Below are 114,503 nucleotides of genomic sequence, written 5' to 3'. Positions count from 1 at the left end.
GCCGGGCAGCGTGTCGGTGCCCAGGCCGGCGGCCTGCTCGTGATCGAGCGCCCAGCGCGCCGTGCCGGCATCGGGGCGGTCGGCGGCCGCCAGGGTCTGCTCCGTCGGCGAGGGCTGCAGCCGGTCGTCGTCGTCGAGCACATGCAGCAGCGCGCGTCCGCCGAACTGCTGCGCGAGCTGCTGTTCCGCCGTCGCGATCACCTGCTCGGTCTGCAGCGCGCCGGCCAGTTCGCGGGTGAGCTCGAAGAGCCCGCGCGCCCTCGCCTCGCGCTCCGACGACACCCTCGCTTCGTAACGCAGCCCCGCGGTCAGCTGCCCGGTGATCAATCCCACCGCCAGCATCACGACGAAGGTGATCAGGTACTGCACGTCGCTGACCGCCAGGCTCAGCTGGGGCGCGACGAAGAGGAAGTCGAACAGCGCGACGCTGAGGAAACTCGCCAGCACCGCAGGTCCGCGCCCCCAGCGCAGCGCGACGCCCATCACGCCGAGCAGGAACAGCATGACGATGTTGTCGTTGGCGATGCGGTGCGACAGCGGCCAGCAGGCCATCGCGACGGCGACGCAGGCCAGCGTCGCCCAGCCGTATCGCCGCGGCGCGGCGCCGAAGGTCGGCACCGGGTCGTCCTCGCTGCTGCGCTGCGTCGCCGAGGCGCCGACCTGGCTCAGGTCCAGCTCCGGCGCCGCGCGGCCCAGATGCGCCGCGAGGTCGCGGCTGCCCCAGCGCCGCAGCGCCAGCCGCGTCGAGGACGAGGGCGGCGCGCCCCGCCCCATCAGCAGCTTGGACAGGTTGTGCTGGCGCGCGTAGTCCGCCAGCGCCTGCGCGGGATCCTGCGCGGCCAGCACGGCCGTCGTCGCGCCGAGGTCCTGCGCCAGCCGCACCACGCGCAAGGTGCGCTCGCGGCGCGCGTCGGCTTGCCGGTGCAAGGCCGGCGTCTCGACGTGCACCGCATGCCAGCTCACCGCCAGCTGCTGCGCGAGCTGCGCGGCGCTGCGCACGATGGATTCGGCCTCGTCGCCCGCCCCGATCGCGCACAGGATCGCGGCCTCGGTCTTCCACACCGGCGCGATGCGCTCGTTGCTGCGCCAGGCCTGCACGTCGTCCTCGACGCGGTCGGCGGTGCGGCGCAGCGCAAGCTCGCGCAGCGCCATCAGGTTGCCCTTGCGGAAGAAATGCTGGCCGGCGCGCTCGGCCTGCGCGCCCTGGTAGACCTTGCCGGCCTTCAGGCGCGCGAGCAGTTCGTCGGCCGGCGTGTCGACCAGCACGACCTCGTCCGCCCGGTCGAAGAAGGTGTCGGGCAGCGTCTCCTGGACGCGCACGCCGGTGATGCCGCCGACGACGTCGTTCAGGCTCTCCAGGTGCTGGACGTTGACCGTCGTGTAGACGCTGATGCCGTTGGCCAGCAGCTCCTCGACGTCCTGCCAGCGCTTCGGATGCCGCGAGCCGGCGACGTTGGAATGAGCCAGTTCGTCGACCAGGATCAGCGCGTCGGGTTGATCCTTCAGGCGCGCCAGCGCGCCGTCGAGGTCGAACTCCGGCAGCGCGCGGCCGCGGTGGTCGACCTGTCGCATCGGCAGTCGGGGCAGCGGCGGCTGCCCGCCGAGCAGCGCGGCCGTGTCGGCGCGGCCGTGCGTCTCGACGACACCGATCAGCGGCGCGCGGCCCTGGTCGGCCAGATGGCGCGCCGCCTGCAGCATCGCGAAGGTCTTGCCCACGCCGGCCGACGCGCCGAAGTAGATGCGCAGCCGGCCGCGCGACTGTGCCGCCTCCTGCTGGCGGATCTGCGCCAGCAGGTTGTCGGGGTCAGGTCTTTCGTCGGACGAACTCGGCATCGGGGAATTGTCGCTTCGGAACGGACATCGGGGAGCGCGTGGCTCCCCCGGGGGCGGTCGCCTCGATGATCTCGATGGATCAGAAGGTCTTGGACACGCTCAGCACCACGCCGGTGTCGCCGAGACGCTTCGCACGCGCCGCAGCGGAATCGCCCGCCTGGTACAGCGCCTTGTCAGCGTCGGTGCCGACAACGGCCAGCCCCAGCGTCAGACCGCCGAGCTGCTTCATCTCCTTCGTCACGGACAGCTTCCAGTCGGTGTAGGACAGGTCGCCGTACTTGCGCACCCACAGGTGGCCGAGGTGCACGCCGGCGTTGAAACCCTGCCCCAGCTCGAAGCCGTAGTTCAGGTCCAGGTAGGACGTGCCCTTGGACGAGCCCCTGGCCGGCAGCGCGTTGAAGTAGGCGTAGCCGGCGGTCTCGCCGTCCAGGCCGAAGTAGTCGGTCGCGGCGACCGACAGCTTGGCCGAGAACGCACCCGCCGTGACGGCGGCGTAGAGGTCGACGTTGTCGTACTTGTTCGACGTCGGCTGGCCGGGCGCCGCGTTCAGGCGCGCACCGGGATAGACGTAGGCCAGCGCGCCGACGTCCAGGGTGACGGCGTCGGTCACCGGCAGCTTGTAGCCGCCGTAGAGGTCCCACTCCATGCCGGCGCCGTTGTTGTAGCTGTTGCCCGAGACGTTGGACGCCCAGGTGCCCAGGTACAGGCCGCTGCTGTGGCTGTAGTCGAAGCCGGCCTGCACGGCGGGGCGCTTCCAGGTCTGGCTGATGCCGCGGAAGCGGTAGTCGCTGACGAAGGCCACGTTGCCGGTGAAGCTGTGCTCGGGCGTCGGCGCGGGCGCCGCGGCGGCGGCTTCGCCCTCTGCGCGCGCGGCGGCGTGCAGGAAGCAGGAGGAGATCAGGAACAGCGAGAGAAGACGGGTTTTCATGAACTGCGTGAACTGCTTGAGTTGGGTTTGTCGTTCTGTTTATGCGGTCGGCGCGGAGGCCGACGCGGCCGGCGGCACCTCCGCCTTGCGTCCCGACACCTTGTCCAGGGCCAGGTTGAGCTTGAGCACGTTGACGCGCGGCTCGCCGAGGACGGCAAGATCTCGGGCCTCGGTGTTGGCCTGGATGAGGCGCTGGACGGCCTCGACCGGGAGGCCGCGTTCGCGGGCCACGCGGGCCGTCTGGTAACGCGCCGCGGCCATGCTGATGTGCGGATCCAGACCGCTGGCGGAGGCGCTCACGAGGTCGACCGGCACCGGCGCGGTGTTGCCCGGATCGGCGGCCTTGAGCGCTTCGATGCGGCCCTTCACGGCGTCGACCAGCGCCGGGTTCGTCGGCCCCTGGTTGGAGCCGCTCGATCCGGCGGCGTTGTTGGCCATCGGACCGGTGGCCGACGGCCGGCCCCAGAAGTAGCGCGGCGACGAGAAGCCCTGGCCGATCAGCTCGGAGCCGACCACCTTGCCGTCGTGCAGGATGAGACTGCCCTCGGCCTGGAACGGGAACATCGTCTTCGCGACGCCGGTCACCAGCGCCGGATACAGCAACCCGGTGACGGCGCTCAGCAGCACGAAGCCGACGAGCGCGGGGCGCAGCATGCGCAGCGGTAAAAGGGCGGTCGACGCAGCGCTCGACGGAGCGCTCGACGACGAGGGGGATTGAGTGCTTGTCATGATGAAGTCCTCCGCGTCACACGAGGTGGAGCGCGACCAGCAGCAGGTCGATCGCCTTGATGCCGACGAACGGCACGATCAGGCCGCCCAGGCCGTAGATCCACAGGTTGCGGCGCAGCAGTGCGGCCGCCCCGATGGGCCGGTAGGCGACGCCCTTGAGCGCCAGCGGGATGAGCGCGACGATGATCAGCGCGTTGAAGATGACCGCCGACAGGATGGCGGACGACGGGCTGTGCAGGCCCATCACGTTGAGCGCGGCCAGCTGCGGGTACACGCCCAGGAACATCGCCGGGATGATGGCGAAGTACTTCGCCACGTCGTTGGCGATGGAGAAAGTCGTCAGCGAGCCGCGCGTCATCAGCAGCTGCTTGCCGGTCTCGACGATTTCCAGCAGCTTGGTCGGATTCGAGTCGAGGTCGACCATGTTGCCGGCCTCCTTCGCGGCCTGCGTGCCGCTGGCCATCGCCACCGCCACGTCGGCCTGGGCCAGCGCGGGGGCGTCGTTGGTGCCGTCGCCGGTCATCGCGACCAGGCGGCCTTCGGCCTGATAGTCGCGGATCAGCTTGAGCTTGGCTTCGGGCGTCGCTTCGGCGAGGAAGTCGTCGACGCCCGCCTCCGCCGCGATCGCCGCGGCGGTGAGGCGGTTGTCGCCGGTGATCATCACCGTGCGGATGCCCATCCTGCGCAGCTGCGCGAAGCGCTCCTTGATGCCGCCCTTGACGATGTCCTTGAGCTCGACCACGCCCAGCACGCGGGCCTGGCCGTCGTGGAGGTCGGCCACGACCAGCGGCGTGGAGCCGCGGCGCGCGACTTCCTCGGCCACCGCGGTGACCTGCGCCGGCATCTGCCCGCCGTGCAGCTCGACGAAGCGGCGGATCGCGTCCACCGCCCCCTTGCGCAGCTGGCGCTTGGGGTGCTCGGGATCGCCGAAGTCGACGCCGCTCATGCGCGTCTGCGCGGTGAACGGCACGAAGTGCGCCTGCAGCGTCGCCAGTTCCCGCTCGCGCAGGTTGAAGCGCTGCTTGGCCAGCACGACGATGGAGCGGCCTTCCGGCGTCTCGTCGGCCAGCGAGGCGAGCTGCGCCGCGTCGGCCAGCAGCTGCTCCTGCAGCGTCGGCGCCGGCAGGAAGGCGCTGGCCTGGCGGTTGCCCAGCGTGATGGTGCCGGTCTTGTCGAGCATCAGCACGTCGACGTCGCCGGCGGCTTCCACCGCGCGGCCGGAAGTCGCGATCACGTTGGCCTGCATCAGCCGGCTCATGCCGGCCACGCCGATGGCCGACAGCAGGCCGCCTATGGTGGTCGGGATCAGGCACACCAGCAGCGACACCAGCGCGGTGATGGACACCACCGTGCCGGCGCCGGCCGCCTCGACCGCGAACAGCGAGTACGGCAGCAGCGTCACGGTGACGACCAGGAACACCAGCGTCAGCGCGACCAGCAGGATGGTCAGCGCGATCTCGTTGGGCGTCTTCTGGCGCTTGGCGCTCTCGACCATCGCGATCATGCGGTCGAGGAAGGCCTCGCCCGGGTTGACGGCGATGCGCACGACGACCCAGTCCGACAGCACGCGCGTGCCGCCGGTGACGGCCGAGAAGTCGCCGCCGGACTCGCGGATCACCGGCGCGGATTCGCCGGTGATGGCGCTCTCGTCGACCGAGGCCACGCCTTCGATGACCTCGCCGTCCAGCGGCACCAGATCGCCGGCCTCGACCAGCACGACGTGACCCTTGCGCAGCTCTTCCGAAGCGACCGGGTGCCACGACGAGCCGTGACGCGGGGTCTCCAGCTTCTTCGCCCAGGTCTTGCTCTTGAGGCCGCGCAGCGAGGCGGCCTGCGCCTTGGAACGGCCTTCGGCCAGCGCCTCGGCGAAGTTGGCGAACAGCACGGTGAACCACAGCCACAGCGCGATGGCGAGCATGAAGCCGGGGCCTTCGGCACCGGCCAGCTCGGGCCGGGCGAAGCTCGCCAGCCACAGGCCAGTGGTCAGGATGCTGCCGGCGTAGACGACGAACATCACCGGGTTGCGCAGCTGGGTCGCCGGCGCGAGCTTGATGAAGGAATCGCGGATCGCCGGCTTCACCAGCGCCGGGTCCCACATGCCGGTCTTCGCGTTGGCGCGCGGGGGCTGCGGGTCCTGTCCCTGCGGACCGGACGGGCTGGACGGACCTTGAGGACCTTGCGGGCCGGATCCGGAGACCTTGGCGCCGACTGGGACCTCGGTGCGGGCCGAGGCCGGCACGGAGGTATGGAGGGTCTTGAGTTGATTGGTCATGATGGGCTCCGAAGGGTCACTTCCAGAGCATCAGGTGCTCGACGACGGGACCCAGCGCGAGCGCGGGCACGTAGTTCAGCAGGCCGACCAGGAGGACGGTGCCGATGAGCAGGACGACGAACAGCGGGCCGTGGGTGGGCAGGGTGCCCTCGCCGACGGGGATGCGCTTCTTGGCGGCCAGGCTGCCGGCGATCGCCAGCACGGGGACGATCACCAGGAAGCGGCCGAGCCACATCGCGATGCCGAGCAGCGTGTTGTAGAACGGCGTGTTGGCGGACAGCCCGGCGAAGGCGCTGCCGTTGTTGTTGGCCGCCGAGGTGAAGGCGTAGAGGATCTCGCTGAAGCCGTGCACGCCGGGGTTGGCGACGCCGGCCTTGCCCGCGTCGGCCAGGACCGCGATGGCGGTGCCCGCCAGCACGACGATCGGCGTGACGAGGATGGCCACGGCGCTCATCTTCATCTCGAAGGGCTCGATCTTCTTGCCGAGGTACTCGGGCGTGCGGCCGATCATCAGGCCGGCGATGAAGACGGCCAGGATCGCGAAGATCAGCATGCCGTACAGGCCGGTGCCGACGCCGCCGAAGACCACCTCGCCCAGCTGCATCATCACCAGCGGCACGGCGCCGCCGATCGGGGTGAAGCTGTCGTGCATCGCGTTGACCGCGCCGCAGGAGGCGGCGGTGGTCACGACGGCAAAGAGCGAGCTGGCGCTGATGCCGAAGCGCGTCTCCTTGCCTTCCATGTTGCCGCCGGCCTGGAGCTCGGTGGCGTGGATGTCGACGCCCTGCGCGGCCACCAGCGGATTGCCGGCCTGCTCGGCGGGCGTGGCGATCAGCACGCCGACGATGAACAGCGTGCTCATCGCGGCCAGGATCGCCGCGCCCTGGCGGCGGTCGCCCACCAGTTGCCCGAAGCTCAGGCACAGCGCGGCCGGGATCACGAAGATCGCGACGATCTGCAGCAGGTTGGTGAACGGGGTCGGGTTCTCGTACGGATGCGCGGAGTTGGCGTTGAAGAAGCCGCCGCCGTTGGTGCCCAGCATCTTGATGGCTTCCTGCGACGCGACCGGGCCCATCGCGAGCGACTGCTCCTGCGAGCGCTGGTTCTCCATCACCGGCTCGCCCTTGGCGTCCTTCATCGGCTGGCCGTCGGTGCCGAGCCTGGGCGTCTGGTAGTCCTGCGCTTCGACGGTCTGCACGGTCTTGTAGCCGTCGAAGTTCTGGATCACGCCCTGCTGGACGAAGATCACCGCCAGCACGAGGGACAGCGGCAGCAGCAGCCACAGCGTGCAGCGGGTCACGTCGGCCCAGAAGTTGCCGACTTGGCCGCTGAGCTTGCTCGCGAAACCGCGGATCAGCGCGAACACGACGGCGATGCCGGTGGCGGCGGACAGGAAGTTCTGCACCGTCAGCGCGAGCATCTGCGTGAGGTAGCTCATCGTCGACTCGCCGCCGTAGCCCTGCCAGTTGGTGTTGGCGACGAAGCTGATGGCGGTGTTGAACGCCGAGTCGGGCGTGACCGCGCCCATGCCCTGCGGGTTGAGCGGCAGCTCGCCCTGCAGGCGCTGCAGCGCGTAGACGGCGAGGACGCCGATGAAGTTGAAGATCAGCAGCGCGACCGCGTACTGCTTCCAGCCCATGCCTTCTTCCGGTTTGACGCCGGCGAGGCGGAAGATCGGGCGCTCGATGGCCGCGATCCATCCGGGCATCTGCCCCTTGGCGAGCGCCGTGATCCAGCGCGCGAGTGGCCAGGCCAGCAGCAGCGTGACGACGAGGTAGAGGGCCAGGTTGGCCCAGGCGAGGTTCGTCATGTCAGAACTCCTCCGCCCGCCAGAGGGCGACCAGGAGATAGACGAACAGACCGGCGGAGATCAGTCCGGTCAGCCAGTAGAGCGTGCTCATGGCTTGGCCCCCAGGCGATGGCTGGCCAAGGCCAGGCCCACCGCCACGAGGAACAGCACGACGCTCAATCCGAGAAAGAGTGCATCCATTTTTTTACGGTCCCATGCCCTCTCGATTGAGGGCGGGATGGGATGGATGGACTCTAGGAACGGCGGCCTCAAGGGGCCGTAGAAGCTCGGAGCGGCGGTATCAAGATTTCATCAAGAACAGTCCTTGAAACCGTCTTGCCGTACAGCCTAAAGTAGTCCTGGCCGAGGTCAACGACGGAGGGGACCCTCATGAACCGGCGTCATCTGCTCCAGAGCGTCGCCGCCCTCACGGGGGCGCGCAGCCTGTCCGCCTTCGGCGAGGTGCCCCGCATCGTGCTGGGGCAGTCCGCGCCCTTCAGCGGCCCGTCGCAGGGCCTGGGCGACCAGTTCAAGGCCGGCGCGATGCTGGTCTTCGACGCCGTCAACCAGCGCGGCGGCGTGCACGGGCGGCACATCGAGCTGCGCAGCCTGGACGACGGCGACGACCCGGAGCGCTGCGCGGCCAACACGAGGCGCCTGATCGAGGACGGCGCGCAGGCGCTGTTCGGTTACGTCGGCACGCGCACGACGCTGGCGGCGGTGCCGGTGCTGACGGCGGCGAAGGTTCCGCTGGTGGCGCCGCTCACCGGCGCGGACGCGCTGCACGCGCCCTTCAACCGCTACCTCTTCCACATCCGCGCGTCGTACAACGACGAGGCGGCGGAGATCGCCAAGCAGATCGTCTCGGTCGGCACGCGGCGCGTGGCGGTGTTCTTCCAGAACGACGACTACGGGCAGGCGGACCTGTCGGCCCTGACCTCGGCGCTCCGGCAGCACGACCTGACCCCGGTGTCGCAGGGCATGGTGGAGCGCCACTCCGACAACATCATCGCGCCGCTGCACGCGGTCATGGCGGGCAAGCCCGACTGCATCGTGCAGATGGCGGCGCACAAGTCCTGCGCGGCCTTCATCCGCGGGGCGCGCCGGACCGGCTACCGGGGCGCGTTCTACAGCTTCTCGTTCGTGGACTCGCAGGCGCTGGCGACCGACCTGCACAAGGACGCCGGCGGCGTGGTGGTGTCGCAGGTCGTGCCCTTCCCCTTCCACGGGCTGACGCCGCTGGCGGGGGACTACCTCCAGCACGCCAAGGCCGCGAAGGCGGAGGTGAGCTACACCGGCATGGAGGGCTTCATCGCCGCGAGGACGATGGTGGAAGGCCTGCGCCGCGCGGGCAGCGAGCCAACCTCGGCGAGCATCGTCAGCGGCCTGGAGTCGCAGAACCAGCTCGACCTGGGCGGGTTCTTCATCAGCTTCTCCAACCAGCGCCACGCCGGATCCCGCTACGTGGACATGACCATCCTGACGGACGACGGGAAGGTGATGCGCTGATCAGCCCTTGTCCCTCGGGGTTCGTGTTTCAATGTGAAAGCGCTGTGAAGTTGTCCACGGTCAATACGGATAAGCAGGCAATGTGGCTACTGCATACACGTCTGGTCACCGGCTTCGGGGAAGATCGCGGGTTTTCCAGAAGTGCCAGGACGTCATCCCGCCATGAACCGCCGCCACCTGCTCCAGAACTTCGCCGCCCTCGCGGGCGCCGGCAGCCTGCCTGTCTTCGCCGACAACTCGCGCATCCTGCTGGGCCAGTCCGCGCCTTTCAGCGGCCCGGCGAAGGAACTGGGCGAGCAGTTCAAGGAAGGCGCGATGCTGATCTTCGACCAGGTCAACCAGCGCGGCGGCGTGAACGGCAAGCGCATCGAGCTGCGCAGCCTGGACGACGGCTATGAGCCGGAGCGATGCGCGGCCAACACGCGCCGCCTGATCGAGGACGGCGTCAACGCGCTGTTCGGCTACGTGGGCACGCCCACGACGCTGGCGGCGGTGCCGCTGCTGACGGCGGCCAAGATCCCGCTGGTGGCGCCCTTCACCGGTGCCGAGGCGCTGCGCGCGCCGTTCAACCGTTTCCTGTTCCACGTCCGCGCGTCCTACAACGACGAGGCGGCGGAGATCGTCAAGCAGATCACCTCGGTGGGCATCACGCGCGTGGCGGTGTTCTTCCAGAACGACGCCTACGGCCAGGCCGGTCTGGCGGCGGTGACCGCGGCGCTCAAGCAGCACAACCTGGCCCCGGTGTCGCAGGGCACGGTGGAGCGCAATTCCGTGGACGTGGCGGCATCGGTGACGGCCGTGATGGCGGGCCGACCCGAGTGCATCGTGCAGGTGGCGGCCTACAAGTCCTGCGCGGCCTTCATCCGCGGCGCGCGCAAGACCGGTTTCCTGGGCAACTTCTACAACTTCTCGTTCGTCGGCGCGCAGGCGCTGGCGTCGGAACTGGGCAAGGACGCGCGCGGCGTGGTCGTGTCGCAGGTCGTGCCCTTCCCGTTCTCGGGCCTGACGCCGATCGCCGGCGAATACCTGCAACGGGTGAAGGCGGCCAAGCTGGATCCGAGCTACACCGGCATGGAGGGCTTCATCGCCGCGAAGACCATGGTGGAAGGCCTCAAGCGCGCCGGCAACGACCCGACGCCGGCCAACATCATCAACGGCCTGGAAGCGCAGAGCCAGCTCGACCTGGGCGGCTTCTACCTCAGCTTCTCGGGACAGAAGCACGCCGGCTCGCGCTACGTGGACATGACCATCCTGACGGAGGATGGGAAGGTGCGGCGCTGATGCAGCGCTGAGCCGCCTTCGTCCTCACCGGCTTGCCGGGCGGCCTGTCCTCACAAGGAGGTCAGGTCCAGCCCCAGCCACGTGCCGATCTTGAAGGTCAGGACCAGCAGGACGGCGACCAGCACCAGGAAGAGCCCGACCAGTTTCGCTCCCATGCGAAGCATCGCGCGCTGCGTCTCCGTGCCCTTCTTCCTCCCCTGGTCGTAGTGCCACTTGATCGCGAAGTACATGCCGATGCACAGCACACTGGCCTTGAAGGCGATGAAGATTGTCGGAACCCATTCCATGCCGTGACTGTGCGCCGGGCGGTGCGGAAAGTACAGAGTCAGATTCCTGTAAAAAGACCGGATCAGATGGGCGCCTGGGAAGGCGCGCACAGTGAGCCGGTTGCAGCCGATACAGTGCAACCGTTCCACGCAACGGGCCATATCAGCATCCCCGCTCATGAAGCGCTACGAAGTCCTTGCCGATGACCTGGCGGCCTCCATCGCCGCAGGGCAGTTGCGCCCCGGCGACCGCCTGCCCTCGGTCCGCGAAGCGAGCAAGGACCGCGGCGTCAGCCCCTCCACCGTCTTCGAGGCCTACTACCTGCTGGAGGCTCGCGGCCTGATCGAGGCGCGGCCACGGTCCGGCTACTTCGTCAGCCAGGCGGCGATGCCGCAGCACCCCGAACCCCACGCGTCGGACCCGCTCACCGAAGAGCGCAGCGTCGAGGTGTCGGAGCTGGTGTTCCAGGTGCTCGGCCTGTCGCGCAAACGGGCCGTGGTGCCGCTGGGCTCGGCGTTCCCGAGCCCGACGCTGTATCCGCTGGACAAGCTGGCGCTGTCGCTGGGCAAGGCGGCGCGCGGCATGGACCCGTGGCGCACGGTCGAGGACCTGTCGCCGGGCAGCGCCGAACTGCGGCGCCAGATCGGCCTGCGCTACCTGGGCGCCGGGTGCAAGGTCGACGCGGACGAGATCGTCGTGACCACCGGCGCGATGGAGGCCTTGAACCTGTGCCTGGAGGCAGTGACGCAGCCGGGCGACCTCGTCGCCATCGAGTCGCCGACCTTCTATGGCGCCTTGCAGGCGCTGGAGCGCCGTGGACTGAAGGCGGTGGAGGTGGCCACCCATGCGCGCACCGGCGTCGACGTGGCGGCGCTGGCGGCCGTCGTCGAACGCCATCCCGTCAAGGCGTGCTGGCTGATGCCGAACTTCCAGAATCCGCTGGGCAGCCTGATGCCCGATGCCGCCAAGGCGGCGATGGTGGCGCTGCTCACCGGGCGCGGGATCCCGCTCATCGAGGACGACGTCTACGGCGAGCTGTATTTCGGTTCACGCCCGCGCCCCGCCAAGGCCTGGGACAAGGCCGGCCTGGTGCTGCATTGCAGTTCGTTCTCGAAGTCGCTGGCGCCGGGGTTCCGCGTCGGCTGGGCAGCAGCGGGCCGGTTCGCGCGGGACGTCAGCCGCCGCAAGCTCATGAGTTCGCTGGCCACCCCGGTGCCGATGCAGGAGGGCTTGAGCGAGTACCTCCAGCGCGGCGGCTACGACCGGCACCTGCGACAGCTCCGGCAGGCGCTGGTCACGAATCGCCAAGCCATGCTGAGAACCATGGCCAAGTGCTTTCCTGAAGGGACGCGCGTCACGCAGCCGGAGGGCGGCTATTGCGTGTGGGTCGAGTTGCCCGACCAGATCGACGCGCTGGAACTGCACCGGGTCGCGCTGTCTCATGACATCAGCATCGCGCCGGGGCATCTGTTCTCGGCCGATCGCCGTTTCACGCACCACCTCCGGCTCAACTTCGGCCATCCCGACAACGCGCACGTCGAAGGCGCGCTGAGGACGCTGGGGCAAATTGCCAAGGCGCTCATGCGCTAGCGCCATCGCTCTTGATCAGTAGCGAAACTACAATCAAAAACAAATCATTGGCGCATTACCTATAGGCAATCGGCGCGACTTGGTAGTTTTCCTACGCACCTTTGGCAGACACCGGCTTAGAGTCACCGCACCTCTCCGATGGGGAGAGGCGGCCATGGCATGCAGTCGATTGGCCGACACCAGCCGCCCCGCGACGAGGGCGGCGGTCGATCAACAATGGAGACCGACATGCCCCAGTTGCCTTTCTCGAGCCGCCGGCTCGCCCACGCCCTGACGGCCGTCGCCGGCGTCGCCCTCGCCACCTTCGGCAGTGCCGCGCAGGCCCTCAATCCGAACTCGACGTCGGTGCAGATGTTCGAGTGGGCCTGGCCCGACATCGCCACCGAATGCACGCAATGGCTGGGGCCCAAAGGCTTCGGCGGCGTGCAGATCTCGCCGCCCGGCGCGTCCAAGAACGCCAACGGCTGGTGGGGCGTGTACCAGCCCGTCAACTACACCAACCTCACCAGCCGCATGGGCACGCCCGCGCAGCTGCAGAGCATGGTCAACGCCTGCCACGCGGCCGGCGTGCGGGTCTATGCCGACATCGTCGTCAACCAGATGGCCGACGGCAGCGGCACGGCCACCGACGGCTCGACCTGGAACGCCGCGACGCTGAGCTACCCCTTCTTCAGCGCCAACGACTTCCACGCCAACTGCAACATCAACGACGCCGACTACAACTCGCCGTCGGGCCGCAGCAACGTCCAGAACTGCCGTCTCGGCGGCCTGCCCGACCTGGCGACCGAGAGCAGCTACGTGCAGGGCCAGATCGCCAACTACCTGAAGGCCCTGCTGGCCATGGGCATCGACGGCTTCCGCATCGACGCGGCCAAGCACATGCCGGCCGGTGCGTGGACTTCCATCATGAGCGCCGTGAAGGCGACCTACCCCAAGACGCTGCAGGGCGAGGACATCTGGATCACGCAGGAGATCATCAACGACGGCGAGGTGGACCGGCCCAGCTACCTCCCCATCGGCACGATCAACGAGTTCCAGTTCCCATACGCGATGCGCGACGTGTTCCGGGGCAACAACGGGAACACCCTGTCCAGCATCCCCGGGATCATGGGCACGTGGGGCAACTGGGGCGGCAGCTGGGGCTTCCTCCAGCCGCAGAACGCCACGGTCTTCGTCACCAACTGGGACACCGAGCGCAACGGCAGTTCGCTGAACATCAACAACGCGAGCAACAACGACGCCGCCAACCAGCGCTACACGCTGGCCAACATCTTCATGCTCGCCCAGGGGTATGCGGAGGCGCAGCTGTACTCCGGCTTCAAGTTCAGCAACACCGACGCCGACCGCCCCACGGCCAGCCCCTACAGCGGCGGCGTGCCGCAGATCAACGTGACCTGGGACTTCGCGCACCGCTGGACGCCGCTGGCCAACATGGTGGCCTTCCGCAATGCGAGCATCGGCCAGGCGCAGCAGAACTGGATCGTCGGCGACAACGGCAACCAGATCGCCTTCAGCCGCGGCAGCGCCGGCTTCGTCGCACTGAACAACAGCGGCAGCGCCTGGACCCGCAACTTCGCCACCGGCCTGGCCGCCGGCACCTACTGCAACGTCATCAACGGCACCAAAAATGCGGCCGGCACCGGCTGCACGGCCGACACCGTGACCGTGGACGCCGGCGGCAACGCCAGCTTCACGGTGCCCGCCAACACCAGCGGCAGCACGCCCGCAGTAGCGATCCACACCGGACAGAAGGTCAGCGGCGGCGGCACCGGCAGTTGCGCCGTGACGTTCACGATCGCCAATGCCAGCACGGTGGTCGGCCAGAACCTGCGCGTGGTGGGCAACGTGACCGGACTGGGCGCCTGGGCGCCGGGATCCGGCTTCACCCTGACGATCCAGGGCTCGGGCGCCAACGTGCCATGGACGGGCACCGTCAGCCTGCCCGCCGGCACGGCCGTCCAGTACAAGTACGTGAAGTGGAACGGCTCGGCCGCCGTGTGGGAGAGCAACCAGTCCACCAGCAGCGGCAACCGCGAGTTCACGAGCTGCGCGAGCGGCTCTCAGGCCCGGTCCGACGGCAACTTCAAGTTCTGAACGACGGCTTCGCGGCGGCAGCGGTCATCGATGAAGCCACGTCCGTCGATGACGTCCTGCTCAGACCTTGGCGAGGAAAGCCGCCGCGTCGCCCGCTTCGCACTTCCAGTCCGCGAAGACCCCGACCAGATTGCATTCCACGCAATGGCAAGCGATGTAGTACCAGCGGACATCGTGGGTGCCTGGGTACACGGAGACGCCGGACATCAGCTCGAACACCTCGTTCTCGCACACGCACTCGTGCGCCTCGGGCGCGGCTTCTTCAAGGTAGTCGGCACTGTCGCCCATCAGGTGTTCCTGCCCGCAGTCGGTGCAGGTGCGGATGGCCACGCCGGCTTCTTCATCGGACTGCAGCGCGAAGGTCTTGGATCCGCAATCGCATGTCGACGCGGCAAACCTGGTGGCCTCATGGCGATTCGCAACGCTGTAACTGCGCAGTTCGGCTTGGGTATCGCCTGAGGTCGTCCCGTACCAGAACTCGCCCTTCTTCGTCAGTGCCATTGATGCTGCTCCATTCCTCAAGATGGGCGTCCCGGCTGGCTCGACGCCCGGTTCGCCACGTTGAGTTGGATTTTGCCTGGAGGCTTGTCGATAAGGGGCAGCGGCGGCAACGCAGCGGAAGCGGACGCTAGAGTGTGGACCTCGAAGGGTGGTTGCCGACCGCGAATCGGTGATCATGCAGCGCTGAGGACGTATCCCTGGCATACCGAGCAGGGTGCAGACAGTCACCACAACACCAACCGGTCAATCATGCGCAAGTTGATGCCAACAGTCTTCGCAGCCGTGCTGTCAGCGGCGGCATTTGCTCAGCCGACGCCATCCAATCCGACACTTGCGAAACTCACCGCCGACGATCAGTCAGCGCGATCTGGTGCGATGAAGGAGATCGATTGGTCGAAAGTGTCGGTGGAGGACGCCGCGCGACGATCCCAGGTCCTTGAGCTCTTGAAGCAGGGAATGGTTCGAAGCGCAGAGGATTATTGCAATGCGGCCTTGATCTTCCAGCATGGGGACACCGTCGATGACATTCGCCTCGCCTACTCGCTCGCGACGACATCGAGGGCATTGGGCCCCGATGAGCAGCGCTGCAGGTGGCTCAGCGCGGCGGCATGGGATCGATTGTTGATGCGGCTCAAGAAGCCGCAGTGGTACGGCACGCAGTTCACGAAGTCGCCGACCGGCACATGGGAACTCTATCTGGTCGACGAGACTGCCGTGAATGACAACGACAGGGCGGAACTCGGAGTGCCACCGCTCGCAACGTCTAGAGCTCGCGCTGCGGGCTTGAAATAGAAGACTGCCTTCACCGCTTCAAAACAGAGACGTTCCGACTCTTGTCGTGGCTGCACCGCAGCGAACGCAGACTTTCAAGCGCAAGGCGGGCATGATCGAGGCGGTCGTGCTGCGACCTCACCTTGAGGCCGGTGGCGGCTCCGCATCGGAACCGGGCGTAACAGCCCGCCCCGCAGGCCTCGCCTACGATGGGCCGATCCTTTCATCGGCAAAGACCCAGTCCATGCGTCGCCTCGGCATCACGATCCGCTCATGACCCCCATCCAGCAATGGCGCGCCACGCGCAACCTGCGCCTGCTGCTGCAGACGATCCGCGACCTGGTGGTCTCCATGTGGCCGCCGTTGCTGCTCGGCGGCGGCCTGCTGATCGCGGCCTACTGGTGGCTGGATCCGCAGCCGCCGCGCCAGGTGCGCCTGGCCACCGGCCCGGCCGGCAGCGCCTACGCCGGCTTCGGCGAGGGCTACGCGAAAGCGCTGGCACGCGAGGGCATCCAGGTGCAGCTCATCGGCAGCGAAGGCGCGCAGGACGATCTTTCCCATCTGCGCGCGGGCACCGCCGACGTGGGCTTCGTCCGCGGCGGCATGGCCGATCCGGCGGCCGATACCGAGTCCGGCATCGTCTCGCTGGGCAGCCTGTTCTATGAGCCGATCTGGATCTTCTATCGCCGCGATCTCGGCATCGCACGCCGCCAGCGCAGCGGCGAACTGCAGAGCCTGATCCAGCTGCGCGGCCTGCGCGTCAACGTGGACCAGGACGGCAGCGGCGTCCCGCAGATCGTCGAGAAGCTGCTGGCGCTGAACCAGTTGAAGCCAACCGATCTGCGGTTGTCGAATCTGGCGCCCGACGCCGCCGGCGCGGCGCTGCGCGAGGGCCGGCTGGACGCCGCGGTGCTGATCTCGGCGCCGCAAGCCGGCCTGATCCGCGCGCTGCTGCGCGATCCGGCCGTCGCGCTGATGGCCTTCGAGCAGAACGAGGCCTATTCGCGCCACCTGCCCTTCCTGTCCACCGTGACGCTGCCGCGCGGCGTGGTGGACCTGGCGGCCGACGTGCCGCCGCACGACGTGCCGCTGCTGGCCACCACCACCGCGCTTCTCGCGCGCGAGCAGACGCATCCCGCGCTGCGCCAGCTGTTCGCGCAGGCGGCGCTGGGCCAGCACAGCGGGGCCGGCTGGTTCAACGGCGCGCGCGACTTCCCCAACACCCGCACCAGCGAACTGCCGGTCAGCGCCGAAGGCGATCGCGCGATCAACGGCACGCCGCCCGCCTGGGCGCGCTACCTGCCCTTCTGGGCCGGCAATCTGCTGGAACGCATGTGGCTCGTGGTCGGCGGCCTGCTGGTGCTCATGCTGCCGCTGTCGCGCGTGGTGCCGCCGCTCTACACCTTCCGCGTGCGCTCGCGTGTGTTCCGCTGGTACGCACGGCTGCGCGAGGTGGAAGCCAAACTGGAAACCGGCACCGGCGAGCGCGAAGCCTTGCTCGACGAGCTGGACGAACTGGACCGCGTCACCCACCGCATCGCCGTGCCGCTGTCGTATGCCGAAGAGCTCTACGCGCTGCGCAACAACATCCATGCGGTGCGCAAGCGGTTGCTGGCGCAGCGGTCGCAGCCGACGGACGGAGCGACGAACAGACCGTCGAACGGACCGACGGACGGACCGCGCGCCTGATCAATGGGCCGCGCGACGGCTTGCAGATCGTCCGCCTCGCATGAAACTGCGCACCTGTTTCTGCATTGCCGCCCTGGCCCTCAGTCCGCTGGCCGGAGCGGCGAATGTCCGGGTCGCCGAAGGCGAGGATGCTGCATCAGCGTCTGTTCGGTAGGCCACACCCCCCACTGTCGAGTTTGTTTACAGTGAGCGCGCCGGGTTGACCCCTCTCGTCAAGTTAGGGATTGCAAATGCGGCCCAACCCCTTTGATCGACCATCGTTTTTTTGTGTTTCCATGAAAAGTGGCACAAAAAATGCTGTCTTGATGATTTTCCAAGGAGAGTCGTCATGCAAAGAAAAAGTCGCACGTTCGGACAGGCACTTGCCGGCTTCCTTGCCGGTGCCGCGTTGTTGATGGCGGGTGGATCCGCCAACGCCGATGTGGTCTACAGCTTCACTGCCAATTCTTCGTACAGCGGGTTTGGCACAGGAGCGTTCAGCTTCACGGTGCCGACGTTCATTTCCACCCCGGACTACATCCCGCTGGCGAGTCTTGACTCGTGCACGACCTCGCTGGGCACCTGCGGTTCCCCGCAAGGCTTCCTGTCCATGTCCGGATACGACACGGTGGGCTTCAGGCCGGACGAGTTCTCGACGGTCTACTACTACTTCGACGCTGGCGTGTTTTCCCAGTTCGGCACCTTCGAGACCGTCCTGTTCGGAACCGAACAACACGGCACGTTGACGATCAGCTCCGTGGATGCCCAGGAGGTGCCCGAGCCTGCGAGCATCGCGCTGGCCGCGATCGCCCTGTGCGCCGTGGGTGCCGCTCGTCGCCGAAGCGCGAAGCCATGAGCGGTCATTGATCGAATCGTTGATCGACTGAAACCGGCCCTCGTGGCCGGTTTTTCATTGGTGGGGCTTTCAGATATCCGGACGGGCCGCTCCAGCCGCGCGCCGCCTCGAAAGGCGCTTGTTCTCGGACTGTTTCAAGCGCAGCGCCGCAGCGCGAACGGAAGGTGCGCTGACTTGACACCGCGCCACGCTCAACCCCGCCCAAGCCTGCACGGCGCGGCGGTACGTATGCAGTCAATTCCGCGCAGCGCGCGCTTTCGTTTGGACGCCCTCCCCCGCGAGATCCACGGGTGAGCGACGGAGCGACGGACATTGGTGACGCGAGTGGGGAGCAGGTTTTCCCATAGCAGAGGGCGCCCACGTCGCACCTCAAGTCGCACCTGACGTTGCACCTCAGGTCGCGCCTCATGCTCAAGAGCCCCGCAACGCAGTGCCGCTCCCATTCACCAACGTCCAACGCGCGCTTCACCAGGCTCAAGGTGTCGGTAGGCGAATCCCCACGAGCAGACGTGCCGGACGCCCCGTGGCCGGAACCGGGACCGGCCCGGCGTCCGATCACTGGCGACGGGGCACTCCGCGCGTCTTTGTCAGACCGCAGATGTGATCGATGTCACTAACGTACGTGACACGTTAATCTCGAGGGGCAGACGATTGACGCAAATCAAGCGGCAAGTCGGAACATGTCTGTCCACTGGCACCTTCGATGTCGATCAATGACAGATCCCACAGACGGCCAAGCCGCAGCGCACTCTCCCATCAACAGGTCCATTCCGCCATGACAGGAGCATTCCATGAGACTGAACACCCCGGTGACGCAACGTGAATTTCCTTTCCCGCAAGGAAAGACATTGGTTTCCGTCACCGACCTCAAGGGTCGTATCGTCTACTGCAACAGCGCATTCATCGACGTCAGCGGTTATTCGAAGGATGAGTTGTTGGGCCAGCCACACAACCTGGTCCGCCATCCCGATATGCCCGCGGAGGCATTCCGCGACATGTGGGCCACCATCGGAGCCGGAAAGCCGTGGACCGGGCTGGTGAAGAACCGGCGCAAAGATGGGGACCACTACTGGGTCATCGCCAACGCCACGCCGATGTTTCGCGACGGTGCGACGGTGGGTTTCTTGTCGGTTCGGGTAGCCCCGAGTCGGCAGGAGGTGGCGATGGCCGAAGATCTCTACGCGACGCTGCGACGAGAAGCCGAAGGGACACACCGCGCGACCGGCCGCACGACCGGCCTGAGTCGAGGCGAGGTGGTCCGCGTTGATGCCGTGGGTCGTGCCGCCAGCGCCGTGCGGCGGCGGTTCGCCGCGGTGGGCTGGCCGGGGGCGATGGCCGCGGGTGCGGCAGCCCTTGCGTTCGGCCTGGGCCAATTCGCTGCGACGCCCTGGGGCCTTGCGCTGGCGATGGCCGCCGGACTCGCCGCCCCGTTGCTGCAACGGCGCATGCATGCCCGCGCGCTCGACGACCTGTGTCGGGTGGCCACGCAACTGGCCGGCGGCGATCTGGACGTCACGATCGCACCTCCGGACCGTACGCCGGTCGGTCAATTGCGACAGATCGTCAGGCAGCTCAGCGTGAACCTGAAGACCGTGATTGGCGACGTCGCCGGCGAAATGGACCAGTTGCGCAAGGCCGTGGCAGAGATCACCGCGGGAAACCTGGACATGTCGTCTCGCACCGAGGCCCAGGCCGGCAGCGTTCAACAGACGGCCGCGTCCATGGAGCAGATCAACGGCACCGTGCAGAACAGCGCAGCTTCTGCGCAGCAAGGCGCGGCATTCGTGCGCGGCTCGGCGATCAGCGCCCGTGCGGGAAACGAGTCCGTGGATGAGCTGGTGGGGGTGATGACATCGATCTCCGAATCGTCCAGCCGAATCGGCGACATCACTCACGTGATCGAGGGCGTAGCCTTCCAAACCAACATCCTCGCGCTGAACGCGGCCATTGAAGCGGCCCGCGCCGGCGAGGCCGGTCGCGGCTTCGCGGTCGTGGCCTCCGAGGTCCGCGCACTGGCCGCCCGCACAGGCGCGGCCGCCCGGGAGATCAAGCAGCTGATCGAGGAGGCGGGCAACCGCGTTGCGGCTGGCAATCGACAGACAGGACAAGTGCGCACGCACATGCATGAAGTGGTCAACAGCTTCGGAGAAGTGCAGTCGTTGCTTGAACGAGTCAGCCACGCTGCCGTTGAACAACAAAGCGGCGTGGCACAGGTCAACTGCGCGGTGGCTCACATCGACGGCCTGACGCAGCAGAACGCGGCGATGGTGGAAGAACTCGCCGCCTCCGCCCAGGCACTGACACTGCAGGTGGAAAACGTCAATGATTCACTGCAGCTGTTCCGGCTCGACGCGAGCAAGAAGACGCTCGCCGAGCGCGACGCGGTGGCGCTTCGCCGTGAAAGGCAAGCCGCCTGAACAAGCGCACCGGACCGCTCGCCGGCGCCGCAATGACCAGGCTGCCGGCGCGTGAGCATCCATTCGCCCCTTCGGCCAGAACGCCCGCTGTTTGGGTCCACTCGAGCCATCGCCGGCGTCCGGTCCGACTCCACAGCGCCGGCTGACAAACCGGGAAGAGGCTCGCCGGCGCAGACGCTTCTCTGGTTCGGCCACGTCATCAAGATTGATGAGACGGCGTCACCGCCACGCAGAGCCTGTTTGCTAGAGCGCGCTGCGATGCGACGCTTTGCGCGTTAGAGTCGGCGAGCAACGAACAACGAACGACAACGGCAGGGAGACCGCATGCAGACTCACGTCACGGCGGGACGTGGTCGGATCCGAGCTGCGCTCGGTGTCTTCACGGTGGGCGTCGTGCTGACCGCTGCGTCCGCGTCGCACTTCGCGGCGCAACACGAGCAAGCACTGCGGGATCGGTTGCATGAGCGGGTGAATGCGGCCGCTGAAGGGATCAGGGATCGCATTGAACGGTATCAGTTCGGGCTGCGCGGCGCGCGTGGCGCACTGGTGGCCATGGGTGAGGCGGGGATCAACCGCCGAGCGTTCGCCCGCTACATGCTCAGCCGCGACATGGCCGCGGAGTTCCCCGGCGCGAGAGGCTTCGGCTTCATCCGCCGGGTGAGCGAAGCTCAGTTGCCAGCTTTCATCGAGGCCGCGCGGCGAGACGGAGCTCCCGCATTTGAGGTGCTCATGTTTTCCCCGCACCCCGGGGATCGCTACGTCATTGAGTACATCTACCCGCTGGAGACCAATCTGGGCGCGACCGGGCTGGACATCGCCTCGGAGTCCAAACGTCGCCGTGCGGCTGAGGAAGCGATGCTCAGCGGCGAGCCACGTCTCACGCCGCCCATCACCCTTGTGCAGGCCGATCAACGGCCCAGGCAGTCCTTCCTGTTTCTGATGCCGTTCTATCAGGGACAGGCGTCCGCGGGCAGACCGAACCGGCCGGAGGAGCAACTGATCGGCTGGAGCTACGCACCACTGGTCATTGACGAAGTCTTGGCCGGCATGGCGGACCGTCTCAGGGACCTCGACGTCGAACTCTTCGACGAGGGAACGGGCGAGCGGTTCTACGCGGCAAATGAGGGGTCTGCCGACGGCACTCCGCGGATGAACATGTCCGTGCAGCTGCCCGTGTATGGCCGCATCTGGCGCCTGCACGCCAGCACCACGCCGGCCATCGTCGCCTCCATCGGCGCTCCCCCGGTAGCGCAGGCCTGGACCGCCGGATTGGCCCTGTCGCTGCTTGCCGGCGTGTCGGTCCATCTGCTGCTTCATCGCCGTGCCCAGCACCGGGCGTGGCTGGGCCTGCCCGATGCCATGCATGGTGTGACGCTGCGCAACTTTTTCGGCAGCCCGCTGGGGCGCGGTGGCCTGTCGCTGTACTGCGCGGGGCTCGCGATCTATGCAGGAATGGGGTATCGCTCGCTCCGTGAGGACGCCGAACGCATGTGGGAAAGGGACCTGGACGACGCAGTCACGGCGCGCGCGCGCCAGATCGAGCGGGCGTTGAGCGCTCGACGTCAGGCGATGGAGTTTCTTGCCGCGACGCCTTTCGCGACCACCGACGGCAGCCCGGCGCCCCTCAAGCCCACAACGATGCTGCCGCGAATCCAGGCGCTGGCCCAAGCGTATCTGCGCGGCGCACCCGAGGTGCTGGCGCTTGACTTGGTGTGGCTGCATCGTGAGGGCCGTGCCAAGGTCCCCAGCCTCTTCACGCCTGAGGCGGTCGCGATTGGAACGGGAGCCGGGCCTGTCGAAGTCAAACGAATCCTTCGCGGATCCGACGGTCGATTGCAACCCGTCGCTGGCGTTCTGGCCGACCACGGGCGCGAGCTCATCCGCCAGCTGCTCCAGCATCCCGCCAGCACCGTCGTGTACTCGCCTTTGCGGCGGGAATCGATGGGCGCGGGCCAGGACACGGTGGTGTTCAGGGCCGCAGTGATCGTGCGCGACGCCATGGGCAGGCCCATGGCCGCGATGGTGACCACGGTGGACGCGTCGCGTCGAGCGTCCGATCTCGCGCTCCCCCTTCCACCGCAGATGTCGCTGGTCGCCATGAATGATCGGCGCCAGCTCGTCACGCCGCCCGCGGTTGGCTCGAGTACCGCCGCCACGCTCAGCGCGCTGCAAAGCGTGAACGCCCTGGACGCCCTGGCCGATCCGATCCCGGTGCCCGGGCGCGCGCTCCTGCAACGCGCGGATGGCCCCGGCGGCGAACTCTGGACGGTGCGCCGCGCGTTGGCCTACAACCCGGATTGGCCCGCCGCCAATGTCACCTACGTCGCCAGTGTGCCCTTGTCCGCCGTGGAGCAGTCGCTGCGCCACGAATTCCTGCAGCGCCTGCAGATGCCGCTGGCCGGCGGCCTGCTGGGCGGCGCGCTGCTGTTCTTTTACTGGACGGGGCTGCAGCGGCAGTTGCTGGTCCGCGCGCAGCACTTGCATCAGGCCGCGCTGCTGGACCAAACGCATGACGCGTTCATTGCCGTGGACATCCACGGACGCGTGCTGTCGTGGAACAAGGCGGCCGAGCAGATCTTCGGCCTCGCGGCGCGCGACGCCCTGGGTCAGGCGTTGGTGAATCTGGCCCCGATCGACGCACCGTGGCCCAGCGATCTCAAGGCGGGGCAGGAAGTCGAATTCACCACGACCCTGTCGACACCTGGTCGGGCGTGCGTCCGCCCTGCTCCACAGACCGTTGAGCGGACTCCAGATCAGAACGTGGAGCAGAACGTAGAGCAGACCGGCGAGCAGTCCGCAGGACGGGCAGTCGCGGGCGCCGCGGCGCCCGGCGACGAGGACGCGACCCTGCAGCAGGCACCGGATTCAAGCGAGCCGCGCTGGGTGTCCATCCACTGCCTGCGGCTCATGGAGCCGGGGCCCTGGGGGGCCGACGTGATCGTGATCGTGCGAGACGTCTCCGTGCAGCGCCAGGTGCGGCTGCGGCTGGAGGCGCTGAACGACCGACTCGAGCGCGACGTGCAAGCCCGCACCCAGGACCTCGCCCAGGAGCGCCAAAGGCTTTCCAACATCATCGAAGGCACGGCGGTGGGCACCTGGGAGTGGCTGGTCCAGGACGGCCAGGTCCTGTGCAACGAACGGTGGGCCGCCATGCTCGGCTTCAGGCTGGCCGAGTTGGATCCGATGACGATGGCGCGATGGCGCGAGCGGCTGCATCCACAAGACCTGCCCGACTTCGAGCTGGCGTTGGAGCGCCATCTCCAACGTTGCGATCCCGTGTTCTCCTGCGAGATCCGGATGCGGCATCGGCAGGGCAACTGGGTCTGGATCCAGTCCCTGGGCCGTGTGGTGTCCCGAACCGCCGACGATGAGCCGGAATGGATGGTCGGCATCCATCAGGACATCACCCCGATCAAGACGGCCCTGGACAGGCTTGCCAGCACCGCGTCGCTGCTGCAAGGCGTGCTGAGCGCCGCCACCGAGATCTCCATCATTGCCACCGACGACCAGGGCACGATCACGGTTTTCAATTCGGGCGCGGAGCGACTGCTCGGATACCGTGCGCAAGACGTCGTGGGACGTCACTCGCCGGCGCTGATCCATCTGAAGGAAGAGGTGGACGCCCGTGCCGAGGAACTCTCGCGCGAGACCGGCAAGCCGGTGTCGGGCTTTAGCGCCCTGGTCCGGATACCGCAACTGCACGGGTCCGAGAATCGCGAATGGACCTATGTGCGCAAGGACGGTACGCACTTCCCCGTCTCGCTGGTCGTGACCACGCAGCGCGACGCAGAGGGACGGCTGCTGGGCTATCTGGGCATCGCGCAAGACATCACCGCGCGCCGCCAGGCGGAGCAGACCCTGCGGCTCGCGCGCGACAACGCCGAGGCGGCAAGCCTCGCCAAGAGCAGCTTTCTGGCCAACATGAGCCACGAACTCCGCACGCCGATGAACGCGGTGCTGGGCATTGCGCATCTGCTCAAGCGGTCCTCACTCGGCCAGGACCAGCGCCAATTGCTGGGCAAGCTGGAGACGGCAGGCAAGACACTGCTGGCCATCATCAACGACGTCCTGGACCTGGCCAAGATCGAGGCCGGGGGGCTGCATGTCGAGTGGGCCGCCGTGGAGCCGCGCAAGGTGCTGGCCGAGCTTGGCGAGCTGCTCGACGCCCAGGCCGGCGCCAAGGGCCTGCAGCTGCGCACCGCTTGCGCAGAAGAGGTTCCCGCCCACGTCGCCAGCGATCCCCTGCGGCTGCGCCAGATCCTCCTGAACCTCGTGGGCAACGCCCTCAAGTTCACCGCCCGTGGCGGCGTGAGCGTGTCGGTGCAAAGGGTGGCCACCCCGACTGGGCATGCGCTCGCCTGGACGGTGGCCGACACCGGCATCGGCATCTCGGATGAGGCCCGGCAACGACTCTTCCAGCCATTCGTGCAGGCGGACGTCTCGACGACGCGGCGATACGGGGGGACGGGACTGGGTCTGTCCATCGTGCGAGAGCTGACCGGCTTGCTGGGAGGCCACATCGAGGTCAGCAGCGTGCCCGGACAGGGCAGCACTTTCACGCTCACGCTTCCCGAGCGCGAGTTGCCCGGTTCCCGCCGAGTCGGCGACCTCCAGCTCGTGTTGCTCGGCCTGTCCGAAGCGCCGCTGGTGCAACTGCGCCATCTGTGCAAGCGCTTGGGCTGGTCGACCCACACCGCCGCGAGCGTCGCGGCCCTGGATGCCGCCTCGCCAACGGATGTGGTGATTGGCGACGCCCAGGCCCTGAATGCGCTGCGGCAGTCGGGCGGCGCGTCGCCCCTAGCGGGCGTGGCCACGATACGACTTGACGCTGACGTCGACGTCGACGTCGACAGCGACAGCGACAGAAATAGCGATGGCGATCGCGATGGCGAGCGCGCAAACGCCCACGCGGACGCCAACGCCGTCCTGCGCGCGCCGATCAGTCCTTCCAAGCTGTTCAACGCGGTGGCGGCCGCGCTCGCGCCTCGGCGCGACTATGAGCGGCTGCTGAGGCACACGCGTTTTGACGAAGTGGACGTTCAATGGTTGCGTGGCCTGTGCGTCCTGGTGGTGGACGACAGTGACATCAACCTTGAGATCGCACGCAGCCTGCTGGAGCGCGAAGGCGCGACGGTGCGGACCGCCGCCAACGGACAAGAGGCCTTGACGGCGCTGAGGGCGGACACTGACGTCGCAATCGATGCCGTGCTGATGGATGTCCAGATGCCGGTGATGGACGGCTTGCAGGCCTGCCGGATCCTGCGCCAGGAGCTGCAGATGTCCCTGCCCGTGATTGCACTCACGGCGGGCGCGCTGGACGATGAGCGCAACCGCGCGCTCGAGGCGGGCATGACCGACTTCCTCTCCAAGCCCCTGGAGCCGGCCGTGGTCGTGCGCTCGCTGCGTCTGCACATTGACCGCGCCGCCTCTGAGGAGGTGATGGATTGCCAGTCCGTCGCAGTCTTCGGGCTTGACAGCGCCGGCGATCGACATGAAGCTTGACCCACAAGACTGGCGTTTGCCACGCGCCGTGCCGCGTCCCTCGCGTGCGCGGCGATCGGCGTGATGCCGGCAGGGAGGCCGACAATGTCCATCGCTTTGGAGTTCGACGTCGAAGGCGCGCTCAGTCGCCTGGGCGGCGATCAGCGTCTGCTGTGCCGCTTGCTGGACCGATCCCGCGAAGAGTTGGAGGGCGCGCTGGCCGGGTCGGCGGACCCGATGCGGGAGTCAACGATGGCCGCCTCGCTGCACCGCCTGCGCGGCGGTGCGCTGGGGCTTGGCGCCATTGCCGCGGTCAAGGAACTTCAGCTGGCGGAGTCTGCATTGAAGCTGGGCAGCGCCAACGAAGTCCACGTCCATCTTCGATGCGCGCTGGAGTCCGTTCGCCGCTACCGGGAACGGATGGCGCACGCGTCCGAGGCCGTCGCTGTGCGACGCTCATGACCGAGCGATCCGCGGACCGTGGCGCCATGCAGGCCACGTCGTCGCCTTTCCAGCACGTGCTCATCGTCGACGACAGTCCCGCGATCATCCAGTTGACGGCGCGCATGTTGCACGGCACGGCGCGGCTGAGCTTTGCCACCAGTGGCGAGCAGGCACTCAGCCAGATGCGCGACAGCGCGCCAGACCTGGTCCTGCTCGATGCGGAAATGCCGGGCATGTCCGGGTTCGAGCTCTGCCACCTCATGAAGGCGGACCCCGATCTTTGTGGGATCCCCGTCATGTTCGTGACCGGACATGGTGAATCCGATGTGGAGCTTCGTGCTTTCGAGGGCGGCGCGGTGGACTTCATCACCAAGCCGCCCCATGAAACCGTGCTGCTGGCACGCGTGCGCACGCAGCTTCGCATCAAGGGCCTGACCGACGAGTTGCGCCGCCTGGCGACGACGGATGGCCTAACAGGCGTTGGCAATCGCCGCCACTTCGACGAGGTGTTGCAACGGGAATGCCAGCGCTGCGCGCGCAGCGCCAGTTCACTGTCCATGCTCATCGTGGACGTCGACCACTTCAAATCCTACAACGATCACTACGGCCATCCGGCTGGTGACGAATGCCTGCGGGCCGTGGCCGGCGCTCTGGCCTCGGTGGCGCAGCGCCCGGGCGATCAGCTGGGTCGACTCGGCGGCGAGGAGTTCGCGCTGTTGCTGCCCGAGACCCCTCTCACGGGAGCCATCGATGTGGCGCAAGGCGCGCTGCGCGCGGTGCGCATGCGGGCGCTGCCGCACGCGGCCTCGCCCACCGCCGCCCATGTGACCGTGAGCATCGGCGTGGCCGCCCTTCCGGCGCCCGGCCAGGAGCATCTCGCGCCCAGCGCTCTGATGAGCTTGGCCGACCAGGCGCTGTACCGGGCCAAGTCGGGCGGCCGCGACCGCTGTGAGCCGCGGGGCAGTTGAGGTCACGATGATGCGTTTGTCCTTTCGCCGGCTCCAGGCAATGAGCCTGACCGAGCGGTCGGTCGTTGCAACCATGGCGTTGATGTGCCTGACGGCGGCCATTGCCGCGCTCGTCTACTTTCACATGCACGAGCAGAACCGGCTGGAGCAGTCACGACGGTTCCAACGCGTCAAGGATCGGGTGGTCGACGAAATCCAGGCACGAATGCGCCTGTACGAGTACGGATTGCGCGGCACCCGCGGCGCGGTCGCGGCGGCTGGCGACGGTCTTGACCGGGCGGCCTTCGCCCGCTACGGCGCGAGTCGCAACTTTGCAGAGGAGTTCCCGGGGGCACGTGGGTTTGGCTTCATCAGACGGGTGAGGCCTTCGCAACAGGCCGCGTTCCTGCGGCAGCTGTCAGCTGCCATCCCGGCTGGAGAAGCCGGCCCGGCCATCCAGCCCTCGGAGCACGACTGGTTCGTGGTGCAGTACATCGAACCGCAAGAGCGCAACCTGCCAGTGATGGGCATGGACATCTCCACGGACGCGGTACGACGCGACGCCGTCGTGAAAGCCATGCGTTCCGGGCAAGCCACCCTGAGCGCCCCCCTGACCTTGCTCCAGGATGCCGGCGCACCGCTGAGCGGACTTCTGCTCGTATTGCCCGTCTATCGATTCGGCCTGCCGGTGACCACGGCGTCGGAGCGCGAAGCGGCCCTCTTTGGCTGGGTGTATGCGCCGCTTCGCATGGACGAGGTGCTGCGGGGTCTGGATGTGGAGAGCGAGCACTTCGAACTTCGAATCAGGGACCGAGCGGCCGCACCCGGCCGGTGGCTGTACAGCAGTACCCAGGACCTCTTTTCTGCTCCCGCCAGCGAACCGGTCGCCAGGCTCGGACTCTTCGGTCGCGAATGGGACGTCGACCTGCAACCCACACCACTGTTCGCGCAATCGCTCCAACTGCCGCCGCCGCACCGCGAAGTGCTGGAGATCGCGATCCTGGGCGGGGTCCTCACCGCGCTGATGGTGAGCTACGTGCACCTGTCCGACCGCGGCCGAAAGCAGCGCCTGGAGCAGTCCCGCCGAGCGGCCATCGTGCAGGGATCGGACGACGCCATCGTGGTGCAGACCCTGGCGGGCGTGGTGACCGACTGGAACGACGGCGCCCGACGTCTTTTCGGCTACGAGGTCGAGGAGGTGCTTGGGCACACGGCGCTGCAGTTGCTCGTTCCTCCCGGTCGCGAGGGCGAGGATGAGTTCATGCTCGCGGAAGTGGCAAAGGGTCGACGCGTGAAGGCCTTCGAGACGCTGCGCCGCCACAAGGACGGATCGTTCATCGAGGTCTCGATCTCCGCCGGTCCCATCCTGGAGCACGACGGCACGGTCGTGGGTCTGGCCAAGACCCTGCGCGACGTGCGCGAAGCCCGCTCGGCCGCTCGTCGCGTCACCGAGCTCAACGCCGACCTGGAGAACCAGGTGAAGTCGCGCACCGCCGATCTTGAGTCGGCACGCCAGGCCCTGCAGACGGTGCTGGATGCGATGCCCTCGCAGATCGGCTACTGGAATACCGAGCTGCGCAACGTCGTGGCCAACAAGACCTACGGCACTTGGTTCAACCTGGATCCCCGACAGGTACCGGGGATGCACCTGCGCGACCTGATCGGAGCGCAACTCTTTGACGGATCGCTGCCGCACCTGCAAGCGGCCTTGCGTGGCCAAGCGCAGCGCTTCGAGGAAACGGTCGCTGCGACCGCAGGCAAGCCTGCCCGCCACGCCCTGGTGCACTACCTGCCCGATGTCCAGGACGGCGAGGTCAAAGGTTTCTATGCCTTTGTCCACGACGTCACCGAGCTCACCGAAAGTCGACTGCAGCTCGCCGCGGCCCAGCGTGACAACGCAGCCTTGCTGCAGACTTTGCATCAGCACGCCATCGTGTCGGTGGCGGACCGGGCCGGGCGCATCATCGACGTGAACGAGGCGTTTTGCAGCGTCTCGGGCTTCGAGCGATCGGAACTCCTTGGTCAGAACCACCGCATCGTCAACTCGGGTCACCATCCCCAGGAATTCTGGACAGAGATGTGGCGCACCATCAGCAGCGGCCAAAGCTGGCGGGCCGAGGTCTGCAACCGCGGCAAGGACGGCACCCTGTATTGGGTGGACAGTGTCATCGCGCCGTTCCTGGATGCGCAGCACCGCGTGGAGAAGTACGTCTCGATCCGTACCGACATCACCGACCGCAAGCACACCGAGATGGAGTTGCAGCGCACCCTGAGCCTGCTGCGTACTGCCATGCACGAAGCCGAACAGGCCAACGACTCCAAAAGCCGCTTCCTGGCCAACATGAGCCATGAGATCCGCACGCCCATGAATGCAGTGATCGGCTTGTCGCATCTGCTGGAGAAGACCGCCCTCGACGCGGACCAGCGCGGCATGCTCAAGCGGGTGCTGGTCGCGGGCAAAGCCCTGCTGTCGCTCATCAACGATGTCCTGGACTTCTCCAAGATCGAAGCCGGCGAAATGTCGCTGGAGCGCATGCCGGTGGACATCAACGAGATCGCTCGCGACGTCTCGGCGCTCATTGAACTGTCAGCGCGCGACAAGGGCGTGTCGTATGTGCTGACGGAGGATCCGTCCGGCCCCCATCTGCTCGAAGGCGACCGCACGCGGCTGCATCAGGTGCTGCTCAACTTGCTGAGCAACGCGGTCAAGTTCACCGACACGGGCGAGGTGCGGCTGACCCTGCGCCATACACCGGTGAGCGTCGACTTCATGGACGTGACGATGGAGGTGCATGACACGGGCATCGGGATCAACGAGGCGGCCAAGGCCCGCCTGTTCTCGCCCTTCGTGCAGGCTGACGCGTCCACCACGCGGCGCTATGGCGGCACCGGGCTCGGACTGTCCATCGTCAAGCAACTGGTGGAGATGATGGGCGGGCGCGTGGACGTGGACAGCGCCGTGGGGCGCGGCAGCCGTTTCACCGTTTCCCTGCGACTGCCTCGCCTGGCCGCCCAGCCGGTCCCTTCGCCGTGGGAATCGCACATGCCTGACAGCCACCGTCTGGCGGGGACGCGACTGCTGGTGGTCGACGACAACGAGGTCAACCGCGAGGTTGCCGCCCGCGTCCTGCGAAGCGAAGGTGCGGAGATCGAGGTCGCTTCAGACGGACGTCGAGCACTGGACATTCTGACGGCGCGTTCGCAGGACTTCCACGCCGTGCTGATGGATGTCAACATGCCTGTCCTGGACGGCCTGGATGCGACGCGTCAGATTCGCGGCCCGCTTGGGCTTGGTGAGCTGCCCGTGATCGGGCTGACCGCCGGGGTTTCGTCCTCTGAACGCAGCCGTGCGCTTGCCGCCGGCATGAACGCCATCATCGGCAAGCCCTTCGACCCAGACACGCTGGTGAGGAACATCCAGCGCCTGCTGCTGGCCGCCGATTCGTGCGGATCCTCCGCATCCGCCCCGTTGCCAGTTGTCGCCCAGCCGCGCAGCCACCCCGCCTCGCCCAGCAGCAATGAGCTCGCTGTCTGGCCGCGCTGGCCTGGAATTTCAGCTGAAAGGTCATTCAGGCAGCTCAAGGGCGAAGCGTCGCTGTTGCACCAGTTGGTTCGCGGCATTCGGCGCGCCGTCGACGCACTGGATTCGGACACGACGCTTGCGCAGGACGCGCGAGGCAGGTTTTTGCATGACATCAAGAGCATGGCCGGCACCATCGCCGCCGACGCGCTCGGCACGCTTGCCGCCGCGGCCGAATCCAAACAGCGCGAGGGGCGTTGGCATACGGCAGCACATGATCTGGCGGAAATGCGCCGGCTGATCGCTGAATGGCCGCAGGTGCCGCTGGCGCAAACGGTGGCCGCGATCTCGGACGAGACGACGGCGGCAGACCGCTCCCCCGCAGGCTGGGCGCCGCCCGCGGCACTTGGCCCGCCCGTAGACGCGGCCGCCTTGCGCGAGTGGCAGGCACTCCTGAGGTCGCACGATTTTCGTGCGATGGCGTTGTTCGCCGAGTTGAAGGACTCGCTCATCGGGTGGCTCGGCGCGGATGCAGTGTGGATGCTCACCGAGCAATTGAACGAGCTTTCTTTCGACGCCGTGGCCGACTGGGTGGGCGAAGTTCATCACCACGCATCGGCCGCCGAGCACGGCAAACCTCTCTCTTCTTCCATCGCCGGGTCCGAGAGGCCGAACCACTGCTGCAGGTAATGGATCCGACCCTTGCAAGGCGGATCAGCGCGGAGTTTTGCAGAGTGTCCCTAGCAGTTGCTTTCGCAAAGGTCCACCGTCGGCTCCCGCGATGACTTGGGAAACACGCTGAGAAGCTCACGCAAAGACCCCACCGGCATGGGCTTGCCGAACAGGTATCCCTGATAAAGATTGCATCCTCGAGATCTCAATTGCTCGAATTGCGCCGCCGTCTCGACGCCCTCGCAGACCGACATGAGATTCAGTCGGCCAGCCAGGGTCAGCATGGTGTCGAGGAGTACGGCACCGCAAGGACTATCTCCGAAATCATCGATCGCGAGCGGGAAGCCTTCTGCGTGCAATTCCATCAGCGGCCGCTGTGAGCGCCCGTCTTCGCTCATTGCCGCCGATTCAGTCAGTTCGACCTCGATGTCGCCAGGTTGGAGTCCTGATTGTTCGACGATCGCGCGCAGCGACGACACCAGATCCGGCTCGGCCAACTGATGGGCCGACAGATTGACGGCAATGCGCTGGATCGACAGGCCGTCCGCTCTCATGGCCGCCAGATCCCTGCAGACGCGACGCATCACCTGAAGCCCCAGCTGATGAATGCAGCCGCCGGACTCCGCCAGCGGAATGAAGACATCCGGCGGTATCGCACCTTGCGTCGGTTGGGTCCAGCGCGCCAGGGCTTCCGCCGCCACCGGGCGGCCGTCAGCGTCCAAGATCGGCTGATACAGCACGAACAGCTCGTCCTTCTCCAGCGCCTCGACCAGATCCCGTTTGAGTCTATGCAGTCGACAGGCTTCCCTGTCCTGCGAGGTGTCGAAGACTGCCAGGCCGCCTGCGCGGGACCGTTTGGCGGCCTGCAGGGCCACGTGCGCCATCCTGAGCGCCTCCGACGGACCATTGGCGTGGTCCAGCAGCGCCGCTCCCACGCTCACTGAAGGCGAGAGCCTGAGACCGTCCACCATGATGGGCACGCCCATCGCGGCGCGCAGCGCCGTCAGCGACTCCGTGAGCGGTTCGTTGAGCGTGGCGGGCAACAACAGCCCGAACTCATCGCCCCCGGTACACGCGGTGGTCTCGGAGCCGTTGAAGACCTTCATCCGTGGAGGCAGACTTGGCAAGCTGCTGCTGCCATCGACGGATGCGCGCGTCATGACGACGGTTGGACACACCCCACACCTTCAGCCCGACGCCTTGCGCGATCAGCAGGACCAGAATGTCGCGGAGGAGGTCTTCGACGAGTGCTGCCCCGCCCATGCAGACAGAGACAGTGACGGGTGCGGCGGCATCCCGCGATTCGGTGGCGCCGCAGGCGGCCGGGCTGAACGCGTCGAGAGCCCAGCGCGAATCACGCGTGCGGAACTCCTGCGCGCAATCGCTGCCCTTGCACACCCTCAGGCTCGTCGCACCAGACACCTGATTCAGGCCGCGATACGCGATCTCTGCCGGTCCGTCGTCCGTGGTCCGTGTCGACTGGATCAGCGTATCCGCACCTGCCTTCGCGACAGCTCTCAGATCGGCCAGGCCGTAGTGCAAGGTCGTCGCGATCAGGAGGATCGCCGCGCCCATCGTCGTGATCAGCAGATACACCCACTGCCGCTCTTTCGGGGAGGGTTCGGGCGCTTCGACATGAGCGATGGATGGCAAGGTGTTCCACCGAAGCCGCTGTCATCCGATGCCCTACATCGCCAGATGAGCCATCAGCAGGGCGAGATCCCCGGAGTCACCCAAAGGCGTTCCCGTCTCCGACGTGTCTTCCCGTGGCGTTTCCTGCCAAGCCTTGTCGGGCAGGATCCGCCGCGCCGAGTCTTCGAAAGACTGACCCTGATCAACGAGCTCGTTCAGCGCTGCGCCGGCCTTCTCCCAGTTCTCCTCTCGAATGAGACGCTCGGCGTTCGCTGCCGCCGTGCTCAGGCCGGTGCCGCCGAGCGTGCCGGCGAGGGACTTGAAGTCATGCAGCCCGGCCGAAAGCGAACGCCAGGACGCCCGGTCAACGGGCTGCGCATCCCGCAAGGTTGCGGCGGCGGCAAGCGTCCGCCGCAACTGCAGCACCATCCGGCGCAGCAGCATCGCGTCGCCTCTCAGGTTGCGGAACGAGATTCGGCGATCCAGCATCGCGATATCCGGCCAGTCGTCCGAGGGCTCGGCCGCCGTCATCAGCTCCCGCCGTCGCGACGAGCCCTGGCCGCCGTTCGACGTCGAGGACGCGCCCACGGACACCTGCGCGGCGACGGTCCACGCGAGGACTTCCGGGTCGAAAGGTTTGCCCACCACGGCGCTCATCCCCGCAGCCCTGGCGGCGGCCCGCTCTTCCTCGGAAACCCCCGCCGTCAAGCCGATGATCGGAAGATGTCGTTCGCCGCCGTTGAGCTGCAGGATCCGGCGCGCGGCTTCCAGGCCGTCCATCACAGGCATCTGCACGTCCATCAGGACCGCATCGATGGTGCGCCCTCTCGCCTCGACGAAGTCGACGGCGTCCTTCCCGTTGGCCGCCAGCGAAACGGTCACACCTTCCTCACGCAGGATGCGCCCGGCGATCTCCCGATTCAATTCGTTGTCATCCACGACCAGGACATGTCGACCCTTCAGCGCGTCCCGTCGCGACAGGCCGGTCCGCAGGGGGGCCGGATCCGCGGGCGCCGCTTCGCAGGCGGCAAGTTTCACCGCCACCTCGAACGCGCTGCCTTCCCCGGGGCGGCTTCGCAGGGAGATGGTTCCGCCCATCAGATCCACGAGCTGCCGCACGATGGACAGGCCCAGGCCGGTTCCCCCGAAGCGGCGGGTGGTCGACGTGTCGGCCTGGACAAAGGGGCGGAACAGCTGGGTCTGCACGTCCGGCGGAATGCCGATCCCGGTGTCGATGACCGCGACGGTGATCGGCAGAAGACCCGCTTCATCGGCGTCCCCTGCGCGCACCGTCAGGGTGACCCGGCCCTGCGCGGTGAACTTGATCGCATTCGTGAGCAGGTTGAGCACGATCTGTCCGAATCGTGTCCGGTCGCCCGCCACCGCCAGTTCCGCCGGCACATCGCTGTCGAGCACGAAGTCGATGCCGCCTTGCCGCGCGGAGACCTCGGCCATGGACGCCACTTCCGCAACAAGTTCCTGAAGTCCGAACGGCGCAGCCTCAAGCACCATGTGCCGTGCCTCGATCTTGGAAAGATCGAGGACATCGTTGATCAACGCCAACAGCGTCCGACCCGCTGTGCTGACGATGGTCACCATCCTCGACTGTTCGTCGTCCAGAGGTGTCCGCCCCAGCAGGTGGGTCATGCCGATCACGGCGTTCATCGGAGTGCGGATCTCATGGCTGATGTTGGCGAGGAACCTGCTCTTGGCCTCATTGGCCTCTCGCGCCTCGCGCGTGGCCTCGGCCAGCAGTGCCGTCCGCTCCCGCACCTGCTCCTCCAGCGAGGCGTTGAGCTCTTTCATGCGCTGCTGCACCGCCTTCGCGTCCCTGACGTCGCGCAGGATCTTGGCCGAGCCCACGACAACGCCGGACGCGTCCCGGATCGGCGAGGCGGTGATGGAGACGGGAATCGGCGTACGGTCGCGAGCCAGTCGGACGGTTTCGAATGTCAGGACGCGCTCCCCTCGCGCGACGGTGTGCCGGATGGCGGCATCTTCTGCCTCCAGGTCGGGCGGCAGCAGCAGCGGCGTCGCGGCGCGTCCCTTGGCTTCGACCTTCGAATAGCCGAAGAGCCGCTCCGCGCCTTCGTTCCAGTCCGTGATGACGCCGTCGAGCGTCTGGACGACGATGGCATCCGCACTGCCTTCGACGATGGCCGCCCGCCGGGCCAGCTCCAGCCGATGTCCCCGGGTTCGATCGCCGAGCTGAACGAGGGTGGCGATCAGTGCCGCGACCGCGGCGCCCAGGGTCATCGCCAGCAGGCCCAGGGACGCGGCCGAGGCCTGGTGCAGCGAAGCGAAGAAGGCGGGGGTCGGCGACAGCACCGCCTCCCAGCGCCTGCCGTAAAGCGGGATGCCGACGCGCGCGCGGATCTCGCCGCCCGCGCTTGCCGGAGCGTTCGGTCCTGAAAAGAAGGGCCGCGTGGCGTCGTAGTCGAGGTCGTACAGGGCCAGCTCGTAGAGGGCTTCCCCGGTGTCAAGGCCTTGCAACACGTCCTCGATCAGCAGCGGGGCGTAGGACCACCCGACCAGTTGTTGCGCCGGTTGGTCGGGCCGGTCCTCCGACGGGCCTGGCCGATGGATCGGCAGAAGCAGCAGCAACCCGCCGGATCGGCTCCGATTGGCCTGCACCAGGGTCAATGGCGCGGTCAGGGTCGCTTCCAGGCTTCTGGCCGCGGCCATGGCGGCCTCCCGGCGCGACGGCTCCGAACCGATGTCCAGCCCCAGGGCCTCGCGATTGCGGTCGGCCGGCTCCACGAAGGTGATGACGAAACGGTCACCGCGATGCTCGCCCAGGGACTTGATGCTGAAGTCCGGGGCATCGACCTGTCTTCGTGCCGCGACAAAGTCGTTCTCATCGCTCTCCGGAACCCGGAGGACGATGCCGAAGCCTCGTGCGCCGGCGAACTCCCGATCGATCTGGCGGGAGGCGGCATAGCGCGAGAAACCTGCCCGCGTCAATCTCCCATCCGCGGCGACGGCCACGCCCCTGGCGCCGCGCAGGCCGTATTCGTAGCGATGCATCCGATCGACGATCTGCCGCGCGACCCGTTTGGAGATCAGGGCGAAGCGCTCCTCGGCGTCCCGTCGGTTGTGCGCGGCCTGGACCAGATAGCCGAACAGCCCACTGCACAAGGCGACGACCACGACCAGCAGAACGCCCAGGGTCACGGACCGCGCAGGCGCGACCGGCAGCCGGATGGCGTGCTGCCTCATGAGGATGCGAGGACAGTCGCGCCGTGTCCGGACGGGCGCGGCGTGGTCATGGCAGGATCGCCTTCCGACAGGCAGACGCGATTGCGTCCCAGCGATTTGGCGGCATAGAGGGCCTGGTCTGCGAGTTCGACCAACCTCGATGCGCCGTCCGATACCACGGCACAGGGCAGCGGCTGGCAGGCGGCGACGCCCATGCTGACGGTCACGCAGGACGCCGTCGGCGATGCGGCGTGGGCGACGTTCATGGATTCGATCTCCCGCCGCACCCGCTCCGCGGCTTCCTGGGCGCCGGTCAGACTCGTATCCGGCAGCAGCAGGGTGAACTCCTCGCCGCCGAAACGCGCGGCGACATCGGCGGCGCGACGCGCCTGCGTGCCGATCACGTTCGCGACCGCCTGCAGGCAACGGTCACCGGCAGGATGGCCGTAGTGGTCGTTGAAGCGCTTGAAGTGGTCCACATCGAGGATGACCAGAGACAGGGTGCCGCCGCTTCGGGCCGCACGAGCCCATTCCATGGACAACCGGCGATCGAAGTCCCCGCGATTCGTCAGCCCGGTCAATCCGTCCAGCGTGGCGGAGCGAAGCAGCTGATCGGAGAGGCTCTTGATCCTGAGCTGCGTGCGCACGCGGGCGACCAGCACGGCTTCGTTGATGGGCTTGGCGATGAAGTCCACGGCCCCGGAGGTCAGGGCGCGCACCTCGGCGTCCGCGTCGTCGTGACCCGTCACGAAGACGACGGGGATGGCGGCCAGTTCAGGATCTTCCTGCATCGTCTGGCAAACCTGGTTTCCGGACATGCCGGGCATCTGCTCGTCCAGCAGGACGAGGTCGGGCGCGCGCGATTTCATCGCGCGCAAAGCCGCCGGCCCGTGAGTCGCGAAGGATACGTCTGCAAGCGGCTCCAGCATCCTGCCCATCAAGGCGATCAGGTGGATGTTGTCGTCGACGATCAGGATGGACGGCATGGCGAACTCCCGTGCGGCGGTCACGCGGCGGCCCGGCCAGGCAGCTGGAATTTCGCCACGACCTCGTTGAGCGCGCGGGCCTGCACGCTCAAGCTCTCGGAGGCCGCCGCGCTTTCCTCGACCAGCGCGACGTTCTGCTGCGTCACGTCGTCGATGCTGTCCACCGCGGCGCCCACCTGGGACACGCCCACGCTCTGGCGCCGGCTGTCGTCCGCGATCTCCCCGACGAGCGCCGACACCTTCCCGATCGCGCTGACGACGCCCTGCATCGCGATGCCCGCCGCATCGACACGACGGGAGCCGTCGCGGACCTGCTCGGCACTTTCGCCGATGAGCGAGGAAATTTCCTTCGCTGCTTGCGAGCAGCGTCCGGCAAGTCCTCGGACCTCCGCTGCGACGACGGCGAATCCTCGCCCATGCTCACCTGCCCGGGCGGCCTCGACGGCTGCATTGAGCGCCAGAAGATTCGTCTGGAAAGCGATGCCGTCGATGACGCCGGTGATGGCCATGATCCGTTCCGAACAGATGCGGATGGCGCCCATCGACAGTGCGACCTGGCGGACCGCGCCATCGCCGCCCTCCACGGCGGCGGCCGCGTCGGCCGCAAGCTGTCTCGCCATGTCGGCATGTTCGGCGTTGCTCTGCACCATGCGACCCAGTTCACGCATGGTGGCCGCGGTTTCCTGGAGGGCGCTGGCCTGCCGCTCGGTGCGCGAGCTGAGGTCGGCGTTGCCCATGGCAATCTGACCGCTGCCGGCCGCGATCGAGTCGCTTCCTCCCCGCACCGTGCGGACGATCTCGCCCAGACTGCCGTTCATCCGTGTCAGCGCACGCAGGAGCTGGGCAAGCTCGTCCTTTCCGTCGACGGCCAGATGGACCGAGAGATCGCCGTCCGCCACCGATTCCGCCAGACGCACCGCGCGATGGATGGGCGCGATGATGGAACGCGAGACCAGGTACGCGGCAATGACGGCCAGGAGCAGCGCCGACGCACCGGCTGCGGCGAGCACGGATCGCTGTGTCGTGTTGTCCGCGATGGCGGCGGCGACGATCTCGTCGCTGCGCTGGCGGGTGTACTGCTGATAGTCGGTCACGACCGTCTCGAGCGTGGCGAGCAGCGGCTGGCACTGTTCTTGAAGCGCAGCCAGTCCCTCCTCATGACGGCCCGCCTCAAGGCTGGCAAGGATGCCTTGTGCCACAGGGCTGTAAGCCGACTCGACCCGTCGCATCTCCCCGATCAATTGCCGCGCCTTCTCGGACGCATCGGATCCCGGCGCTGCCAGCCGCTCCAGTTCGGATAGCCTCTCCTGCGCGCGGGCGTGCGCCGTCCTGGCATCCCTTGCGAACTCCGCCAGGCGGGTGGGACTCGACGCGAGCGCCATGTTGCGAACTGCAATCGCCCGCCGATCCACCGCGGTACGGAATTCGTTGGCGACGGCGGCACGTCGGGTGATCCCGTGGACATAGCCGCTGAGCCGCCCCTGCGCGCGGTCGAGCGAGGAGACCGCCATGGCCCCGACGGCGAGGACGGTCGCTGCCAGCAGACCGAAGCCTGCGATCAGGCGGAACTTGATGGTGACGCGATTCATGGATTGCTCTTCCAATGAACAGAGCCGATTCGTCATTGGCTCCGGATGAAACTTCGCGTAAATGATAAAAAAACAATCGAATGACGCTTTTACTATTTCTTCGTGCGGCAATCTGCGGAGGTGCTGACGTGCGGGAATTAACGGCGTGACAGGCCTCCTCCGGCGCTGATGTCCGGAAACCGCGCTTCGAACGTCATGTCTGACGCTGAACTGACTGGAGGAAGCCCCAGAGAATCGCTCGGCAATTGCCGTGTCTTCAGGAACGCGTCAGAAAGCGTAGACGGATTGAGCGGCACGGCGAGGGTCCCTGATATCCGCTTCCGCTGTCGCTGCGAAGCCGATGTCCGCTCCCAGCCGAAGCGGAAGTCTTCGCGCAAGTTGCGAGACCCTCCATGCAAAACGCCCGGCGCAAGCCGGGCGTTTTGTTGGAAGGCGATGGATACGGCGTCAGCCGACGGATCCCGCCATCGGCACCACGGAACCCTCGATGCTCACAGCGCGGAGGCGATCTGGCTGTCGGCCGAGGTGTCGCGGCGACCGGTGATGTAGACCGTCGGCAGCTGCTCGCGCTTCACGGAGATGACGACCGGATCCAGCGTCACGATGGACGCGCGCATCTCGCGCTTGGCCTCGGCGTGCACCAGACCCAGACCGAGCATCACCGTGGCCACGGCGCCGATGGCGACGGCCTTGACGGTCATGGACGTGGCGGAAGCGAGTTGGAAGCGGCTGGCGGTCATGTCGTTCTCCTGAGGGCGTTTGCTGTGTCGATGGAGTCAGTGTCGTCATCGGACCTGCGCTCCTCCAGCCCCTCGCGACGAAGCAGCAGCGCTTCGGCGTGAAATGCAGATGCGCCGGACGAGCGGATGCCGCTCATCGATGAAAAACGCCGGCTGGGCACTGGCCAGCCGGCGTGTCGAGGGAGCGCCGGAGGAGCGGCTGAGATCGATCAGCGGGCGGCGACGCCTTCGTTCACCGCGCCGGCTTGTCTGGCCTCGAACTTCTGCACCAGCGCCGCATAACGGGGCGAGGACTTCAACGCGGCGTAGCGCGCTTGCGCCGTGGCGCGCTGATTGATTTCAAGGCTGGTGTCTTCGGTGCGGTCGACCGCGGCCAGGCCGGACTCTCGAAAGATCTGCAGATCGGCCAGCACTTCGGCTCGGCTCTTCTGGCTCTGCGTGATCGGGTCAAGGTGGCTGTAGCTCTGAGCGAAGGCATTCGGCGCTGTTGTCGGCGAGCATCGACAGCATGGATGCGCTGCTTACCAGCAGTGCGCGCAGATTGGCCAGCGCTGAGCCCGTCGTCAGATCCGCGCGCAGGCAGATTGCTTCGGAGCCGAGCCGCGGTCCGAAGATCTGCGGCTCGGTCATGCTCCAGCCGTGCTGCAGGCTGATCATGAACCCAAGGTCGGCCTGCCATCCTTCAGGTAGGCTCACGCCGATGAAGTCGATCGCGTCACGTTGCTTGCTGGTCATCGCGTTGATCCTCGGCATGGCCGCCATGCCGGCCTTCGCCGCAGATGGCGCCGAGGCCGCACGCTGTCCCAAGGGCACCTACGACGGACCTACACCTGGAAAGACCTCCTACCGCAAGGACCTCTTCGTGTGGGCGGTTTCTTCCCGCTTCGCAGCGGACTACTGCATGCCCGACGACTTCGTCGACACCAGCCTGCCCGATGGGATCTGAAGCCGCGCTGATCGCCGCGGACGAGAAGTGACGTAGCGCCCGGCGGGACGTGCAGGTGCGGGAGAATCCCTCCCTGGACCGCCCCGGTCGGCTAGACAGCCTGTCGCTATCTACACCGGGTGCCGTCAGACTGCTCATGACCGACGCTCACTACACGACCTTGCCGCTGTGGCCCAACGCTTACCCGGCCAGCGGCGCCAGCGCCACGCTGAAGCTCCACAACGAGGACTTCATCGTCACCGAACTCCCGCTGCAGCTCCCCTCCGGTGAGGGCGAGCACCTCTGGCTGGACATCGAGAAAAACGGCGCCAACACCGCCTTCATCGCCCTGCAGCTGTCCGATGCCACCGGCGTGCAGGAACGGGATGTCGGTTATGCCGGCCTCAAGGACCGCTACGCCATCACCCGTCAGTGGTTCAGCATCTACCTGCCCAAGGGCGAGACGCCAGACCTGACCCTGCTCCAGCACCCGGAATTCAAGGTGCTGAGCCAGACCCGCCACGTGAAGAAGCTGCGCCCCGGCGATCTGAAAGGCAACCGGTTCCGCATCGTGCTGCGTGACGTGACCGGCGACCGCGACGCCATCGAGACCAATCTCAAGTCCGTCGCCGCGCACGGCGTGCCCAACTACTTCGGCGCTCAGCGTTTCGGCCACGACGGCGGCAACGTCGAGCAGGGCCGCGCCATGCTGGCGCGCGAGATCCGCGTGCGCAACCCGAAGAAGAAAGGCATCTACCTGTCGGCGGTGCGCTCCTTCGTCTTCAATGAAGTGCTGGCGCTGCGCATCCGTCAGGGGCTGTGGGGCAAGACCCTGCCCGGCGACGTGATGGACGAGGCGGGACTGCCCACCGGACCGCTCTGGGGACGCGGCCGCGTGAGCACCACCGATGAAGCGCAGGCGCTGGAGAACGGCGTGGCGCAACCTCACGCCACCTTGTGCGACGGCATGGAACACGCCGGTCTGGATCAGGAGCGCCGCTCCCTGGTCGCGAGCCCGTCGGACATGAGCTGGGAATGGCCGCAAGCCGATCAACTGGTGATCACGTTCTCCTTGCCCGCTGGGAATTACGCCACGTCCGTCCTGAACGAGATCCTCCGGACCACGGAGCCCGACCGGCACACGGACACGGACACGGAGAACGAGCCCGCGGCTGTCGAATGACGGTGTCCGCACTCCGGCTCGCGTTCCTCGTTGCCCTGCTGCTCGGCGCCCTCGCCTCTCCTGATTCATCGGACGCCGCAGACCGCCAGTCTTCGAAGATCACCGCCCCGGATGTCTCCGCCTCGGCGACGCCGGTCGCTCCGACCGCCCTGCCCCCGCAGCCGCTGGCCCATCTCCATCACACGGCGTGGACCGCCAAGGACGGACTGGCCGGCAACGTCCTCGACATCGCCCAGACGACTGACGGCTATCTCTGGCTGGGCACCGGCAGCGGACTCGTGCGATTCGACGGCGTGCGCTTCGAGACCTTCGAATCGCTCTCCGGCCAGACGCTGCCGTCGCGCGGCGTGCACGCGCTGCAGGCCATGCCGGACAACTCGCTCTGGATCGGGTTCGTGGAAGGCGGCGCGGCGCAGATCAAGGACGGACGCGTGCTCCGCGTCGATCGCGAAGGCCTGCTGACGGGGGCGACGCTGCGCCGTTTCGGCCTCGATCAGGACGGCACGCTCTGGGCCGTTGACGGCAGCGAGGTGTTCCGGTTTGCGCAGGGTAAATGGGAGATCGGGAGCGCCGGCATGCCGGACCCCGCCGCCAACCATCCGATGGAAATGCTGGCGGACCGCGCAGGCAACGTGTGGGTGTCCGCGAGTCGGGGGCTCTACGTGAAGCCTCGCCGCAGCGACCGCTTCATGCAGGTCCCGATTCCAAACCTGGGCTTCCCCGGACTCGCCCTCGCGCCGGACGGACGCGTCTGGATCTCCGACGCGGCGCAGGAACGAGGCGTCCTGCGGCTTCCCGAGGTCCCCGGGCCCGACGGCGCGTGGGGCTCGCTCGAGGATTGGCAGCGAGTGCCCGGCAGACTCACGCAGCCGTTCTTCGATCGACAGGGCCATCTCTGGTACGGCGCCACCAACGGCCTGGCGCGCGTCAAGCCGCCCGTGTCGGGCGCCCTCCAGCCCACCGCGCTCGAACGCGTCGCGCCTTCGTCCGGCGGCGTCTCCGGCTACTACATGCTGCGCCTGTTCCAGGACCGCGAAGGCAACGTCTGGGTGGGCACCAACGCCGGGCTGGACCGCTTCCGCAACACGCGCCTGTCGCAGGTGCCCTTCCCCGAGGCCCCGGCTGCGGTCTCCATGGCGGTCGACTCGTCCGGGCGAGCGTGGTTCTCGGCGCATGAGCAGGCGCTCTTCCGCTACGGCTCCGGGCTGGAGCGCGTGGACACCGGCGTGCCGGGTGCCCCCACCTACATCACCATGGGCGCGCAGGGTGAGCGCTGGCTGGGCTATCGGAGCGGTCTGCGGGAATGGAAGGACGGCAAGCTGTCGCTCCTGCTGCCGCCCGGCCTGAAGAGCTGGGATTTCTCCATCATCAACCTGCACGTCGACCCCAAGGGTGTGGTGTGGCTGGTCTCCAACGGCGTGGGTTTCTTCCGCTACGACCACGGCACCTGGGAACGCTTCCACCAGCGCGCCGGCGTGCCGAAAGAGCCACCGGTGAGCCTGGGCAGCGAAGCGGACGGGACCCTGTGGATCGGCTACCTGCGCGGCCGCCTGCTCCGGGTGCGAGGGGACGAGCTGCGGATGTTCACCGCCGAAGACGGGCTGCGCATCGGCGCCGCCAAGTCGATCACCACCCGTGGCACTCACGTCTGGGCGGGTGGCGACACCGGCATCCAGCGTCTGGACCTGCCCGGCATGCCGCTGCTCCAGGCTCGGGACGGCGCGGCGCTGCAAGGCATCACCGGCATCGTCGAGACCGCCGGCGGTGATCTGTGGCTCAACGGCCTGACGGGCATTTCCCACATCACCGCGGCTGAAGTCCAGCGAGCGCTGAGCGATGCGACCTATCGCGCCGCCGTCACGCGTTACGACACGCTGGACGGGTTGCCTGCGTTCGCCGAGCAGGCGTGGCCGTTGCGTACCGCGATGGAGACGCCGGATGGCCGGCTGTGGTTCTCGTCGACGAACGGGGTGGTGACGCTGGATCCCGCCGGGATCCGTCGCAACGAGCGCCCGCCGGAGGTCTTCCTGCAGCGCGTCGCCACGCCGGAGCAGTCCTTCATCGATGTCGGGCAGCGGCTGCTGCTGCCACCGGGGACGCGTGACCTGACCCTGTCCTACACGGCCACGAACCTCGCCATCCCGGAGCGCATCCGCTTCCGCTACCGGCTCGTCGGTCTGGACAAGACCTGGCACGAGGCGGAGGCGCGACGCAGCGCGTTCTATACCAACCTGGGGCCCGGGCACTATCGCTTCGAGGTGGTGGCGAGCAATGAAGACGGCGTCTGGGGCACGACCCCGGCCGTCGCGGACATCGAGATCCAACCGACGCTCACGGAGCGGGCGGACGTCCGCGCCGGCGTCGCGCTGGCGGTGCTGATCGCTGTCGGGCTGCTCGTGCGTTGGCGGACGCACGCGACCGCGCGCATCGAGCAGCAACGTCTGCGCGCCCGTTTGGAGGAGCGTGTGCGAGTCGCCCAGGATCTGCACGACACGCTGCTGCAGGGCTTCCTCGGACTGGTCCTGCGCATGCAGGCCGTGGCCCGCGCGGCGCCGCGGCAGGAGCCCGCGCGGACGGGCGAGGAACTCAATCAGCTGATGGAAGTCGCCGACCGCCTGCTGGTGGAAGGACGCGACCGGATCTCGGACCTGCACCGACCGCCGCTGGCCGGTCCGCTGGAGGAGATGCTGGCGACGCTCGGTCAGGATCTGTCGAGGCACCATGGATTGGCGTTCGAGCTGCTCGTCGAAGGGTCGACGCGCGCGTTGGAGCGGGAGATGCGGGATCAGCTGGGGCTCGTGGTGCGGGAGGCGCTGTTCAACGCGTTCCAGCATTCGAAGGGCACACGCGTGAAGGTGACGGTCGACTACCAGCCGAAGGATCTGCTGGTGCGGGTCGAGGACGACGGCGTGGGCATCCCGGCGGACGTCCTCGCCGCCGGTGCGCGCGCGGGGCACTGGGGCTTGCCTGGCATGCAGGCGCGAGCGGCGCAGGCGGGGCTGCAAGTGACGATCACCAGCGCGGCGGCGCAGTCCACCTGCGTGACGGTGTGCGTGCCGGACGCCTTTGTGTAAGGCTCGCAGCGGACGCCGATACAGGTCGTCCGCGGCGGACTTTCGAGCTTCCTTACAGTGACTGTTTCAGGCTGGAAACACGGCTTCGAGCTAGGGATTGCAGAAGCGACCCATCGCGTTGATTCACCGAAATTGTTCCCTGTATCTTTTGAAACTGGCACAGGAAATGCGCGCATGACGATTTTCTTGGGGAGTCGCCATGCAACGAAAAGTTCGAACGTTCGGCCAGGCGCTTGCCGGCTTCCTTGCGGGTGTTGCGATGCTGATGTGGGGCGGAGCCGCCCACGCGGATGTGGTCTACAGCTTCACCGCCAATTCCTCATACAACGGCTTTGGCACCGGCGCGTTCACCTTCACGGTGCCCACGTTCATCAGCACCCCTGGCCACATCCCGCTGGCAAGCCTGGACTCCTGCACGTCCTCGCTGGGGACCTGCGGTGCCTCGCAAGGCTTCCTGTCCATGTCCGGATACGACACCGTGGGCTTCATGCCGGACAACTCCACGACGGTCTTCTACTACTTCGACGCTGGGGTGTTCTCTCAGTTCGGCACCTTCGAAACGGTCCTGTTCGGAAGTGAACAGCACGGCACGTTGACGATTGCCTCGGTGGATGCGGCGGATGTGCCCGAGCCGGCGAGCATCGCGCTGGCTGTGATCGCGCTGGGCGCCGTGGGAGCGGCTCATCGCAGACGCGTTTGAGACTGAGCAGTCATTGATTGAATGAGACCGGCCTTTGAGGCCGGTTTTTTCATTGGCGCTGCGGCAGGTCTCGCGTTCAAGCCACCACCGTCCTCAGATCCTCATCCACGGCGCGCTCCACCACGCCGAGCATCCCGAGCGCTTCGCGCAAGGACTCCTTGACGGCGGTGGCCACGTGCTTGGCCGGATCGCACTCGGCGGTGTTGTCGGCGAGCAGGGACAGCATCGACGCGCCGCTCACCAGCAGAGCGCGCGGATTGGACAGCGCGGAGCCGGTCGTCAGATCCGCCCGAAGGCAGATCGCATCCGAGCCCAGCCGCGGCCCGAAGATCTGCGGCTCGGTCATGCCCCAGCCGTGCTGCAGGCTGATCAGCGTCTGCTGATCGCAGCCCGCCAGAGGATGCCGAGAGCGCATTGGCTTGTCAGACTCGTCGATGCGTGCTTGTTGGAAGCTAGCCATGTCGTACCTCACTCCAGATTGGCAGCCACCGGCTCCGACGTTGAAGGCGACATGCCTTCGGATCGAGCGGAGAGGTGGGCGAGATGTCAAAAGCACGGCAATGACGTGATGGCCGTCCTCGCGGAGAGGCCCATCTCGCCCCTTGATCGAGACATCAGGGACGCGGACACCGATCGCAGGATCGGAGCCGGAATTGCACGGCGCTTTTGAAACACCGGGGTCCATGCTGCGTCTGATCGGGACTTCGTTCTTTGATCCATATCAAAGACTTCTGGCGGTTCATTCTTTAGAGGGAATGCCGGGGATGGGCTCCCACCTTGGAGGGTCAGGGCTTGTCAGATCGCACTGGAGCCTGACGTTGCGCTCCTCAAATCGGCACTCTCATTGATCTGAGGTGGATGGGCAACGGAATGGAGCGAGACGATGTGGTTGACCGCTTTGCAGCGATGGGAAACCGTCGTTGCCGGTGGCCATGCTCACGATGTCGGGCGCTATGCGGTCGTTCGGGTTGCGCTGGCTGGTTCTACTACAGGCTGCTTACAGCGGTGCTCCTGTCGCTGCCGTCGAATGCAGAGGTGGCCTGAGACAAAGGCCTTTCAATACACTTTTCAGGCCTGAGTCGCTTTGTCGACTTTGGAAGCTGCTGCACGCAGTGGCAGACGGCATCGCGTCCGCGCTGTCCACCAGGCCTTCTGTCGAGAGGGCTCTCTGTCGGCCGCGCCATCGCGGGACGTCGAGCAGGCAGCTCGCCTCCTCAAATCTGAGGATTGCACTGCCCCGCTTCGGAGCTACAAACGCGCATCCCAGCTACCTTCCGTAACGGAGAAGCTCATGGCACACGGGGCGTCGTTGCACTTCAACCAGGATCCCCTGGACATCCTCGAGTGGGACAAGTTTGATTACCTGGTCCCCGAGTTCGGCGCCGCAGGGGCTGGCGCCTTTCTTCCCGATGAAGCCGATACGGCGGCGCGGCTCCGCGCGCTCGCCAAAACGATGGTCTTCGACCCGGGCGCGCAGGACCCGGGCTCGAACATGCCCGCGCCCTACACCTATCTCGGACAGTTCGTCGACCACGACATCACGCAGACCACGGCCGTGGGCGCGACGTCGCCCGACGAGCTCATCCAGAAGACCGAGGTTCGTCCCCTCGACCGTCACGAGATCCGGTCGCTGCTGCGCAACCGCAGAACGAGCGGGTTCGACCTGGACTCCCTGTACGGGCTCCAGCCCCCTCCCGACGAAACCGAGCTGGCCGTCCCGTTCACGGGCGATCGCTTTGACCTGGGAACGGTCGTCCCCGTGGGGAATCGCCCCCCCAACAAGGATGACCACAACGACCTTCCGCGCGTCACCGATCCCAAATCCCCCCGTTTTCGGGAGGCGCGCATCGGCGACCCGCGCAACGACGAGAACACCATCGTCGCCCAGCTGCACTTGGCTTTCCTGAAGTTCCACAACGCCGTGGTGGACGACGGCTTCGCCTTTGACGACGCTCGCCGGCTGGTGACCCACCACTACCAGTGGGTGATCCTCACCGACTTCCTGCCCCGCGTCTGCGACCCCACTGTCATCCGCGACGTGCTCCAGCACGGCACCCGCCTGTATCGCCCGCGCGGCGTCGAGAAGTTCATGCCGTTTGAGTTCGCCGTGGCCGCCTACCGGTTTGGCCACAGCCTCATCCGGCAGACGTACGACTTCAATCAAAATTTCCGACGCGTTCCTGGCGTCGGTCTGCAGTCCGTCGGCTCGCTCGAGCTGGTGTTCGAGTTCACCAAGAAGAGCGGTGACCTGGACGGACACCCGACGCTGGCGGAGAACTGGATTATCGAGTGGGAGCTGATGTTCGCCGACCGGGCGATGCCGATCGACCCCACGCTCACCCCCATGTTGGCCACGCTGCCCAAGGAAACGGACCCGATGAAATTCCTGGCTGCTCGCAATCTTCTGCGAGGTTACCTGTTCGCGCTGCCCACCGGCCAGGCGCTCGCAGCAGCCGTGCTGCCTGCGGAGAAACGATTGACCCTAGCGGAGCTGCAGGCCGCCTGCCGCGCCCCGGATCGCCCCGACGAGAAGGGGCAATGGGATGTCCTCAAGGAGCTGGAGCTGCACGAGCGCACGCCGCTGTGGTTCTACGTGCTGGCCGAGGCGAAGGCCAAGGGCAATGGGAATCACCTCGGGCCCCTGGGCAGCCTGATCGTGGCCGAGACGATCGTCGGGCTCATGCAGGCCAATCCGACGTCCATTCTGAACGTGTCCTTCATCCCGACGCTCGGCCCCCGCCCCGGCCAGTTCGACCTTCAGGACCTGCTCATGAAGGCGGGCGCCCTCTCCAGGCGTGTCGCCGAATGAGTCCATCCGCGAAGGAGTTGCCATGGCACTGATCGATGATGTCAAGGTCGTCTGCGACCGCATTGCGCCCCTGGGATGGCGGGACCTCCTGATGCGCGTGACGGGCGGTCTGCTGGACATCCAGCAGCCAACGGCCAAGGACCTGCGCACGGCGCTGCGCGCCAAGCTCATGGTCGACCGCAACGTCCTTGGCTTCACTGACTTCGCCGTCGGCGGCGAGTGCGGCATCGAGCCCGGCCTGCCCGGCCGCAGCCTCCTGTACCACGCACTCGCATCGTCTTCCGTGCATGAAGGGCTGAGCGGATTCCCGACCGAGAAGGAACTCGAGTGCGTGGAGAACTACGTGTTCGCGGCCTCGCCCCCGACGTTGGCACAGCTGCGCCAGCGCGCCGGCCTCGCTGCCGGACAGAAGTTCTCGGTCGTCGTTTTCGCCTGTGAGTACAGACCCGCGCGCGACACCTGCTCGCGCCTCCAAGCGGACCTGGCGTTCTCCCGCACCGGGGTGGCTCGCGTCGGCACACACCCGCCCGAGTACGACTCCCGCCATCGCGGCTACCGCGCCGAGGTGGCCAGCGACGCGTTTGGATTCCACGTCTGTCCGGCGCGCTATGTCGCCTACCTGGCGGTGCCGCGCAAGGGCGCGCTCGGCCGCCAGATGCGCCCGCAAAGTGGCGACGCGAACCAGGACTTCTGGATGCCGGTGCATAAGCTCTTCGGGGGCAGGGAGTGCATCAAAGGCTTGAATCTGACCGTCGCGTTCTCCGCCTTTCACTACAACGACAAGATCCGGCGTACGCGCTCCATCACGCTAGGCCTGCCCAACGTGCCCACGCACTCGCCCTACCAGTACTCCGACGGGATCGCGGAGATCGACGCGCAAGGCCGGGTCGTACCCGTACCGCATGCCCGCTTCGTCGAGGAAGCCAAGGACGGGGGCGCGTTCCTGACCTTTGCGGTCAAGCCCTCCGCCAGCGTCTTCGCCGCCCTCGAGCCTCGCGGCCGGATCGATCCCGACACGCAGGCCGAGGTGCGCCCGGCACCCGCCTATGTGCACGTGCGCACCCAGGTGAAAAACGGCGCGCTCATCGACTTGAATGCGGACGCCAGCCGCCCGGACGTCCTGCAGACGGTCAGCCAGGGCGGGTATGACGCGCTGCACTATCGGGACTTCACGGGCGACGGCCAGGTTGACGTGGCCGTCCAGGGGCTGGACGGGGCCTCCGGCGACGTCACCCTGCCCGGCGTGACCGCCTATTCGCTCGTCGCGGCGCCGGACTTCTTTCCGTCGGCCGGACAGCGGGAAATGTTCGAGCGAGCGCCCATCGATTCTTGGGGTGTCCCCCCTGAGCCGCTCTGCGACACGCGCTTGCCCGCAAACCTGCAGATGCCCGGCAACCGGTTCGTGAAGACAGACCGGACGGTCACCGCGGTGGTGCCGCTGCTTGCCGCGATCGCCGCCGGGACCACCCGGCCGGTATCCCACGACTGCATCAGGCACTCCTGCCTGCCGGACGACTGCGCGGGGGTGTACGCGCCCGGCTGGGACGTCAGCACGGACAAGCTGAGGATCGCGGGCGCAGATGTTCAGCACCTCGCCGCCTACGGCCTGGGCAGTCCGTTCCCGGAAGATGCCAAGTTATGCGCGGCGCTCAGCACGTTCTGGCCCGCCGTGGCCCCGGATGCCTCGCGCGGGATGTCGCCCCATCCCAACCCCAACCTGCAGGCCACCGTGGCGCCTCTGACCGACGAAGAGATCGGCCAAGTGGGGCTGCTGCCGTGGGACGGCGTGACCGGCCCGAAGATCGTCAACATCAACGGCACTGATTTCGCCGAATGCGCCGACTTCATGCATGTCGACTATGTGCAGGAGGCCTTGGAGGGACGCTTCTCCCTGCGCCTCACGGCCCGGGTCGGCAGTGACGAGTTCGCGCAGCGCATGACGGCCATCTCCCGGGTCTACCGGGTGCTTGGTGGCGATCGCAACGACCACTTGGTGCTGTCGTTCCGTGTGCCGTCGTTCGGCGATACGGAGCTGCAAAAGGCTCAGCAGGATGTCGGAGCCGTCTTTGCGGGCCCCGGCGTCTACCGGATCGAAACCATTGCCGGGGGAATCGGGGCGGTCGCGGATCACCCGTCCAACCACCGACGCAAGCTGCTGCGCCTGACCGCGCGAAGGTTCTTCTTCGTCGCCCTGGGCTCGGGCGTCGTGGCTCAACGACGGTCCACACAGTCGCTCTGGACGCGCGCCTAGGTGTCGAGCTCAAGCAGGCCGCCCGTGCGCTTTGACGTCGCGATCCTCGGGGCCGGACCGGCCGGATGCGCGGCGGCGCTCGCCCTGCTGCGCGAGGGATGCTCGGTCGCCATCGTGGAAGGCACGCCCTTTCCCAGGCATCGGCCCGGGGAGACGCTCAGCCCCGGCATCGAGCCGGTGCTCGCTTCCTTGGGCGCCGAATCTGCCGTGCTTGAAGGCACGCCCCTTCGGTTCGCCGCGACCTGCGTCACCTGGGGCGGGCGTGCCGCCGTCGTGCCCTACGGCGCCGATGAACAAGGCCCCTGGTGCGGTTTCCAGGTGTCGCGTGAAGACCTGGACAGCCGCTTGCTGAGGCACGCCGTGTCGCAAGGAGCGGTGCTCATCGAGGGCAGGCCTCTGGATCTGCTGGTCGCGCGTGAACGCGTGGCAGGTCTCAAGACGATGCAGGGCGACCTGCACGCCGACTGGACCCTCGATGCCACCGGTCGGGCGCGATGGCTGATGCGACGACTGGGCGTTGAAGTCAGCATTAGGTCACCCAGGTTGCACGCGAGATACGGCTATGCCGCCGTGGATGCCGACTATCCCGTGCTTCCACACCTGCGCGCCGATTCCACCGGCTGGACCTGGACGGCAAAGGTGGGCAATCACAGGGCGCTTTGGCTTCGCGTCACCGAGGCAAGCCTGACATCCCAACGGCGCTGGACGCCGCCACACCTGATCGGCAAGCACGAACCCGCGGTGCGGGCTGCCGATGTCACCTGGAGCACGGCCTCGCACCTCTTCGGCGCGGGATGGCTGCTTTGCGGCGACGCCGCAGGACAGCTGGACCCTTCCTCGGGTCACGGCGTACTGCGGGCCGCCATGAGTGGCGTCATGGCTGCGCGGGCGGTTTCGCGGGGGGCGCTGGGGTCCTATGCCGACTGGTTTCGCGATTCGTATGAGCATGACGCCGGGCAGATGGCGGCCAACTACCGCGAAGCGAGACTCTTTGGCCATGCGGCGTAGACCGTCAGGCCACGCGTGCTCATGGTGTCTCCCTTTCAAAGGTGGCACCTGAGCAGGTTTTCAGCGGGTCAATGCAGCTGCGCACGCCGAGCCCATCAGGAACCCCCTCCCGAGTCATGCCTGAGAATCAGGCGATGAACCCACGTCGCGTGCATGAGCTGATGCGAGAGCTTTTTCCCAAGCGCCCGGAATCGGCCAGCGAATGGGTCGTGGTGGTCGATGAGCAGGGGCTTCGCGTCTCGGTCGTCGAAGACCTCGTGCGGAGCTACATCGCTGCCGAGCTGGTGCTCGTCGAGGCCAATCGGAAGGTCGGCGGCATGCTCACCGTCCCCGCCGCCATTGACTTCATCGCTGCTCATGCGAACAAGGGGCGCATCTTGATCGCCGACCGCGAGTTTTCTGGGTTCGTGGTTGTGGAGTCGAACGGGGTGGCGAGCGGCTGGTCGAAGTGACGAAGGTCAGCGAGTACCCTCACCCGCCATCTTTGGCGGCGACCACTCTGAAGAACCGAGCACGGTATTCAACCGCCCACTCCTGCAACCCGACCACCTCAGCCGCCTGCTCAAGGATTCGCCAGAAAGCCGCCTTTGGTTTCCCAGCAGCGCCCTCGTGAGCGAGCTCAGTCATCCACGCGATCAGCATCGGCTCTGACAGCAGCTCCAATGTCTGCGCCAATGGCACATGCTCCGGAATGTGCTGAGGAATGGGCGTACCCAGATAGCCCGCTGCAGACCGCAGGTGGGCGCGCATCGTGAGAAGCCGCGTGATCCTCCCGACGTCGATGCTCATTCAGCGTTCATTCCGACGGCCAAAGCGCTCTCCGTACGCGATCATGAACAGCCTACGCTGCGAGGAATCCGACTTCAACCTTTGCCATCCTGCCTCCGCTTGGAGACGGCCTTGCCTTCTCGATAGATGATCCACCCCGAGAGGGCCATGCTGCCGATCATCCAAGCCAGAAACGGAAGATGCAAAACGCCCATCGCAGTCACTCCTGCCTGCAAATGAGCCCGGTGAAAGACATACGCCAGGCCCCAAAACACGAACGGCATGAACGGTGCCGGAAAGATCGAGATGGAGCCCGGGTCATTACGCGCTCGATACTCGAGAACGATCGTCGGGAACCAGGCGACCCAGGTGATCGTCGAAACGAGCAGCACTTGCAGGTGCGTCATCTCGCTCACATGCTCACGAGCACGATCATCAGGCTGTAGACGAGGATCGCGCCTCCTGCGATGAAGAGCAACGCCAGCGTGCGCCACGCCGCGGCGCCAACACCGAGCGCATACGTCCCGCGCAGCTGCGCGAACATGTGCAGCGGCGGCACCACCGTCGCGAGCAGCACCGCCACGCCTGCGAACCGGAAATACCCGCAGATCGCCACCGCACTCATCAGCAACGCCATCGCCGACAACGAGTACAGCGAGAACACCGCGTGGTCGAACATGCCGAAACGCCGCCGCGTCACCAGCAGCAGCCACAGGAACGGCAGCGAGATCGGCATCAGCAGGAACGCGAACTTGGCCGCCGCGCCCTTGATCTTGTAGAGCGCGAGTTCCTTGTTCTCCATCGCATGCTTGAGCTTGCGCTCGAAGACCGGCATCCCTGACGTGCCTTCGATCTGCAGCATCGGCCCTTCCGCCTTGCTCAGCGCGCGGTCGATCCTGCCGTCGATGCCGGGCGCGGACAGCCACGGCAGATAACGCGCGAGCGAGGCTCGCACCTGCTGCGCGGCGGCCCGCGCCGCCTCGGGATTCTTCGCGGCTTGCTGAGGGTCCAGGAAGAGCTGCGCCTGCTCGATCCCCGCGACCTCCATCCGCTGCTCGGCAATGGCCGACTCGATGCGGCGGCGCGACGCGTCCCCCGCCGGCAATGCGGCCAGTTGCGCTTCCAGCTCACCCAGCTTGGCGCGGCTGGCTTCCAGCGTCTGGTCCAGCTTGCCGAGCTGAGCCGAGTTCAGATTTCCCCCGACCGTCACGGTCGGGCTGGTCAGCGAGAACACGAGGAACATCACGAAGAGCAGGAACAGCAGCAGCGCCAGCGGCGAGACGTAACGGACGCGCCGGCCGTCGATGTACTCGCGGGTCAGCTTGCCCGGCCTCAGCATCAGCATCGGCAAGGTGCGCCAGGCCTTCGTCTCGAAATGAAGAATGCCGTGGAGGAACTCTTCTACCAAGTGCGCCAGCGAGCGGTGGACGTGGGCGGCCTGGCCGCAGCGGTGGCAGAACGCGCCTTGCAGCGGCGCGGCGCAGTTGGCACAGGCCCCGTGCGCATGCTTGGAGGCAGCGGCCTCCGCCCCTGCCCCGTTGCCGCCGGCGATCTCCTGAGCAACGGCGGCGCCAACCAGCATCTCGCCGGCCGCCTCGACTTGGATACTCATGACTCCCTACCCCGACAAGCGCCGCGACGCGCGGCCACGGCGCAAAGTATCTCCTCCGCCCTCCGCATCCAGAGGTCGGCAAAACCCGCCGTTGCCCGCCCGCAGGCAACGCGGCATGCCCTGTCGTCCCGGCAGTCCGCTTCACGACCGGCCAAGAGTCATTTGCACCCTCCCCGCCAACCCGGCAACATGGGCCGCTCGCCGCCGGAATTCTCCGCGGCGTCTGCAGGGGAACTTCACATGGCACGTGCCGCCGTTCCTGGTCCGCTCGGGTTGGACATTGCCCGGCTGATGTCCGATCCGGGCACGAAGTGGCTCGGCGACTCGCCGCGCCCCGGCCCCGTGGGCTTGGACGCGTCCGCCGGCGACAACTGGCTTCTGGTCGGCGCGGACTTCACCCCGCCCGCCAACGCCCCGTACGTCCCCGCGCCGCAGAAGCCCATCGCCACGCCCGAGGGCGGATCCCGCGGGCTCACCTCCGGCGAGATCGCGATGGCGCGCCTGCTGTTCAAGGACGCCCTCGACTACACGCGCGTCAAGGTCCACAACGACGAGTACCTGCCCTTCGGCCTGCAGCCCGACGACACCGCCATGACACCCAACGGCGAGATCTACTTCAACCCGAAGCGCTTCAAGGAAGACTTCTCCCTCACCGACGTCTACACCCGACAGTGGTTCATGCACGAGATGGTCCATGTCTGGCAATACCAGCTCGGCTACCCGGTGCGCCTGCGCGGCGCCATCCGCATTGGCCTCGGGTACGACTACGAATTGAAGTCGGGCACCACCCTCGGCGACTACAACATGGAGTCGCAGGGCGACCTGCTCGCCGACTACTTCGCCCTGAAGCACATGAATGCGCCCGAGGCCATGCGCCAACAGCAGTTCGCGAATCAGATCACGCTCTTCGAAGAGGTCCTGAATGCCTTCCTCCAGAACCCGGCCGACAAGGCGAACCTGCCTTGAGTCCACGCTGGCGCTCGCGCTCTGCGCGTCGCTGAACACCGCCTGCGCCACCTCCCGCATGGGCGACGCCGAGGTCCGCCTGCAGGACGGGCAGCCTTGCTTCACCATCTCCGGCAAGGAGGCCGCACGCGGCCCGACGATCCGCCTGCAGGCCGTGTTGATCAGCGACACCTCGACGAAACCCGTCGACAGGGTCTGGTCGGTGATGCTCGATCAGCAACGCCTGCCGACCCTGTCGCCCGACAGTTGCGTCGCCTACGGGCAGACGCCGGAAGGCGCCACGTCGAAACCCACACCGGTGCCCGAGCTTCAATCGGGCAAGGTGTATCAGGTCCACCTGAACACGCGGTCCTCGGACTCCTCCGATCCGACGCGCGGCTACGTGGGCAAGTTCTGCTTCATGCCCGACGGCGCGAACGGCCGAAAGCTGGTCCCGCTGAAGCCCGGCTCCAACGCATGGATCGAAGAGGTCTGCCGATAGCGGAGGCAGATGGCGGAGGCAGATAACGGGCGAAGGTCTCGTCCCGAGACCGCATCACCGCATCACCGCATCACCGCATCACCGCATCACCGCATCAGCGCATCAGCGCATCAGCGCATCACCTTCGCCAGGTGGCTCGCCATCATCCCCGCCGTGATGCGCGCGACTTCCTTGGGCTTGAGGCTCTCGTCGAAGAGCATCTCGACCGTCGCGTAGATCAGCTCGACGACGATCCGGCTCGCGAGCTTGAGCTCCGCGCGCTTCGCGCCCGGCAGCGCCTTCACCAGCAGCCGCGTCTGTGCTTCCGTCACCGCCGCGTGCGAGGCCAGTCGCACCTCCTGCAACGCCGGCACGGCCCGCATCGCCCGCATGATCCACACACCCCCCGGCGTATCGCGCGTGGCCGCGTAGGTGTCGAGCAGCAGCTCCGCCAGCGTCTCTTCCAACGCCGGCACGCCGCCACGGATCACCTCCACCGACATGCGTTTGGCGACGCACTCGTTCTGGCGCTGCATCAGGCGCTGGCCCAGCTCGTAGAGCAGCGCATACTTGTTGGGGAAGTAGCGGTACAGCGCCGGCGGCGACAACCCCGCGCGCATGCACACCAGGTTGGTGGAGAGCCGCTCGACGCCCACCTCGATCAAGGTCTGCGCCGCGGCTTCGAGGATGCGCTCGTAGGTCTCCGTGGCGCGCTGCTGCGCGGGCAGCTTCTTCCCCGCCAGGGACGGCGGAGCCGCCACGTCAGGCAAGGACTCCGTCGAGGTCTCCGGCAAGGACCCGCGCGCGGACCCGGAGGTCGGCGTGGGCTCTGTCGTCGAGTCCGGCGAGGAGTCCAAGGCGTTGTCGGAGGTCTTGCGGCGCGTCTGGGGCATGGGCATGAACCGGCATGGACCGGCATGAACGGGCGTAAGCACTGCGGGATTCTTCCAGGGTTGGCAAGCACCCCTGAAAGATAGCCATGACTATAAGATCTCCGCTCATCTTCCAACGCATGGTTTGCGCCGAGATGAGCACACTTCCTTTCACGGTTCCTGCGCCCGCCTCGACCAGCTCGCGCGGCGCGCAGATCCTGGCGATCGCTGTCGGCTCGGTGGCGTTGTTGATGCTCGGCCTGCAGCCGCTGCTCCTGGGTGCGCTGCTTGAAGCCGGCCATGTCACGCTCGAAGGCGTCGGGCTGGTGGCGATGGGAGAGATCGTGGCCCTGGGCCTCGGCGTCCTCATCGGGGACCTCGCGCTGCGGGTGCAGTCGCTGCGGTCGGTCACCGTCCTGGCCGCGCTCGCCGCGGCGGCGTTGAACCTCGTCACCATGCGGGTTGTGGGCGATCTGGCGCTCGGGCTCGTGCGCGCCGGCGCCGGCGTCGCCGAGGGCCTGATGATCTGGAGCACCACCGCCGTCCTCGTCCGCGCCGCCGTGCCGGAGCGCCTCGCCGGGCTCTTCTTCGTCGTGCAGACGCTCGCGCAGTCGGTGCTCGGCCTCGCGCTGGCGCATCTCGTGATTCCCTCGCACGGATGGCAGGGCGGCTTCGCCGTGCTGGCGGGGCTCTGTGGCGCGGCCGCCGTGCTCGCCCTGCTCTTCGCGCGGCCGCTCGGACCGCTCACGCCCACGGTGAGCCAGGCCGGCATCGGCATGCGGTGGACCAGGCCGCGCGTCGGCACGCTGGTGGTCGTCTTCCTCCAGCTCGCCACCCTCGGTGCGCTGTGGGCCTATGCCGAACCGCTCGGCACCCGCGCGGGCTTCTCGCCGCTGGCCGTCCAGACGCTCATCGCCGCAGGACTCGGCATGCAGGTCGTCGGGGGCAGCGTGGGGACCTGGCTCGTGCGCCGCCTGCCGGTGCGCCCCGTGCTGCTGGGATGCGCCGTCGTGCTCGGGCTCTGCGCGCTCGGCATCGCGCGAACAGAGCAAGGCGGCACCACCGCCTTCGCCGCGTTCTGCGGCCTGTTCACCTTCACCTGGCTGTTCATGCTGCCCTTCCAGATGGCACTCGCCTTCCGCGTCGATGGCAGCGGGCGCGTCGCGTCGCTGGTGCCAGCCGCACAGCTCTTCGGCAGCGCGTTCGGGCCGCTCATGGCCTCGCTGGTCGTCACCGGAGAAGAGGTCGCGCCCGTGCCCCTCGTGGCCACAGGCTTCGCAGCGCTCGCGATCCTCGCGCTGCCGCTGACTCGCTCGGCCTCAAGACAAGCGGCGGGCTGACTGGCCAATCGCCAGGGTTTCTCCGCAAATCAAATTAGATAGTCATCGCTATACCATAGCCATCACTATCCAATTCACGCGAGGGCCCGTCCCTCCGGAGAGGTCGCGATGGCAGATCGACAAGCCCTTCCACGACGAGGCGTCGCGATCGCGACGCTGTGCGCCGCGCTGGCGCCCGGCATGGCAATGGCCATCGGACCGGACGACGCCAAGGGCCGTTGGCTGAGCGCGGACGGCGGCGCCGTCATCGAGTTCAAGCCCTGCGACGACAAACCCACCGCGCTGTGCGGCCGCATCGTCTGGGACAAGGACGCCGGGAAGGCGAGCGACACCTGCGGCATCCAGATCGCGCAGCTGGACCGCTACGAGAACGAGGCCTGGCGTGACGGCTGGGTCTACGACCCGCGCGACAAGAAGAAATACAAGGGCGCGCTGCGCGTGAAGAGCGGCGATCTCTACATCCGCGCCTACATCGGGACCGAGATCCTCGGCCAGACCGAGCAGATGAAGCGCGTCGCGGAACTGCCCGCCACGCCGGTCTGCAAGTCCTGAACACCAGAACGAGGAGACAAGAGATGAACCACAAGATCGCTGCGCTGACGACCTTCGCCGCCCTCGGCGCGCTCTATCCCCTGGCCGCTCACGCCGATGAGTCCGGCACCGCCACCATGGGCATCGAGACCGAAGTGAAACTGCTCTCCGACCTGCGCAACCGCGGCGTGTCGGACTCCGGCCGCAAGCCCTCGCTGCAGCTGGGCGTGCAGCTCGCGCACGAGTCCGGCATCATCGGCCTCGCGCAGCTCTCCACCGTCAGCAAGAAGGCCTTCACCGACGGCGACGGCTTCAACCTTCTGCTGGGCACCGGCTACCGCTTCGGCGATCCCGACGGCTGGCACTTCGGCGTGGGCCTGGCCAAGGAGTTCTTCCCCGGCGCGAAGTTCGACGCCCCGCACGGCATCGACATGGAAGCTGGCGTGCCCGTCGACTTCCGCCGCACCCGCTACGACACCGCCTACGCCGTGCTGGAGATCGGCTGGGGCAAGCTCGAAGGACGCATCCTCAACGTGCTCTCGCGCACCTACCGCGGCGCGGACACCGGCGGCGTCTGCGGCCAGATCCTCGTCGCCGCCGTCGATCCTACGCCGGCGCTGGAATGCTATGCGCGCGGCGACCAGAACTCCCGCGGCAGCCTGCTCTACGACCTGACCTACCGCCATCCGCTCACGCCCACCACCACGCTCAACCTGCACGCCGGCACGCAGAAGATCCGCCACTTCAAGGAGGCCGACTTCAGCGACTACTCGATCGGCATCACCCACGTGCGCTGGGGACTCAACTTCACCGCCGAATGGGTCGCCACCAGCACCCATCGCCCCGAGCTCTTCATGATCCCCGACGGCGACGGCTGGAAGCGCCAGGACAACAACACCGTCGTGGTGTCGGTGTCGCGCAAGTTCTGATGACGTCGTCGGCCGTCGCGCCAACCCCTCCCGCGTCGTCGCATGACTTCTCCTCGGGCACCGCGCCGCTGGTGCTCGCGGTGGACCTGGGCACCAGCGGCTGCAAGTGCGCGCTGGTGACGCTGGCAGGCGACGTCGTGGCCTGGGCCTTCCGCCCCGTTCCGCTGCACATCGACGGCGCGCGGGCGGAGCAGGACCCGCAAGCCTGGTGGCAGGCCTTGCTCGACGCCGCTGGCGAAGTGCTCGCGCCCGACGCGGTGCGGCGGTCGCGCGTCGCGGCGGTGTGCTGCTCGACGCAGACCGAGGTGACCGTCTGCCTCGGTCACGATGGGCGCGCGATCGGACCGGCCTTCAGCTGGCTGGACGCGCGCGGCGCCGCGGCGATCCGGCGCCGTCTGCGTGGACGCTGGCTCAACATCGAGGGCTACGCGCCGCTCAAGCTCTGGCGCTGGCTGCGGCTCACCGGCGGCGCGCCGTCGCTGAGCGGACGCGACGCCGCCGGTCACATGGCCTTCATCCGCGATGAACAGCCCGCCGTGCACGACGCCACGCGCTGCTTCCTCAACGCGCTCGACTACCTGAACTACCGTCTCTGCGGCCGTATCTGCGCGACGCAGGATTCCATCCTCACGAGCTGGGTCACCGACAACCGCGATCCCTCCAACATCCGCTACGACGACGGGCTCATCCGCGCGCTCGGGCTCGACGCGGAAAAGCTTCCGCCCCTTGTGCGCTCCACCGATGTCCTGGGACCGCTTCTGCCCGAAGTCGCGACGGCGCTGGGACTGCCCGCCTCCACGCCGGTGGTGGCCGGCGCGGTCGACACCTCCGCTGTCGCGGTCGGCGCAGCGGTGTCGGACTTCGAAACCCATCTCTACCTCGGCACCTCCTCGTGGCTGGGCGCCCATGTGCCGACGATGCGGACCGATGTCCGCCACAAGATCGCGGCGGTTCCCTGCGCGGTCGACCAACGCTACCTGGCGCTCGCGCTGCAATCGACGGCCGGCGCCAACCTGTCCTTCCTGCGCGACCGCATCCTCTACCACCCCGACGAGCTGGCCTCCGACGAAGAACATCCCGCCGTCTACGAGCTGCTCAACAAGATCGCCGCGCGCGTGCCGCCCGGCGCGCGGGGGCTGATCTACACGCCGTGGCTCTTCGGCGAACGCACGCCGGTGGACGATCCGCTGTTGCGTGCGGGTCTGATCAACCTCTCACTGGAGCATTCGCGCGAGGACATCTTCCGGGCGTTCCTGGAGGGCGTCGCGCTGAACACGCGCTGGATGATGGAGCCCTTCGCGCGGCTGCTGGGGCGATCGCCCGGCACGATCGCGGCGGTGGGTGGCGGCGCGCAGAGCGATGTCTGGTGCCAGATCCTCGCGGACGTCACCGGCCAGCCCATCCGACAGTTGGAGCATCCGATCCAGGCGAATGCGATCGGGGCGACCTTCCTTGCCGGCATCGGCACCGGCAAGCTGCGCTTCGGCGACCTGGCGGCGCTGCGCCGCACGCGCCGCGTCTACGAACCCACCGTGGCGCTGCGTCGGCTCTACGGCGACAAGTTCGAGGCGTTCAAGGAAATCCGTGAGCGTCTGGCGCCTCTGTATCACCGGCTCAACCGAGTTCCTGCGACAGGCGCGGCGACTGGCCTGGCGGCGGGTACTGCGACCGGCTCGGCGACGGGAGCCGCGACATGAAACACGAGATCGCGCGCCGACACGTGGTGGACCTCTGCCTGCGCCTGTCCGAACGCGGCTACTTCGCCGGCACCGGCGGCAACCTGATGCTGCGCATCGACGATGCACTCGTCGCCGTGACGCCGTCGGCCACGGACTACCTGGTCATGCGGCCCGAGGATGTCTGCGTGCTGCGGTTGGCCGATCTGACCGTGGTCGACGACGAGAGCCACGGTGAACGCAAGCCCTCCGTCGAGACCGGCCTGCATGCGCGCGTGCTGCGCGCGCGGCCGGACGTGGGCTGCAGCGTTCACACGCACCAGCCGCTGGCGAGCGCCTGCGCGCTGATCGGTCAGGCGCTGATCGTTCCGGAGGCGCATAGTCGCTGGCTAGGCGCCGAGGTGCCTGTCGTCGGTTATGCGCCTTCGGGAACATCATGGCTCGCGAGCAAGCTCGCCAAGGCGGTCCGTCCTGATCGGCAGGCTTATCTGCTGCGCAACCATGGCATCCTCTGCTGCGCGGCGGACAGCGCCACCGCGCTCGACGCCGTCGAGCATCTCGAAACGCTTGCCCGTGATCTGCTCGCCGCGCGCATCGACGAACGCGCCCGCCGCGAACCTGGCCTTCTGGATCGCCTCGCCCCGGTGCGCGATCTGCTGCTTCATCTCAAGAGACCGTGATGTCGACGACTGCCTCCGCCCTGCCCTCCTGGCCCGACACCCACGCGCTCTACGAGCGCTTCGCGGAACTCGTCAACCAGCCGATGCGGCCGATCCGGCCGGACGCGATGCCCAAGGTCCTGCGCTGGTTCGACGACCACTGCGCCGGCTCCAAGCGCCTCGCGGAGCAGGCCGCCACCGTGATTCCCGGCGGCGTGCAGCACAACCTCGCCTTCAACCATCCGTTCCCGCTGGCGATCACGCGGGCCGAGGGCGCCCACCTCACCGACATCGACGGCAACCGCTACATCGACTTCCTGCAGGCCGGCGGTCCGACGCTGCTCGGCAGCAATCCGCCGGCGGTGCGCGCGGCGGTGAAGGCGCTGCTCGACGACTGCGGCCCGGTCACCGGTCTGCTGCACGAGTACGAGGTCAAGCTCGCCGAGCTGGTCTGCCGCCACATGCCCGGCGTGGAGATGCTGCGGATGCTGGGCTCCGGCACGGAAGCGGTGATGGGCGCGGTGCGGCTGGCCCGCACGTTCACGAAGCGCCGGCGCGTGATCAAGATCGGCGGCGCGTATCACGGCTGGAGCGATCAGCTCGTCTACGGCATGCGGCTGCCCAAGACCGGCCGCATGGAGGCGATCGGCATCCCGCGCGGCGCGACGGCGCACACGCAGGAGTGCCTGCCCAACGACCCCGAGGCGCTGCGCCGCCTGCTGCGCTGGAACCGCCTGCGCGGCGGCACGGCGGCGGTGCTGCTGGAGCCCTTCGGTCCGGAGAGCGGCACGCGGCCCGTGCACCGCGAGTTCAACGCGCAGGTCCGCGCGCTGTGCGACGAGTTCGGCGCGCTGCTGATCTTCGACGAGGTGGTGACGGGCTTCCGCGCCGGCATGGGCGGCGCGCAGGGCTACTTCGGCGTGACGCCCGATCTGACGGTGCTCGGCAAGTGCCTGACGGGCGGTTATCCGATGGCGGGCGCGATCGGGGGCAGGCGCGAGATCATGATGTCGCTGGTCGGCGGGATCGGGACGACCTCGCGGCGGGCCTTCGTCGGCGGCACCTTGTCGGCGAATCCGCTCAGCTGCGTGGCGGGGTACCACTCGCTGCTGGAGGTGGAGCGAACGAATGCGCCGGCCGTCGCCGGTCGCGCCGGCGAGCGCCTGCGCATCGGCCTGGAGGAGATCATCCGGCGACGCGGCCTGCCCTATGTCGCCTACAACCTCGGCTCCATCGTGCATCTGCAGACCTCGGGCGTGCTGCTGCTCGACACCAGCAGCCTGTGGAAGCTCATCCGCGTCAAGGACGAGGCGAAGCGGCGCAAGCACATGATGGAAGAGATGGGGGCGGCGTTCACCGCGCATGGCTTGATCTCGGTGGCGGGGAGCCGGCTCTACACGAGCCTGGCCGACACCGACGAGGTCATCGACGACGCGCTGAACCGCTTCGACGATGTGATGGCGTTGACATGAGCAACGACGAGTTCGCCGAGACCTGGCGCAGCCTTCGGCAGCGGCTGCTCGCGCGCGGGCTGATGCCGCAGCCATCGGACAGCGTATCGCTGCGCGATCCCGGGAACGGTCGGATGTGGTGGGGCTGCGCGGCGGACGCGTCGGTTCAGGCCGTGTCGATCCGGTCCGATTCGTCGGTGCTATCGACGTTCGCAGCGGCTGCGGCGGCCTCGCGCATGGCGACGATCGCTGCCATCGCGTTGCATCGCACCGTCTACGAATCGCGCCAGGACGTCTGCGCCGTGCTGATCGGCGGCGGTCCGTTCTGCCGGCAGCTGGCGGCCTTCGGCGGATGGATGCCGCCGGTCTTCGACGAGCAGATCCGGCAGCTCGGGCACATGGCCCAACCCACCGAAGACCTCTCGCAATTGCCCGCCGCGCTGGCCGACGGCGGCAATGTGGCGCTGCATGCGGGTCAGGTCTTGCTGCTGGGGATGACGCCGTCTCGGCTTGCGCTCAACGCGGAGCTCTTCGAGAAATGCGCCAAGGCCTGGATCCCGGCGACGGCCAGCGGCGCGAAGCTGCGCACGCTGCCGTGGCTGGTGCGGCATGTCGCGAACGGCAGGCTGATGAAGGAAGAAGCGCGGGCGCGTGAGAAGGTCCGACGCGGATTGAGGCCCGAAGAGACTCGCGGATACTAGAACGCTGCCGCTCTACCCCTTTGTAGGTAGCTCCGCCGAGCAGTCGTTTCCGCGCTCGCACCTCATTACCCACCGTCACATCCCTCCGGTTTTCAGGTTCGTAAAGTCGCGTCGCCCTCATCAGCGGAGCTCACGAACATGACCGGACCGGACACCTCCAAGCGCCACGCACGCTCGCCACAAGCGACCTTCGCCCGCCGCTTTCGATGGACGCTCACGCCCGTCCTGCTGGCCGTGTTGTCGGCCTGCGGCGGCGGCGAGGGACTCGACCCGCGCGTCGTCGCGTCGAGTGCGACGTCCGATGCCGATGCGCCAGGCGCGCAGAGCGACAGCGACCGCGCGACCATCCAGGCCCAGGCCCCCTCGAAGTTCCGCCACCCCGGCATCTTCATGAGCCAGGCCCGGCTCGACACCTTCAAGGCTGCTGCCAACTCCCCGTCCGGCAGCGCCATCAAGACGGGCTACGCCGTCGTGCTCGCCGACTCGCGCAGCAACTACACGTACTCGCATCAGGCGTTGACCACCGTGGAGGTCGTCGGCAGCGCCCGCGGTCCGCAGGAGTCGCGCTTCAAGAACGACGCGATGGCCGCCTACCTCAACACCCTCCGCTGGGTGAAGACCAACGACGTGCGCCATCGCGACAAGGCCGTCGCCATCCTCAACGACTGGGCCGCCACCTTCCGCGGCTTCACCGTCGCCTCCGGCACGAACGCCGCGCAGGTGCAGCTCGAAGCCGCGTGGATGCTGCCCGTCTGGATCAGCGCCGCCGAGATCCTGCGCCATCACAACGGCGGCCTCGCGGCCTGGCCGGCCGCCGACGTGGCGCGCTTCAACGGCTTCGTCGACCGCCTCTACACCGAGACCGCCAAGGCGCAGACGCGCGTCAACAACTGGGCCGTGTCGGCCGCGCTGGGCATGATGGCCGCCGGCGTCTATCAGGACAACCCGACCCGCTACGCCGCCGGCCTGACCCGGCTGATCGAGATGATCCCGGTGTCGATCTACGGCAACGGCGAGATCAACGAACTCAAGGCCCGCGACTGCTGGCATCCGCAGTACAACCTGATCGGCATCGCCCAGGCCGCCGAGATGGCCGCCAATCAGGGCGACAACTCGGTCTGGATGCACAAGCCCAACAGCAAGGACGCGCTGCCGCGTCTGGCCATGGGCTTGGAGTACATGGCCAAATCGCTCGCCAACGGCTCGGGCGTGCGCGACTGCCGCAGCTATCACACAGAGTCCGGCTACACCGAACTCGCGCTCAACGGCTACGTCAGCCGCGGCGTCGCCCTCCCCAACTTCCAGTCGTACGTGCGCTCGCACGGGCCGGACCAGGGCGGCTACGAGTTCCTCGGCTGGACCACCGCCACCCACGGCACAGACACCAGCGGCGCCACGCCGCCTCCGCCAGCCCCCTCGCCCGCACCAGCGCCCTCTCCGGCGCCATCGCCTGCCCCATCTCCGGCGCCTGCGCCTTCACCGGCGCCCGCCCCTTCTCCTTCTCCTTCTCCTTCTCCTTCTCCTTCTCCTTCCCCCGCGCCTTCCCCCGCGCCTTCCCCCGCTCCCGCGCCGAGCTGCCCCGTCTGGAGCGAAGGCAAGACCTTCAACCTCGGCACCGTGGTGAGCTACCAGGGCAAGAGCTACAAGGCGCTGGTGACCCACACCGCGTGGGCCGGCGCCGGCTGGAATCCAGCCTCCACGCCAACGCTGTGGACGCCGACCTCGGCGAGTTGCGGAACGTCGAAGTAAGCATGGCGGGCGGTTGGAGCGCGCACGGCCGCGTCGCTCCCTCCGCACGCACCTCCCCCCTCAGGGTGACCAAGGTCGCCCCGGCGCTGAGGGATACTCCCCCGCGACGGTCGACTTGGACCGTGCCTTTCGTGGAGCAGCGCCATGGGCCTGATGGACTTCATCAAGAAACAGTTCATAGACATCATCCAGTGGACGGAGGACGACAACGGCGTCCTGGCGTTCCGCTATCCGATGCAGGACTTCGAAATCCAGTACGGCGCCTCCCTCACCGTCCGCGAATCGCAGATGGCCGTCTTCGTCAACGAAGGCAAGGTCGCCGACGTGTTCGGCCCCGGCATGTACAAGCTGACCACGCAGACCCTGCCGGTCCTCACCTACCTGAAGAACTGGGACAAGCTCTTCGAGTCCCCCTTCAAGAGCGACGTCTACTTCTTCTCCACCCGCCAGCAGGTGGACCAGCGCTGGGGCACCACCCAGCCCGTCACCATCCGCGACAAGGACTTCGGCGCCGTGCGCCTGCGCGCGTTCGGCAACTACTCGTACCGCGTCGTCGACCCGAAGAAGTTCCACACCGAGATCTCCGGCACCCGCGAGCGCTACACCGTCACCGAACTCGACGGCCAGCTCCGCGGCCTGATGCTGCAGCACATCTCGGACGCGGTCGCCCAGTCCGGCATCCCCTTCCTGGACCTCGCCGCCAACCAGGTCGAGTTCGCCAAGGCCCTGCATGAGGCCACCGCGCCGTCCTTCGACGCGCTCGGCCTCAAGCTCGAGATGGTCACCCTGCAGAACGTCTCCCTGCCCGAGGAGCTGCAGAAGATCCTCGACCAGAAGATCGGCATGGGCATGATCGGCCAGAACATGGGCCAGTTCATGCAGTACCAGACCGCGCAGGCCATCCCCAAGCTTGCCGAAGGCGTGGGCTCGGGCGGCGGCGGCATCGCCGGCGACGCGATGGGCCTGGGCGCCGGCCTGGCCCTCGGCCAGACCATGGCGCAGCAGCTGCAGCAGGGCCTCACCGGCGCCAACCAGGCGGCCCCTCAGGCCGCCGCGCAAGGCGCCGCGCCCCTTCAGCCTCAACCCGTCAGCGCCAGCGCCGACGAGGTGCTCCTGCTGCTGGAGAAACTCGGCGACCTCAAGGCCAAGGGCATCCTCACCGACGAGGAATTCGCGGCCAAGAAGGCCGAGCTGCTGAAGAAGCTCAGCTGACGCGGCGCGCGCCGCTCGGCATGTCTCGTCCCGGGTCCTGATTGGCCACCGCTTCCCCCCAGCGTCGCTGGCAGGCGCACTGCCCCAATTGCGGTGCGCCGGTCGAGTTCGCCTCGGCCGCGTCCGCCAGCGCCGTCTGCAGCTATTGCCGCTCCACGCTGCTGCGTGAGGGCGACGCGCTGCGCAAGATCGGCACCAGCGCGGAGCTGTTCGAGGACTACTCCCCGCTGCAGCTCGGCGCCGCCGGTCGCTACGCAGGGACGGGCTTCGTCGTCGCCGGGCGGCTGCAGATGGCCTATGCCGACGGCAGCTGGAACGAGTGGCACCTCCTCTTCGACGCCAGCGCCGACCAGCCGCCCCGCAGCGGCTGGCTGGCCGAGGACAACGGCAGTTTCGTCATCAGCTTCGAGGCGCCGCTCCAGGAGCGCGCGCCCGATCCCGCCACGCTGCGCCCCGGCGGGCTGCAGATGCTGGCAGGCTCGGCCTGGCAGGTCGCGTCCATCACCGACGCGACGCTCGCCGCCGCCGAGGGCGAACTGCCGCACCCGCCCGAGCTCGCGAAGAGCTACCCCGTCGTCGACCTGCGCAACACCGCGGACGAGGTCGCGACGCTCGAATACAGCGATCCCGCCCGGCCGACCTGGTCGATCGGGCGACAGGTGCAGCTTGCCGACCTGGCGCTGACCGGCCTGCGAGAGGCCAGCGGCGCCACGCTGCAGTCGAAGGCGCTGCCCTGCCCGAACTGCGGCGCCGCGCTCGAACCCAAGCTCGGCACCACGCAGTCCATCGTCTGCGGCCAGTGCAAGTCCGTGGTCGACGTCTCGAAGGGCGCCGGCGCCGATCTCGCGGCGTATCGCCAGAACACCGGCGGCGAGCCGCAGATCCCGCTCGGCACCACCGGCCTGCTCGCCGTCGAGGGCGGCACGCCCAAGCCCTGGCAGGTCGTCGGCTACCTGGAACGCTGCGACATCCCGGAATCCAGCGAGGACGAACAGACCTTCTGGCGCGAGTACCTGCTGTTCAACCGCATGGAGGGCTTCGCCTTCCTGGTCGACACCGAGGACGGCTGGAGCGTCGTGCGCCCGATCACCGGCGCGCCCTCGAACGCGGGGGCGAAGTCGGTCCGCTACAAGGACAAGGATTTCAAGCACAAGTGGACCTACACCGCAAAGGTCACCTATGTGCTGGGCGAGTTCTACTGGCGCGTGAAGCGCGAGGAACGCGCCCTCGTGCGCGACTTCGAATGGCGCAACGGCACGCGGCTGGAGCTGCTCAGCAGCGAGCAGGCCGGCAACGAGGTGACCTGGAGCCATGGCCGGGCCGTCGATGCCGCCGAGGTGCGCCGCTTCGCCGCACTGCCCGAGGACAGGATGCCGGCGCTGCGCCGCGACGTCAGTTCGGGCATGGACCAGGGCAAGCTGCTGCGCAACATCATGATCGGGCTCGTCCTCATCGCGGTGCTGTTCGCGATGCTGCGGGCCTGCAGCTCGGACGACTGCGACCGCTACAGGGACACTTACGGCGAAAGCAGCGCCGAGTACCAGCAGTGCAAGCGCAGCAGCCGGGGATCCGGCGTGGGTTATGTCGGATCCAGCGGCGGTTCGTACGGCGGCTACAGCAGCGGTGGCGGCGGCCACAAGTAGTCACCAGTCTCACGCAGAGTCACTCACAGGCCAGACGACGGGAACGGCAATCGCGGAGACACTCCGGCAGCTCGGATCTCCCACCGCCGTTCGCCGCAGTCAAGTCAGAATCACATCCGATCAGGAGAACGACATGGAAGGTTTCGAATGGCTCAAGCCCGCGGTCGTGCTGGGCTCCATCCTGTACGCCCTCATCGGCGTGCTGGTGTTCTGGATCAGCTTCATCATCATCGACAAGCTGACCCCGTACAAGCTGTGGGAGGAGATCGTCGAGCACAAGAACATGGCCCTGGCCGTCGTGGTCGCGGCGATGTGCCTCTCCATCGGCCAGATCGTCGCCGCGGCGATCCACGGTTGAACTGAACAGCCCTTCATGCCTCCTCCCGTCCGTTCCGTCGTTTCCTTCGCCCCCGTGACGCGCGTCGCCGTCGCTGCGCTGACCGTGCTCGCCGCGACCGCCATGACCGCCGGCAACGCGGCTGCGCAGTCGTCGCAACGGCCGGTGCCGCCGTCGAAGTCGACCGGCATCGCGCCGAAGGGCGACTTCACGAAGGACCTGCAGCGACCGAAGCCTGAAGCGGAACTGGGACAGGCGCCGGGCGGCGAAGGCTCCGACGAGGCCTTCCGCGCCAAGGCCGAGGCCGATGCGATCCGCAAGGCCAATGCGGCCGGCCGGCACGACCTGATCAAGCGCACCGGCTCGCGGCTGGTGCTGCCGACGGTCTCCGGACGCCCGGAACTCTTCGACAGCGTCTGGCCCAACGCGACCGGCCACGGCGAGGCCGCCTACGAGGACTACCGCTTCGACGGCCTCACGCCCGATCGCGAGTTCTTCGTCGTGCGCGCCACCTATTACGACCGCACGGACGTGATCTGGGTCTCGCGCCAGGACGGCGAGCGCACCTCGCTGCACGCCAACCCGCGGCCCTCGCCGGACGGCACCCAGCTCGCCGTCGTCAGCGCCTCCGAGCTGCTGGACTTCAACGGCATCGTGATCTGGGAACGCGCCTCCGGCCGTCTGGTCGAGCGTTTCCGCCACGTGCCGCCGGCCGACCAGCTCGCCCTCTACCGCTTCATGCGCTGGAAGGACAACCGGACGATCGAACTCGAACGCACCGCGGCCGGCGATCCGGTCACCTGCCCCAACGGGGCCGAAGACACGCTGGTCGTGCTCAAGCGCGACGGCGAAAGCTGGGCGCTCAAAGACGTCACGGTGCCGCGCTGCAAGCGCTGAAGGCGACTTGAAGCCGACTTGAAGGCGAGCTGACACCTGCCTGCCCCAGCGCCGGGGGCAGGTCTTGTCACGAGGCGTAACGTGTGTGGGCCAGCGCACGGAGAGGCTCTTAGACTGCGATGCCTTGGGGCTTCCCGATCCCTCCGTCCATCCGCGTCCGCCGTCCTGTCCGCTGTTCCGTCCGATGTTGTCCGCCCCGCCCGCCTTTGCGACCACCGCTTTCGCCGTCCGCTCCGGACCGACGTTCCGCGCTGCCCTCGCGCTCGCGCTGATGCTCACGGGATTCGCCGTCGAGGCCTCCTCCAACGCCTGGCCCGCGCCGCCCCGCCCCATGGCCTCCGCCGGATTCGCCCCGCGCGGCGCACTGTTCGCGCCCTCGTCCGCCACCGCCGGCGGCGCCGTCGCCGCTGTGGAGGAAGGCTCCGACGAGCAGTTCCGAGCCCAGGCCGAGGCCGAGGTCCTGCGGCGGGTCGGCGCACCGGCGCGGCGCGATGACCTCCGCCTGTGGCTGCCCGTCGCCAAGGGCCGTCCCGTGGTGCTCGACAGCCAGCCCGCCGACGCCGCCGATCCGGCCCGGCCGTCCGTCGACTTCCGCCTGGACGGCCTGTCGCCCGACGGCCAGTTCTACGTCGTGCGCGCCACGCTGGCCGCCGGCAGCGAGCTGCTGTGGATCTCGCGCGCCGACGGCACCCGCTACGAGATGCACGGCAACGTCAATCCGTCGCCGGACGGCCGCTACCTGGTCGTGACCCACGCGTCGCCGGGCGCCGAGTTCAACGGCGTCGTCCTCTGGAGCCGCGAGGACGGCCGCCTCGTCGAGCGCTACCGCTTCCAGCCCACGCCCGATCAGACCGCGATCAGCTTCCGCTTCATGCGATGGCGCGACGCGGACACCGTCGAGCTGGCGCAGTTCGCCGAGGTCGACGCGAGCACCTGCGACCTGGGCACCCTCAGCTCGACCGCGCTGCTCTCGCGCAAGGCCGAACGCTGGATCCTGCGCAGCGCCAGCGGCCAACGCTGCGATCGCTGACCGACGCCGCGGCTCGCCTTAACACGTTCCGCCAGGCCCTCCGGACATCGGATCAGCCGGGATGTGCATCCGTTGTGACGCCCGGTAATCGAACTTGTAACAGCATCGGGCGCGGATCTAGGATTTCGCCATCCTTCCTTTCAGGTCCGACCATGAACCGACAAGAACTCGTCCACGCCGCCCGCACGGCGCGCCCCTCGCGTGCCAAGCGCGCGATCGCGTCCACGCTGATCGCCTCCTGCACGCTGATGGCGCTGCCGATGCACGCCAGCGCCCAGGTCGTGCCGACCGACGCGCTGGTGCCGTCGAGCTCGGCGGCCACGACGGCCGGTACCGCGGCCGACAGCCGCGTCCGCGTCAACGCCTTCTTCGCCCGCGACGACGTGCGTCAGGCGATGGTCAAGGAAGGCGTCGACGCCGCCGCCGCGCAGGCGCGCGTGGACGCGATGTCCGACGACGAGATCCGCGCGCTCGACGGCCGCATCGCCGAGGCGCCCGCCGGCGGCGACGTGCTGGGCCTGATCTTCACCGTGTTCGTGATCCTGCTGATCACCGACATCCTGGGCTTCACGAAGGTCTTCCCCTTCACGCGGTCGATCCGCTGAGCGCGGAGGTCTTGATGGCGATCACCCGGTCCGTCCGGCATGACCGGCGTACTCGACCTGCTCGACCTGCTCGACCCGCTCGACCCGCTCGACCGGCTCGGCCCACCCGGCCGTTCCGCCCGCTGATCGCGCTGGCCGCGCCGGCGCTGGCGCTCACGCTGCTGCTCGGCGGCTGCGCCGGCACGCCGCCGCAGCTGCAGGCGCTGGAGCGGCAATGGCCCGCCGACCTGCCCGCGCGCGTGGACCTGTCCGCCAAAACGCCTTTCATCGCGCAGGACGATTACGAATGCGGCCCCGCCGCGCTCGCGATGCTGCTGCGCACGGCGGGCAAGTCGACGACGGTGGAGCAGCTCAAGCCGCAGGTCTTCCTGCCGGGCCGCAAGGGCTCGCTGCAGACGGAGATGCTGGTCGCGACGCGTCGCCAGGGCCTGCCGGCCTACGTGCTGCCGCCGCGGCTGGACGCGCTGCTGGCCGAGGTCGCCGCCGGGCATCCGGTGATCGTGTTCCAGAACCTGTCGCTGGACCTCGTGCCGGTGTGGCACTACGCCGTCGCCGTCGGCTACGACAAGCAACGCCGCACCATCCTCCTGCACAGCGGCAAGACCGCGCGCCAGGAGGTCGAACTCCCCGTCTTCGAGCGCACCTGGGCACGCGGCGACTACTGGGCGATGACGACGCTGCCGCCCGACGTGCTGCCGGCCTCGCTGGACGGCGCGGGGACCGGTGCCGCGCTGGCGGCGCTGGAGCGTCTGGACGCGCGCGCCGCGCGCAAGGGCTACACGGCCGCGCTGACGCGGTGGCCCGGCGAGGCCGTGCTGCTGCTGGGTGCGGGCAACACCGCCTACGCCGCGAAGGACAGGCGCGCCGCGGCCCAGCACTACGCGCGGCTCACCGATGTGCGACCCGATCTGCCCGAAGGCTGGAACAACCTGGCGCAGGTGTTGATGGAACAGGGGTATCGCTACAAGGCCTCGCTCGCGATCGAGCGCGCGGTGGCCCTGGGCGGGCCGCGCCTGGACCAGTACAAGGCGCTGCAGAATCGGATCACCGCGGGGATGTGAGCGCCAGGACGGGCCACCGGGAAAGGTGACCCGCCCGGGACGTCAAGGGCGGAAGTCGATCGTCCGCTGCGCGGCTTCGAGTGCCGCGTCGGCCGCATAACTCCAGGTGTCGAAGCTGCGTTCCAGCTCGTGCCAGTAGCCGTTGAGCTCCGGCTTGCCGCCGGGCGCCGGATGCGCGGCGATCACCAGGTAACGCGCCTTGAACGGCGGCGCCTCGCCGACGACTTCGCGGACGAACCAGCGTCCGTTGTGACTCTCGACGCCCCCGACGGCGTCGGTGTGGTCTGGCTTGGCTGACATGGCGGACTCCTTTTGCGTTGTGATAGGAATTGCGGCCTGCAAACAAGCAGGCTGCACCTGCACGCCATGGCAAGTTTCTCTCCAACCGTCGCCGGACGCCACGCGGGCGGACGGTGTTTACCCCAGCATGACAAGGGTGCCGCGGGCCGATCTGCGGGCGATCCGCGAAGCAACTTCCACGCCGGAAGTGTCGGAATTCATTACACCTGCTGAGCCCTTCTCCAGGGACAGTGCGCGCCAGCCCTTGAGGCACCGGACTTGGCGCATCGTGGCTTGGATGTTGCTTTCCGTTTCTTCTTCCCGGCCTCCCGGCCCCTGACGACAAGAACGACAGACAGCAGAGAGAGCAACCCGATGAAGCGCGCCCCCCTCCTTCCCGTCCTCCTTCCCGTCCTCCGATCCGTCCTGGCCGCGACCGCGCTGTGCGCAACCGCCATCGCCGCCCAGGCGTCGGTGTTGATCCTGGGCGCACCCGCGGCCGCGGACGGCCTGGCGGACGTGCAGTCGAAGATCGCCGCCACCGGCATCGTCGGCGGCACCATCGATGTCTTCAACGTCAACACCGGCACGCCGTCGCTCGCCATGCTGACGCCCTACGACGCGGTGCTCGTGTATCTCGACTCCGGGGCGCCGGGCAAGAAGTTCGCCGACGCCAAGCTGCTGGGCAACGTCCTGGCGGACTACGTGGATCTGGGCGGCGGTGTCGTCGAAGCAGGCCTCTCCAACGCGGCGCTCCCGCTCGGAGGACTCGACGGCCGCTTCGTGACGGCCAACTACGACGTCTTCAACACCAACAACAACCAGGGCGCATGCAGCGGGCCGGCCAACGTCCTCATGCCGGACAGCCCGCTGATGCGCGACATCGGCAGCTTCAGCGCGGGCCTGTCCTCACCCTGCTACAAGCTCACGCCCAAGGCGGGCGCCCAGGTCGTCGCCGCCTGGCCCGACAACCGGCCCCTGGCGGGGCTTCGCACCGACCACAACGGCATCGTCGTCGGCCTGAACGTGTGGCCAGGCACCGGCAACCCGGTGTCGGGTCCTTCGGGCATGACGACGAGCAATGCCATGCTGATGGCCACCTCGCTGGCCTTCGCCGCCGGCGAACTGCCGGAGCCGGGGTCGCTCGCGCTGATCGGCATCGCCGCGCTCGCGGCGGGGATGGCGGGCCGTCGTCGCGCACGAGCCTCGTCGGTCACGACGGAAGCGGGCGTCGAAGCTCAGCGCCGGGCCGTCGCGACGGTCTGACGGAACCGTCCTCTGAGAGATACTGCGGCCCATGTCCACGCCGCCGACTTTCAGCTTCCCCGTCCCGCCCGCCGACCTGGTGATCACCGAGGACGAGCGCGCCGCGCTCTACTTCCTGCCGCAATCGCCCGGCGGCATGCCGGTCAGCGAGGAGATGCAGCAGCGGCTGCAGGACAAGGGCCTGGCGACCGGTATCCGGGAGGACGGCCGGCGCTGGCTCACCGAGCTGGGCGACCGCGCGCGGCTGGGCAAGATCTGACCCCCGCGCCGACCGCGCGACCGGTCCTGCAGGGCGCATCGATGGGTGGGGTGGCCTGCGGATCGCGGGGCGGATCAGCGCCGCTCGTACTGGGCCTTGCCGAACAGCACCTCGCGCGCCTTGTCATCGACCAGGGGCCGGCGCTTCTCGGCCAGCACCTCGACGGCACGGACCACCGCGGGCCGCTTCGCGATCTCGTCGAACCAGCCCTTGAGGTGCGGATGGTCCGCCATCTCGACGCCCTGGTTCTTCGCGCCGCGCAGCCACGGGAAGATCGCCATGTCGGCGATGCCGTACGCGTCCCCCGCGATGTACTTCGTGTGGGCCAGCCGCCGGTCGATCACGCCGTAGAGGCGCCTGGCCTCGTTGGTGTAGCGGTCGATGGCGTAATCGATCTTCTCGGGGGCGTACATGCGGAAGTGGTGGGTCTGGCCGAGCATCGGCCCGACGCCGCCCATCTGGAACATCAGCCACTGCAGCGCCTCGTAGCGCCCGCGGGTGTCGGGCGGCAGGAACTGCCCGGTCTTGCCGGCCAGGTACAGCAGGATCGCCCCGGACTCGAACAGCGAGATCGGCTGCCCGTCCGGTCCGTCGGGATCGACGATCGCGGGGATCTTGTTGTTGGGGCTGATGGCCAGGAATTTCGGCTCGAACTGCTCGCCGGCGCCGATGTCCACGGGAATCACCCGGTAAGGCAGGCGACACTCTTCCAGCATGATGTGAACCTTGTGGCCATTGGGCGTGGGCCATGAATACACTTCGATCATCAAGCGTTCTCCGTTCGGGCGCGAGGCCCTGTTCGTTGACGGATCGGTCGACAGATCGGTCGACACGTCAGTCAACACGTCGGCGGACACCTCCGTCGACTCGTCAATGCACGGACCCCGGGCCCCTCGCGCATCGTCCCGCCTCATGGTAATCAAACAAATCAAACTGTGGTTCGCCGCCCGTGCCAATGCGGCCCGGTGGCGCCCCTTGAGCGAATGGGCCGCGGAACGCGGCGGCCAGCTGCGCCAGGCCCGCGACGGGCGCGGCTTCGTCATCGACCTGCCCCGCACGCTGCCCGGCCTCACCCGCATCGAGTGGGGACCCTCGCAGCGCAGCTACATCGACGGCTTTGAGCTGCGCATGCGCTGCGAGCTCAAGGTCAATCCGGACATGCAGATGATGCTCATCGAGCGCAAGCTGATGGAGCGTCTGGAAAGCAACGTCTTCGAGGCCTACACCGACACGCTGCGCACGCGCGTGGACACGGACACGCCGGAGGAGATGCGCTGGCTGGTGATGTTCCCCAAGCATTCGCAGATGGAGTCCAAGCTCGTGCGGCAGCGCTTCGGGGCGGTGGGCATCAACCGGGAACTGGTGATGGCCTGGCTGGACAAGGACCTGAACGAGCGGCTGGCGCAGGCGACGCAGGACGTGCTGGTGGAAGGCAGGCCGTTCGTGCTGCTGAGCCTGCGCGGCAACGTGTACCTGCGGACGTCGATGCCGCAGCCATCGCTGGCGGAGTTCCAGGCGCTGACGCGCGTGCTGGAAGCCGCGGCGGTCAGCGCGCAGGCGGTGCACCAGCGCCTGGGCGACGGCGGCCCGTGGCCCACGACCACCTCGGTGGCCTGGCACAGCCGGCCGTCCGAAGGGGATTACGGCTCGCCGGCCTGAGGGACGCCCCCTCCTCACGCTCACGCTCACTCTCCTTCTCACGCCCTCTCCCGCACTGCGGGGGAGGGGAAGAGAGCAGGCGTCGGATCTAGGCGAAGAGGTCGGCAGCGCCGGCCACTGCCTCGGTGCAATCGATCAGGCGACCCTGTCCCGTGATGAAGGCGCAGCGCACCGGCTCCCCGGGCTGCAGCGCCATCACGGCCTCGCGGTAGCGCCACAGCTGCTGGATGTACTCGGGATTGCGCTGCGGCGCCGGGTGGAGCTTGTAGTCGAGCACCCACCACGTGCGTACGCCCGCGCCGTCGCGCCGGCTGACGAGCCGGTCCAGCCGCATGTCGTGGTCGTTCCAGCTGAGCGGCACCTCGTTGCCCTGCCAGTCGAGCGCCGCGGCGTCGAAGAACGGCGCGCATTCCGAGCCGCCGAGGATCGCGCGCACGCTGCGCTCGAGGCGCTCGGTGCGCCGAGCGTCGAGCCCGTACATCTGCGCCGCGGCTGCGATCAGACGTTCCAGCGCATGCGCGCCCCCCTGCGGCCCGCTGTGCCATTCGAGCACGCGATGCAGCGCCTCGCCGAGCGCGGCACTCTCGTCGACCTCGTCCGGGCTCTGGCCGACGTCAGGCGCTGATTCCGCCGCCTCAACGGGCAGCGGATCCACGCGCGGCAACACCTTGAGCGTCGCGACGTCCTCGTCTGACGCGGCCGTGTCGGCGGCAACTTCCGGCACCGCCATCGCTTCGGCCTGCGGCTGCACCCGCGTCCACCATGTGCCCGATGAACTCTGGCGCTTCGCCGGCGTGCGGCTCAGCAGCAGCCGATGCCGCGCACGCGTCATCGCGACGTAGAGCGCATTGAGTTCCTCGCGTTGACGCTGGTCCTTCTCGTCGTCGAGCAAGGCCTGCAGCGACGGCGGCGGCTTGGCCTCCGACACCAGGAACGCCACGGTCCGCGGCACGGCCTCCTGCACCGGCCACGAGATCGCGAGCGCCATGCTCTCCGACCGCGCCGGCCCCGCCTCGGCGTCCATCAGGATCACGACCTTCGCCTCCAGGCCCTTGGCGCCGTGCACCGTCAGCAGTTGCACGGCGTCGGGCTCGGCGGGCGCCGCCAGCTTCAGCGCACGGCTCTTCAACGCGCGGACGAAACCGTACAACCCGGCATAACGGCCGCCGTCCAACGCCAGCGCCAGCGCGAGCAGCGCCTCCACCGCGTGCAGGCGCGCGCGGCGCTCGCTCGCCGGCACGGCGGCGGCCAGGCGCGCCATCAGGTCGCCTTCGTGCACGATCGCGTCGAGCAGGTCGTGCGGGCTGCGCAGCACCGCCATGGCACCCCAGCGCGACAGCAGGTCCCGCGCGCGGCACAGCGGCTCGCTCAAGGCGTCACCGTCGGCCTGGAGCAGCGTCTCCCACCAACTCTTCACGACGGGCGCCTCCGCCCCGCCCGCCCCGTCCGTCACGTCCGTCACGTCCGCGTTTTCAGCCGCGGTCTCGGCGACCTGCCCGCCCAACCATTTCACCGATCGCGACTCGGCGGCGAGCCACAGCAGATCCGCTTCGCTCGCGCCGAACAAGGGACTGCGCAAGGTGTGCGCCAGCGACAGCTGATGCCCGCTGGAGGCCAAGGCGTCCAGCAGCGCCAGCAGGTCGCGGACGTCCGGCGCGTCGAGCAGTGCCATGTCCTCCGGCGCCGCATGGGCGATGCCGCGGCCCTTGAGGATCTGCGCCAGCACGCGCAGGCCCTCCCGCTTGCGCGCCAGCACGAAGATCTCGCCCGGCTGCGCCTCGCCCTTGACCAACAGGTCGCCGATGCAGGCGGCGATCCGTTCGGCCTCGGCCTCGCGGCGATGCAGCTCGGGCTCGCGTCGCGGCTCGGTCAGGCTCGGACGCCATCCGCCCTCCTCCCGGTCCGTCCCGGAGGCCTCGTCATCGGCGGCCTCGTCGCCGGCAATGAAGAAGACGCCGTCCAGCGGGTCGCCGCCGCCGGACTCCGTGGTGTGCGGTCGGAAGCCGCTGTATTGCTGCGCCAGGCTCGCCGATTCGAAGACGGCGTTCACCGCCGCCAGCACCGGCACCGAATTGCGCCGCGTGTGGTCGCAGGCCAGCAGCACGCCGTCCAGCCCCTCCCGCACGAAATCGCGCGCCGCGGCGAAGACGCGGGGCTCGGCGCGACGGAAGCGGTAGATGCTCTGCTTCGGGTCGCCGACGATGAACACCGACGGCGGACGTTGCCCGCTGGTGCCGCCGCCCGCGCCGACATAACCGGACAGCCAGGCGTGCAGCGCGTGCCATTGCATCGGACTGGTGTCCTGGAACTCGTCGATCAGCAGGTGCCGGACCTGGCTGTCGAGGCGCTCCTGCACCCAGCCCGACAGGTCGACGTCCCCCAGCAGCGCCAGCGCGCCGCGCTCCAGATCGTTCATGTCGACGATGCCGCGCTCGCGCTTGAGGCGGTCGAAGGCGTCGAGCAGCGTCAGCGCCAGCGCGCACATCTGCTGGTGCCACAGGCGCGCGCGGTCCTGGTCGATCGCGAGCAGCAGCCGCTGCAGCCGGTCCGACACCGCCGACAACGCGGGCGAGTCGCCGAGGTTCTTGCGGAGCGATCCCTCCGCCGTGAACAGGGCCTGGCGCACGCCGGCGAGCGCGGGCTCATCGGCCAGCTGCAGCGCCTGCTCGATCGCGGTCGCGCATTTCTTCGGCGTGACCTTGGTCGACTGGCCCAGCTCGATGGCCAGCGCCTGCAACTCGGCGCGCATCGCCGCGAAGGCGTCGATCGGATCGGCGAAGGCCGCCAGTTCCGGCACGACCTCGGCCGCCGTGGGCATGCTGTCCATCAGCCGGCCGTGCGTGTGGGCCAGGCGCAATTCCACACGCTTGTCGAAGGCCGAGGTCAGCCAGTCCAGCAGCTTGTTGCGGCCGTGGATCAGGCTCAGTTCCCGGTAGATCGCCAGCAGGGATTCATCCTCGAGCACGGCGGCGTGGAAACGCTGCCAGAGCTCGGGCATCAGGTCGCTTTCGTCCTCGAGCAGCTGCAGCTCGGGCGCCAGGCCCTGCGCGCGCAGCAGCTCCAACGGCGCGGCGCGCAGCAGCTGCGAGAACCAGGCGTGGAAGGTGCGGATCTCCACCGGACGCGCGTCCTGCAGCAGGCGCCGCTGCAGCGTCGCCAGGCGCGGCGCGAGTTCGGCCGCCAGCGCCGGCGGGAGCCCGCGCTGGCGCAGCGCGAGCACGCGCCCCGCGTCGTCGCCATGGGCGAACTCGTGCAGCCATTCGTTCAGGCGCGCGCGCATCTCGCCGGCGGCCTTGCGGGTGAAGGTGATGGCGACGATGTCCTGCGGTCGCGCGCCGTCCAGCAGCGCGCGCAGGATGCGCGACACCAGCATCCAGGTCTTGCCAGCGCCCGCGCAGGCTTCGACGACGACGCTGCGCGCCGGGTCGCAGGCCAGCTCGTAGAAGCGCTCGCGCGCCACCGGCGCGCCGTCGAGCGTGTAGGCGGCCGCGCCCAGCGGGCCGGCGGCCTGGTCGTTCGTCGGCGCGGTCACGGCGCGGCCCCTTCCCAATCGTCGCGGCGGCACAGGCCGCGCATCTCGCAGTATGCGCAGGCCACGCCTTCGCCCAACGCCGGCAGCGGATCGCCGGCATGGATCGCCAGCAGATCCCGACGCAAGCCGTCCAGCATCACGGCTGCCGTCTCCTCCACGTGTTCGTGCTCGATCTCGGCGATGCCCCTGGCGTCGTCCAGGGCCAGGTACTGCGCACGCAGCGGGCTGGTGGACGGCCCCGGCCGCTGGCCCTCACCCCCACCCTCTCCCGCAAGCGGGGGCGGGAGTCCGGTCGGCGCCGAACCCATGAGTAACGCGTAGACCGTCAATTGCGTGTCTTCGAGCGGATTCGCGACCTTGTCCTTCAAGCCCTTCAGGCTGCCGGTCTTGTAGTCGATGAGCAGCTGCCCAGCGGCGCCATCGGCGCCATCGTCAATCCGGTCGATGCGCCCGAGCAGCGCGAGTTCCGCGAGCGCAGGCTCGGTCGCCGCCCAGGGATGCACGCGTCGGTCGACCTCGCCGCGTTCGAACCGCTGGCCGTCGGCCTCGCGTTCCGCGAGCCAGTCGAGGTAGGCCGGCACGAAGCGCGCGAAGCTCGCCGAGTACGGCAGGAACTCCGCCGGCGCCAGGCCGAGTTCCCGCATCTGGTCCTGCGCCGCGCGTTGCAGGCGGGCGTCGTCATCGAGGAGGGGATCGCGCTTCTCCACGCGCTCCGTGTGGAACTGGTGCAGCACCGCGTGCAGCCAGGTGCCGTAGTCGCGCTTGTCGGCCTGGACGTCGAGTTCGCCGGCCTCCCGCAGGCCCAGCAGCACGCGGGCGAAGAACTGGTACGGACACTGGCGCAGGGACTCCACCGCGCTCGCGCTCAAGCTCGACGGAAGCCGTCCTTGCGCCTGAGCCGCGGAGCGGTCGACAGGCGCCGCGGGCACCGCCGCCTCGATGCGCGGATCATGCCAATGCGGCAGCCCCTGCCCCACCGCCTGCAGCGCGAGGTCGAGCCGGTCCAGCAGCGGACTCGCCGCGAGCGGCTCGCTGCCGAGATGCCCGCGGCGCAGCAGCGTCAACGCCGGCGCGCGCAGCAGCTGCGCGAACTGCCACGCCAGCGCCTGCCGCTTGCCTTCGACGGTGGGCAAGCCGATCTCGCGCGCGAACGTGTCCCCGATCAGCACCGGCCCCGGCGGCACCGGTCCCAGCGTCGCCGCGTCCGCGCCCGGCAGCACGATCGCGCCGAACGGCCGCAGCATCGTCCGCGCCAGCGGCGTGATCATGATCTGCAGGCCGCCTTCGAGCGGCGGCTTGTACTCGCCGGCCTCCAGCGTCTGCGACACCCAGTCGACGAATTCGGACGCGGTGAGTTGCGCGCCGCGCAGCACCGCTTCGTGACCGGACCCCGGCCACGGCGTCTTGCTCAGCCAGAGCGCTTCCAGTACCTGCGGGCCGCCGGCGGGCTGGCGTGCGAGACGCTCGTCGGCACCGAGCTGCTGGAGGGTCTGCTTCAGCGCCTCGATCCAGGCTTCCAGCGCCTGCGCGCCGCGCGACTGCAACGGCACCAGCGCTTCGCGGGCGGCCTCCCAGAGCCGCTCGCTCCCCGGCGGCAGGCGATCGGCACGCACGGCCTGCGGCGCGGACCAGCCGCGCCGGCGGCAGTGCGCCTCCAGCGCGCCCAGCGAGGCGCTGCCGCCTTTCTCCCGCAACGACGCGGCGAGCGGCGTCTTCAGCCAGGCGAGCCAGTCGTCGACGGTGGCGTCCCGCCGCGCCGCGCGCAGCATCGCCATCAGTTGCGCGGCCGGCGCGGTGGTCGCCAGCGTCCAACCGGTCTCGTCCTGGATGCCCAGGCCCTGGCGCTCCAGCAGCGCGCGCACGCGACGCAGCAGCACGCGGTCCTGCGCGATCAGCGCCACCGGGGCGCGTCCCGATCGCAGGTGGTCCAGCACCGAGGCGGCGCTGCATTGCGCCAGGTCTTCGAAGTCTTCGCACACGGCCTGCTCCAGGCGCCCGACCGGTGCGCCGCCGTGGAACGCGGCATCCAGCGGCAGATCGGCGTTCAGCCGCAGGCAGGGAATGCCGGCGGCCTCGGCGCTCGCGAGCAGCGCGTCGGCCAGCGGATCCGGCCCGCCGCACTGCAGATGCAGCCAGGCGCTTGGCCGCAACGGGAAAAGCGCATCGGTGGCCGGCGCGCGCGGATCGGACGCGGCCCATTCGAGCGCCACCGCCAGCAGCGCGCGCTCCAGGTGCCCGACGCCGCTCTGCAGCGCCAGCGCCTGCCGTGCGTGTTCCCAGAAGTCGTCGCGACGCGCCGGATCGCGCAGCGCGGCGGCGCGTGCCAGCGCATGGGCGGCCTCGACGAGCCGCTGCACGGCGGCGTCGTAGGCGCGCGGATCCTCCTTGCGCAGCGCCTCCGCCCAGCTCTGGCCGCGCATCAGCGCGCGCGCCGCGAGCGCGTCGATCGCGGCGTCGCCGGTCAGTTGGTCCGCCTGGGGCAGCGCGCTGGGGCCCAGCGCCGAGGCGAGGCTATGCGTGGTCTCGATGCGCGGCTGCCAGCGCGACAGCTTCATCCACGCCCGCCGCGCCGGTGCCAGGTGTTGCGCGAAGGGCAGCAGCAGCACCGCGTCGCGCGCCGACAGCCCGTTGGCCTCCAGCCAATCGGCCGCCCGGCGCGTGACGCCGTCCCAGATGGCGGCGCTGGTGTGGGCCGGCGACAACGGAAAGTCGACGGACGGCGGGGACGGGATCGAAGGCGGCGGCGTGGACGACAAGGCGGGTCTGGCGGTGGCGGGGTCGACGATATCGCGACGATAGCGAAATCCAGGCGCCCTGCCCCTTGAGATGCGCCCTGCGCACCGTCAAGTCGGGGGAGCGCCTACTCGGGCCGAGGTTTCCGGGCTTGTGTGAGAATCGTCGCACCCTGCAGCCCTGGGCCCTCGGGGCGACGCATTGTCGCCCGGCCGGCCGCCCGTCCGAGGCATCCGCCCGGCAGGGACATCACGCAAGGACCATCTCCATGAGCAGCGAACAGATCAAACACATCTCCGACGCCTCGTTCGACAGCGACGTCATCCAGTCCGACAAACCCGTGCTGGTCGACTACTGGGCCGAATGGTGCGGCCCCTGCAAGATGATCGCCCCCATCCTGGACGAAGTCGCGAAGGACTACGGCGACCGCCTGCAGATCGCCAAGCTGAACGTCGACGACAACCGCGAAGTGCCGGCCAAGTTCGGCATCCGCGGCATCCCGACCCTGATGCTGTTCAAGGGCGGCCAGCTCGCCGCGACCAAGGTCGGCGCGTTGTCCAAGGCCCAGTTGACGTCCTTCCTCGACGCCAACCTATAATGATTCCATTCGTCGGGGCCCCTGCGGTCCTGGCGAACCACTTGCCACCACGCCCTCCCGGGCCCAACGGCGTCTTCAGACGCCGTCGACGTTCCGGGTGAGCGCGTGGACTCGGCGCCCAAGTCTCCACGCTTTCCTCAAGTCCGCCGCAACGCGGATGCGCGTCCCTTGGGCTCGCCGTTGTTTGTGTCTCTGGCCTTGGCAGGCCCTGGACGACAGACCGGGTCAAACCCCCCATGCATCTTTCTGAACTGAAGGCGCTTCACGTCTCCGCCCTGATCCAGATGGGCGAAGAGCTGGAGATCGACAACGTCGCCCGCCTGCGCAAGCAGGAGCTGATGTTCGCGGACATGAAAAAGCGCGCCAAGGCCGGCGAGCAGGTGTTCGGCGATGGCGTGCTGGAAGTCCTTCCAGACGGCTTCGGCTTCCTGCGCTCTCCCGAGGCCAGCTACATGGCCTCGACGGACGACATCTACCTGTCGCCCAGCCAGATCCGCCGCTTCAACCTGCACACCGGCGACATGGTCGAAGGCGAAGTGCGCGTGCCCAAGGACGGCGAGCGCTACTTCGCGCTGGTCAAGGTGGATCGCGTCAACGGCCTGACGCCGGAGGAGTCCAAGCACAAGATCATGTTCGAGAACTTGACGCCGCTCTTCCCGAAAGAGCAGTTCAAGCTTGAACGCGATATCCGCGGCGACGACAACATCACCAGCCGGATCATCGACCTGATCGCCCCCCTGGGCAAAGGCCAGCGCGCATTGCTCGTCGCCCCGCCCAAGTCGGGCAAGACGATGATGATGCAGCATCTGGCGCACTCGATCGCGGCCAACTATCCCGACGCCCACCTGATGGTGCTGCTGGTGGACGAGCGCCCCGAGGAAGTGACCGAGATGCAGCGCACCGTGCGCGGCGAGGTCATCAGCTCCACCTTCGACGAACCGGCCGCACGCCACGTGCAGGTCGCGGAAATGGTCATCGAACGCGCCAAGCGCCTCGTTGAACTGCGCAAGGACGTGATCATCCTGCTGGACTCGATCACCCGCCTGGCCCGCGCCTACAACAACGTGCTGCCCAGCTCCGGCAAGGTGCTGACCGGCGGTGTGGACGCGAACGCCCTGCAGCGCCCCAAGCGCTTCTTCGGCGCCGCGCGCAACATCGAGGAAGGCGGCTCGCTGACCATCATCGGTACCGCGCTGGTGGACACCGGTTCCAAGATGGACGAGGTGATCTACGAAGAGTTCAAGGGCACCGGCAACTGCGAAATCCATCTGGACCGTCGCATGGCCGAGAAGCGGGTCTACCCGTCGATCCTGCTGAACAAGTCGGGCACCCGCCGCGAAGAGCTGCTGCTCAAGCCGGAGATCCTCCAGAAGGCCTGGATCCTGCGCAAGCTGCTCTACCCGATGGACGAGATCGAGGCGATGGAGTTCATCCTCGACAAGATGAAGTCCTCGAAGAACAACCACGATTTCTTCGACATGATGCGCAGAGGCGGTTGATTCCGCCCTCTTCAAGCGTCCTGCTGGACTTCACGGAAGCCGCCCCTGGGCGGCTTCTCTCATTTCCGCTATACTCCGCGTTTTTCCGCTGTCGACAAGTGCGCTGCAAGGGGCAGTGTGGCTGGCGGCACTGCAGCGAGGATTTTCAAATGGCCAAAGAAGGCATTCACCCCAACTATCGCGACGTGGTCTTTGTCGACCAGTCCAATGGTTCCCAGTTCGTGATCCGCTCGACGGTTCAGACCAAGGAAACGATCAAGCTGGACGACGGCCGCGAACTGCCGCTGGTCAAGCTGGAAACCTCGAGCGAATCGCACCCGTTCTACACGGGTACGCAGAAGAGCATCGACAGCCTGGGCGGTCGTGTCGAGAAGTTCCGCAACAAGTTTGCGAACCTGCGCGGCGCCAAGGCCTGAGCAGGCCTCGCCGACCGGACCTGATCCGGTCACCGCAAAAAGGCAGCCACCTCGGCTGCCTTTTTTCATTTCGAACGCCGCACAAAGCTGCGGCATGATGCGCACCGGCATCCACAACGACAACGAGACAGACGCGCATGAATCTGCCCACCCCGGCCGTCGTGGCCGAGCGAAGCACGCACCCGATCCCGCGCTGGGCCCTGCTGCTGCTGTGCGCCGCCTATGTGTTGCCCGGCCTGTTCGGTCGCGACCCGTGGCGCAATGCCGACCTTACCGCCTTCGGCTTCATCGCGAGCATCGCGCAGGGCCACGCCCCCTGGCTGCAGCCCGCCATCGCCGGCCTGCCCGCCGACGGCGGCCTGCTGCCCTACTGGGTCGGCGCGCTCGGCATCAAGCTGCTCCCCTTCCTCGACCCTGCCGTCGCCGCGCGCATCCCCTTCGGCCTGATGCTGGCCGCCGTGCTGGCCCTGGCCTGGTACAGCTGCCTCCACCTGGCCCGCACCGAGGCCGCCCAACCCGTCGCCTTCGCCTTCGGCGGCGAGGCCCATGCGGTCGACTACGCCCGCGCCATGGCCGACGGCTGCCTGCTCGCGCTCATCGCCAGCCTCGGCCTGCTGCGCCTGGGCCATGAGATCACGCCGGAGATCCTCCAGCTCCTGGGCATCACCCTCTTCGTCTACAGCCTCTCGGCGCTGCCCTTCCGCGTCTGGAAGGCCCGCGCGGCAATGCTGGTGGCGCTGCCGGTGCTCGCCACCAGCGGCGCGCCCGTCGTCGCACTCGCCCTGGCCGTCGGCGCGCTGTGGCTTTGCTTCCGGTCGACCTACGAGGACGCCCGCAAGTTCCTGCCCTGGATCCTCGGCGCCATGGCACTGGCCGCGCTCATCGCCTGGCCCATGCACGGCTGGGCCTGGCGCCTCAAGGCCGGCGAGCGCAGCGTGCTCGACTGGCTGCGGCTCCTCGGCTGGTTCTGCTGGCCGGCCTGGCCGCTGGCGGCCTGGTCGCTGTGGCGCTGGCGGAGGCACCTGATGCGGCGTCACCTGTCGGTGCCGCTGCTGGCCTCGCTGGTGCCCTTGCTCACCAGCCTGCTCATGGGCGCCGACGACCGCGCCATGCTGCTCGCGCTGCCGCCGCTCGCCGTGCTGGCGAGCTTCGCGCTCCCGACCTTCCAGCGCAGCGCCAGCGCCCTGCTCGACTGGTTCTCGGTCTTCTTCTTCACCCTCGGCGCGATCTTCCTGTGGCTGTATTACATGGCCATGCAGATCGGCTGGCCGGCGAAGCTGATGGCCAACGTCCGCAAGCTGGCGCAGGGCTACGAGCCTGAGTTCAGCCTGCTCACCTTCGTCGTCGCCGTGCTGGGCACGCTGGCCTGGCTGTGGCTGGTGCGCTGGCGCACCGCGCGTCATCGTCACGCGCTCTGGAAGAGTCTTGCGCTGCCCGCTGGGGGCGTCGCGCTGGCCTGGCTGCTGGCCATGACCCTCGGCCTGCACACGCTGAACTATGCGCGCAGCAACAAGCCGCTGATCGAGCGCATTGCCGCGCACCTGCCGGCGAACGTCGACTGCATTGCCGCGCCGGGCGTGCCGACCCATGCGCTGGCCGCCTTCGAATTCCAGGGGCACTGGAAGGTCGACGCGACGCAAGGTCTGGATACCACGACCTGCCCGGTGGCGATCACGGTGCAGGCTGAAAGCACGCCGATGCCGCCGAGCGGCTGGCGCGTGCTTGGCGTGGTCCGTCGTCCGACGGACCGTTCCGGCACCTATCTGGTCATGCAGAAGGATCGTTGAACGCCGATCGTCGAAGGCGTCAGAGTTCTTCGCGCCCCGCCAGCAAGGCGGGCGCGGCCTCATCGCCCATGGCCGTCGCATCGACCAGCCGCACGCGCGCCGCGGGGAACAGCAGCCTGAACCTGGAACCCTTCCCAGGCTCGCTCTCGATGCGCAGTTCGCCGCCGTGGCGCTGCACGACATGCTTGACGATCGACAGACCCAGCCCCGTGCCGCCGGTGTCGCGCGAGCGGCTCCCGTCGACGCGATAGAAGCGTTCGGTGAGTCGCGGCAGGTGTTCGCGCGCGATGCCGGGCCCGTTGTCGATCACCGAGATTTCGCCGCCGTTGTCCGGCAGCCAGCGCCATTGGAGTTCGATGCGGCCGCCCGGCGGCGTGTAGCGTACCGCGTTGCTCACCAGGTTGGCGATCGAGCTGAGGATCTCCGTCTCGACGCCGGCGAGCTCGACCCCCGTCTGGCGTTCACAGACGAGCTCGTGCCGGCCATTCGACAGCGCTTGCGCATCCGCGCCGACGCGTTGCAGCAGCGGGTCCAGCGAAATCCAGTGATCGGCGCCCGGTCGCGGGCTGCCTTCGAGCTGCGCCAGCGTCAGCAGGTCGCCAACCAGCGTCTGCATCCGCGTCGTCTGCTGCTGCATCAGGTGCAGCACGCGCTTGCGTTCAGCCTCGGTCAGTTGCAGGCTGGCCATCGTCTCAATGAAGCCGGCCAGCACCGTCAGCGGCGTGCGGATCTCGTGCGAGACGTTGGCGACGAAGTCGCGACGCATCGCTTCGTTGCGCTCGCGGTCGGTCACGTCCAGCGACAGCACCAGCTTGCGCGACTCTCCTCCCACGCCGTAGTCACGCACCAGGACCTGCAGCGTCGATTTTGCGCGGGTGTTGGTCAGCGTCAGCGGCTGCTGGAAGTTGCCGTTCTGCAGGTAGGAGACGAAGGCCGGATAGCGGACCAGGTTGGTGATGCGCTGCAGCTTGTCGCGCTGGGGATCCAGCGAGAAATGATCGCCGGCCACGACGTTGCACCACTGGATGTGGTCCTGTCCGTCGAGCAGGATCACGCCGTTGGGCGAAGCTTCGATCGCGAGCAGGAACTGCTCCAGCTGCTGGCGTTCGCGCTCGTAGCGGCGTTCGCGGTCGCGCAGGCCGCGCTCGACGCGGTACGCCATCTCGCCCCACAGGCCGCCGACGCGCGGCGCGTCGTCGTTCTGGTCGCCGCGCAACCAGCTCACCAGCCGATGTGCCCGGGCCGCGTCCCAGACCGCCATGAGGATCACCGCCGCTGCCGCGGCCAAGGCCGCGGCCAGATGCGGCATCCCCGTCCACTCGCCCAGCCAGTACCCCAAGCCGCCCGCGACGCCGGTGCCCAGCACCAGCAACAGGACGCGAGACAACATCCATGCCATGGATGCGTCCTCAGGCCGACAAGGCGCTGCTGCTCTGCTGGGTCAGCCGGTAGCCGGCCCCCCGGACGGTTTCGATCATGCGCGCGCAGCTGACTTTTTCGAGCGCCTCGCGCAGGCGTTTGACGTGGACGTCCACGGTGCGTTCCTCGATGAACACGTGGTCGCCCCAGACGCGGTCCAGCAGCTGCGAGCGGCTGTGCACGCGCTCCGGATGCGTCATGAAGAAGTGCAGCAGACGGAATTCGGTCGGGCCGAGCTTCACCTCGACGCCCTCGCGGCTGACGCGGCGCGTGCCGGGATCGAGCACCAGTCCGCCGACTTCGACGGCCGTGTCCAGCGCCTCGGGCGCCTTGCGGCGCAGCACCGCGCGGATGCGCGCGAGCAGCTCGTTCGTCGAGAACGGCTTGGTCAGATAGTCGTCCGCGCCGGCATCCAGGCCGGACACCTTGTCGACTTCTTCCGCGCGCGCCGTCAGCAGGATGATGGGCAGTTCGCGGGTGCGCGCGGCACCGCGCCACTGGCGCGCCAGCGCCAGGCCGGTCTGGCCCGGCAACATCCAGTCGAGCACGACCAGATCAGGCAGCACGCGATCCACTTCCAGCTGCGCCTGCTCGGCGTTGCCGGCCAGCGTGACCTCGTAACCGGCGTGGCGCAGGTTGATGGAGATCAGCTCGGCGATGGCGGATTCGTCCTCGACGACCAGGATGCGACTCATGCGGGGTAACTCCTCTTATTGGGTCCCGCCGGGACGCCCGCGGCGGGCGGGCCGGACGGGTGGATCGCGATTCGGTGCTCAGCGCACCATGTTCTCGACGGCGTCCGGCGTGTTGTGGCGGACGTCGGTGCCCTTGACCACGTAGATGATGACTTCGGCCAGGTTCTTGGCATGGTCGCCCACGCGCTCGATCGCCTTGGCGACGAACACCAGGTCGATGGACGACGAGATGGTCCGCGGGTCTTCCATCATGTAGGTGATGAGCTTGCGCATCAGGCCGTCGAACTCCTTGTCGATCTGGTCGTCGGCCTTGAGCACCTCCAGCGCGCGGTCCACGTCCAGCCGCGCGAACGCGTCCAGCGCCTTGCGCAGCTGCGCGGTGGCCAGCTCGGCCTCGTACGACAGGTCCGACATCGGCAGACGCAGCCGACTCGACACGCCGGTGTTGATCAGGCGCTGCACCGTGCGGGCGATGCGGGCGGCCTCGTCGCCGACGCGCTCCAGGTTGGCGATCGTCTTGGACACGGCGATCAGCAGGCGCAGGTCGCGCGCGGTCGGCTGGCGGCGGGCGATGATCGTCGACAGGTCGCGATCGATCTCGATCTCCATCGTGTTGACGATCTCTTCCTGCTTGAGCACGTGGCTCGCGATGTCGCCGCTGAAGCTGCCGAGCGCCTCGACGGCCTGCGCCACCTGCGATTCCACGAGGCCGCCCATCTCCAGCACGCGCGTGGAGATGCCGCTCAGTTCGGCGTCGAATTGGGTGGACAGATGCTTGTCGGTCATGGTGTTCTCTCCCTGTTGATCAGCCGAAACGACCCGTGATGTAGTCTTCCGTGTCCTTGCGCTTGGGCTTCATGAAGAGCTCCGCGGTCGGTCCGAATTCGATCAGGTCGCCCAGGTACATGTAGGCCGTGTAGTCCGAGCAGCGTGCCGCCTGCTGCATGTTGTGGGTCACGATCGCGACGGTGTAGTCGTGCTTGAGCTCATGGATGAGCTCCTCGATCTTGCCGGTCGAGATCGGGTCCAGCGCCGAGCACGGTTCGTCCAGCAGCAGGACTTCCGGCTTGATGGCGATGCCGCGCGCGATGCACAGGCGCTGCTGCTGGCCGCCCGACAGGCCCGAACCGCTCTGGTTGAGCTTGTCCTTGACCTCGTTCCACAGCGCGGCCTTCTTCAGCGCCCATTCGACGCGCTCGTCCATCTCGACGCGCGACAGCGTCTCGAAGAGGCGAACGCCGAAGGCGATGTTGTCGTAGATCGACATCGGGAACGGCGTCGGCTTCTGGAACACCATGCCGACCTTGGCGCGGATCAGCGAGACGTCTTCCTTGCTGGTGAGGATGTCCTCGCCGTCCAGCAGGATCTGGCCTTCGGCACGCTGCTCCGGATAGAGCTCGAACATGCGGTTCAGCGTGCGCAGCAGCGTGGACTTGCCGCAGCCCGAGGGACCGATGAAGGCGGTCACCTTGTTCTCGGGGATGTCCAGGTTGATGTTCTTCAACGCGTGGAAGCTGCCGTAGTAGAAGTTCAGGTTCCTCACCGAGAGCTTCGCCTTCTCGGTCACCGGCATGTCGACTTTGACGTCCATGTTGTTTCTCGATTCGTTGGATTCGTGGATCGGTCGCCGCGGCCTGTCCGGCCGCGGCGGTCAACCGGTCAATGCTTTTCCTTGAACAGCACACGCGCCAGGATGTTCAGCACCAGCACGCCGATCGTGATGATGAAGACACCCGCCCAGGCGAGTTTCTGCCAGTTCTCGTAGGGGCTCATCGCGAACTTGAAGATGGTCACCGGGAGGCTGGCCATCGGGCTGCCCAGCGAGCTCGTCCAGAACTGGTTCGACAGCGCGGTGAACAGCAGCGGCGCGGTTTCGCCGGAGATGCGAGCCAGGGCCAGCAGCACGCCGGTGATCACGCCGGCGCGGGCCGACTTCAGCGTCACGGTCATGATGACCTTCCACTTCGGCGTGCCCAGCGCATAGGCGGCCTCGCGCAGCGCGTTGGGGATCAGGCTCAGCATGTTCTCCGTCGTGCGGATCACGACCGGGATCACGATCAGCGCCAGCGCCAGGATGCCGGCCAGCGCGGAGAAGGACTTCATCCGCGTCACGACGACCGTGTAGATGAACAGGCCCACGACGATGGACGGCGCCGAGAGCAGGATGTCGTTGATGAAGCGCACGACGGCGCCGAGCCAGGTCTTCTGGCCGTATTCAGCCAGGTAGACGCCGGCCAGCACGCCGATCGGCGTGCCGATGCAGGTCGCCAGACCCACCATCACCAGCGAGCCGTAGATCGCGTTGGCCAGGCCGCCGTCCTCCGACATCGGCGCGGGCGTCATCTGCGTGAAGGTCGCGATCGTGAGGCCGCCGACGCCCTGGATCAGCGTTTCCAGCAGGATCCAGATCAGCCAGACCAGCCCGAAGGCCATCGCGGCCAGCGACAGCGTCAGCGCGATGGTGTTGATGCGCTGGCGCTTCCTGTACATCGCCAGGCGCTTGGCGTCGGTCGCGCTCATGAGCGGGCTCCTTCGTTCTTCTTCAGCTTGTTGAGCAGGACCTTGGAGAACGCCAGCACCACGAAGGTGATGAAGAACAGCACCAGGCCCAGGTAGATCAGCGACGCCTGGTGCAGGCCCGCGCCGGCTTCGGCGAACTCGTTGGCCAGCGCCGAGGTGATGCTGTTGGCGGCTTCGAACACCGACAGCGAATTCAGCTGGTTCATGTTGCCAATCACGAAGGTGACGGCCATGGTTTCACCGAGCGCGCGGCCCAGTCCCAGCATGATGCCGCCGACGACGCCGGTCTTGGTGTACGGGAGGACGACCTTCCAGACCACTTCCCAGGTCGTGGAGCCCAGGCCGTAGGCCGATTCCTTCAGCATGGCGGGCGTGACCGAGAACACGTCGCGCATCACCGAGGCGATGAACGGGATGATCATGATCGCCAGGATGATGCCGGCCGACAGGATGCCGATGCCCACCGGCGGGCCGGACACCAGCGCGCCCAGGTAGGGGATGCCGCCGAACAGCGACTGCAGCGGTTGCTGCACGTAGGTGGCCAGGATGGGGCCGAACACCAGCAGGCCCCACATGCCGTAGACGATGGAGGGGACCGCGGCCAGCAGCTCGATGGCGATGCCCAGCGGGCGGCGCAGCCAGCCCGGCGAGAGCTCGGTCAGGAACAGCGCGATGCCGAAGCTCACCGGCACGGCGATCAGCAGCGCGATGAACGAGGTCATCAGCGTGCCGTAGATCATCACGAGGCCGCCGAACTGCTCCTTGGTCGGATCCCATTCCGCGGTGATCAGGAAGTTCAGGCCGAACTGCTTGATCGCGGGCGCGGCACCGACCAGCAGCGAGCCGATGATGCCGGCCAGCAGCGCCAGCGTCAGCCAGGCCGCGCCATGCGTCAGCAGCGAGAACACCGCGTCGGCCCACGGCGCGACACGACGTCGCGGCGTCGGGCTGCCACCCGGCTTGACGCGCTCCTCGCCGCGCTCTCGGTCAATCGAATTGGCTGGAAGTATTGCGGCCACGGGGCCTCCGCTGGAGTGTTTGGAATCCTGGCGCGCCGTCCGCCCCCTCCGGCCGGTCCGACGCGTCCGTCACGACGTCTCTGTCGAGATCTTCTTGAGGTCCTGTGAGAAAGCCCGGGACCCTCGAAGAGAGCACCGGGCCGTCGTCAGCAGGCGGCTGTCACTTGAAGCTGATCGCCTTGCCCGAGCCGTCCTTCACCTGGGCGGCCCATTGCTTGCGGACCAGCTCCTTGACGCTGGCGGGCAGCGGCACGTAGTCCAGGTCGTCGGCCATCTTGTCGCCCTGCGCATAGGCCCAGTCGAAGAACTTCAGCGACGCGGTGGCCTGGGCCGGCTTGTCCTGCGCCACGTGCATCAGGATGAAGGTGGCGCCGGTGATGGGCCAGCTGTCCTTGCCAGCCTGCTCGGTCAGCACCTGGTAGAACGACTGTTCCCACTTGGCACCGGCGGCGGCAGCCTTGAAGGCATCGTCGCTCGGGCTGACGAAGGCGCCGCTGGCGTTCTTCATCAGCACATAGGTCATCTTGTTCTGCTTGGCGTAGGCGTATTCGACGTAGCCGATCGAGTTCGGCAGACGCGTCACGAAGGCCGACACGCCTTCGTTGCCCTTGCCGCCGGCACCGGTGGGCCAGTTCACGGCCGTGCCTTCACCGACCTTGTCCTTCCACTCGGCGTTGACCTTGGACAGGTAGTTCGTGAACAGGAAGCTGGTGCCGGAACCGTCGGCACGGCGGACCACGGCGATGGCGGCGTCCGGCAGCGCGACGCCCGAGTTCAGGGCGGCGATGGCGGGGTCGTTCCACTTGGTGACCTTGCCCAGGTAGATGTCGCCCAGGACCTTGCCGTCCAGCTTCAACTGACCCGGGGTGATGCCCTTGACGTTGATCACGGGAACCACGCCGCCAATGACGGTCGGGAACTGGACCAGCCCGTCCTTGGCCAGTTGCTCATCTTTCAGGGGAGCGTCGGACGCGCCGAAGTCGACGGTCTTGGCCTGGATCTGCTTGATGCCGGCGCCGGAACCGACCGACTGATAGTTGATGCGGACACCGGTGGCCTTGTTGTAGGCATCGGCCCACTTGGCGTACACGGGAGCCGGGAACGAAGCACCCGCACCGGTCACTTCTTGAGCATGGGCCGCGGAGAACATCGCGGCGCACGCGGCGAACAGCAGGCCAGCACGCAGTTGATTCATGATCATTCAGTCCTATCGCTTGGGTTGGTTGGCGAACGGAGCGGATGCTATGACCTCAATGTGACACATCCGTGACGCGGCCCGGGAACCGGAAAAATGTCGTTACGTAGAGTGCCCAGAGGAGGAATCGGGTCTGACGGGGTACCGGGCAGCCATTGTCATGTTCGATTCACCCCATTGTCATCTTCGGTGCCTAGCCTACCGGACGCCAGGGAAACCCCGAAGAGCCGCGCCAGACGCGGCCCGACCAATGCAAATTGGGCCGCGGACGCTCCCGCGTCGGCGGCCCCTTTTTTTCGGTCGGTTCAGTCGGTGGACGGGAGGTCAACCGCCGCGGATGGCGTCCGCCAGACGCTCGGCGCAGCGCTGCGCGAGGTCGGCGTCGCTGGCTTCGACCATGACCCGCAGCAGCGGTTCGGTGCCCGACTTGCGGATCAGCACCCGCCCCCGGTCGCCCAATTCCGCCGTGACCTCGGCCTCGACGCGGGCGAGCGCCGGATTGCTCTTCCAATCCTGGTGATCCGCCTGCAGTCGCACGTTGATCAGCGTCTGCGGGAACAGCGTGACGCCGTCCAGCAGGTCCGCCAGGCGGCGTCCGCTGCGGCAGACGGCTTCCAGCACCAGCAGGCTGCTCACGATGCCGTCGCCGGTCGTGTGCCGGTCCAGCGAGAGCAGGTGGCCCGAGCCCTCCCCGCCCAATTGCCAGCCTCGGGCGGCCAGCTCCTCGAGCACGTAGCGGTCGCCGACCTTGGCGCGGACGAACTCGACATCCCGCTGGCGCAGGGCCACTTCGACCGCCATGTTCGTCATCAGCGTGCCGACCGCGCCGGGGACGCGTTCACCGCGCGCCAGCCGGTCCGCCACCATCACGTAGAGCAGCTCGTCGCCGTTGTAGAGGCGCCCCTCCCCGTCGACCATCTGCAGGCGATCGGCATCGCCGTCCAGCGCGATGCCGTAGTCGGCCTGGTGCTCCTTGACCGCGGCCACCAGGGCCTGCGGCGCGGTGGCACCGACCTTGTCGTTGATGTTGTAACCGTCGGGCTTGTTGCCGATCGTGATGATCTCGGCACCCAGTTCATGGAACACGGACGGGGCCACCTGGTAGCCCGCGCCGTTCGCCGCGTCGATGACGAGCTTCATGCCGCGCAGGCTGAGGTCGCCGCTGAAGCTGGCCTTGCAGAACTCGATGTAGCGCCCTTGCGCGTCGTCCAGGCGCCGGGCGCGCCCCAGGTTCGCCGAATCCACCCACACCGGCGGCTCGTCGAGCACGGCCTCGACATCGAGTTCCCAGGCATCGGGCAGCTTCTCGCCCTTGGACGAGAAGAACTTGATGCCGTTGTCGGCGAACGGGTTGTGAGAGGCCGAGATCACCACGCCCAGATGCTGGCGCAGCGCGCGGGTGAGGTACGCGACGCCCGGCGTCGGCAGCGGTCCGGTCAGCAGCACGTTGACCCCCGCGGACGCGAAACCGGCCTCCAACGCGGACTCCAGCATGTAGCCGGAGATGCGCGTGTCCTTGCCGATCAGGACGCTGGGCTTGGCGTAGCTGCGCTTGAGCACACGCCCCACCGCATGGCCCAGCCGCAACATGAAATCTGGCGTGATGGGCGTGCGGCCCACGGTGCCGCGAATCCCGTCGGTTCCGAAATACTTTCGGCTCATTGAGGCGATCTCCTGCGACTTCTTGATCTTGAATCCGCAGATTGTCGCCGATGCCAGGGGGGCCGCTGCTCGCCCACCTGGAGGCCCGTGATCGTGGGAGCGTTCGGGGTCGTCAGCCTTGCGGCGCGCCGAAGGCCTGCCAGACCTTGAGCGCATCCACGGTGGCTCCGACGTCGTGCACCCGCACGACACGCGCGCCCAGCGCGATCGAGGCCAGCGCCGCGCCGACGCTGGCCGGCATGCGCTCGTCGACCGCCTTGCCCGTCACGGCGCCCAGCGTCGACTTGCGGGACCAGCCGATCAACAACGGTCGACCCAGGGCGAGCAACTCGCGCTGGCGCCGCTGCAGCTCGAGGTTCTGCTCGACGGTCTTTGCGAACCCGTAACCCGGGTCCAGCGTGATCCGCTCCGCGGCCACACCGACGTCGATCAAATGGTTCATCCGTTCCCGCAGGAAATCCGCGACGTCGACAACGACGTCGTCGTAGTCGGACAGCTGCTGCATGCCAGCCGGCTGCCCACGCATGTGCATCAGGCAGACGCCGGCACTGCCGTGTTCGGCCAACAGTCTGTCGGCCCCTTCGTCACGCAGGGCCTGCACGTCGTTGATGATGTCCACGCCCAGGTCCAACGCCCGGCGCATCACCTCGGTCTTGCAGGTGTCGACCGACACGGGAACGCCGAAGTTCAGCGCGGCGCGCACGACGGGCTCCAGTCGTTTCCACTCCTCGTCGGCCTCCAGGCGCGGCGCGCCCGGGCGCGTCGATTCGCCGCCCAGATCGAGGATGTCGACCCCTTCGCCAAGCAGCCGCTCGCAGAAGTTGATCGCGCTCAGCGCATCGGCGTGCTGGCCACCGTCAGAAAAGGAATCGGGCGTCACGTTGACGATGCCCATCACCAGCGGCCGCTCCGCCAGATCGAGGTCGAAGCGTGTGGTCTGCCAAATCGAGGGAGAAGTCATGAACGGCTGAGTGTCGAGAGCGCGGTCGCGCGCTCGAATGCGCCAGGGACTGCCACGCCAGACGGCAAGTATGACGCAAGCCCGAAAGAACCTGGGATTTCGTGCGGGGCTGATCGCAAAAAGCAGAAGGGCCGGTCTAGCGACCGGCCCTTCGGGGTCAGGTTGGCACCAGAGGCCCGAGCGGCCTCCGACGCCTCCATCGTCAAGCGGCAGCCGGAGCGCTGCCCGTGCTGACGGCGGGCGTGCCACCGCTGTCGGGCTTGTTGGCCGGCGGCGTCCAATCCTTCGGCGGACGCGGCGGGCGGCCTTCCATGATGTCGTTGATCTGCTCGGCGTCGATGGTTTCCCACTCGAGCAGCGCCGTCGCCATCGCGTGCATCTTGTCCTTGTGCTCTTCGATCAAGTCGCGCGCGATCGTGTACTGCTCGTCGATGATCTTGCGGATTTCCTGATCGACCTTGCGCATGGTCTCTTCCGACATGTTGGTCGTCTTCGTGACCGAACGGCCCAGGAAGACTTCCCCTTCGTTGTCGGCGTAGACCATCGGGCCCAGCTCGTCGGTCATGCCGTAACGGGTGACCATGTCGCGGGCGATGGCCGTGGCGCGCTCGAAGTCGTTGCTGGCACCCGTCGTCATCTGGTTCATGAAGACTTCTTCAGCGATCCGACCACCGAACAGCACGGAGATCGTCGACAGCATGCGTTCCTTGTCCATGCTGTAACGGTCGCCTTCCGGCAGTTGCATCGTCACGCCCAGGGCGCGACCACGCGGGATGACCGTCACCTTGTGGACCGGATCGGTCTTGGGCAGCAGGCGAGCCACCAGGGCATGACCAGCCTCGTGGTAGGCGGTGTTCTTGCGCTCTTCCTCCGGCATGACCATGGACTTCCGCTCGGGGCCCATCATGATCTTGTCCTTGGCCTTCTCGAAGTCCTGCATGTCGACGACCCGGCCGTTGCGGCGGGCGGCGAACAGCGCCGCCTCGTTGACCAGGTTGGCCAGATCGGCGCCCGAGAAGCCCGGGGTGCCGCGCGCCAGGATGTCGGCACGCACGTCCTGGCCGACCGGCACCTTGCGCATGTGCACGTTCAGGATCTGCTCGCGGCCGCGCACGTCCGGCAGCGTCACGTAGACCTGGCGGTCGAAACGGCCCGGGCGCAGCAGCGCCGGATCCAGGATGTCCGGACGGTTGGTCGCGGCCATCACGATGACACCCAGGTTGGTGTCGAAGCCGTCCATCTCGACCAGCATCTGGTTGAGGGTCTGCTCGCGCTCGTCGTTGCCGCCGCCCAGGCCGGCGCCGCGATGGCGACCGACCGCGTCGATTTCATCGACGAAGATGATGCAGGGCGCGCTCTTCTTGGCCTGCTCGAACATGTCGCGCACGCGGGCCGCGCCCACGCCGACGAACATCTCGACGAAGTCGGAACCGGAGATCGTGAAGAACGGAACCTTGGCCTCGCCGGCGATGGCCTTGGCCAGCAACGTCTTGCCAGTTCCCGGAGGGCCGACCAGCAGCACGCCGCGCGGGATGCGGCCGCCCAGCTTCTGGAATTTCTGCGGGTCCTTCAGGAAGTCGACGAGCTCCTTCACCTCTTCCTTGGCCTCGTCGCAGCCGGCGACGTCGGCGAAGGTGGTGGAGTTGTTGGCCTCGTCGAGCATGCGCGCCTTCGACTTGCCGAAGCTGAACGCGCCGCCCTTGCCGCCGCCCTGCATCTGGCGCATGAAGTACACCCACACGGCGATCAGCAGGAGCATCGGGCCCCAGCTGAGCAGGATGTTCATCAGCACCGAGGGCTCTTCCCGCGGCTTGGCGTCGAACTTGACGCCGTTGTTGATCAGGTCGCCGATCAGGCCCCGATCCATGTACGGGGCGGTCGTGCGCAGCTTGTTGCCATCGCTGGTCTGCGCCACGATTTCCGTCCCCGCCGGGGTTTCCTGCAGCGTGACCTGCTTGATGCGTTTCGCACGGACTTCATCGAGGAAGTCAGAGTAGACGATCGGATTCCCCTGGGTTGCGCTGCGATCGAACTGCTTGAAGACAGTGAACAGCACCAGGGCGATCACCATCCATACAGCCACTTTCGAGAACCACTGATTGTTCACCGCGACTCCTTTGTCATTCCATCACCGCACGCCCATGAATACAGCCTCAGGCAGCGGACTTTCACGGCATATGGGGCGGATTCTAGGCCAGTCAAGTCCCCAGACCTGATTGGCATTCCCATACGCCTCGATAGATATTGCCACGCGCGCCGCCGGCCGACCGGTCGAAGCACCCCTGACTTTGACGCCTCATCGGGTCTTCAACGCGCCGCCAGGTCGCTGTCATGGCGCTTGCATCGCCCCTTCAGCGCACTTTCAGCCCGATCCCGACGAGGAAATTCTCCGCCGATCTCTCCCGTGACGCCTTCGGCTTGGCCGTCTTCACCCGCTTGAACTTGGCACGGAAGGCATGCACGAGCTGGTCGTAGCCGCTGCCGTGGAACACCTTGGCAACCAGCGCGCCTTCCGGCTTCAGGTGTTGTTGGGAAAACTCCAGCGCCAGTTCGATGAGGTGCTCCATGCGCGCGGCGTCGGTGCTCTCGATGCCGGACAGATTGGGCGCCATGTCCGACACCACGACATCCACCTTGCGGCCGTCGAGCATGGATTCGAGCCGCGCCAGCACCTCATCCTCACGGAAATCACCCTGGACGAACTCGACGCCCTCGATCGGCTCGAAGGCCAGCAGGTCCAGCGCAATGATGCGCCCATTCAGTTCGCCCACCGCAGCGCCGCCGGCGCCCGCCTCCTTGGGGGCGAAACGGCGGCGCAGGTACTGGCTCCAGGCGCCCGGAGACGCGCCGAGGTCGACCACGACCTGGCCGGGATGGATCAGCTGGAACTCCTCGTCGATCTCCTTGAGCTTGTAGGCCGCACGGGAGCGATAGCCCTCCTTCTGGGCCAATTTGACGTAGGTGTCGTTGACGTGGTTGTTCAACCACGCCTTGTTCAGCTTCTTGCTTTTGGTATCGACTTTCATTGCACTGATAATAAGCAGATGCCTGCTATTCAATTGACCCCTGCCCAGCGCAAGGAAAAACGCGCCGACGCTCATCACCTGGACCCGGTGGTGATGATAGGCGGCGATGGTCTGACGGCCGCCGTCACCAAGGAGGTCGACCTCGCGCTCAAGTCCCACGGACTGATCAAGGTGCGCGTCCTGTCGGACGACCGCGACAACCGCGAAGCCATCCTGGCCACCCTGGCCGAGGAACTCGACGCCGCCCCCATCCAGCACATCGGCAAGCTGCTCGTCTTGTGGCGCCCGATGCCCGAGAAGGAAAAGGCCGCTCCCAAGGATGATGCCCGCTCGGCACCCAAGATCGTCAAGATCGTGAAGTTCTCGAAGAGCGGGAACAACCGTCCACAGATCAAGAAGGTCACCGTGCTGGGCAACCAGCGGGTCACCTACGGTGGCGAGGTCAAGCGCGCCAAGAAGCCGCGCCAGACCAGCGTGAAGAAGTCCAGCCAAGGCTGAGGCGACGCCACCGCGTCGTCACGTTGCAGCACCAACGACAAGACGGCCCGCGGGCCGTCTTTCTTTTTGCCTCTGCGCGCCGGACCGTCCGTGGCAAGACGCGGTGGATCAGCTGGACACGAACCTGTTCACCCGCCAGGCCAGCGCCAGCACGGCGAGGGCTCTCACGCCGAAGAGAGCCAACGACACGGCGTGCAGCTGCAGGAAAGTCCAGCTCCCCTGCCCTTGTCGCGCGGCTTCCATCAACGGCTGCAGCGCATAGAAACCGGCAGCGGTGCAGCCGATGGCCACCAGAGGCAGCCAGAAATCCGGGCTCATCGCCGACCCGCGGACCGCGCCGTCGCGGTGCAGACGCCGCTCCATGAGGATCAGCAACACGCCGGCGGCGAGCGCCACTCGGGCGTCCATCTCGAACAGCCTCGCGACGTATGTGCCCGCCGCCGCTCGCTCCAGGGTGGCAAACGCGTTCGGGGCCGCGAGCAACGCGACCGTCAGCAGTTCGCCAGCCCACAGCGCGGCAAGCAGCGCGCGGATCCGCAGCAGCATCGCCCGATGCCTCAGATGTAGCGGACGTCGACGATCTCGTAGCGCTTGATGCCGCCGGGCGCGACGACTTCGGCGACGTCGCCGGCTTCCTTGCCGATGAGCGCGCGGGCGATCGGGGAACTGATCGAGATCAGGCCCTGCTTCAGGTCGGCCTCGTCGTCGCCGACGATCTGATAGGTCACCTCGTTGCCGGATTCTTCCTCTTCGAGGTCGACCGTCGTGCCGAACACCACCTTGCCGCCGGCGTTCACCGACGACGGGTCGATCACCTGCGCCGACGACAACTTGCCCTCGATCTCCAGGATGCGGCCTTCGATGAAGCCTTGCTTGTCCTTGGCGGCCTCGTACTCGGCGTTCTCCGACAGGTCGCCTTGCGCGCGGGCTTCCGAGATGGCGTTGATCACGGCATGCCGCTCGACCGTCTTCAGCCGATGCAGTTCTTCCTTGAGCTTCTCAGCGCCGCGCTTGGTCAATGGGATCGTCGTGGCCATGTCTCTAGAACCTTGAGTAACAAAACAAACCGCCGCTGCCGCTCAGGATCGCTGAGCAGCGGCGGCGGAATGGGATGAGGCAGTTTAATGCAGTTCGGCGTGCAGTTCCTGCAGCGATTGCACCAGCAGGCCGTCCTTGTGCTTCATGCCTTCGACGGCGGCTTCGCAGCCGGCCATCGTCGTGTAGTAGGTCACCCGGTTGGCCAGGGCGGCCTGGCGGATGTGACGACTGTCGGCGATGGCCGTGCGGGTCTCGTCGACGGTCGTGAACACCAGCTGGATGTCGCCGCCCTTGATCATGTCGACGATGTGCGGGCGGCCATCCTTGACCTTGTTGACGACGCGCACCGGGACGCCCGCGGCTTCGATGGCTGCGGCCGTGCCCTTGGTGGCCACCACGCCGAAGCCCAGCGCCGCCAGATCGCGCGCCAGTGCGACGGCGCGATCCTTGTCGTTGTTCTTGACGGTGATCAAGACGTTGCCCTGACGCGGCAGACGCGAGCCCGCGCCCAGCTGGCTCTTCAACATCGCTTCGCCGAAGGTCCGGCCGGCCCCCATGACTTCGCCGGTCGAACGCATTTCCGGGCTGAGGATGGGATCCACGCCAGGGAACTTGTTGAACGGGAACACGGCTTCCTTGACGCTGAAAAACGGCGGCTGGATCTCCACCGGCGGCTTGCCGCCGGCGGCCTTCTGGTCCTTGAGCTTGACGCCGGCCATGCAGCGCGCGGCGATCTTGGCCAGCGGCTGGCTGGTCGCCTTGGACACGAACGGCACCGTGCGGGACGCGCGCGGGTTCACTTCGAGCACGTACACCGTGTTCTCGGACAGGCCCTTGGTGACGTCGCCCTGGATCGCGAACTGCACGTTCATGAGGCCGACGACCTTCAGCGCCTTGGCCATCTCGGCGGTCTGGCGGCGCAGCTCATCCTGCAGCTCCTTGGACAGCGTGTACGGCGGCAGCGAGCAGGCCGAGTCGCCGGAGTGGATGCCGGCGGCCTCGATGTGTTCCATGATGCCGCCCATCATCGTGTCTTCGCCGTCGCAGATGCAATCGACGTCGACCTCGACCGCGTCCTCCAGGAAACGGTCCAGCAGCACGGGCGACTTCTCGCTGACGCGCACGGCCTCGCGCATGTAGCGCTCGAGGTCCTTGTCGCCGTGGACGATCTCCATCGCGCGGCCGCCCAGCACGTAGCTGGGACGCACGACCAGCGGGTAGCCGATCTCGTTGGCCAGCGCGACGGCCTGGTCTTCGTTGCGCGCCGTCCGGTTGGGCGGCTGCTTCAGGCCGAGCTCATGCAGCAGCTTCTGGAAGCGCTCGCGGTCCTCGGCCATGTCGATCGAGTCCGGCGAGGTGCCGATGATCGGCACACCGTTGGCCTCGAGGTCCAGCGCCAGCTTCAGCGGCGTCTGGCCGCCGTACTGGACGATCACGCCGACCGGCTTTTCCTTGGCCACGATCTCCAGCACGTCCTCGAGCGTCACCGGCTCGAAGTACAGGCGGTCGGAGGTGTCGTAGTCGGTCGAGACGGTCTCGGGATTGCAGTTGACCATGATGGTCTCGTAACCGTCCTCGCGCATCGCGAGGGCCGCATGGACGCAGCAGTAGTCGAACTCGATGCCCTGGCCGATGCGGTTCGGACCGCCGCCCAGCACCATGATCTTCTTCTTGTCGGTCGGGTTGGCCTCGCACTCCTCGTCATACGTGGAGTACATGTAGGCCGTCTGCGTCGCGAATTCGGCGGCGCAGGTATCGACGCGCTTGTAGACCGGACGTACGTTCAGCGCGTGACGCGTCTTGCGCACCTCGTGCTGGTTGGTGCCGAGCAGCTTGGCCAGGCGCTTGTCCGAGAAGCCCTTCTTTTTCAGCAGGCGCAGCTCGTCGACGCTCAGCGAGGCCAGCGTGCGGCCGGCCAGCGACAGCTCGATCTTGATCAGCTGCTCGATCTGGGCCAGGAACCACGGATCGATCTTCGTTTCCTCGAAGACCTCGTCCAGCGTCATGCCGATGCGGAAGGCGTCGCCCAGGAAGAGGATGCGCGACGGACCGGGTTCACCGATCTCCTGCACGATCTCCTCGCGGTCGGTGCTGACCTCGGACAGGCCGTCGATGCCGGTCTCCAGGCCGCGCAGCGCCTTCTGGAACGATTCCTGGAAGTTGCGGCCCATGGCCATCACTTCGCCGACCGACTTCATCTGCGTCGTCAGGCGCGAGTCGGCCATCGGGAACTTCTCGAAGGCGAAACGCGGGATCTTGGTGACGACGTAGTCGATGCTCGGCTCGAACGAGGCCGGCGTGATGCCGCCGGTGATGTCGTTCTTGAGCTCGTCGAGCGTGTAGCCGACGGCCAGCTTCGCGGCGATCTTGGCGATCGGGAAACCGGTGGCCTTCGAGGCCAGCGCCGACGAGCGCGACACGCGCGGGTTCATCTCGATCACGACCATGCGGCCGTCGACCGGGTTGATCGAGAACTGCACGTTCGAACCGCCGGTGTCGACGCCGATCTCGCGCAGGATCGCGATCGAGGCGTTGCGCAGCAGCTGGTATTCCTTGTCGGTCAGCGTCTGCGCCGGCGCCACGGTGATGGAGTCACCCGTGTGGATGCCCATCGGGTCCAGGTTCTCGATCGAGCACACGATGATGCAGTTGTCCGCCTTGTCGCGGACCACTTCCATCTCGTATTCCTTCCAGCCGATCAGCGACTCCTCGATGAGCAGCTCGTTCGTCGGCGAGAGGTCGAGACCGCGCTTGCAGATCTCCTCGAACTCTTCCGGGTTGTAGGCGATGCCGCCGCCGGTGCCGCCCAGCGTGAAGCTGGGACGGATCACCATCGGGAAGCCCGCGCCGCCGATCTCGGCATGGATGCGCTTCTGCACCGACCAGGCCTCTTCCAGCGAATGCGCGATGCCCGAGCGGGCCGAACCCAGCCCGATCTTGGTCATCGCGTCCTTGAACTTCAGACGGTCTTCGGCCTTCTCGATCGCGTGCTCGTTGGCACCGATCATCTCGACCTGGTACTTGTCCAGCACCCCGTGCTTGTGCAGGTCCAACGCGCAGTTCAGCGCGGTCTGGCCGCCCATGGTCGGCAGGATCGCGTCCGGACGCTCTTTGGCGATGATCTTCTCGACCACCTGCCAGGTGATCGGCTCGATGTAGGTGACGTCCGCGGTGTCCGGGTCCGTCATGATCGTCGCCGGGTTGCTGTTCACCAGGATGACCTTGTAGCCCTCCTCGCGCAACGCCTTGCAGGCCTGGGCGCCCGAGTAGTCGAACTCGCAGGCCTGGCCGATGATGATCGGACCGGCGCCGATGATGAGGATGCTTTTGATGTCAGAACGCTTGGGCATGAGTCGTCTCCCTCTTCATCAGGCCTTGGACATGAGACCGATGAAGCGGTCGAACAGATACGAGATGTCGTGCGGGCCGGGGCTCGCTTCCGGGTGGCCCTGGAAGCAGAACGCGGGCTTGTCGGTGCGGGCCAGGCCCTGCAGCGTGCCGTCGAACAGGCTGACGTGCGTCGCGCGCAGGTGGGGCGGCAGCGTGTCGGGATCGACCGCGAAACCGTGGTTCTGGCTGGTGATGCTGACGCGGCCGTTGTCGAGGTCCTTCACCGGGTGGTTCGCGCCGTGGTGGCCGAACTTCATCTTGAAGGTCTTTGCGCCGGAGGCCAGCGCCATGATCTGGTGTCCCAGGCAGATGCCGAAGGTCGGGATGCCGGCCTCGATCAGCTGCGCGGTGGCCTTGATCGCGTAGTCGCAAGGCTCCGGATCGCCGGGGCCGTTGGACAGGAACACGCCGTCCGGCTCGAGGTCGAAGACCTCCGAAGCTGGTGTCTGCGCCGGCACCACGGTGATCCGGCAGCCGCGCGAGGCCAGCATGCGCAGGATGTTGCTCTTGACGCCGAAGTCATAGGCGACCACGTGGAACTTCGGCGCCGTCTGCTCGCCGTAGCCCTTCCCGAGCGTCCACTCTGTCTCGGTCCACACCTCGCGCTCGGTGCGGCTCACGACCTTGGCGAGGTCCAGGCCCGCCATGCTCGGAGCGCCCTTGGCCAACGCGACGGCTTCGTCGATGTGCGCCTGGGTGATCTGCTCGCCGGCGTTCAGCGCCAGGATGCATCCATTCTGGGCGCCCTTCTCGCGCAGCACGCGCGTCAGGCGGCGCGTGTCCAGATCGGCGATGGCGACGGTGCCCTCATCCTTCAGGTACTGGCGCAGCGTGCGGCCCTTGCGGAAGTTCGAGTCGAGGACCGGCGCCTCCTTGATGATCAGGCCAGCGGCAAAGATCTTCGACGCCTCGACGTCCTCGTCATTGACGCCATAGTTGCCGATGTGCGGATACGTCAGGGTGACGATCTGGCGGCAGTAGCTGGGGTCGGTGAGGATTTCTTGGTAGCCGGTGAGCGCGGTGTTGAACACCACCTCACCAACGGTCCGGCCGGCGGCGCCGAGCGCGGAACCCTTGAAGACCGTGCCGTCTGCCAGGGCAAGAATCGCGGGAGGAGCGGAAAGCAGATCGGGCAGCACGGGAAACTCCGTTGTTGTGCGCGCGCCCGGCTCTGCTTCAGGGCCCTGGAATCGCCGCCGGCACGCGCCATGGACGGCTGGCGCGCGGGTGCGACCGGGTCTCCTGGGAGGGAGTCGATCCGAGTGGGATCCAATGCGATCGGGGATGACGATCGGGGGTGAAGTGTGCGGGACGCGGTAGGTTGCGGGTAAACCTGACGAGTATAACCCGCCAGGGTATTCACGGAGAAGATTTGCGCAAACGGGTCATCAGGAGGACATGGTCGGCAGCCCTTGACTGCACACTCCGGCGCGCTTGGCCGCCAAGGCGCAAGGCCCCGGCGTCAAGCGCCGAAACCTCGCGCCTTGCCGTCCCCGATCGACCACGGACCTCGTGGGCTCAACCCAAGGCGGCGATGCCTGCCTTGGCGACTTGCGCGTCTTCATTCGACTTCACGCCGCTGACGCCGACCGCGCCGACGCAGAAGCCTTCGACGAGCACCGGCACGCCGCCTTCGAGCATCCCCTCCAGCGGCACGCTGAGGAACGCGTTGCGGCCGTTGTTGACGATGTCCTCGTAGACCTTGGATTCGCGACGCCCCAGGGCGGCCGTCCTGGCCTTGGCGGGCGCGATCACGGCCGAAGTGGCCGCCGCGTTGTCCAGGCGTTGCAGCCACAGCAGATGGCCGCCGTCGTCGACGATGGCGATGGTCACCGCCCAGTTGTTCTTCAGCGCCTCGGCTTCCGCGGCGGCCGCAATGCGCTTGACGTCGTCCAGGGTCAGGAAGGGCTTCTGTTTCATCTGCGGCCTCGTCGGATCATTGAAGGAAAGACGATCACTTTAACGAAGCCTTAAGGCCCTCGCCTACAATCGACAGCAACTCTCACTTCATGGGGCGCACGCACATGAACGACCGCATCATCGATCTCAACACCGGCGGCTATGGCTCGTCGCTGTCCGCCGACCGTCAGCGCGTCCTGCGCAACACCTATGCGCTGCTGGCGCTGTCGCTGATCCCGACCGTGCTCGGGGCCTGGATCGGCGTCTCCACCGGCTTCCTCGCCGCCATGGGCACCGGCGCGAGCATGATCCTGTTCTTCGTCGGCGCATTCGGGCTGATGTTCCTGGTCGAGAAGACCAAGAATTCCGCCGCCGGTGTCGCCTCGCTGCTGGCCTTCACCTTCTTCATGGGCCTGATGCTGTCGCGTCTGCTGGCCGCGATCCTGGGCTTCAAGAACGGCGGCACGCTGATCATGACCGCCTTCGGCGGCACCGCCGGCATCTTCTTCGCGATGGCCTCGCTCGCCACCGTCGTCAAGCGCGACCTCTCCGGCCTGCAGAAGTTCCTGTTCGTCGGCGCCGTGATCGCGATGATCGCCGGCGTCGCCAACGTCTTCCTCCAATCGACCGGCGTGCACCTGGCGTTGCTGGTCGCCGTGCTGGGCATCTTCTCTGCCTTCATGCTGGTGGACGTCAAGCGCGTCATCGACGGCGGCGAGACCAACTACATCAGCGCCACGCTGAACATCTACCTGGACCTGTACAACGTGTTCACCGCGCTGCTGCAGCTGCTCGGCATCTTCGGCGGCGACCGCGACTGACCGCCCACGTTGGCGGCCATCTCGCCGCAAACAACAACGCCTCGGATCCCCGAGGCGTTTTTCATTGCGGGACCGAACCTGCGAGTCAGGTCCGCGTCGAGGTCAGTGCCCCGGCTTGCCCTGTGCCTTGTCCAGCTCAGGCTGCGCGCTGGCAGCCGATTCGCCGGTCTGCCCGTCGTCCGGCCGGTGCGTCACGACAGGCTTGATCGCGCCGGTGCCGATGAAGCGGGCGTATTCGCTGCGCGGCATCAGCGCGCTCATCCGCGAATCGCCGTCCTCCCAGCCCAGGGTGACGTCGTGCTCGTTGACCTCGACCTGCACGGCGCCCGGACGGATGACCATCATCGGACCGTCACCGGTGCGGTAGGTCACCTCGCCGCAGATGAAGGCGGATTGGCTCAACGGCTGATCTTCATCGGCATGGCGCTCCACGGAAGTATCGACCGTGGAAGCGTCGGCAGGATGCTCGGGCGGCAGGGGTGGTCGGGCGCTCATGGAAGGTCCTCCTGGGAAGCGTCCCGCGGCAGTTCATCGAGCCACTGCCACATGCGCACCGCCAAGGCGGTCGCCGTGCAGGTGGCCAACGTCATCAGCATGAGCATGTTGTCGTCCATGGTGACCTCGAACCGCAGCGGGATCAGGTTGCGATGACGCATGGTCGCCGTCGGCGATGCGCCGGCGAAGCGGCGGCCACCGCGACGCGCTGTAGGTGCTGTCCCACAGCAAGCGCCGCGCCTGTCGCGTTCTGCAAAACTGTGTGAAGTCCTGGGCGGATTCCGACCGCACCGTCAACGTCGCCGAACGCACTTCCGTTGTGCCCACAAGCTGTAGGACGACGTCGGACAGGGAGCACCTCCCCGCACCGACACCGCGCACCGCGCTGCGCTTATGGGAAGCGACCGGCCCAGCGCCGATAGTCAGAGCAAAGGCACTCACCAGGAGAATCCAATGAGCCTCCAGATCGCCGCAGACGCCGCCGCGTCGCAGTTCGAGATCCGCTTCGAATCCATCTTCGACTCTGGCCGCGGGATGTCCTTCCCGTGCGATCCGCAAGGCCACGTCGATCTGGACAGCCTTCCCACCCGAGCCCGACACAACTATCTGTTCGCCCGTGCGATGGTCGGCAAGGATTACCTGCCGCCGGCCGTCCGCGGCCGCAACAGCCACTGAGGCACTTGCCTCCCGCGCGACCGACCGACAGGCGCTCGCGCGCCGAGGCGTTTGGACGGCAGGCTCGCTGCTTGCCACATCAGACTGCATCCTCCCCTGTTGCCGCGCTGCACCCCCTGGGTCGGCGCGGCTCTTTTTTGCGCGGGAGATACTGATCAGCGGCTGATCAGCGCGTGACCGCGGGGCTGGCTTCCTCGAACCGGTCCACCGTGCGCAGGGGCTTGAACAACGCCGCCCACGCCGCCACGACACCCAGCGTGCACACCGCGCCGGTCACGGCGGCCGGCACGGCGCCCAGCGCCGCGGCGGCACTGCCGGCTCGGAACTCGCCGAGCTCGTTGGACGACCCGATGAACAGCATGTTCACCGCGTTGACACGACCGCGCATCTCATCCGGCGTCGAGAACTGCACGAGCGCGCCACGGATGTAGACGCTGACCATGTCCGCCGCTCCGGCGATGGCCAAGGCCGCGAACGACAGCCAGAAGGTGGTCGACAGCGAGAACACCAGGTTGGCCAGCCCGAACACCGCGACCGCGACGAACATGGTCCTGCCGACGTGGCGGTTGAACGGGCGCAGGCTCAGATAGAAACCGGCGGTGACCTCCCCCACGGCCATCGCGCTGCGCAACGCACCCAGCCCTTCCGGCCCGGCGTGCAGCACCTCGTGGGCGTAGATCGGCAGCAGCGCGACCACCCCGCCCAGCAGCACGGCGAACAGGTCCAGCGAGATCGTGCCGAGGATGATCGGCCGCGATCGGATGAAGTGGATACCGGCGCCGAAGCGCTGCCAGATGTTCCCGCCGGCGGGCGACGGCGGCGCCGCGAAACGCACCGGCACCGCGCCGACCAGCAAAGCGGTGCCCAGCGCGAAGCAGACCAGGCACACGAGATAGGTCAGGCCCGATCCGCCGAACGCGTACAGCAGCCCGCCCAGGAATGGACCGCCGATGCTGGCCACGCGCATCAGCATGCTGTTGGCGGCGATCGCCTGCGCCAGCTGCTCGCGCGGCACGATCTGCGGCAGCAGGCTCTGCAAGGCCGGCCCGGAGAAGGCCCGAGCGCAACCGAACAGCACCAGGACGGCATAGATCCCGGTCACGCCGGCATGGCCGTGGCCGGACAGCCACCACAGCGCCAGGCTGCAGCTCGCGCTCACGGCCCAGCTGATCGCGAGGATCGGCTTGCGGCTGAAGCGATCGATCAGGTCCCCCGCCGGCAGCAGGAGCAGCAGCATCGGGATGAACTGCGCCAGTCCGACATAGGCCAGCGCCAGCGGCTCCCGGGTGAGGTCGTAGACCTGCCAGGCGACGACCACCGCCTGGATCTGGCCGGCGAAGACCGCCGCGAGTCGGCAGATCAGGAACGCCGTGAAGCCGGGGTGGCGGAAGACGCTGGGCCTGGGGGTCGGCGCAGTGCCGGCTGGGGGGGAAGACGGAGTGGCTGGAGCGGTCACGGCACGAAGTGTTCTGGGCCTTCTTGGGCGGGCGCCGACCAGTTTAGCGAGGCGATCCGCCTGCTTGGGCGCTGGGCGATGTCACAAGCGGGTCGGCTGCTCCGTCTTACGGACAACTGCCCTTCTTTATCAGCCCTACATCCAGGAGCCCACCGTGAGTCAACGTCTCAACTACATGCAGCAGTCCCCCGTCGCCTTCAAGAAGCTGGTCGACCTGTCCATGGCCCTGAAGGAGAGCGGCGTCGAGCACGCCCTGCAGTGCCTGGTCGAGATCCGCGCCTCGCAACTGAACGGCTGCGCGTTCTGCCTGGACATGCACGTCAAGCAGGCCGTCATCGGCGGCGAACGCGCGCTGCGCCTGCACCACGTCGCCCTCTGGCGCGAGTCGCCACTGTTCTCGGCCCGCGAGCGTGCCGCGCTGCTATGGACCGAGACGCTCACCCGGATCCCCGACACCGGCGTCTCCGACGCCGTCTATGCCGAGGTCCGGGAACAGTTCAATGAGAAGGACCTTTGCGACCTGACCTGGCTGGTGTCGTCGATCAACGCCTGGAACCGCCTCAACGTGGCCTTCCAGAGCGTGCCTGGCTCGCAGGACAAGGCCTTCGGTCTGGACAAGGCCGGCCTGGCCTGATTCCTTGTTTCGGTGGGGCACCCACCTCGATCTGTCACTTGGTTTGCAACTGCAACCAAGGAAGGCCATAGGCCTTTCCGCAAGGGATTCCGACCATGAGCGCTCCGCTTCGCTCCGAAGCTTGCTCATGGAGTTCCCCGATGCATCGCCTTTCCTTCCTCATCCAGGTGACCGCCCGCTGGCTGGCCCGCCCGGCGCGGACCACTGGCTCGGCTTCCGTCCTTTTCGGCGCGCTCGTGCGCGATGCGGAGGTGTCCCGTGATCACTGAAATCCCGACGCAGTCGAGAAGTGCCGGCCGCGTGGCGGCCACGGTGGTCTGCATCATCCTGGCCGCCGCCGCGAGCGCGATGATCCTCACCGCCCCCGTCTGGTCCGTGGACGACCAGGGACTTCCCGCAGCGGTACGACCGGCGCCAGAGCCTGCCCCGACCATCACTTCCGCTGTTGAGTCCGAGTCAGGCAACGACACCCATTGATTTCGTCCGCCTCCCCAGATCGTCGCCCTGTCAGCCAAATGATCCAAGTTCGGAGCACCCATCCGAGGAATCAAGAAAAACGGCGCCCCGAGGGGCGCCGTTCCAATGGGTGTCGACAGGGGGATCCGGGCAATGTTCGAGTTTTCGGGCCCGTATCCGCCGGTGCAACGTCAGGCGTAACCGATCGCTGATCGACAACGCCCCCCGCCGGGGATTGAATCGTTTCCGACCGTTCAGCGCTGGTTGTAGCGCGCCTTGGCCGAATTCACGCACACGTCCTTCGCATCGCCGGACAGCGTGTTGCACTTTTCGGAAGCCAGCTTGTAGTCGGCCTTCACACGGGTTTCCTCCGCGTCATCGACCGCCGCGGCCACCTTCTTGTTCATCTTGAGTTCGGCCTTGGACTTCTCGTAGGACGTCTTCGCTTCACGCTGGCACACGTCCTTCGCTTCACCCGAGCGATCGTCGCAGCGCTCCTTGGCCACGTCGTAGCGCGCCTCGTAGCGGGCCTCGATCAGCTTGGCCTCGTCCTTGGAATTGCCGCTGTAGTTGTATTCGAGCTGGGCGAGCGCCACGTCCTCGCGGCCCTTGGCTTCCTTGACGCAGATGTCCTTCGCATTGCCCGACAGCTGATCGCACGCATCCTTGTCGACCTTGTAGGTCTTCTTGATGTCGTCCTTCGCGCCGTCATAGACCGACTTGGAGAAGTTGGCGGCGTTCGCCATGCCGGCGCACAGGCTCAAGGCAGCGGCGATCAGTGCAGTGGTTGCGGGCTTGTTCATGGTCATCCTTTGTTTGTTGTTGGAGGCAGTCAGTCAGGGTCGGCGGTGGTCCGACCCCATCACTTTCGCAACAGGCTCATCACGAAGGTGACGACAGCCATGATCACGAAAACGAAGAAAAGGATCTTCGCGATACTCGCGGCGCCAGCGGCGATGCCGCCAAAGCCGAACAGCGCGGCGATCAAGGCAATGACGAAAAAGACGACGGCGTAGTGCAGCATCTCGGTTCTCCTGCGCGGCACCGTGCCGCGATGGAATGAACTTTAGGGACTGGTCCGTCCGCGGCGGGCAGTCCCGCACCGCGAGCGCACGTCGGAGCCGCAACCCATGTGCTGTAGGAGAGGACCTACCGCATGCCAGAACGCGCTCGCCACAACGGAAAAAGCCGGCTTGCGCCGGCTTTCGTAGCTGCTCGGTGGGAACGGATCTCGCCCCCGCCGGTCGTCTCACCAGATCTTCTGGAAGGTCACGCCGACGCGTCCACCACGTGGGCGGAAGGTCAGCGACGACTGCCCGCTGAGTTCCATCTTGAAGCCCTTGCGCAGGTCCGCGTAGGGCTTGCGGCTGGTGAAGGAGAGACCGACGCGTACCTGGCGCTGATCGCGATTGTTGATCCCCGGCACGTTCAGGTCGTCGATCTGTGCACGCTGCGCTTCCAGCAGCGACGTCTGGACGAACGCATGGGAGCGCGTGCCTGTCGGCACCGCCAATCCGACCAGCACGCCGGCATCGCCGGCAGCACCGGGACGCATGTTCTGGTAAGGCGTCGCATAAAGCCCCCCGCCGAGCGCGGCACCCCGCTGCTCGACGCCCACGCCCCAACGAAGGCCGCTGCCGGACAACGGCTTGCCCCAGAGCATGGTCTGCGTGGCCAGCGGGGACCGCCCGTACCAACCGGCGGCGCCAGCCGACTGGTTCGCGGTCGCCAGAGGTTCTGCGGCGCTCTGCGTCACCGTATATCGGGATCCGGAAGAAGCGTCGCGCAGGGACGCCTGGCGCGTCCGCTCCGCCAGACTGCGACCGGAGAGCTCGACATGATCGTCGAGCGAACTCGGCGTCGCCTCGACCGCCGGGGCCGCCTGCGCGACAGCACCGATCGCGGCCAGTGACAGGGTCGCCGGCATCAACGCGGCGCGGAGGACCTTTCGGGGGCAGAAGGCATTCATGACTCAACTCCCGTGTTTGATGACAACTTAGGACGCGGGTTGCGACAGGAAAATCTCAATCCGACGATTGGCGGCCCGCCCGGCCTCAGTGGCGTTGCTCGCCACGGGCTGCCGGCCACCACGGCCTTCCACCAGCAGCCGGCCGCGCCGGACGCCGTGGTGGACCAGATACTCACGCACCGCCTCCGCCCGATCCAGCGACAGCGGGCCATTGACCGCATCCCCTGCCGAACTGTCGGTATGGCCGACGATCGTGAGGCGTACGGCGTCATCCAGATTGCGGCTGACTTCGTCGAGCACCGGACGGAGCGCGGGCTTGAGTTCGGAGCGGCCGATATCGAAAGAGGCGTCGGCGGGCACGCTCAACTTGAGCTGGTTGTCCGGCGTACGGGCAACGCTGATGCCCACGCCGGCGCCGGTCTGGAGCAGCGACTGACGGCGCTCCTCCATCTGGACGGACCAGATGTTGCCGCCGATCACCGACGGCGCTGCGCCCGGCGCGGCGCCGACGGGGGCGTTGGGTGTCGTAGCGGCGGTCTCGCCGCCGTTCATCGAGGCACAGCCGCCCAAGGCCAGGAGCAGGCCGATCGCCAGGATCGGGAGGCTGGAAGCGGCCGTCAACTGCCAGCGACTCTCGACAGCAAGCCGCCCGGCTCTCAGGAAGTCTGCGGGGTGGACGGAAAGGGCTCTGGGGCAGCGCATGACAGTCTCCAGGAGGGCTGTGGGGCTCGGTCACACGATAAGTCGACCTTGATGAGCGTCATGCTAGGGAGATCGCGGGGCGGCGGGTGTAGTCGGCTGTCGGAAGCGAAAGTCAGACTCGGCTGACAAGGCCTCTGACGACGGGTTCCCTGCCCCGGCAGCGATCACGCGCTCAGCGTGACGCCGTCGGCCGACTCATCGTCCAGCGGCAGCAGGTCGGCGTCGGAAAGTTCCGCGGCGTCCACTTCCTCGTCGAAGGCGGCCTGGTCGGCGGCACCGACGTGCGCGATCAGCGGCTTGTCCAGGGGGCGGTAGACGCGGCTGCGCAGACGGGACAGACGCTCGGAGGCAGCCACTTCGTGGACGACGCGCTCCGGATCGAGCAGCATGGCGAACGGGTTGGCGGCGAAGGCTTGGGTCGTGGTCTGCATGTCGGTCTCCAGGGGGATTCAGTCGATTCCGAAGGGCCAGCTTGCGAGGGCCTGGGGGTCGCCGACACCGTGTCGGCATGGAATGAACTGTAGGGACCGCCCCGGTCCGCCGACAGTGGGTGGCGGGCCAAACCGCGTGTCAGACGGATTCCTAGGGGAATGCCAGCAGCCGCCTCACGACGACCTCAGCGCGAGGTGTTCGGGTGTGACCGATGCCGCGCCTGGGCCAGCTTGTCCAGCTTCTCGGCCATCTCGTCCTGGCCGGCACGGCGGGCGAAGTCGGCCGCCGTCATTTGGTGATCGTTGCGCAGCGTGACGTCCGCGCCGGCGGCGATCAGCACCTCGGCGCCGCTGAGGCCGCCGTAACCGGCCGCCATCATCAGCGGCGTCGTGCCGTTGGCCGAGCGGGCGTCGATATCGGCGCCTTCCACCACCAGCCAGCGCACGACCTGCTCGCTGGGCCCGGCGGCCGCGTAGTGCAGCGCCGACCAGCCCGGCTCGTTGACGAAGGCGCCGCGCTTCACCAATTCCTTGACCCAGTCCAGCTGGCCCTTGAGCGCCGCCAGCATCAGCGGCGTCTCGCCGGCCTGGTTGATCGCGCTGACGTCGGTGCCGGGGCTCTTCAGCAGGGTGTCGAAAGCCTTGCCCGACTCCTCGCGGATCGCCACGTGCAGGGCGGTATTGCCCTGCGCATCGCGGACGTTGGGGTCGACGCCCGCCAGCAGCAGCTTCATCACGGTGGACGCATGGTCGTTGCGGGCGGCAACATGGAGTTCAGGCGGCGCACCGGTCTCGGACGCCGCGGAGGATGCGGGCGCCTGGGTTCCCAGGCGGCCCTGCGCCAGGACGGTCGCGTACGGGCTCGCCGACAGGATCAGCCCGGCGAGCACGAGCCCCGAGCCAGACGCCGCGCGACGTCCCGATCCGCCACGGCACCGACGCACCGTCATCTCAGGCCGCTTCCGGCAGCTGGAACAGGCGCCGCGTGTTCGCGGTGCACTGCTCCGCCAGCGTCTCCACCGGCACGCCGCGGACTTCCGCGATCAGCTTGGCCACGTGCGGCACGTAGGCCGGCTGGTTCAGCTTGCCGCGGTAGGGAACCGGGGCCAGGTAGGGGCTGTCGGTCTCGATCAGGATGCGGTCGGCCGGCACGATCTTGGCGACCTCCCGCAGATCCGCCGCGTTCTTGAAGGTCACGATCCCGGAGAACGAGATATGGAACCCCTGATCCAGCGCCGCCTTGGCGACGTCCATGGTCTCGGTGAAGCAATGGACGACACCGCCGGGTTGGCCGGCATCCTCTTCGCGCATCAGGCGCAGGGTGTCTTCGGCCGCGGAGCGGGTGTGGATC

General features: G+C 67.6%; 101 protein-coding genes (1 of these 101 running past the window's edge). 50 read left to right on the top strand and 51 right to left on the bottom strand.

The window, feature by feature from the left end; all coding sequences use genetic code 11:
- The 6 genes from PV762_RS04795 to kdpF form a co-directional block, all read right to left on the bottom strand.
- Positions 1-1,833, bottom strand: the 5' portion of a protein-coding gene (locus PV762_RS04795; protein ID WP_421033880.1) for a DUF4118 domain-containing protein. 942 nt of this gene lie to the left of the window's left edge; the window shows 1,833 of its 2,775 coding nt (coding positions 1-1,833); the start codon lies at positions 1,831-1,833; its stop codon lies beyond the left edge, outside the window.
- A 79-nt stretch (positions 1,834-1,912) separates the two neighbouring features.
- Entirely contained in the window at positions 1,913-2,761 is an 849-nt protein-coding gene (locus tag PV762_RS04790) for a TorF family putative porin (RefSeq protein WP_421033879.1), read from the bottom strand.
- A 39-nt stretch (positions 2,762-2,800) separates the two neighbouring features.
- Positions 2,801-3,415, bottom strand: coding sequence for a potassium-transporting ATPase subunit KdpC (kdpC, locus tag PV762_RS04785; protein WP_421033961.1), 615 nt, complete (start codon positions 3,413-3,415; stop codon positions 2,801-2,803).
- A 91-nt stretch (positions 3,416-3,506) separates the two neighbouring features.
- Positions 3,507-5,588 (bottom strand): potassium-transporting ATPase subunit KdpB, encoded by a 2,082-nt coding sequence (kdpB, locus tag PV762_RS04780; protein WP_421033960.1) that lies wholly within the window; start codon positions 5,586-5,588, stop codon positions 3,507-3,509.
- A 190-nt stretch (positions 5,589-5,778) separates the two neighbouring features.
- Positions 5,779-7,572: a potassium-transporting ATPase subunit KdpA gene (gene kdpA, locus PV762_RS04775; RefSeq protein ID WP_421033878.1), complete on the bottom strand. Its 1,794-nt coding sequence runs from the start codon at positions 7,570-7,572 to the stop codon at positions 5,779-5,781.
- A 1-nt stretch (position 7,573) separates the two neighbouring features.
- Positions 7,574-7,663, bottom strand: coding sequence for a K(+)-transporting ATPase subunit F (gene kdpF, locus PV762_RS04770; protein WP_421033877.1), 90 nt, complete (start codon positions 7,661-7,663; stop codon positions 7,574-7,576).
- A 278-nt stretch (positions 7,664-7,941) separates the two neighbouring features.
- Between kdpF and PV762_RS04765 the strand changes: the two genes are divergently transcribed.
- Entirely contained in the window at positions 7,942-9,060 is a 1,119-nt protein-coding gene (locus tag PV762_RS04765; protein ID WP_421033876.1) for an ABC transporter substrate-binding protein, read from the top strand.
- 162 nt (positions 9,061-9,222) lie between these two features.
- Entirely contained in the window at positions 9,223-10,341 is a 1,119-nt protein-coding gene (locus PV762_RS04760; RefSeq protein ID WP_421033875.1) for an ABC transporter substrate-binding protein, read from the top strand.
- Between the two features lie 50 nt (positions 10,342-10,391).
- Here the strand turns inward: PV762_RS04760 and PV762_RS04755 are convergent, their stop codons facing one another.
- Complete coding sequence (locus PV762_RS04755; RefSeq protein ID WP_421033874.1) at positions 10,392-10,628, bottom strand: hypothetical protein; 237 nt, start codon at positions 10,626-10,628, stop codon at positions 10,392-10,394.
- 157 nt (positions 10,629-10,785) lie between these two features.
- Between PV762_RS04755 and PV762_RS04750 the strand changes: the two genes are divergently transcribed.
- On the top strand, positions 10,786-12,198 hold the full coding sequence (locus PV762_RS04750) for a PLP-dependent aminotransferase family protein (protein ID WP_421033873.1): 1,413 nt from the start codon (positions 10,786-10,788) through the stop codon (positions 12,196-12,198).
- Between the two features lie 228 nt (positions 12,199-12,426).
- Positions 12,427-14,292: a carbohydrate-binding module family 20 domain-containing protein gene (locus PV762_RS04745; RefSeq protein ID WP_421033872.1), complete on the top strand. Its 1,866-nt coding sequence runs from the start codon at positions 12,427-12,429 to the stop codon at positions 14,290-14,292.
- 60 nt (positions 14,293-14,352) lie between these two features.
- Here PV762_RS04745 and PV762_RS04740 read toward each other — a convergent pair whose 3' ends face one another.
- The gene (locus PV762_RS04740; protein ID WP_421033871.1) at positions 14,353-14,793 is read right to left on the bottom strand and encodes a hypothetical protein; all 441 of its coding nucleotides are present in this window, start codon (positions 14,791-14,793) and stop codon (positions 14,353-14,355) included.
- A gap of 249 nt (positions 14,794-15,042) precedes the next feature.
- On the opposite strand from PV762_RS04740, the gene PV762_RS04735 reads away from it, so the two are divergent.
- The 8 genes from PV762_RS04735 (at position 15,043) to PV762_RS04700 (ending at position 31,587) form a co-directional block, all read left to right on the top strand.
- Positions 15,043-15,585 carry a hypothetical protein gene (locus PV762_RS04735; RefSeq protein ID WP_421033870.1) on the top strand — a complete coding sequence of 181 codons (543 nt, stop codon included), beginning with the start codon at positions 15,043-15,045 and terminating at the stop codon, positions 15,583-15,585.
- A 252-nt stretch (positions 15,586-15,837) separates the two neighbouring features.
- Positions 15,838-17,253 (top strand): TAXI family TRAP transporter solute-binding subunit, encoded by a 1,416-nt coding sequence (locus tag PV762_RS04730; RefSeq protein WP_421033869.1) that lies wholly within the window; start codon positions 15,838-15,840, stop codon positions 17,251-17,253.
- A 328-nt stretch (positions 17,254-17,581) separates the two neighbouring features.
- Complete coding sequence (locus PV762_RS04725) at positions 17,582-18,088, top strand: PEP-CTERM sorting domain-containing protein (protein ID WP_421033868.1); 507 nt, start codon at positions 17,582-17,584, stop codon at positions 18,086-18,088.
- Positions 18,089-18,879: 791 nt separating this feature from the next.
- On the top strand, positions 18,880-20,505 hold the full coding sequence (locus PV762_RS04720) for a methyl-accepting chemotaxis protein (protein WP_421033867.1): 1,626 nt from the start codon (positions 18,880-18,882) through the stop codon (positions 20,503-20,505).
- A gap of 324 nt (positions 20,506-20,829) precedes the next feature.
- Complete coding sequence (locus PV762_RS04715; protein WP_421033866.1) at positions 20,830-26,007, top strand: CHASE domain-containing protein; 5,178 nt, start codon at positions 20,830-20,832, stop codon at positions 26,005-26,007.
- Positions 26,008-26,091: 84 nt separating this feature from the next.
- Complete coding sequence (locus PV762_RS04710) at positions 26,092-26,448, top strand: hypothetical protein (protein WP_421033865.1); 357 nt, start codon at positions 26,092-26,094, stop codon at positions 26,446-26,448.
- On the top strand, positions 26,445-27,398 hold the full coding sequence (locus PV762_RS04705; RefSeq protein ID WP_421033864.1) for a diguanylate cyclase domain-containing protein: 954 nt from the start codon (positions 26,445-26,447) through the stop codon (positions 27,396-27,398). The genes PV762_RS04710 and PV762_RS04705 overlap by 4 nt, the downstream gene beginning before the upstream one ends.
- A gap of 7 nt (positions 27,399-27,405) precedes the next feature.
- On the top strand, positions 27,406-31,587 hold the full coding sequence (locus PV762_RS04700; protein WP_421033863.1) for a CHASE domain-containing protein: 4,182 nt from the start codon (positions 27,406-27,408) through the stop codon (positions 31,585-31,587).
- Between the two features lie 50 nt (positions 31,588-31,637).
- Here PV762_RS04700 and PV762_RS04695 read toward each other — a convergent pair whose 3' ends face one another.
- The 8 genes from PV762_RS04695 to PV762_RS04660 form a co-directional block, all read right to left on the bottom strand.
- A complete protein-coding gene (locus PV762_RS04695) occupies positions 31,638-32,675 on the bottom strand; it encodes a putative bifunctional diguanylate cyclase/phosphodiesterase (RefSeq protein ID WP_421033862.1) in 1,038 nt (345 codons plus the stop codon).
- On the bottom strand, positions 32,626-33,165 hold the full coding sequence (locus PV762_RS04690) for a hypothetical protein (protein ID WP_421033861.1): 540 nt from the start codon (positions 33,163-33,165) through the stop codon (positions 32,626-32,628). The genes PV762_RS04695 and PV762_RS04690 overlap by 50 nt, the downstream gene beginning before the upstream one ends.
- A gap of 90 nt (positions 33,166-33,255) precedes the next feature.
- Positions 33,256-36,420 (bottom strand): CHASE domain-containing protein, encoded by a 3,165-nt coding sequence (locus tag PV762_RS04685; protein WP_421033860.1) that lies wholly within the window; start codon positions 36,418-36,420, stop codon positions 33,256-33,258.
- Complete coding sequence (locus PV762_RS04680; RefSeq protein ID WP_421033859.1) at positions 36,417-37,385, bottom strand: diguanylate cyclase; 969 nt, start codon at positions 37,383-37,385, stop codon at positions 36,417-36,419. The genes PV762_RS04685 and PV762_RS04680 overlap by 4 nt, the downstream gene beginning before the upstream one ends.
- 20 nt (positions 37,386-37,405) lie before the next feature.
- Positions 37,406-38,974: a methyl-accepting chemotaxis protein gene (locus PV762_RS04675; RefSeq protein WP_421033858.1), complete on the bottom strand. Its 1,569-nt coding sequence runs from the start codon at positions 38,972-38,974 to the stop codon at positions 37,406-37,408.
- A gap of 491 nt (positions 38,975-39,465) precedes the next feature.
- Positions 39,466-39,714 carry a hypothetical protein gene (locus PV762_RS04670; protein WP_421033857.1) on the bottom strand — a complete coding sequence of 83 codons (249 nt, stop codon included), beginning with the start codon at positions 39,712-39,714 and terminating at the stop codon, positions 39,466-39,468.
- A gap of 209 nt (positions 39,715-39,923) precedes the next feature.
- Positions 39,924-40,127, bottom strand: coding sequence for a hypothetical protein (locus tag PV762_RS04665; RefSeq protein ID WP_421033856.1), 204 nt, complete (start codon positions 40,125-40,127; stop codon positions 39,924-39,926).
- Positions 40,128-40,161: 34 nt separating this feature from the next.
- The gene (locus tag PV762_RS04660) at positions 40,162-40,449 is read right to left on the bottom strand and encodes a hypothetical protein (protein ID WP_421033855.1); all 288 of its coding nucleotides are present in this window, start codon (positions 40,447-40,449) and stop codon (positions 40,162-40,164) included.
- A gap of 16 nt (positions 40,450-40,465) precedes the next feature.
- On the opposite strand from PV762_RS04660, the gene PV762_RS04655 reads away from it, so the two are divergent.
- From PV762_RS04655 to PV762_RS04640, 4 genes are all read left to right on the top strand, one after another.
- The gene (locus tag PV762_RS04655; RefSeq protein WP_421033854.1) at positions 40,466-40,660 is read left to right on the top strand and encodes a hypothetical protein; all 195 of its coding nucleotides are present in this window, start codon (positions 40,466-40,468) and stop codon (positions 40,658-40,660) included.
- 136 nt (positions 40,661-40,796) lie between these two features.
- A complete protein-coding gene (gene truD / locus PV762_RS04650) occupies positions 40,797-41,822 on the top strand; it encodes a tRNA pseudouridine(13) synthase TruD (protein ID WP_421033853.1) in 1,026 nt (341 codons plus the stop codon).
- Positions 41,819-44,896, top strand: a complete 3,078-nt coding sequence (locus tag PV762_RS04645) for a two-component regulator propeller domain-containing protein (RefSeq protein ID WP_421033852.1) — start codon at positions 41,819-41,821, stop codon at positions 44,894-44,896. The genes truD and PV762_RS04645 overlap by 4 nt, the downstream gene beginning before the upstream one ends.
- 199 nt (positions 44,897-45,095) lie before the next feature.
- Positions 45,096-45,596: a PEP-CTERM sorting domain-containing protein gene (locus PV762_RS04640; protein WP_421033851.1), complete on the top strand. Its 501-nt coding sequence runs from the start codon at positions 45,096-45,098 to the stop codon at positions 45,594-45,596.
- A 76-nt stretch (positions 45,597-45,672) separates the two neighbouring features.
- Here PV762_RS04640 and PV762_RS04635 read toward each other — a convergent pair whose 3' ends face one another.
- On the bottom strand, positions 45,673-46,056 hold the full coding sequence (locus PV762_RS04635) for a hypothetical protein (protein WP_421033850.1): 384 nt from the start codon (positions 46,054-46,056) through the stop codon (positions 45,673-45,675).
- Between the two features lie 831 nt (positions 46,057-46,887).
- On the opposite strand from PV762_RS04635, the gene PV762_RS04630 reads away from it, so the two are divergent.
- The 4 genes from PV762_RS04630 to PV762_RS04615 all read left to right on the top strand — a co-directional run bounded on the left by PV762_RS04630 (position 46,888) and on the right by PV762_RS04615 (position 52,116).
- A complete protein-coding gene (locus PV762_RS04630; protein WP_421033849.1) occupies positions 46,888-48,405 on the top strand; it encodes a peroxidase family protein in 1,518 nt (505 codons plus the stop codon).
- Between the two features lie 22 nt (positions 48,406-48,427).
- Complete coding sequence (locus tag PV762_RS04625) at positions 48,428-50,656, top strand: hypothetical protein (protein ID WP_421033848.1); 2,229 nt, start codon at positions 48,428-48,430, stop codon at positions 50,654-50,656.
- A gap of 24 nt (positions 50,657-50,680) precedes the next feature.
- Positions 50,681-51,664, top strand: coding sequence for an NAD(P)/FAD-dependent oxidoreductase (locus PV762_RS04620; protein ID WP_421033847.1), 984 nt, complete (start codon positions 50,681-50,683; stop codon positions 51,662-51,664).
- 134 nt (positions 51,665-51,798) lie between these two features.
- Complete coding sequence (locus PV762_RS04615; protein WP_421033846.1) at positions 51,799-52,116, top strand: hypothetical protein; 318 nt, start codon at positions 51,799-51,801, stop codon at positions 52,114-52,116.
- 19 nt (positions 52,117-52,135) lie between these two features.
- Here the strand turns inward: PV762_RS04615 and PV762_RS04610 are convergent, their stop codons facing one another.
- The 3 genes from PV762_RS04610 to PV762_RS04600 form a co-directional block, all read right to left on the bottom strand.
- Positions 52,136-52,453, bottom strand: a complete 318-nt coding sequence (locus PV762_RS04610; protein WP_421033845.1) for a hypothetical protein — start codon at positions 52,451-52,453, stop codon at positions 52,136-52,138.
- 74 nt (positions 52,454-52,527) lie between these two features.
- Positions 52,528-52,839 (bottom strand): hypothetical protein, encoded by a 312-nt coding sequence (locus PV762_RS04605; RefSeq protein ID WP_421033844.1) that lies wholly within the window; start codon positions 52,837-52,839, stop codon positions 52,528-52,530.
- Between the two features lie 5 nt (positions 52,840-52,844).
- Positions 52,845-54,044, bottom strand: a complete 1,200-nt coding sequence (locus tag PV762_RS04600) for a DUF3667 domain-containing protein (protein ID WP_421033843.1) — start codon at positions 54,042-54,044, stop codon at positions 52,845-52,847.
- Between the two features lie 240 nt (positions 54,045-54,284).
- On the opposite strand from PV762_RS04600, the gene PV762_RS04595 reads away from it, so the two are divergent.
- Positions 54,285-55,010, top strand: a complete 726-nt coding sequence (locus PV762_RS04595) for a hypothetical protein (protein ID WP_421033842.1) — start codon at positions 54,285-54,287, stop codon at positions 55,008-55,010.
- A complete protein-coding gene (locus tag PV762_RS04590) occupies positions 54,967-55,491 on the top strand; it encodes a hypothetical protein (protein ID WP_421033841.1) in 525 nt (174 codons plus the stop codon). Before PV762_RS04595 ends, PV762_RS04590 begins: the two co-directional genes overlap by 44 nt.
- A gap of 110 nt (positions 55,492-55,601) precedes the next feature.
- Here the strand turns inward: PV762_RS04590 and PV762_RS04585 are convergent, their stop codons facing one another.
- Positions 55,602-56,363, bottom strand: a complete 762-nt coding sequence (locus PV762_RS04585) for a TetR/AcrR family transcriptional regulator (RefSeq protein WP_421033840.1) — start codon at positions 56,361-56,363, stop codon at positions 55,602-55,604.
- A gap of 134 nt (positions 56,364-56,497) precedes the next feature.
- Here PV762_RS04585 and PV762_RS04580 point away from each other — a divergent pair, with 134 nt between their 5' ends.
- The 15 genes from PV762_RS04580 (at position 56,498) to PV762_RS04510 (ending at position 72,163) form a co-directional block, all read left to right on the top strand.
- Complete coding sequence (locus PV762_RS04580) at positions 56,498-57,682, top strand: MFS transporter (RefSeq protein WP_421033839.1); 1,185 nt, start codon at positions 56,498-56,500, stop codon at positions 57,680-57,682.
- Between the two features lie 108 nt (positions 57,683-57,790).
- Entirely contained in the window at positions 57,791-58,234 is a 444-nt protein-coding gene (locus PV762_RS04575; RefSeq protein ID WP_421033838.1) for a DUF2147 domain-containing protein, read from the top strand.
- A 23-nt stretch (positions 58,235-58,257) separates the two neighbouring features.
- Positions 58,258-59,142 (top strand): TorF family putative porin, encoded by an 885-nt coding sequence (locus PV762_RS04570; RefSeq protein WP_421033837.1) that lies wholly within the window; start codon positions 58,258-58,260, stop codon positions 59,140-59,142.
- Positions 59,142-60,839 carry a xylulokinase gene (locus tag PV762_RS04565; protein ID WP_421033836.1) on the top strand — a complete coding sequence of 566 codons (1,698 nt, stop codon included), beginning with the start codon at positions 59,142-59,144 and terminating at the stop codon, positions 60,837-60,839. The genes PV762_RS04570 and PV762_RS04565 overlap by 1 nt, the downstream gene beginning before the upstream one ends.
- Complete coding sequence (locus PV762_RS04560; RefSeq protein ID WP_421033835.1) at positions 60,836-61,498, top strand: class II aldolase/adducin family protein; 663 nt, start codon at positions 60,836-60,838, stop codon at positions 61,496-61,498. Before PV762_RS04565 ends, PV762_RS04560 begins: the two co-directional genes overlap by 4 nt.
- Positions 61,498-62,949 carry an aspartate aminotransferase family protein gene (locus PV762_RS04555; RefSeq protein ID WP_421033834.1) on the top strand — a complete coding sequence of 484 codons (1,452 nt, stop codon included), beginning with the start codon at positions 61,498-61,500 and terminating at the stop codon, positions 62,947-62,949. Before PV762_RS04560 ends, PV762_RS04555 begins: the two co-directional genes overlap by 1 nt.
- Complete coding sequence (locus PV762_RS04550; protein ID WP_421033833.1) at positions 62,946-63,629, top strand: hypothetical protein; 684 nt, start codon at positions 62,946-62,948, stop codon at positions 63,627-63,629. Before PV762_RS04555 ends, PV762_RS04550 begins: the two co-directional genes overlap by 4 nt.
- A 138-nt stretch (positions 63,630-63,767) precedes the next feature.
- Complete coding sequence (locus PV762_RS04545) at positions 63,768-65,378, top strand: carbohydrate-binding protein (RefSeq protein ID WP_421033832.1); 1,611 nt, start codon at positions 63,768-63,770, stop codon at positions 65,376-65,378.
- Positions 65,379-65,522: 144 nt separating this feature from the next.
- A complete protein-coding gene (locus PV762_RS04540) occupies positions 65,523-66,590 on the top strand; it encodes an SPFH domain-containing protein (protein WP_421033831.1) in 1,068 nt (355 codons plus the stop codon).
- A 41-nt stretch (positions 66,591-66,631) separates the two neighbouring features.
- Positions 66,632-68,233, top strand: a complete 1,602-nt coding sequence (locus PV762_RS04535) for a DUF4178 domain-containing protein (protein WP_421033830.1) — start codon at positions 66,632-66,634, stop codon at positions 68,231-68,233.
- A 133-nt stretch (positions 68,234-68,366) separates the two neighbouring features.
- Complete coding sequence (locus PV762_RS04530; protein ID WP_421033829.1) at positions 68,367-68,591, top strand: DUF350 domain-containing protein; 225 nt, start codon at positions 68,367-68,369, stop codon at positions 68,589-68,591.
- A gap of 15 nt (positions 68,592-68,606) precedes the next feature.
- On the top strand, positions 68,607-69,467 hold the full coding sequence (locus PV762_RS04525; RefSeq protein WP_421033828.1) for a hypothetical protein: 861 nt from the start codon (positions 68,607-68,609) through the stop codon (positions 69,465-69,467).
- Positions 69,468-69,651: 184 nt separating this feature from the next.
- Positions 69,652-70,497 carry a hypothetical protein gene (locus tag PV762_RS04520; protein WP_421033827.1) on the top strand — a complete coding sequence of 282 codons (846 nt, stop codon included), beginning with the start codon at positions 69,652-69,654 and terminating at the stop codon, positions 70,495-70,497.
- 152 nt (positions 70,498-70,649) lie between these two features.
- Positions 70,650-71,102: a PA2779 family protein gene (locus PV762_RS04515; RefSeq protein ID WP_421033826.1), complete on the top strand. Its 453-nt coding sequence runs from the start codon at positions 70,650-70,652 to the stop codon at positions 71,100-71,102.
- A 14-nt stretch (positions 71,103-71,116) separates the two neighbouring features.
- Positions 71,117-72,163: a PA2778 family cysteine peptidase gene (locus tag PV762_RS04510; RefSeq protein ID WP_421033825.1), complete on the top strand. Its 1,047-nt coding sequence runs from the start codon at positions 71,117-71,119 to the stop codon at positions 72,161-72,163.
- A gap of 42 nt (positions 72,164-72,205) precedes the next feature.
- Here PV762_RS04510 and PV762_RS04505 read toward each other — a convergent pair whose 3' ends face one another.
- Complete coding sequence (locus PV762_RS04505) at positions 72,206-72,463, bottom strand: hypothetical protein (RefSeq protein ID WP_421033824.1); 258 nt, start codon at positions 72,461-72,463, stop codon at positions 72,206-72,208.
- Positions 72,464-72,817: 354 nt separating this feature from the next.
- Here PV762_RS04505 and PV762_RS04500 point away from each other — a divergent pair, with 354 nt between their 5' ends.
- Positions 72,818-73,708, top strand: a complete 891-nt coding sequence (locus PV762_RS04500; protein ID WP_421033823.1) for a PEP-CTERM sorting domain-containing protein — start codon at positions 72,818-72,820, stop codon at positions 73,706-73,708.
- Positions 73,709-73,739: 31 nt separating this feature from the next.
- Positions 73,740-73,967 carry a hypothetical protein gene (locus PV762_RS04495; protein ID WP_421033822.1) on the top strand — a complete coding sequence of 76 codons (228 nt, stop codon included), beginning with the start codon at positions 73,740-73,742 and terminating at the stop codon, positions 73,965-73,967.
- A 74-nt stretch (positions 73,968-74,041) separates the two neighbouring features.
- On the opposite strand, the gene PV762_RS04490 is transcribed toward PV762_RS04495, so the two are convergent.
- Complete coding sequence (locus tag PV762_RS04490; protein ID WP_421033821.1) at positions 74,042-74,734, bottom strand: glutathione binding-like protein; 693 nt, start codon at positions 74,732-74,734, stop codon at positions 74,042-74,044.
- 208 nt (positions 74,735-74,942) lie between these two features.
- Between PV762_RS04490 and PV762_RS04485 the strand changes: the two genes are divergently transcribed.
- A complete protein-coding gene (locus tag PV762_RS04485; protein WP_421033820.1) occupies positions 74,943-75,626 on the top strand; it encodes a hypothetical protein in 684 nt (227 codons plus the stop codon).
- Between the two features lie 88 nt (positions 75,627-75,714).
- On the opposite strand, the gene PV762_RS04480 is transcribed toward PV762_RS04485, so the two are convergent.
- Positions 75,715-79,158: a UvrD-helicase domain-containing protein gene (locus PV762_RS04480; protein ID WP_421033819.1), complete on the bottom strand. Its 3,444-nt coding sequence runs from the start codon at positions 79,156-79,158 to the stop codon at positions 75,715-75,717.
- Positions 79,155-81,860 carry a PD-(D/E)XK nuclease family protein gene (locus PV762_RS04475; RefSeq protein ID WP_421033818.1) on the bottom strand — a complete coding sequence of 902 codons (2,706 nt, stop codon included), beginning with the start codon at positions 81,858-81,860 and terminating at the stop codon, positions 79,155-79,157. Before PV762_RS04475 ends, PV762_RS04480 begins: the two co-directional genes overlap by 4 nt.
- Positions 81,861-82,159: 299 nt before the next feature.
- Here PV762_RS04475 and trxA point away from each other — a divergent pair, with 299 nt between their 5' ends.
- From trxA to PV762_RS04455, 4 genes are all read left to right on the top strand, one after another.
- Positions 82,160-82,489, top strand: coding sequence for a thioredoxin TrxA (trxA, locus tag PV762_RS04470; RefSeq protein WP_088406647.1), 330 nt, complete (start codon positions 82,160-82,162; stop codon positions 82,487-82,489).
- A 236-nt stretch (positions 82,490-82,725) separates the two neighbouring features.
- Entirely contained in the window at positions 82,726-83,988 is a 1,263-nt protein-coding gene (rho, locus tag PV762_RS04465) for a transcription termination factor Rho (protein ID WP_421033817.1), read from the top strand.
- A 149-nt stretch (positions 83,989-84,137) separates the two neighbouring features.
- Positions 84,138-84,404 carry a type B 50S ribosomal protein L31 gene (locus PV762_RS04460; RefSeq protein ID WP_421033816.1) on the top strand — a complete coding sequence of 89 codons (267 nt, stop codon included), beginning with the start codon at positions 84,138-84,140 and terminating at the stop codon, positions 84,402-84,404.
- A 137-nt stretch (positions 84,405-84,541) separates the two neighbouring features.
- Positions 84,542-86,191: a hypothetical protein gene (locus PV762_RS04455; protein ID WP_421033815.1), complete on the top strand. Its 1,650-nt coding sequence runs from the start codon at positions 84,542-84,544 to the stop codon at positions 86,189-86,191.
- A 19-nt stretch (positions 86,192-86,210) separates the two neighbouring features.
- Here PV762_RS04455 and phoR read toward each other — a convergent pair whose 3' ends face one another.
- The 11 genes from phoR to PV762_RS04400 form a co-directional block, all read right to left on the bottom strand.
- Positions 86,211-87,590: a phosphate regulon sensor histidine kinase PhoR gene (phoR, locus tag PV762_RS04450; protein WP_421033814.1), complete on the bottom strand. Its 1,380-nt coding sequence runs from the start codon at positions 87,588-87,590 to the stop codon at positions 86,211-86,213.
- 10 nt (positions 87,591-87,600) lie between these two features.
- Positions 87,601-88,305 (bottom strand): phosphate regulon transcriptional regulator PhoB, encoded by a 705-nt coding sequence (gene phoB, locus PV762_RS04445; RefSeq protein ID WP_421033813.1) that lies wholly within the window; start codon positions 88,303-88,305, stop codon positions 87,601-87,603.
- A 78-nt stretch (positions 88,306-88,383) separates the two neighbouring features.
- Entirely contained in the window at positions 88,384-89,091 is a 708-nt protein-coding gene (phoU, locus tag PV762_RS04440) for a phosphate signaling complex protein PhoU (protein ID WP_067064277.1), read from the bottom strand.
- A gap of 19 nt (positions 89,092-89,110) precedes the next feature.
- Positions 89,111-89,896, bottom strand: a complete 786-nt coding sequence (gene pstB / locus PV762_RS04435; RefSeq protein WP_421033812.1) for a phosphate ABC transporter ATP-binding protein PstB — start codon at positions 89,894-89,896, stop codon at positions 89,111-89,113.
- 68 nt (positions 89,897-89,964) lie between these two features.
- Positions 89,965-90,825: a phosphate ABC transporter permease PstA gene (pstA, locus tag PV762_RS04430; protein WP_421033811.1), complete on the bottom strand. Its 861-nt coding sequence runs from the start codon at positions 90,823-90,825 to the stop codon at positions 89,965-89,967.
- Positions 90,822-91,835, bottom strand: a complete 1,014-nt coding sequence (gene pstC, locus PV762_RS04425; RefSeq protein WP_421033959.1) for a phosphate ABC transporter permease PstC — start codon at positions 91,833-91,835, stop codon at positions 90,822-90,824. The genes pstA and pstC overlap by 4 nt, the downstream gene beginning before the upstream one ends.
- 169 nt (positions 91,836-92,004) lie before the next feature.
- Positions 92,005-93,039, bottom strand: a complete 1,035-nt coding sequence (gene pstS / locus PV762_RS04420) for a phosphate ABC transporter substrate-binding protein PstS (protein ID WP_421033810.1) — start codon at positions 93,037-93,039, stop codon at positions 92,005-92,007.
- A gap of 324 nt (positions 93,040-93,363) precedes the next feature.
- Positions 93,364-94,701, bottom strand: a complete 1,338-nt coding sequence (gene glmM / locus PV762_RS04415) for a phosphoglucosamine mutase (protein WP_421033809.1) — start codon at positions 94,699-94,701, stop codon at positions 93,364-93,366.
- Between the two features lie 112 nt (positions 94,702-94,813).
- Positions 94,814-95,662, bottom strand: a complete 849-nt coding sequence (folP, locus tag PV762_RS04410; protein ID WP_421033808.1) for a dihydropteroate synthase — start codon at positions 95,660-95,662, stop codon at positions 94,814-94,816.
- Between the two features lie 202 nt (positions 95,663-95,864).
- Complete coding sequence (ftsH, locus tag PV762_RS04405) at positions 95,865-97,769, bottom strand: ATP-dependent zinc metalloprotease FtsH (RefSeq protein WP_421033807.1); 1,905 nt, start codon at positions 97,767-97,769, stop codon at positions 95,865-95,867.
- A gap of 244 nt (positions 97,770-98,013) precedes the next feature.
- Complete coding sequence (locus tag PV762_RS04400; RefSeq protein WP_421033958.1) at positions 98,014-98,688, bottom strand: RlmE family RNA methyltransferase; 675 nt, start codon at positions 98,686-98,688, stop codon at positions 98,014-98,016.
- Between the two features lie 18 nt (positions 98,689-98,706).
- On the opposite strand from PV762_RS04400, the gene PV762_RS04395 reads away from it, so the two are divergent.
- Complete coding sequence (locus PV762_RS04395; protein WP_421033806.1) at positions 98,707-99,186, top strand: YhbY family RNA-binding protein; 480 nt, start codon at positions 98,707-98,709, stop codon at positions 99,184-99,186.
- 108 nt (positions 99,187-99,294) lie between these two features.
- On the opposite strand, the gene PV762_RS04390 is transcribed toward PV762_RS04395, so the two are convergent.
- The 5 genes from PV762_RS04390 to PV762_RS04370 form a co-directional block, all read right to left on the bottom strand.
- Positions 99,295-99,732: a DUF4149 domain-containing protein gene (locus PV762_RS04390; RefSeq protein WP_421033805.1), complete on the bottom strand. Its 438-nt coding sequence runs from the start codon at positions 99,730-99,732 to the stop codon at positions 99,295-99,297.
- Positions 99,733-99,743: 11 nt separating this feature from the next.
- Positions 99,744-100,223, bottom strand: a complete 480-nt coding sequence (greA, locus tag PV762_RS04385) for a transcription elongation factor GreA (RefSeq protein WP_088406621.1) — start codon at positions 100,221-100,223, stop codon at positions 99,744-99,746.
- 84 nt (positions 100,224-100,307) lie between these two features.
- Entirely contained in the window at positions 100,308-103,574 is a 3,267-nt protein-coding gene (gene carB / locus PV762_RS04380) for a carbamoyl-phosphate synthase large subunit (protein WP_421033804.1), read from the bottom strand.
- Positions 103,575-103,592: 18 nt separating this feature from the next.
- Positions 103,593-104,753, bottom strand: a complete 1,161-nt coding sequence (carA, locus tag PV762_RS04375) for a glutamine-hydrolyzing carbamoyl-phosphate synthase small subunit (RefSeq protein WP_421033803.1) — start codon at positions 104,751-104,753, stop codon at positions 103,593-103,595.
- Between the two features lie 379 nt (positions 104,754-105,132).
- On the bottom strand, positions 105,133-105,534 hold the full coding sequence (locus tag PV762_RS04370) for a GlcG/HbpS family heme-binding protein (protein ID WP_421033802.1): 402 nt from the start codon (positions 105,532-105,534) through the stop codon (positions 105,133-105,135).
- A gap of 104 nt (positions 105,535-105,638) precedes the next feature.
- Between PV762_RS04370 and PV762_RS04365 the strand changes: the two genes are divergently transcribed.
- Positions 105,639-106,334, top strand: coding sequence for a Bax inhibitor-1/YccA family protein (locus PV762_RS04365; protein WP_421033801.1), 696 nt, complete (start codon positions 105,639-105,641; stop codon positions 106,332-106,334).
- 102 nt (positions 106,335-106,436) lie between these two features.
- On the opposite strand, the gene PV762_RS04360 is transcribed toward PV762_RS04365, so the two are convergent.
- Both PV762_RS04360 and PV762_RS04355 read right to left on the bottom strand, forming a co-directional pair.
- Positions 106,437-106,829, bottom strand: coding sequence for a hypothetical protein (locus PV762_RS04360; protein ID WP_421033800.1), 393 nt, complete (start codon positions 106,827-106,829; stop codon positions 106,437-106,439).
- A complete protein-coding gene (locus PV762_RS04355; RefSeq protein WP_421033799.1) occupies positions 106,826-106,990 on the bottom strand; it encodes a hypothetical protein in 165 nt (54 codons plus the stop codon). The genes PV762_RS04360 and PV762_RS04355 overlap by 4 nt, the downstream gene beginning before the upstream one ends.
- Positions 106,991-107,282: 292 nt before the next feature.
- Between PV762_RS04355 and PV762_RS04350 the strand changes: the two genes are divergently transcribed.
- A complete protein-coding gene (locus PV762_RS04350; protein WP_421033798.1) occupies positions 107,283-107,504 on the top strand; it encodes a hypothetical protein in 222 nt (73 codons plus the stop codon).
- Positions 107,505-107,670: 166 nt separating this feature from the next.
- Here PV762_RS04350 and PV762_RS04345 read toward each other — a convergent pair whose 3' ends face one another.
- The gene (locus PV762_RS04345) at positions 107,671-108,960 is read right to left on the bottom strand and encodes an MFS transporter (protein WP_421033797.1); all 1,290 of its coding nucleotides are present in this window, start codon (positions 108,958-108,960) and stop codon (positions 107,671-107,673) included.
- A 154-nt stretch (positions 108,961-109,114) separates the two neighbouring features.
- On the opposite strand from PV762_RS04345, the gene PV762_RS04340 reads away from it, so the two are divergent.
- From PV762_RS04340 to PV762_RS04330, 3 genes are all read left to right on the top strand, one after another.
- The gene (locus tag PV762_RS04340; RefSeq protein WP_421033796.1) at positions 109,115-109,594 is read left to right on the top strand and encodes a carboxymuconolactone decarboxylase family protein; all 480 of its coding nucleotides are present in this window, start codon (positions 109,115-109,117) and stop codon (positions 109,592-109,594) included.
- Positions 109,595-109,734: 140 nt separating this feature from the next.
- Complete coding sequence (locus PV762_RS04335; protein ID WP_421033795.1) at positions 109,735-109,863, top strand: hypothetical protein; 129 nt, start codon at positions 109,735-109,737, stop codon at positions 109,861-109,863.
- A complete protein-coding gene (locus tag PV762_RS04330) occupies positions 109,853-110,071 on the top strand; it encodes a hypothetical protein (RefSeq protein WP_421033794.1) in 219 nt (72 codons plus the stop codon). Before PV762_RS04335 ends, PV762_RS04330 begins: the two co-directional genes overlap by 11 nt.
- Positions 110,072-110,304: 233 nt before the next feature.
- Here PV762_RS04330 and PV762_RS04325 read toward each other — a convergent pair whose 3' ends face one another.
- The 7 genes from PV762_RS04325 to PV762_RS04295 all read right to left on the bottom strand — a co-directional run.
- Positions 110,305-110,853 carry a hypothetical protein gene (locus PV762_RS04325; protein WP_421033793.1) on the bottom strand — a complete coding sequence of 183 codons (549 nt, stop codon included), beginning with the start codon at positions 110,851-110,853 and terminating at the stop codon, positions 110,305-110,307.
- 59 nt (positions 110,854-110,912) lie between these two features.
- On the bottom strand, positions 110,913-111,074 hold the full coding sequence (locus PV762_RS04320; RefSeq protein WP_067270282.1) for a DUF1328 domain-containing protein: 162 nt from the start codon (positions 111,072-111,074) through the stop codon (positions 110,913-110,915).
- Positions 111,075-111,299: 225 nt separating this feature from the next.
- Complete coding sequence (locus PV762_RS04315; RefSeq protein ID WP_421033792.1) at positions 111,300-112,019, bottom strand: hypothetical protein; 720 nt, start codon at positions 112,017-112,019, stop codon at positions 111,300-111,302.
- Positions 112,020-112,046: 27 nt separating this feature from the next.
- Entirely contained in the window at positions 112,047-112,640 is a 594-nt protein-coding gene (locus PV762_RS04310) for an OmpA family protein (RefSeq protein ID WP_421033791.1), read from the bottom strand.
- A 245-nt stretch (positions 112,641-112,885) separates the two neighbouring features.
- The gene (locus PV762_RS04305) at positions 112,886-113,152 is read right to left on the bottom strand and encodes a hypothetical protein (RefSeq protein WP_421033790.1); all 267 of its coding nucleotides are present in this window, start codon (positions 113,150-113,152) and stop codon (positions 112,886-112,888) included.
- Between the two features lie 185 nt (positions 113,153-113,337).
- The gene (locus PV762_RS04300) at positions 113,338-114,102 is read right to left on the bottom strand and encodes an ankyrin repeat domain-containing protein (protein WP_421033789.1); all 765 of its coding nucleotides are present in this window, start codon (positions 114,100-114,102) and stop codon (positions 113,338-113,340) included.
- Position 114,103: 1 nt separating this feature from the next.
- Positions 114,104-114,503: TatD family hydrolase (locus PV762_RS04295; RefSeq protein WP_421033788.1), on the bottom strand; the 400-nt coding region annotated here is incomplete at its 5' end.

This window comes from Mitsuaria sp. CC2, from assembly GCF_048957715.1.
In the GTDB taxonomy this organism is placed as follows: Bacteria; Pseudomonadota; Gammaproteobacteria; order Burkholderiales; family Burkholderiaceae_C; genus Roseateles.
The sequence above is the reverse complement of the archived record's forward strand: the minus strand, read 5'-3'. Positions and strand labels throughout refer to the sequence as shown.

Excerpts from the sequence above, each read along its gene's own strand:
- PV762_RS04760 (WP_421033875.1), top strand. The coding sequence starts at position 9,223 with ATGAACCGCCGCCACCTGCTCCAGAACTTCGCCGCCCTCGCGGGCGCC.
- PV762_RS04335 (WP_421033795.1), top strand. The coding sequence starts at position 109,735 with ATGCATCGCCTTTCCTTCCTCATCCAGGTGACCGCCCGCTGGCTGGCC.
- PV762_RS04740 (WP_421033871.1), bottom strand. The coding sequence starts at position 14,793 with ATGGCACTGACGAAGAAGGGCGAGTTCTGGTACGGGACGACCTCAGGC.
- PV762_RS04655 (WP_421033854.1), top strand. The coding sequence starts at position 40,466 with ATGGCCGCCATGCCGGCCTTCGCCGCAGATGGCGCCGAGGCCGCACGC.
- kdpC (WP_421033961.1), bottom strand. The coding sequence starts at position 3,415 with ATGCTGCGCCCCGCGCTCGTCGGCTTCGTGCTGCTGAGCGCCGTCACC.
- PV762_RS04590 (WP_421033841.1), top strand. The coding sequence starts at position 54,967 with ATGCCTTCCTCCAGAACCCGGCCGACAAGGCGAACCTGCCTTGAGTCC.
- PV762_RS04560 (WP_421033835.1), top strand. The coding sequence starts at position 60,836 with ATGAAACACGAGATCGCGCGCCGACACGTGGTGGACCTCTGCCTGCGC.
- PV762_RS04550 (WP_421033833.1), top strand. The coding sequence starts at position 62,946 with ATGAGCAACGACGAGTTCGCCGAGACCTGGCGCAGCCTTCGGCAGCGG.
- PV762_RS04745 (WP_421033872.1), top strand. The coding sequence starts at position 12,427 with ATGCCCCAGTTGCCTTTCTCGAGCCGCCGGCTCGCCCACGCCCTGACG.
- PV762_RS04510 (WP_421033825.1), top strand. The coding sequence starts at position 71,117 with ATGGCGATCACCCGGTCCGTCCGGCATGACCGGCGTACTCGACCTGCT.
- PV762_RS04315 (WP_421033792.1), bottom strand. The coding sequence starts at position 112,019 with ATGAATGCCTTCTGCCCCCGAAAGGTCCTCCGCGCCGCGTTGATGCCG.
- PV762_RS04515 (WP_421033826.1), top strand. The coding sequence starts at position 70,650 with ATGAACCGACAAGAACTCGTCCACGCCGCCCGCACGGCGCGCCCCTCG.
- PV762_RS04355 (WP_421033799.1), bottom strand. The coding sequence starts at position 106,990 with ATGCGTCATCGCAACCTGATCCCGCTGCGGTTCGAGGTCACCATGGAC.
- PV762_RS04595 (WP_421033842.1), top strand. The coding sequence starts at position 54,285 with ATGGCACGTGCCGCCGTTCCTGGTCCGCTCGGGTTGGACATTGCCCGG.
- truD (WP_421033853.1), top strand. The coding sequence starts at position 40,797 with ATGACCGACGCTCACTACACGACCTTGCCGCTGTGGCCCAACGCTTAC.
- PV762_RS04640 (WP_421033851.1), top strand. The coding sequence starts at position 45,096 with ATGCAACGAAAAGTTCGAACGTTCGGCCAGGCGCTTGCCGGCTTCCTT.
- PV762_RS04580 (WP_421033839.1), top strand. The coding sequence starts at position 56,498 with ATGAGCACACTTCCTTTCACGGTTCCTGCGCCCGCCTCGACCAGCTCG.
- greA (WP_088406621.1), bottom strand. The coding sequence starts at position 100,223 with ATGGCCACGACGATCCCATTGACCAAGCGCGGCGCTGAGAAGCTCAAG.
- PV762_RS04500 (WP_421033823.1), top strand. The coding sequence starts at position 72,818 with ATGAAGCGCGCCCCCCTCCTTCCCGTCCTCCTTCCCGTCCTCCGATCC.
- rho (WP_421033817.1), top strand. The coding sequence starts at position 82,726 with ATGCATCTTTCTGAACTGAAGGCGCTTCACGTCTCCGCCCTGATCCAG.
- folP (WP_421033808.1), bottom strand. The coding sequence starts at position 95,662 with ATGACTTCTCCCTCGATTTGGCAGACCACACGCTTCGACCTCGATCTG.
- glmM (WP_421033809.1), bottom strand. The coding sequence starts at position 94,701 with ATGAGCCGAAAGTATTTCGGAACCGACGGGATTCGCGGCACCGTGGGC.
- PV762_RS04765 (WP_421033876.1), top strand. The coding sequence starts at position 7,942 with ATGAACCGGCGTCATCTGCTCCAGAGCGTCGCCGCCCTCACGGGGGCG.
- PV762_RS04790 (WP_421033879.1), bottom strand. The coding sequence starts at position 2,761 with ATGAAAACCCGTCTTCTCTCGCTGTTCCTGATCTCCTCCTGCTTCCTG.
- PV762_RS04570 (WP_421033837.1), top strand. The coding sequence starts at position 58,258 with ATGAACCACAAGATCGCTGCGCTGACGACCTTCGCCGCCCTCGGCGCG.
- PV762_RS04680 (WP_421033859.1), bottom strand. The coding sequence starts at position 37,385 with ATGCCGTCCATCCTGATCGTCGACGACAACATCCACCTGATCGCCTTG.
- PV762_RS04755 (WP_421033874.1), bottom strand. The coding sequence starts at position 10,628 with ATGGAATGGGTTCCGACAATCTTCATCGCCTTCAAGGCCAGTGTGCTG.
- PV762_RS04350 (WP_421033798.1), top strand. The coding sequence starts at position 107,283 with ATGAGCCTCCAGATCGCCGCAGACGCCGCCGCGTCGCAGTTCGAGATC.
- PV762_RS04710 (WP_421033865.1), top strand. The coding sequence starts at position 26,092 with ATGTCCATCGCTTTGGAGTTCGACGTCGAAGGCGCGCTCAGTCGCCTG.
- PV762_RS04695 (WP_421033862.1), bottom strand. The coding sequence starts at position 32,675 with ATGAAGGTCTTCAACGGCTCCGAGACCACCGCGTGTACCGGGGGCGAT.
- PV762_RS04530 (WP_421033829.1), top strand. The coding sequence starts at position 68,367 with ATGGAAGGTTTCGAATGGCTCAAGCCCGCGGTCGTGCTGGGCTCCATC.
- PV762_RS04555 (WP_421033834.1), top strand. The coding sequence starts at position 61,498 with ATGTCGACGACTGCCTCCGCCCTGCCCTCCTGGCCCGACACCCACGCG.
- PV762_RS04455 (WP_421033815.1), top strand. The coding sequence starts at position 84,542 with ATGAATCTGCCCACCCCGGCCGTCGTGGCCGAGCGAAGCACGCACCCG.
- carB (WP_421033804.1), bottom strand. The coding sequence starts at position 103,574 with ATGCCCAAGCGTTCTGACATCAAAAGCATCCTCATCATCGGCGCCGGT.
- PV762_RS04400 (WP_421033958.1), bottom strand. The coding sequence starts at position 98,688 with ATGAAAGTCGATACCAAAAGCAAGAAGCTGAACAAGGCGTGGTTGAAC.
- pstA (WP_421033811.1), bottom strand. The coding sequence starts at position 90,825 with ATGAGCGCGACCGACGCCAAGCGCCTGGCGATGTACAGGAAGCGCCAG.
- PV762_RS04730 (WP_421033869.1), top strand. The coding sequence starts at position 15,838 with ATGACCCCCATCCAGCAATGGCGCGCCACGCGCAACCTGCGCCTGCTG.
- PV762_RS04625 (WP_421033848.1), top strand. The coding sequence starts at position 48,428 with ATGGCACTGATCGATGATGTCAAGGTCGTCTGCGACCGCATTGCGCCC.
- PV762_RS04460 (WP_421033816.1), top strand. The coding sequence starts at position 84,138 with ATGGCCAAAGAAGGCATTCACCCCAACTATCGCGACGTGGTCTTTGTC.
- phoB (WP_421033813.1), bottom strand. The coding sequence starts at position 88,305 with ATGAGTCGCATCCTGGTCGTCGAGGACGAATCCGCCATCGCCGAGCTG.
- PV762_RS04715 (WP_421033866.1), top strand. The coding sequence starts at position 20,830 with ATGCAGACTCACGTCACGGCGGGACGTGGTCGGATCCGAGCTGCGCTC.
- phoR (WP_421033814.1), bottom strand. The coding sequence starts at position 87,590 with ATGGCATGGATGTTGTCTCGCGTCCTGTTGCTGGTGCTGGGCACCGGC.
- PV762_RS04390 (WP_421033805.1), bottom strand. The coding sequence starts at position 99,732 with ATGCTGCTGCGGATCCGCGCGCTGCTTGCCGCGCTGTGGGCTGGCGAA.
- PV762_RS04360 (WP_421033800.1), bottom strand. The coding sequence starts at position 106,829 with ATGAGCGCCCGACCACCCCTGCCGCCCGAGCATCCTGCCGACGCTTCC.
- PV762_RS04370 (WP_421033802.1), bottom strand. The coding sequence starts at position 105,534 with ATGAAACAGAAGCCCTTCCTGACCCTGGACGACGTCAAGCGCATTGCG.
- PV762_RS04505 (WP_421033824.1), bottom strand. The coding sequence starts at position 72,463 with ATGTCAGCCAAGCCAGACCACACCGACGCCGTCGGGGGCGTCGAGAGT.
- PV762_RS04700 (WP_421033863.1), top strand. The coding sequence starts at position 27,406 with ATGATGCGTTTGTCCTTTCGCCGGCTCCAGGCAATGAGCCTGACCGAG.
- PV762_RS04660 (WP_421033855.1), bottom strand. The coding sequence starts at position 40,449 with ATGACCAGCAAGCAACGTGACGCGATCGACTTCATCGGCGTGAGCCTA.
- PV762_RS04670 (WP_421033857.1), bottom strand. The coding sequence starts at position 39,714 with ATGACCGCCAGCCGCTTCCAACTCGCTTCCGCCACGTCCATGACCGTC.
- PV762_RS04685 (WP_421033860.1), bottom strand. The coding sequence starts at position 36,420 with ATGAGGCAGCACGCCATCCGGCTGCCGGTCGCGCCTGCGCGGTCCGTG.
- trxA (WP_088406647.1), top strand. The coding sequence starts at position 82,160 with ATGAGCAGCGAACAGATCAAACACATCTCCGACGCCTCGTTCGACAGC.
- PV762_RS04540 (WP_421033831.1), top strand. The coding sequence starts at position 65,523 with ATGGGCCTGATGGACTTCATCAAGAAACAGTTCATAGACATCATCCAG.
- PV762_RS04735 (WP_421033870.1), top strand. The coding sequence starts at position 15,043 with ATGCGCAAGTTGATGCCAACAGTCTTCGCAGCCGTGCTGTCAGCGGCG.
- PV762_RS04300 (WP_421033789.1), bottom strand. The coding sequence starts at position 114,102 with ATGACGGTGCGTCGGTGCCGTGGCGGATCGGGACGTCGCGCGGCGTCT.
- PV762_RS04545 (WP_421033832.1), top strand. The coding sequence starts at position 63,768 with ATGACCGGACCGGACACCTCCAAGCGCCACGCACGCTCGCCACAAGCG.
- PV762_RS04565 (WP_421033836.1), top strand. The coding sequence starts at position 59,142 with ATGACGTCGTCGGCCGTCGCGCCAACCCCTCCCGCGTCGTCGCATGAC.
- PV762_RS04725 (WP_421033868.1), top strand. The coding sequence starts at position 17,582 with ATGCAAAGAAAAAGTCGCACGTTCGGACAGGCACTTGCCGGCTTCCTT.
- PV762_RS04365 (WP_421033801.1), top strand. The coding sequence starts at position 105,639 with ATGAACGACCGCATCATCGATCTCAACACCGGCGGCTATGGCTCGTCG.
- PV762_RS04630 (WP_421033849.1), top strand. The coding sequence starts at position 46,888 with ATGGCACACGGGGCGTCGTTGCACTTCAACCAGGATCCCCTGGACATC.
- PV762_RS04610 (WP_421033845.1), bottom strand. The coding sequence starts at position 52,453 with ATGAGCATCGACGTCGGGAGGATCACGCGGCTTCTCACGATGCGCGCC.
- PV762_RS04675 (WP_421033858.1), bottom strand. The coding sequence starts at position 38,974 with ATGAATCGCGTCACCATCAAGTTCCGCCTGATCGCAGGCTTCGGTCTG.
- kdpA (WP_421033878.1), bottom strand. The coding sequence starts at position 7,572 with ATGACGAACCTCGCCTGGGCCAACCTGGCCCTCTACCTCGTCGTCACG.
- PV762_RS04585 (WP_421033840.1), bottom strand. The coding sequence starts at position 56,363 with ATGCCCCAGACGCGCCGCAAGACCTCCGACAACGCCTTGGACTCCTCG.
- PV762_RS04575 (WP_421033838.1), top strand. The coding sequence starts at position 57,791 with ATGGCAGATCGACAAGCCCTTCCACGACGAGGCGTCGCGATCGCGACG.
- kdpB (WP_421033960.1), bottom strand. The coding sequence starts at position 5,588 with ATGTGGGACCCGGCGCTGGTGAAGCCGGCGATCCGCGATTCCTTCATC.
- PV762_RS04495 (WP_421033822.1), top strand. The coding sequence starts at position 73,740 with ATGTCCACGCCGCCGACTTTCAGCTTCCCCGTCCCGCCCGCCGACCTG.
- PV762_RS04615 (WP_421033846.1), top strand. The coding sequence starts at position 51,799 with ATGAACCCACGTCGCGTGCATGAGCTGATGCGAGAGCTTTTTCCCAAG.
- pstB (WP_421033812.1), bottom strand. The coding sequence starts at position 89,896 with ATGGACGTCAAAGTCGACATGCCGGTGACCGAGAAGGCGAAGCTCTCG.
- PV762_RS04490 (WP_421033821.1), bottom strand. The coding sequence starts at position 74,734 with ATGATCGAAGTGTATTCATGGCCCACGCCCAATGGCCACAAGGTTCAC.
- PV762_RS04520 (WP_421033827.1), top strand. The coding sequence starts at position 69,652 with ATGTTGTCCGCCCCGCCCGCCTTTGCGACCACCGCTTTCGCCGTCCGC.
- PV762_RS04750 (WP_421033873.1), top strand. The coding sequence starts at position 10,786 with ATGAAGCGCTACGAAGTCCTTGCCGATGACCTGGCGGCCTCCATCGCC.
- PV762_RS04395 (WP_421033806.1), top strand. The coding sequence starts at position 98,707 with ATGCCTGCTATTCAATTGACCCCTGCCCAGCGCAAGGAAAAACGCGCC.
- phoU (WP_067064277.1), bottom strand. The coding sequence starts at position 89,091 with ATGACCGACAAGCATCTGTCCACCCAATTCGACGCCGAACTGAGCGGC.
- PV762_RS04305 (WP_421033790.1), bottom strand. The coding sequence starts at position 113,152 with ATGCAGACCACGACCCAAGCCTTCGCCGCCAACCCGTTCGCCATGCTG.
- PV762_RS04635 (WP_421033850.1), bottom strand. The coding sequence starts at position 46,056 with ATGGCTAGCTTCCAACAAGCACGCATCGACGAGTCTGACAAGCCAATG.
- PV762_RS04325 (WP_421033793.1), bottom strand. The coding sequence starts at position 110,853 with ATGAACAAGCCCGCAACCACTGCACTGATCGCCGCTGCCTTGAGCCTG.
- PV762_RS04720 (WP_421033867.1), top strand. The coding sequence starts at position 18,880 with ATGAGACTGAACACCCCGGTGACGCAACGTGAATTTCCTTTCCCGCAA.
- pstS (WP_421033810.1), bottom strand. The coding sequence starts at position 93,039 with ATGAATCAACTGCGTGCTGGCCTGCTGTTCGCCGCGTGCGCCGCGATG.
- PV762_RS04645 (WP_421033852.1), top strand. The coding sequence starts at position 41,819 with ATGACGGTGTCCGCACTCCGGCTCGCGTTCCTCGTTGCCCTGCTGCTC.
- PV762_RS04605 (WP_421033844.1), bottom strand. The coding sequence starts at position 52,839 with ATGACGCACCTGCAAGTGCTGCTCGTTTCGACGATCACCTGGGTCGCC.
- PV762_RS04525 (WP_421033828.1), top strand. The coding sequence starts at position 68,607 with ATGCCTCCTCCCGTCCGTTCCGTCGTTTCCTTCGCCCCCGTGACGCGC.
- PV762_RS04600 (WP_421033843.1), bottom strand. The coding sequence starts at position 54,044 with ATGAGTATCCAAGTCGAGGCGGCCGGCGAGATGCTGGTTGGCGCCGCC.
- PV762_RS04705 (WP_421033864.1), top strand. The coding sequence starts at position 26,445 with ATGACCGAGCGATCCGCGGACCGTGGCGCCATGCAGGCCACGTCGTCG.
- PV762_RS04320 (WP_067270282.1), bottom strand. The coding sequence starts at position 111,074 with ATGCTGCACTACGCCGTCGTCTTTTTCGTCATTGCCTTGATCGCCGCG.
- kdpF (WP_421033877.1), bottom strand. The coding sequence starts at position 7,663 with ATGAGCACGCTCTACTGGCTGACCGGACTGATCTCCGCCGGTCTGTTC.